This window comes from Pedobacter frigidisoli (assembly GCF_032678525.1).
GTDB classification, from domain to species: Bacteria; Bacteroidota; Bacteroidia; order Sphingobacteriales; family Sphingobacteriaceae; genus Pedobacter; species Pedobacter frigidisoli_A.
The window spans coordinates 57672-173014 of the sequence record NZ_JAVTSE010000005.1; the positions used below are offsets into that span (position 1 = coordinate 57672).

The following is a 115343-nucleotide window of genomic DNA, read 5'->3' on the forward strand; positions in this document are numbered from 1 at the left end:
CCTTGCTCAAATTTTACGATAAACTTCTGATTCATGGAGAAGATGGAAATTTTGCATTCAGGATGTGGAAGTTCGGCGATTACTCTCATGCTTTGTGATTATGTAATTATTGAATGAGTTAATTATTGATTTTGATTTAAGGATTGACCATTCAGGGTGCCAGTGCTTTCAACAATTGCAAAACGGGCGAATAGTTCTTCACTGTACCATTTACGGTCTCTGGTCAATTTGATCACATCGGAATGGTCGAATGATTGGTAGGCGTACTTCTTCATCGCTTCGGCGTTCTCCCAAATGGAAAAAGTAGCCTGGTCTAAAAATGGATTTTCACCTATACCTGCGGAGAGTACAAAACCATCAGCTTTACGCATGGCTTCAGCCGCCCTTTTGACATTACTTCTGAATTCTTTAACCTTACCGAAGTTAATCGCTGCACGGGTAATGACTGCAATCTGCCCGGATGGCTTTTGTTCATCTTTATCAAATATAAACGGCTGTTTTCCTGACCATTTACCATGAGAAGATAAAGGCTTTAGTAATATGGTAAATTCTTCTGTACCGAACCTGCGAAACCATTTAACGGGGAATGCCTGCTGGTAAAACTGATCGCAATCGTTGCGGTTAGCCCAGGTGGTTAGCAATGCCCAGTGTTTGAAATCGGGCCCGAGATCTACCTGTGCGTCCTTGCCACTACCCATAAGTTTCCAGAAAATACATTTAGGATTAAGCCATAGGGGCAGACGCAGCAACGCCATCCCTAAGAATGCAAAAAGTATATTATGACTTTTGAACCGGGTTATGGTTAATGCTACGATCATGCAGGGGTTTGAATAAGCGCTCAAAACTAAGCAAATTAAGCAGGATAGCAAACTGCCGGTTATTTCTTAACTTTGATGATTATGGCAGAAGATTTAATCATCAACAGAAATACAACAAAAGCGGCACAATACGAGTCGTTACTTCCGCAAATTGAGGGACTACTGGATGGCGAGACGGATTTTGTAGCCAACATGGCTAACGTTTGCGCTGCATTGAAGGAACAGTTCAACTGGTTTTGGGTAGGCTTTTATCTGATTAAAGGGGAAGAACTGGTACTAGGTCCGTTTCAGGGGCCTGTAGCCTGCACCAGGATCAGGAAGGGTAAGGGTGTCTGCGGCTCGTCATGGGAAGAAGCTAAAACCCTGATTGTTCCTGATGTTGATCAGTTCCCGGGACATATTGCCTGCGCATCGGCATCAAAATCTGAAATTGTGCTACCGCTCATAAAAGACAATGAGGTGATTGGCGTAATGGATGTAGACAGTGAGTTCCTGGGTCATTTTAACGATACAGACCAAACTTATTTAGAACAGGTTATATCCATTTTACTAAAGTAAAAAACTACATCGATTGAAACTTTCTGCAGATTATTATTTGAATGAGGACGCTGTAGGTGTAGCGCAGGATTTATTGGGTAAAGTGCTTTTTACGAATATTGATGGTCAGGTATCTGCCGGAGTTATTGTTGAAACAGAAGCTTATCTGGGAATCCGCGACAAAGCTTCACATGCCTACGGTGGCCGTAGAACTAACCGTACAGAAACCATGTATCAGAGAGGAGGAATAGCCTATGTATATCTTTGCTATGGATTGCATCACCTTTTCAATGTGATTACGTCGACTGAGGGCGATCCGCAGGCGGTTTTAATCAGGGCAATTGAGCCGCTGATTGGCAAGGAATTTATGGAGAAGCGCAGGAACATGCCTGCAACCAAAGCAGCAATATCTTCAGGACCAGGATCTGCTGCTAAAGCACTGGGCATCGACAGGAGCTTTAACAATAAAGACTTATCAGGAGGCGAGGTTTGGATTGAAGATCATCAGATAAAATTCGGGAAAGAGGCAATTGCCGCGACACCTCGCGTAGGTATTGCATACGCCAAAGAGCACGCCTTATTGCCCTGGAGGTTTTTTGTGGTAGGGAATAAATATGTAAGCAAGCCGAATAAAGTTTAGAAGCAAACATTTCTTATTTACTCGTGTTATTCATTCAAATACCTAAAAAAAATGAAAAACGAGAAAAATATATCTATTTTAAAAGAGATGGCTGAGGGTGTCCGCACCTGCATGTTCACGACGTTTTCTGCAAAAGATGAATTTGGAAGCAGACCAATGGGCACAGCAAAAATTGAGGACGATGGCAGCATATGGTTCTATACCAACGAATATTCGCCGAAATCAAAGGAAATTTCTAAAGACAATAACGTACTGCTAGCCTATAGCGAACCCTCAAAGAATACCTACCTTACCGTAAAAGGAAAGGCAGAACTGGTTGACGATAAGGTGCGGAAGGAAGCATATTTCTCATCATTTATTAAAGCATGGTTCCCTGATGGTATTGAAGATCCCAGGTTGATCCTTATTAAAGTAACCCCGGATGAAGCAGAGTATTGGGATGCATCATCATCTAAAATAGTAGTATTATTCAGTATATTGAAAGCAGTTGTAACTGGTGACACTCCGGATTTAGGAAAGCACGAAACGATGAAGTTTTAAACAAAATACACCCTTTGAAAAGCAGGATTGGCGACAATACCTGCTTTTTTTGTATTATTGGGGCAATGAATTTAGAAAACAATCTGGCTTTCGCCAGAAGCCTGGATCAGGCTGACGAATTAAGCGTATTCAGGGATCAGTTTATCTTCCCGAAACATAATGGTAAAGATTTTATTTATCTGTGTGGTAATTCTTTAGGACTTCAACCTAAAGTTTCAAAAGAAGTTTTAGTAAAGCAACTTGACAATTGGGCAAACTATGCTGTAGAAGGTTGGTTTGAGGGCGACGAGCCCTGGATATTTTACCATAAAGCACTGAAAAAACTGATGGCGCCGATTGTGGGTGCATCACCTGCAGAGGTGTGCCCAATGAATACCCTGACGGTAAATTTGCACCTGCTGATGGTGAGCTTTTATCGTCCGCTACAAAAACGTTTCAAAATTATTATGGAAGGTGGTGCCTTCCCGTCTGACCAATACGCGATCGAAAGTCAGGTTAGGTTCCACGGATTTGACCCGAAAGAAGCGATCATAGAGGTTTTTCCGCGTGCGGGCGAGGAAACATTACGAACCGACGACATCATTGCGCAAATCGAAGCAAATGGGAATGAGATTGCGCTGGTACTTTTCGGGGGAATAAATTACTACACCGGGCAATGGTATGATATGGAAACCATTACCAGAGCGGGTCATTCGGTTGGTGCAATAGTAGGCTGGGACCTTGCGCATGCTGCAGGAAATGTGCCGGTTAAACTTCATGACTGGGATGTGGATTTCGCCTGCTGGTGTTCATACAAATATCAGAACTCAGGTCCGGGTGGCATCAGCGGGATATTTGTTCATGAAAAGCACTTTGGTAATACGAAACTCAACCGATTTGCAGGTTGGTGGGGATATCAGGAAAATACGCGGTTTAAAATGACCAAAGGTTTTATTCCGGAAGCAGGGGCCGATGGCTGGCAGGTGAGCTGTACCCAGGTGATGCCAATGGCGCTTTATCATTCATCGCTGCAAATTTTTGAACAGGCAGGTTTTATAGAACCCCTCAGAAACAAAAGCATTGCTTTAACCCGATACCTGGAATTCATTATAGAACAGGTAAATAAAAGGATTGAAACGGAGCAGTACAAAATCATTACGCCACGCGATAGTGAGGCCCGGGGCGCACAGCTTTCCATCATTGCAAAAGACAAAGGGAAACAGATTTTTGACGGCCTTATTGAAAACCATATCCTGGGAGACTGGAGGGAGCCGGATGTGATTCGTTTAAGTCCGATACCCTTATACAATTCTTTTGAGGATATTTACCTGACGGGAGAGGCGCTGCTTGCGGTGACCAAAAAAGTCTTAAACCTTCAATAATACCTATGATTAATTATAACCCGAAAGACTGGTTTACCTTTATCTTCCACATCCATAAGGCTGATACCTTCAGGAAACTGTGGCCGCTGATGCTGAGTGTTGCGGCATTTTCGGGGGTGATTTCATTTCTGGAGCTTCATGTTTTTAAATTATCCAAAAGTGACTACGTAAGCAATATTGGCATGATGCACAGCCTGCTTGGCTTTGTGATTTCGATGCTACTGGTATTTAGGACCAATACTTCCTATGACCGGTGGTGGGACGGGCGCAAGCTTTTAGGTGCACTAACCAATGTGAGCAGGAATTTTGCGATGAAAATCAAGGCGCTGAAACTTCCTGAAGAGGATACGCGCTTTTTTGAATATGGTATACCCAAATATGCTTTTGCTTTGAAGGAACACCTGCGTGAAAAGAAGTATTTTGGGAAGAATAGTTTTCTGATTGAGGTGACTGAAGGGAAACATATCCCAAACCAGATTGCGAGCAGCATGATCTCGAGGCTTTACGATTTGACGGCTGCAGGGCGCATTTCGCAGGAACAGCTCATTGTGCTGACTGCCGACGTGAACCAGTTTACGGATATATGTGGTGGTTGCGAAAGAATTAAGAATACACCAATCCCTTTTTCTTACAGTGCATTTATCAAGAAATTTATTTTTGTTTATGTACTTACGATTCCTATCGGATGGGTGTTTAGCCTAGGTTACTACCTGGTATTGATTGTCCCTTTTATCCTCTATGTATTAGCCAGTTTGGAGCTGATAGCTGAAGAAATAGAAGATCCGTTTGGATACGATGCCAATGACCTGCCGGCGGACACCATTTGCAACAATATTGAGAAACACGTGGAGGAGATTTTGAGTTAATGATTAAGATTGCCTGGCATCCTATTTATGCGCATCCGCTTCCCGAGGGGCATCGGTTTCCGATGTTAAAGTACGAGCTCATTCCTGAACAATTGCTGCATGAGGGAACGATATCGCATGCAAACTTGTTTCAGCCGGGATATGTTGATGAGGCAACCATCCTGTTGACTCATGAAAAAAACTATTGGGAGCAATTACGCGATTTAACATTATCACCAAAAGAGCAGCGCAGAACCGGCTTTCCCTTGAGCGCCCAACTGGTGGAAAGGGAGCTGATGATTGCACAGGGAACGATTGAGGGCGCGAGGTATGCTATGGAAGCCGGAATTGCTTTTAATGTTGCAGGTGGTACCCACCATGCCGGCAGTAACTGGGGGGAGGGATTTTGTTTGCTCAACGACCAGGCGATTGCAGCTAACTACCTGCTGAATAAAAAATTAGCCAAAAGAATCTTAATTATTGATTTAGATGTACACCAGGGAAACGGTACTGCGGAAATCTTTACTAAAGAACCCTGTGTTTTCACGTTTTCGGTACATGGCGACAAAAACTTTCCGTTTAGAAAAGAGGTTTCGAATCTTGATGTTCCGCTGGATGATGGTGTTGAGGATGAGGAATACCTCTCTGTTATGGAAAGTAATTTAAAAAAAGCATTTGAGCGATCAAAACCGGATTTTGTCTTCTATCTTTCCGGAGTTGATGTGCTGGCCACGGATAAGCTGGGCAAGCTCTCTCTAAGCCGGAGCGGCTGTAAGGAGCGGGACCGGATTGTACTACAGCGCTGTAAAGCGAAGGGGCTACCCGTGCAAATCAGTATGGGTGGTGGTTATTCGAAAGAGATCAAAGATATTGTGGATGCGCACTGCAATACGTACCGTGTGGCTTTTGATTTATTTGAATAGGCTTGATGCCCAAAATATCGTTATCTTCGCGGCATGTTGGAAATCGTTTATCAGGATGAGCATTTAATCGCTATTAATAAACCACACGGGTTATTGGTGCATAAATCTTCAATTGCAAAAGATGCTACTGAATTTGCGCTTCAAATGCTGCGTGATCAGGTTGGGAGGCATGTTAATCCCACTCATCGCATAGACCGGAAAACGAGCGGGATTTTATTGTTTGCATTTGATAAAGATACCGAAATTGCTATGCAGCAGCAATTTATGAATACACAAACTAACAAGAAATATCTTGCGATACTCCGGGGTTTCGCACCTGATGCAATGGAGATTGATCATCCGCTGGCAAAAGAAAATGGCAGCATGCAGGATGCGTTTACGGCATTTAGAACTTTACAGCGGGCTGAGCTTGATGTTCCTATGGGTAAACATCCCACATCCAGATATTCGCTTGTAGAGGCCAATCCTAAAACCGGAAGAATGCACCAGCTGAGAAGGCATTTCAGTCATATTTTCCACCCGATTATTGGCGACAGAACTCATGGTTGCAACAAACAAAACAAATTGTTTCTGGAAAAGTGGGATATGACAACGATGTTGCTTCATGCCTCAGAGCTGAGTTTCCTTCATCCAAAAACAAGGGAGCAGATCCATATAAAAGCTGATCTCCATGACGAATTTAAAAGGGTAATGGATTTCATGAAAATGAAATTCTAGCACAATTTTTCTCCCGAAATGCTGTTTATAAAACATCTATGAATAAATACTTACGTTTCGCTATTCCGGTATTAGCGCTTTTTGCTTCAGGCTGTTCATCCGTTTACATGCCCAACGTTCCCAATACACCTATGCTGAGCAAGCAGGGAGAATTTAGTGGTGGCGGACATATTTCATTAAAGGGAAATGCCAGTATAAACGGGGCTTATGCGATTTCTGATCACATCGGCATACTTGCGAGTGGTTCTACGATGCAGAGTGAGCGCAGAAGTAAGGATTTTAGTCACAAACTGATCGAAATCGGGGGTGGCTACTTTGACACCTTTGGTCCGGACAATAACAGAATCATTGAAATTTATGGTGGGGTGGGAAAAGGATGGAGTGATATCACTAACCGGGATTTTAAGAATGATGTGCTGGTATATTCTGAACGCCAGGAAGTGGATTACCGCAAATCATTCCTTCAGGTAAACTATAGTTCGAAGCGTAAAAACAATTTGCATTTGTTCGGCACGGATTTCCCGATCAACTATGGAACGGCTTTAAGGATCAGCCATGTGAAGATGGACAGGTTTTTCCTGAATGGAATTGTACAACCGAAGGAAGACAACATTTTCTTTGAACCGATTTTTTTTACCAGAATGGGCCTCAGCAAAAACATTCAGCTGCAATACACCACGAGCAGTAATATAGGCCTTAAAAACAGGGATTATATGAGTGCTGGTAATTCAATTTTTACGATTGGTATAGTAGTTAATGTTGGGGGGAAATAACAGCGTTATCGTTAAGCATTTTGGTTTTGTTCTGAAATCTCAGAAACAGGAGTACGGAGGCGGTTAAGAGCCCGAGTGTTAAGCCATACCAGATTCCGTTTACACCCAATCCAAATTTCAGCCCCAACAGATAACCTACCGGGATACCTACTACCCAATAAGCGAGAAAAGTAATCATTGTAGGGACGTTTACATCTCCAATACCCCGTAGCACACCTAAACCCACAACCTGGGTTCCATCGAAAAGCTGAAAGAAACCTGCGATGATGAGTAGTTGTGCTGCGATTTTCACGACACTCAAATCTTCAGTGTAGATGAATGGTAAATACAGATGGGCCAAAACAAATATGACGGCTGTGCAGCTCATAAAGACCAGGATGACATGATAACTTGCAATTGCTGACTTCCGCAGATCGGCGAAGTTTTTCTTTCCGAAGTTGTTTCCGGTTTTAATAGTGGCCGCTGAGGCTACTCCGCTCGCAATCATATAAGTCATTGCAGCGAGGCTGATGGCAATTTGATGCGCTGCCTGCTCCACAGCACCGATTGTACCAATTAATACGGCAGCGCCACTAAAAGCACTGATTTCAAAAGAATACTGCATCGCTACAGGAGCACCGATTTTAATGATTTGCATTGCCCTCAATTTATCAATGAAGGTAATTTTAAAACTGATAAGGTATTTTTTGAAATGTTTTGACCTTAACACATAAACGGCCATTACCGTTGCCATTAAAAGTCTGTCAATTAGCGTGCTCAGCCCTACACCGCTCACGCCCATAGGTTTGATGCCAAACATTCCTTTTACAAATACGATTCCGAGGATGATATTGATTGCATTGCCCCAGATAGATACGAACATGGCCTGTTTGGTGAAGCCTAATCCCTCTGCGAACTGCTTAAAAGTTTGAAAAACCAATAAAGGAATAATGGAAACAGAGAGCAGGCCCAGATAAGGTTTCGCATAGGTAACCACAGCAGGTGTCTGGCCTAAATGATCTATCACTAGCAGTACGCCGAAATGAACGAGCAGGTACAGGATAATTCCGACAAACACATTTATGATAAGGCTGTTGGAGAGGAGTCTGCCGCATTCATCATCATTTTGCCGGCCATGTTCCTGGGCAATAAGTGGTGTTAAGCCATAGGAGATGCCTAATCCAATTACCATAATCAGTATGAAGATACTGTTTACCAGGGATACTGCCGCAAGCTGAGTGGTATCGGTAAAGTGGCCCACGATAACGCTATCAGCCATATGCACCAGGGTGTGCCCCACTTGTGAGCCGACAATTGGTAAGGCTAAATGTAGATTTTCTTTGTAATAAGGTTTATATCTGGAGTAGAGTTTTTCTAACATAAGCCTGCAAAGGTCGGTTTTTTAACTATCAAAAAAGACAGGCTCCTGTAAGTAAATTGTAAGCTGATTTATTTTACAGCGGTGAAATACTCTTCTTTCTCTGTGGTGTGGGTTTTGATCACATTGGTTAGAATCAGGTTGACAAGAATTTTCTGGGCTTTCCTGTAAGATGAACGAAGTAGTTTACTAAACTCTTTTAGTGTAATTTGCTGATTCTTATCCAGGTACTCCAGCAGTTTTTTTTCATTATCAGAATAAGAAATGAGTACTCCCTTATCTTTGTGGTCATTTTTGAGCACCTCGACTATAATTTTACTGGCAAGGACACTTTTATCATCTATGCGGATGTAAGCCCACCATTTCTTTTGATCATCGAGGGCGTAATGTGGTTTTGTATCACTTTCAGGGATATTGACAACCAGTACGAGTTTATCATCCACATAAATTTCTTCAAAGGATGGCTCTATTGCAGGCTTACAACACTGATGTGCGGCCGTTAGGATCATATACTTTTCTTCTTCTTCGGATTTGACCCCTTTTATTGATCCATCATCAGCCACACCAATGAGCAATTTACCTCCCTGATTGTTGGAGAAGGCGACCAAACTCTTCGCAATTTTTTCGGTGTTGGTGATTGTTTTTTTAAAATCCAGTCTCACACCTTCGCCCTGGAGAATCAAACTTTTAATACTCGGCATAATTACAAATTAATAAGCAACCCTTGGCTCTTCGCCCTGGTGAAGGTTCCTGACATAAACTTCATTCATAACAGTGGCACAAAGCTCACCTTTTTTATTCGTGATTTCCATTGGATAAGCTTTTACAAACTTCCCTACAGTTTTCAATGCTCCTTCAGCTTCAGCGATCATTTCGTCGGTAAGGTGAATGGTAAAATAAAGGTTTGAGCGGCCAGGTTTAAGGTACTGAATAGAGGCACTTTTAAGCCATACCCTAACTTTGAAACCCCTGCGCTGCATAAGCTGATCGAATAAAAGGGCGTAAAATGGATCGGTAGCAGCATAAATGGTTCCGCCAAAAATAGAGCCATTATAGTTTTTATTTAAAAAGCTTTTACTAAGCTTTACCGTACAGCTTCTAAAATCATCATCAAATTTCTGTACCCAAATGCGCTGAAAGAATAATGGCGGATAGAAACGCATTACCCATTTGAGTGTGTTCTGAGAAATCATCATACTTACTAATATCAGAAAGTTTTATCACCTTTTAAAGTTTTATGGCTGATGTTTCTGTCATATTTTATGATAAACTTTTGGTCGCAATTTTATTACGCAATCGACAAAAAATTAAAACCAAATGACACTTAGGTTGTTAAGCATTACAGATAACAATAAAAACTATGAAAAAAATAATTTTAAGTCTTGCTTTTGCTGGTACTTTAATGATTGCCACATCAGCATGCAATTCGTCTAAAAATATGGCTGGTTCATCAGACAGTACAATGACGGATTCGACCACTACAACGCCGATGGATACGACAAAAACAACTACGCCACCTGACACGTCGAAGACGATGCCACCAGATACGACAAAGAAAATGCCTCCAATGTAGGAAATATGAAAACCACTCCAAACCAGGAGTGGTTTTTTATTTTAATAATCTATTTTAAATATTTGCGCTAATTCGTACTTTCAGCGGTTAAACCAAGTATTTAAATGAATTCCAAAACCACCAGCCGAAACGTTGTCTTCTTAGTTATTGTAGCCGCTTTGGGTTACTTTGTAGATATCTATGACCTCGTATTATTTTCTGTAGTCAGACTAAAAAGTTTTGCAGATATTGGTGTTTCTCCGGAACAGATGCGAACAGACGGAGAGTATGTAATTAACATGCAGATGTTTGGCCTTTTATTAGGCGGACTATTGTGGGGCATTATCGGTGATAAATTCGGCCGTATCAAAGTACTTTTTGGTTCTATTTTGATGTACTCGCTGGCAAATATTGCTAATGGGTTTGCTACTGATGTACATACTTATGCGATAATCCGGTTTATCGCTGGTATTGGCCTTGCGGGCGAGCTGGGTGCTGGTATTACGCTGGTAACGGAAACCATGGACAAAGAAAAAAGGGGGTACGGTACGATGGTTGTGGCAGGAATAGGCTTGCTTGGCGCGGCAGCTGCAGCAACGATAGGCAAGCATTTCACCTGGCAAACTTCCTACTTTGTTGGGGGTGGAATGGGATTGCTGCTGCTCCTTTTACGTGTAGGGACTTTTGAATCGGGTATGTTCAAACATGCTGAGCAGAGTAAAGACGTTTCAAAAGGTAATTTCTTTATGCTTTTTTCCGACCGTAAAAGATTCTTGAAGTATCTGGCCTGTATTTGCCTGGGTTTACCACTTTGGTTTATCGTGGGTATATTGGTTACTCAAAGCCCTGAAATAGGCAAAGCATTGGGTGCGAAAGATGTTTTGAATGCCGGCACGGGGATTATGTACACTTATTTTGGGATTGCTGTTGGCGATGTTGTTTGCGGTTTCCTTGCCCAATTACTGAAATCACGTAAAAAGACCGTTTTAATCTTCCAGACGCTGTCGGTGTTAACCGTTGTATTATACCTTACCAGTAAAGACCTTACTGAAAGCAGCTTTATTTTAATTTGTTTAGTGATGGGCTTCGCCGTTGGCTATTGGGCCACCTTTGTAACTATTGCTGCCGAGCAGTTTGGGACTAATATACGTTCAACAGTTACCACAACCGCTCCGAACTTCGTTCGTGGCGCATTAATTCCAATTACGCTGCTGTTTGAATTCTTCGTTCATCAGTACAATATTGTTACTGCCGGCTTTATTTTAATGGCTATTGTGACTATTATAGCCATGATTTCTGTAGTTTCTTTAAAAGAGAGCTTTAATAAGGATTTGAATTATCTTGAGGAGTAGATTTTGATGATTTAACCAGTAGATACAGTATTGATTTGTCTTTTTGGAGGTAATTACTCCTATGTCAACTAAATGTACTATCTAAATATAAATGAAATTTGCTTGTAGAATAGCTTTAAATTTGTTTCAGATAGAAGATTCGCGATGTTTAAAGAAGAAGTTGCAGCACGTTACAGGCAAATTCAGGATGAAATTTGCAGAGGATTAGAAATTGCCGACGGCAAGGGAAAGTTTGAGGAAGAATTATGGGAACGCGCAGGTGGGGGAGGCGGACGGACCCGGATTATGCAAAATGGGTCGGTTATTGAAAAAGGTGGTGTAAATTTTTCAGCCGTTTATGGAAAATTACCTGAAGCGGTTAAAAAAGCTTTTAACGTAACTGAGGATGATTTTTTTGCGACCGGGGTATCGATAGTGATCCATCCAAACCATCCTTTAGTGCCAATCATTCACATGAATATCCGGTATTTTGAGTTAAACGATGAAACGCGCTGGTTTGGCGGTGGCATCGACTTAACGCCACATTATGTTTTCGAAAATGATGCACGTTTTTTCCATCACAAATTAAAGAATGCCTGTGATGAGTTTAATCCGGATTTCTATCCAAAATTTAAGCAACATGCTGATGATTATTTTTACATCAAACACCGTGAGGAAACCCGGGGCATTGGCGGTATTTTTTACGACCGCTTGAAGCCCGAGCAAACGAATTTATCATGGGATGAAATTCTGGATTTCTCCATCAATATCGGAGAAACATTTTTACCCGTTTACACTGAGCTGATTGATCGAAACCGTGATAAATCGTTCACTGAGGTTCAAAAAGACTGGCAATATCAACGCCGAAGCCGTTATGTAGAATTTAATCTGGTATATGATTCGGGAACTAAATTTGGGCTTGAAACCAATGGCCGGATTGAATCTATTTTGATGAGTTTGCCGCCACAGGCTAATTGGGGTTATAATGTTCAACCGGAAGCCGGATCAGCAGAATATCAAACTTTACAACTGCTTAAAAAAGGTATTAACTGGATTTAAGCTAATATTTAGCATAATTATTTAAGGCCGGTTAACAATATGTTAGCCGGCCTTTTGTTTATCCTTGTTGAAAGTACCCCTATTTCTCCGGTATTAGTAATAGCTTATAATTAACATTATGTTAAGTTGTTGATGTAGACATCCACTCTATCCGGCCGGTGTAATCTTGATGATTAAAGTTCCTGAAGTCTTCGGGTAAGCTCCTGTACTTTGTCGGCAGCTTTTTTACGGGTATAAATTTCGATAAGCAACTGAACCGTTTTTTTATCGTTTGGATTGATTTCATTGGCTCGTTGCAAAGCGTATTGTGCTTTATCGATGAATCCGTTATATTTTGCAGCCTTATCAGCTTCGGTTTTCTTTAAAGTTTCGTTAGCTGAATTGATATAAGCCAGGCTTAGCTGATAAAGTGCATCGAAATAATTCTGATCACTGGATAAAGCCCTGTCATAGGCTAGAATTGCTGTAGAGTTATTTCCACCATATTGCTGCAGGTAACCATATAAGAAATAAAGCAGTTTACTTCCTTTTTCAACTTTTAAATTATTTTCGATCAGCCCCTGAGCTTTATTGAAGTTTTCGGTATCCAGTAATAAGTTTATGTAATCATTGGTTAGCAAACGATTATAAGAATTTAGTGCAAGGCCGTCTTCCAATGTTTTGATTGCTGTTTCGTTGTCTGATTTAACCACATACATTTGTGCCATTTTCTGAAACACTGTCGGATTCCTGATCCCGTTTTCTTTAGCTCTTTTGAAATAATTTAATGCTTCATCATAGGCCTGTATCTGGTACGCACAGATTGCGGTGTTTAAAGCCAAAGTTGTATCTGCGGGAAAACTATCACTCACCTCTTTTAAATCAGTAAAAGCCTCTTTAAAGTCATTAGCGAAATAAGATTCGTTGGCCTTGTATTGCTTTTTGATGAGGATATTATGGCGTGAGGCCTTTATGAGTCCGGAATTGTCGTCGAATTTATCCAGAGATTTCGCTTTATTGATCGCCTCGATTGCGGCATCATAGTATTTATTTGAATTTGCAGCATCAGTATCGATTAATGCGGCAAATGATGTTAAATAGGATTTGATGGACCATGTTTCAGACCACTTCATTGTTTTACTGTCTTTTTCTGCTGATTCAATTGCTTTTAATCCTTCGGAAACAATGGTAAGCTGTTTTTTTGAATCTTCTTTATTTGCAATAGACGCCTGTAGTTTAGCCACTGAATTGCGGGCGATAAGAATCTGGCTCTTTTGTGCCATTACTGCTTGTGAGGATAAAAATAAGACTGCTGCTACTGCTGTTTTAAAGGAATTTTGCATATCGTAATGAACCAGTTAAAATCTTAATAAACCATAAAAATAGACATAAAAAAAAGAGCTCCGAAATTTCGGAGCTCTTTTTTTGACTGTTCAGGTCCATTATTGTTTAGGAAGTGCATCTAAACGTTTCTTGATGTCTTCATAGTTTTTGGTATCATTTCTGAAAGCGTAGATGGTTTTTAATGTTTCCAATGCGCCCTGATTTTTACCGTCAATATCTAATGCTTTTTTGTAGAAAGGTAACGATTTATCTAATAAAGCATTCATTTTCACGGTTACTTCATTAAACTCTTTTACTTTCTTTTGATCTATTTTGTTTCTTTCGTTTTGTAGCTTCAACGCCTGAGAGAAATAAATATTTCCTAATAGAACCTGATAATTTGGATTGTTAGGTTCCTTGGCAGCTAAAGCGACAAGCATTTGCTCTGACTTTGCAGCATCTCCCCTGTCGATATAAATCTGTGTTTCCGTTTTGATCCAATCCGTATTATCGGGAAATTTTGCAGTAGCTTCTTTAATGAGAGCCAAGCCAGCTGTGGTATCTTTTTGTTTACTTAATACGGTGCTGATAATTTCTGAATACAAATCTTTAGACTGCGGAGAATTTAAAGCAATTACTTTTTTGAACTGAGTAATCATTCCAGGATAGTCTTCGATGTTTCTGGCAGCAATACCAGCATTTAGATACATGGAGGTATCCTGCGGATTGATCACAGTTGCAGCTACAAATTTCTCGTAAGCTGTTTTGTAGTCTTTTTTGTTATAGGCTACTACCCCACCGTTTCTGATTGCGTTGGTAACATTGGTTTCAGCTAATGCGATATTATCTTTTTCTGAACCTTTAGCATCTAACTTTTTAGCTTGTTCGATGGCTTCCTGAGCGATTTTGATATTGGCATCAGCATTCGCCGTACTAGTAGAATCGATGATTGCGGCAGACGATGCAAACAAGGCACGGTAAGACCATGCTTCGGGCATCACTTTCGATTTCTCATCAGCAATTGCTTTATCCGTGTGTGCTAAACCCGTTTTAATAGACTCTAATTTTTTATCTAAAGGGCCTTTTTGGTTTTGCAGCATGAACTGTGTGATACCCCAATTGCTTTTTGCTGCATTAACTTCACTTTTCTGAGCAAATGCAGAACTTACTGTTCCTGCTAAAATTATACCTAGAAATACTCTTTTCATAATTTTTATTCTAATCTTAATTTAGTTAATTTTCTTCTTCCGTTTCGTCATCAGCTTCTGATTCATCTTCAGTATCATCTGCTTCTGTTGTATCAGCTTCTACCTCTTCCCCATCCTGAACCAACACGCTTTCCAGATCTATTGTTTCCTCTTCATCTTCTTCGTGATCGATTTTGGTTACCGAAGCAATCTCGTCATCACCTTTTAATGATATCAGGCGCACACCCTGAGTGGCACGTCCCATTACTCTTAAGGCTGAAACAGGGATTCTGATTACAATTCCTGAACGATTAATGATCATCAAATCTTCACTGTCTGTAACGTCTTTAATGGATACTAATTGTCCTGTTTTTTCCGTAACGTTAATGGTTTTCACACCTTTACCACCACGGTTTGTTACACGATAATCTTCAATATCCGTACGTTTACCATAACCCTTTTCTGAAACCACTAATACCGTTACCTCAGGACTGTTAACAGCAATCATGCCAACAACTTCATCTTGATCGTTTGCTAATCTTACTCCACGTACTCCGGTAGCAGTTCTACCCATCGGACGAACAGTTTTTTCATTGAAACGAATGGCTCTGCCTGAGCGTAAGGCCATTACAATCTCGCTTTCACCTGTGGTTAAGCATGCCTCTAATAAAACATCACCATCATTAATATTAATTGCATTAATACCATTTACACGCGGACGTGAATATGCTTCTAAAGAAGTTTTCTTGATGGTACCTTTTTTAGTACACATAATGATGAAGTTGTTCTCCAGGTATTCCTGGTCCTTAAGGTTCTTAACTTTGATGTAAGCCTTAATTTTTTCATCTTTTGGTATGTTGATGATATTCTGAATGGCCCTTCCTTTACTTGTTCTTGATCCTTCAGGAATTTCATAAACCCTCAGCCAGAAACATCTTCCCGCTTCGGTAAAGAAGAGCATATAGTTATGGGCTGTGGCCACCAGCATGTGCTCAATAAAATCTTCATTTCTTGAGGTACTGCCTTTAGAACCTTTACCACCTCTGCCCTGTGCTTTGAATTCGGTAGCTGGCGTGCGTTTCACATAACCTTCGTGAGAAATGGTAATCACTACCTCTTCATCATCGATGAAATCTTCCATGCTCATGTCTTCAGCAGAGTGAACAATAGTCGTTCTGCGTTCGTCGCCAAACTTCTGTTTCACCTCTTCAAGCTCATCTTTAATAATCTGCATACGTAAACCTTCATCGGCCAGTACAGATTTTAAATAATCAATGGTTTTCATGAGTTCAGCATATTCTTCCTTGATCTTATCGCGTTCCAGTCCTGTTAAACGACGAAGCGTCATATCCAGAATGGCACGGGCCTGCAGGTCGCTCAAACCAAACTTCTCCATCAAGCCTAAGCGGGCTTCTTCAGGGGTTTCGGATGCACGGATTAATTTAATAACTTCATCCAGATGATCTAAAGCAATTAAATATCCTTCTAAAATATGTGCGCGTTTTTCTGCTTCGGCTAGTTCGAACTTGGTACGACGAACCACTACTTCATGGCGGTGATCAACAAAGTGAGCGATTAAATCTTTCAGATTCAATAACTGGGGACGACCTTTTACCAATGCGATGTTGTTTACACTGAAGGACGTTTGAAGGGCGGTATATTTATATAAGTTGTTGAGAACGATTGAGGCATTGGCATCACGTTTAATTTCGTAAACGATGCGAATTCCGTCTTTATTCGATTCATCTTTAATGTTGGAAATACCTTCAAGTTTCTTTTCACCCACCAATTCAGCTGTACGCTCAATCATCTGGGCTTTGTTTACCTGATAAGGGATTTCAGTTACAATGATTACCTCGCGGTCTTTGATGCTTTCAATTTCTGCCTTAGCGCGCATTACAATTCTTCCGCGACCCGTTTCGAAGGCTTCTTTCACACCATTGTAACCGTAGATAATACCACCTGTAGGAAAATCAGGTGCTTTAACAAACTTCATCAGTTCCTCGACAGTAATATCGCGGTTATCGATGTAATTCACTACTCCGTTGATGGCTTCAGTAAGGTTGTGCGGAGCCATATTAGTGGCCATACCTACTGCAATACCTGAAGATCCGTTAACTAAAAGGTTAGGGATTTTTGAAGGCAATACTGTAGGTTCCTGTTCGGTATCATCGAAGTTAAACTGAAAATCAACGGTATCTTTATTGATATCAGCAACCATTTCTTCGGCAAGTTTACTGAATCTGGCTTCTGTATAACGCATTGCAGCCGGCGAATCACCATCGATGTGGCCGAAATTACCTTGCCCATCGACCATTGGGTAACGCAAACTCCAATCCTGCGCCATACGAACCATAGTAAAGTATACTGATGCATCACCATGAGGGTGATACTTACCTAAAACTTCACCAACGATACGAGCGGATTTTTTATAAGGCTTACCACTGGTAACACCTAAGCCAAGCATGCCATATAGCACTCGGCGGTGTACAGGTTTCAATCCATCGCGTACATCAGGCAGCGCCCTTGATACGATAACCGACATTGAATAATCAATGTAGGCCGACTTCATCTGTTCCTCTATATTAATTTGAATGATTTTGTCGTTCTGTTGATTCTCTAAATCTTCTGCCATAAATTATTATTCTCGTGTTTGAAGACGAATTTAAAAAGGGGTATATATAACCTTGCGAATTTAGCAAAAATATAGCGAAATAAGGCATTGTGGAAAAGTTTTGGCCGTTGGGATAGGTTTTTCAACTCTGGCAGGATTTTAATTTACTGAAGGCCAGTTTAAGGCGTTTCATCTTTTCATATCGGTATCATGAAACGCCACACCCCCAACTTCCATATCAATTGCTGTTGCCCGCTGCAAGCGTACAGGTTTGACTGGGTTTATGGAAGTAAAATTCACAATATTAACTAATTCTGATACTTTTGTTTTAAACCTTTACGATAATGGCAAAAGAAACGAAATCTGCAATGAGCTTTATTATGGTCACCCTCCTGATTGATTTCACGGGGTTTGGGATCATCATTCCGGTTTTACCAAAACTTATACAGGATTTTACGGGCGGAGGCTTTGGATTGGCTGCTGAGTATGGCGGCTGGCTAACTCTGGCTTATGCGTCAGTTCAATTCATCTTTTCTCCTGTTATAGGTGCGTTGAGTGATCGCTTTGGCAGACGCCCGGTTTTGTTGAGCTCGTTATTTGGACTGGGCATCGATTATATTTTCCTGGCCTTCGCACCATCTATTATATGGTTGTTTGTGGGCAGGATTATTGCCGGAATTACCGGGGCAAGTTTTACCACTGCTCAGGCTTATATTGCCGATGTTTCGGCACCAGAAAAAAGGGCGCAGAATTTTGGGCTCGTTGGTGCTGCTTTTGGTGTTGGTTTTATTTTAGGTCCGGTTTTAGGGGGCGCGTTCAGCCACTTCGGTACCCGGGTGCCATTCATGGTTGCAGCAGCACTGTCGCTGATTAACTGGCTGTATGGTTATTTTATATTACCCGAATCGTTACCGGTAGAAAAACGCCGTGCTTTTGAATGGAAAAGAGCAAATCCAATTGGCTCATTACGTAGTATCGGGAAATATCCGGCATTGCTGGGACTGATGGTAACTTTGTTCCTATTGTACTTCGCCAGTCATTCCGTACAATCGAACTGGACATTCTACACTATGGAAAAATTCAACTGGGATGCTTCATGGGTGGGTTACTCCCTCGGTTTTGTTGGTTTGGTGATTGGTGTTGTACAGGGTGGATTGATCAGGATCATTTTACCTAAAATCGGAGATAAAAAAGCGGTTTATTTTGGTTTGATCTTATACGTGATCGGCTTTGTGGCTTTTGCTTTTGCAACAAAAGGCTGGATGATGTTTGCCTTTATGCTTCCATATGGGCTTGCTGGAATAGGCGGACCAGCCATGCAGGGTTTGATATCGAACCAGATTCCGGCAAATGCACAAGGCGAAATGCAAGGCGTTTTAACGGGTTTGCAAAGTCTGGCTGCAATCTTTGCCCCCTGGGCAATGACACATATTTTTGCCTATTTTATAGAAGGTAAGGCCCCTTTGTATTTTCCTGGTGCACCTTTTATATTAAGTGCTGTATTGACTTTAATCGGATTATTTATCGCGTTGAGGTCGCTAAGGAAATACCATTAAAGCAAAGCATTGGCCAGGTTAGCCAGTTCGCTTCTTTCTCCCTTATGCAAGGTAATATGTGCATATAGCGGATGATTCTTTGCATTTTCTATCAGGTAAGAAAGTCCGTTACTTTCCGCATCCAGGTACGGTGTATCAATTTGATAGATATCACCCGTAAATATGATTTTTGTATTTTCGCCTGCCCGGGAGATAATGGTTTTCACCTCATGTGGTGTCAGGTTTTGTGCTTCGTCAACAATGAAGAATATTTTGGTGAGGGTTCGTCCACGGATGAATGCCAGCGGTGCAATGGCTATTTTTTCTGAAGAAATAAGCTCATCAATTTTCCCAGACATCTTATCGTCGCCAATAAACTGTTCCTTAATGAAGCGTAAGTTATCCCAGATGGGTGCCATAAAGGGATCGGTCTTTGATTTTGCATCGCCAGGCAAAAAGCCGATATCCTTATTGCTTAAGGAAACGATTGGACGGGTTACAAATATTTGCCTGAAGTTTTTACGCTGCTCCAGTGCGCTGGCAATAGCGAGCAACGTTTTCCCAGTTCCGGCATTGCCCTGAATGCTTACGAGGCTAATATCTGGATTAAGAAGCGCGTGAATGGCAAATGCCTGTTCGATATTTTTCGGTTTGATATTGAAAATCGGATCCGTTGAAACAGAGGTGAATGTTTTTAATTTATGGTTGTAAAATACATTAGCTGACTTACGTTTGTGCTTCAGTATATAAAAGTGATTACCAGTTTTAAGGGACAATGTATTATCGGGCACTTCAATCACTCTATTTTGTTTCAGCTGATCAATGATACCGACATCAAAGTTCAGCAATTCTGTTCTACCGGCATATAACTCATCAACGTTCTTGATTTTGCCTGTTTCGTAATCTTCAGCAAATAAATCGAGGGCTTTGGCTTTCAGCCGCAGGCAGATATCTTTTGAAACCAATACTACTTTCTTATCAGGGTTTTCTTCTTTTAAACTTAAAGCCGCGTTCAGAATTTTATGATCGGTTTTTCCTTTTCCATAAATCTGTTCCGCATCCATTTTTAGATGCGTTTCATTCAGGATGACTTTAAATTTGCCGGAACCGGCAGTATCCATTGAAATCCAATCGCTGATGAGTTTCTCTTTTGATGCCTGATCGATCAGCCTGATAAAGCTGCGCGCTTCAAAATTTCTGGTGTCGTTGCCGCTTTTAAAATTGTCCAGCTCTTCCAGAACCTGAATGGGTATGGCGACATCATGTTCCTGAAAATTATTAAGCGCATTGTGGTCATAAAGAATTACAGAAGTATCCAGTACAAAAATCTTCTTAGCTGATTTAAAATCTGATTTACCTTTTTTAGCCATAAAGTAAATTTAGTGATTTACCGATAGAATTACTTGTGATAATTGGAATTAAGTATTTGTTGGTATGGCGATGGAAATTTAAAAGATACCGGCAACAGGTTAGCGAAGCTTGATAGAGAAAACCTGAATAGCCTGTAAATAAAAAACGGGGTCTGTTTTCTTTCGATTCAGTTCCCCGTTTTTAACCTCAATATTAGCCATAGCTTTTATTGAGGCATCAATCCTACGTACTTGATTTTTCCGTTATCGTTAGGCTTGGCAGCTTTTGCGATATGTGAAAATTTATCTTCGTCTATTAAGTCCTTAGACCGCTTAGCTTTCGATAATCTCTGTTTAGGTCTGTGCAATCTTTAATATGCTTTTCCGAAGATAAGCTACCTGCTATTTAGGTTTTATCCATTTCAGCTTGATTGTTTTCCTATGTAAACTGTCCGAGATATTCCCCTTTCGGTTCTGTATTTCTTTTGGACGTTTTCAGAATTCAAAGTACTTCGTTTTTGATATGATCTAATTTAGTGCAATAGCTATTGAAAAGCAAATAAAAAAGCATTTGTTTTATAAACAATTTTATCAACCAATACCCACTGTTTATCAACACTTTAAAGCAACAAAAAACGTGTCACAGACCTCATATATGAACATTAGTATGGTTGTTCACATTTTTGATCCTTTAGCGTTATCAACAATTTTATCACTATGACAATCAACACCTTAACTTTTTTCTACTTAAAAATTGAAAATTTAGCGAGAAGTTAAATTTTTGCGCCAACAAAAAGCAATGGTATTATGTTATTTTTGTAACATGCAGATCAGGCAACCCATTAGAAATATACAAGATTTTTTATTGAGTACGTATTTCGCGGATGGGTTGCGCATTACCATAGGGGTACTGCTGCCGTCATTAATTCTGGCTCAGTTTGGTATGCTTAAATATGGCATGACGCTCTCCCTGGGTGCCCTGTGTGTAAGTGTTGTTGATACCCCGGGTCCGATGGTTCACAGACGTAACGCCATGCTGGTTACGACTGTTCTTATTTTTGTATTCTCCATTTTAACTGGCTTAACCAATAAAAACCATTATTTTATTGCAGCATTACTGGCAGCCTCGAGCTTTATCTTTTCGATGTTCTACATTTATGGGGTACGGGCGGCATCGGTAGGTACAGCTGTATTGCTTATCATTGTACTGAGTATTGACGATATCAGGCCCTGGCAAGACGTGATCAGGCATTCTTTCCTTGTGTTAGCGGGAAGTGTATGGTATACGGGTTTAAGTTATTTCGTTTACAGGCTACGCCCCTTCCGGTTACTACAGCAGTCACTAAGCGACTCCATTTGGGAAGTAGCGGAATTTTTAAGAGAAAAAGCAAAGTTCTACCATCAAAATAACAATTATGATAAAACATATGCTGATCTGCTTCAGCTACAGGTTTCTGTACATGAAAAACAGGACGCCGTACGTGAACTGTTATTCAGAACAAGAGAAATTGTAAGGGATTCCAGTCCCGAGGGCCGCTTTCTGCTGCTGGTATTTGTTGATATGGTGGATTTGTTTGAGCAGGTAATGTCGACCTATTACAACTATCAGCAACTCCATGAACAGTTTGATAAAGCTGGCATTCTGAAAGATTATGAAATGGCAATCAAGCGGATATCTTACGCGCTGGATGATATTGCATTTGCACTTAAGAGCGGGGGAAAGCCTACCCTTTCAAAACGTCTATTGATTGAAATTGACCGATTAAAGATTAGGATTAATCAGCTAGAGCAAGAGAACACCGATCAAAAATACAGTACAATAGGCATCATTGCGCTTAAAAACATTGAGGTTAATATTGAAAATATTCTGGCGAGGGTTAAAACCATTTATAGTTATTTCAAAATCAGAACCAGTAAGGATATCCGGCAGGCAGATGTTGATAAAGACAAGTTTATCACCCGGCAAAAATTTGATTTCGATCTTTTCAAAGACAACCTGACCTATAGTTCGTCTACATTCAGACACTCGTTAAGGGTAACTGTTGTAATGATGCTTGGTTTTATTGTGGCAGAGATATTGAACTTTTCGCACAGTTACTGGATTTTGCTCACTATACTGGTGATCTCGAAGCCCGGTTTCAGCCTCACTAAGGAACGAAATTATCAGCGTCTGATCGGCACAACCATTGGTGCTTTTGTAGGCATGGGTGTGCTTACTTATATTGACGACCGGCATACTTTATTTATCATTCTATTGATCTGCATGATTGGAAGTTATAGTTTTCAACGCAAAAACTATGTAGTGAGTGTACTGTTCATGACCCCTTACATCCTGATCCTGTTTGATTTTCTGGGTATGGGATCTATCGCATTAGCGAGGGAAAGAATATACGATACTTTTATCGGATCCGGCATTGCTTTGCTTGCGAGTTACTCACTTTTTCCGACCTGGGAACACGAGAAACTGAAGGAAGCGATGATTAGTATATTGAAGGCCAATAAGGCATACTATGAGCAGGTAGCCAGGTTATACTTTGAAAAAAATTATAACCGAACAGACTACAAACTGGCCAGAAAGGAAGTTTACGTAAGTACCGCTAATCTGGCTTCATTATTTCAACGGATGTTTTCTGAACCTAAGAGCAAGCAGTTGTTTATTAAGGAGGTACATCAATTTACTACTTTAAATCATTTATTATCATCTTATATCGCTACACTATCGCTTTACAATAAGGAACATGAGTTTACTTTTGACAATTTTGATGCCCTGAAACCGATGTCGGGGAATACAGATTATCTGTTCGACATGACCATTGAGAACCTTAATCTCAGTAAAACTACAACTGATAATGTCCCGTTAATCCGGATAAGTGACACAGGACTAATGATCAAAAAGGGTGAGGATTTAGTCCCTGAACAATTTGATTTAATCCAGAAGGTTGCTTACGATCTTTATAAATTATCAGCAAAAATCAAGATTTAGGTTCTGTATATATCGCATTACATCCATTAAAGGGTAAGCTGTAGGAAATCCCATTATCAAGCTTAAAAACAATCCGGGCTTTACAATCCAGCTTTTTGTTTAATAAGTCTTTTAATTCGAATGCTACAGGATAGAATTTCTGTTCTGGATTATCAGATTTGATTATCTCGTCTCTCTGTTTAAATTTCAATTTAATCTCCACATCAGCAGCAATGATATAAATTTTTTCTATTTTTTTGAAATCAGAATTTGTAGTGAAATTTAGCATAAGCTGATTCCCGGCGCTGGCGGGATAAGTGAACAGATCATATGCATAATAACTTTTATCATCACGGTAATACTGGTAATCGATGCGGGTTTTGCTTTGTTGTGCATTCGCAATTGTAGCATATAAGGTGAGTAAGAATATATATAGGATCGTTTTCATCATTTAGAATTTGGGGCAAGGAACTTTAAAACCTTTGAAATTATTGTGGCGGTAAATGAATGATAGCTCATAGGTACGCGGTGTAGCGCTAAGCAGCTTATTTCCATAAACGGTATAGTTTATTCCAGCGCTGACGTTGCCCATCCCAACCCCCAGATAAGGGTAGAAAGAAGCCTCATTAAATTTATACCACAGGCCAAAATTCAGCTTCATTCTGGTATCTTCATTTGGTTTTAATCCGATTACCGTTCCCATGATTGCATCATTGTTATTCTTCTGAACGTTATAAACACCTGTGAGATTAAGATCAACATTGTTATTTATCAGATATAACATACTAGCTGTAGCCGTTTTCCTAGAAGCAACAAGTTCGCTGCCGCTGGTTAATAAGCTCTCCTGAGGCTTATTGAGATGGTACTGCGCATAACCAAAAGCAAAGCTTGTACGATCAAAGTTCGCAGAAAAATTAGCGCCGATAGCCAGGTCAAAATAAGTGGTTTTATCATTTTTTACATCCAGGTAGTTCGGCATGGACTGATCAAAACCACCCTCAGTATATTGTGATGCGAAAGTGAGTTTATTGTAGTCGAGGTATTTCGATACGTAAGACACCTGGGGGGCGAGGCCGAACTTGAACCTGTGCTCCACATCCAGATACTGGTAATAAGAAAAACTGGCACTGATATACTGTGATTTTAGTGCTTTGTTGAAAGATTCATCAAATAAGCCACTTAATCCCAAGCTGAAGACACTATTGGTAAAGTTCTCATCTTCAACCAGCTTTACATCTCCAGAAACACTATAGGTATTATAAGGATCTCCCAAATTTCCCCATTGTTGACGGGTGTTTGCAGCAATACGGTATTCCCCATCAAAAAAGCCCGTATAAGCGGGATTTAAAGTTAGCGGTGCTGCAAAGTATTGCGAAAACTTCGGATCCTGAGCCGCGCAACACAAGGTTGCGAAAGACATTAATAAAATAAGTAGCGCTCTTTTCATTATAATATTAATATAGTTTTTCCTGTTGATTGAACTTTACCCCCAAAGGTATCTACCCCTTCTGCAAACCAGGAGAATGTTTCTAAAGGTTGCATTTTGCTTTTAAACTGACCATCCCAGCCTCCATTAGCTAATGTTTCAGTTTGATATACCAGGATTCCCCATTTATTGAATACCTTAAAGCTGGTGAGTTTCTGAACACTCACCAAAAAAGGATAAAGTCGGTTGTTCGTTTCCTTATGGGGAGTAAAGGCAGTTGGCACAATGATTTTTGGTTTCGGAAGGATGTCGAGTTCTATTGGAGCAGAAACTGTACATCCCTTTTCATTCTGCAGTGCAATGTAATAAGTACCTGCTTTGTTCACTTTTTGGGGATTAGAAAGCGGGTGCCTTAATGCAGCATCTTCAAAGTAGGTCACTTTTTCAAAGTCTTTACTTCCTTTAATAATGGTTGCGGCAGTTAAGTCGATAGATTCTGAATCAAATACTGCTTTGGGTTTATTTAAAACAATAATTGGTGGAGTATTTACGGTTACCTTAACGCTCCCTGTGGTATAGCATCCTGAACTGTTTGAGGCTTTTACGTAATAAACTCCACTCTGACCGATAGCCCTTGGATTTCCGATTTTATTTTGAAGGGTTTCATCATAGTAAAAGCTATAGTTCAGTTTTTCTGTACTTCCGGTATACAAGCCCGCATCTGTGATATCTACCTTCTCGGGAAAGCAAACAGCGCCGGGATCTTTGACTGCGAGCACCGGCGACTCGTTGATGGTTACCATTATTTTGTTGCTAACTGTACATCCTTTTGCATTGGTTGCCTTAACATAATAGTAGCCGCTTTTTCTAATGCTTTTGCTATCGGTTAACGGAGTAGAGAGGTTTTCGTCCTGATAGAAACTATAGCTAAAAGTTTCGTCGCTCGCCGCAAAAATACTGCTGTTGGTAATATCAACAACCGAGGGAAAACAAACGGAAGCGGGATTGGTGATTTTAAGTTCGGGCAGCGGACTGATAGTGACTTCAACTGGTAATATTTTAGTGCAGCCCATGTTACTGGTAAATTTTACATAGTAAATTCCTGAGGCTTTAATATGCTGAGGATCGTTCAGCGGCTGTGAAGCATCCTTATCTAAAAAATAAGTCCTGGAGATTTCTGATAACTTTGAATATAACCCATCGAGTGTAATATTTACTGATTCATTGTAACAAGCAGGATCAGGGTTTTTCACGGTGATGTCTGCCATATCAAAAACGGAAATTTGAATGGGGCTGATGCTTTCACAGCCACTAAAATTGGTTGCTTTGATATAGAAGGTACTGTTTTGAGAGATTTTGGTGGAGCCTATCAATTGCTGTGTTAAGTCCTTATCGGCGTAGGCCAGATAGGTAAAATTGGCAAGTTTATTCAGGATAAAAGATGAACTGGTGAGATCAATTTCAGCATTCTGACAAACCCTGTTTTGTGCCGATACCTGAACTTGATAATCGACACTATGGATGACTGTACTTATGGAGCTTGGGCAACCAAAACCGGTATAGGGTACAACATCGAGAATAACTTTGGAGCCTTCGGCTGGGGTGGGCTTTATCGTAATGGATTGTCCTGATCCATATTTAACAGAACGGTCTTCGTTATACCAGGTATAGGATTGAAAACCACTTGGTCCGGACATGCTCAATTCCCCGGCCCTTTTGCAATAAGTATTCCCCACAATTAAGTCACCACAAAGATTGTTTACATCGACATAGGCATAACCGAAATGGCCACCGAGTGTGCAATCAGCAGTAAGGAACTCAATAAGCAACTGTTTCCCTTGGTAACCTGAAAGGTTTATCGTTACCGGTGTCCATTCCTTGTAGATAACGGCAGCATTTGACTTGGCTTTGTGAAATCCCGGGAGATCGGAAGTGGCGATGTACTCAAAAGAGGCACATGGTATGTATTGATTGGTTTCAAGGTCTTTTACCCTGGCGATGAAGCGGGGTTGTTCTTCATGTAAGTGGTTAGGATCTTCCAGTACTACGGCATATTGGTAGGTTAATGTGAATTCAGGTCTGTTGGCAGGAATATTTATCAGATAAGAAATGCCGTCAACCTGACTTCCGGTACCGTTATTTCCAAGCTTTACCGAGAAGTTTCCTCCGTTTTCAGGTATTTGCTTGAAGCCCCCATATATATCAGTAGCCATTTTATCGGTTACAATATTCTCCCTGCCCGACACAGGATTATCAACCTGATCGATAGTCATGACACCTTTGTCATTGGTAATTCCTGCATAGATTTTCCAGTTCTGAAAATTTCCATATTCAAAACCAATATTCTCCGGACAGGACTGGGCATACATTTTTGTTATCATCGCTATACTGGCAATGAGTAACAATAAAAAAACTCTTTTAATCAACGGGAACGATTTAAATAGTTATGATGTAAAAATATTATTTTAGTATATCCAGCGTATTAGTGTCAATAGAAGAGTAATGTTTTTTACACCAAATGATATATCACAATATCTATATCCGGAGAAATCAAGCTGATACAAATTCACCTAAAACAAAACAACCTATTGATTTACAAAAACCTATAAATAAATACTAAATCAATTTGGTATTCAATCTCCCTACCGGAGACTGGTGTGTCCATATCAGTTTTTTACATGAAATACTTATAAAACGAAGTAGACGCTAACGACATAAGTCAAATTGTAAACAATGCAGGCCCCGGTTTGTTATTGACTATGCATTAAAAAACAAAAAATTATGGAAAAGCTATATACGGCTGAAGTAACAGCTACAGGTGGAAGAGATGGTCACGTTAAATCGGGCGATGGGATTCTGGATTTTGAACTCAGAAAGCCAAAAGAGCTCGGCGGTCAGGGTGGAGCGACTAATCCTGAAGAATTATTTGCTGCTGCATGGGGGCCTTGTTACTTAGGTGCCCTTGGTTCTGTTGCCGAGCGTGATGGGGTTGACGTTAGTGAGGCATCAGTTAATGTACTTGTGTCTTTCAATAAAGATGGAAATTCATTTGCCTTATCGGCAGATCTGGATGTGCATATCCCCAATATCTCGCACGAGGAAGCGCAACATCTGGCCGACAAGGCGCACAGGGCCTGCCCCTATTCAAAAGCCGTTAAGGGAAATATAGAAGTGCGGGTAACTGCAGTCTAAAAAAAAGGAACGATAGCCAATGTTATCGTTCCTTTTTTTGATAAAATTTTGAAAATATTAAGATAATCCTTTTTTATTTTTCCAGGTCATTTTTGCTTTCATGCCTGCGCTATAATTATAATCTTTCAGATTACTGGCTTTTTTCTCATGAAAAGCTGCTCCACGATCGGATGCATCTTCTTCGCCATGTTTCTTTTTGCTCGTTTTTGGAGCCACATCTGCTATTTTGAGTGTTTCAGGCAAATCCATCACCTCCATTCGCTGCCCCACCGCCTGCTCAATTTTTTTCACTTCTATTAATTCAATATCCGTAGAAAAGGTTATGGCGACAACTTCATCATCTCCCTGTTTAACTATTCGCTGAATCAGCATTTCTTTCTGCTCAGGTAAATCAAAATGAAGAATAATTGGAATTCCTGAAATATCCAGCTCGCCGGCATTTTCATTGGCTACAATTAATACTCTGGACTGATCATTGTCTTTGAACTCTTCAATTTCATCAAATCCAAAATCATCGAAAAACAAGGGGCGATAAATGCTCACGGCATTTTCGAGTTTATTTTCGAAGTTTTTAAAAACCGTTTGGGCGGTTAAACGGGTATTCACGAATACAACAACTTTATCGAATACTTCCTTATCATCAAGTAAAATGGTAAGGAGATTAAGCTTGGTTCTGAAATTTGGAACCTGATATAACATTTGTGGGTAAACCTCAGCCTGTTTCTCACCAATGTCGTCTACCTCTATCGTTGTTGCCGAATCTTTCATAAAAGGCGAAATCATGTGTTCAAGTTTTGAATGCATAACCTCTGTAAACACGATATGCTGAGATTTATAAGCGCTATTAGCCAGTTCAACAACCGGCAACTGCAGTCCTTTTTTAACTATCAGCTCAGCGTTGTCTACGATGAACAACTGAATTTTATTCGTGTTGAGCGCCAGTTTAAGATATAAGGCACGTGCACGATCAGGAACGGCTACAATGATATCACACCCATCAGTGATTTCATTCATTTGGTTGTCTATTGTTCCGCGGATGTCTATTCCTAAAATCCTAAAGGTGCTGTTTCGATTCAACAACTTAAATTGTTCCAGTACATGATCAACATGCTCAATGTCTGGCACAAGGATCAAGGCTCTTGGTGCTTCTTCAAAGGCATATTTTAACTTCATCAAGGTTGCTAAAACATAAGTTGTTGTTTTTCCTGCTCCTTCGGGTCCTATTGCAATCACATCATGACCGCCTAAAATTCTGGACATCGATTTTGCCTGAATTTCCTTAGGCGCCAGAAACCCTGCTTCAGTCATCGAAGCAACAAGCGATTTACTTAGTTTTAATTTATCTAATGACACGTGTACTATGTTAATGATTTAAAATGCAAATATCCTTAAAATATTTAGCTTTTTAGAAAATGAATTACGCAGGTGGAGAAGAATGTCAATAAACTGTTTTATTGAAAAGTCGATCAGCCCTACCCAGCGAGGAAAAAAAATGGCCATTTCCGGCCGAAACTAACGATAAACAACCGAAGATTACTATTCTTCAGTGTGCTACTGTAATTTTATTAAACTGATATACAAATACTTATAAATAATATCAATACTTAGACTACTAAATAGGTAGATTTTATATTCTTATGTATATATTTGCTGAATATTAACCAGTAGCTAAACATATGTTAAACAATTAAACGCAGGAGATTATGTCAATCTATTTTCAATACCCAGCAATTGAGGAGTATCCAAACTTTGTTAAGCCTGTAAAAGATGCGAAGAATGAGCGAGCAGCGCTAATAGATGAAGATACGATTATTCGGGAAGAAATTAAAGAGTTAAAAAATTTTTTGTCGCTGAAACCTGTTTAAGCTGCATGGCCATTTGACCGATTGGAAGGTAAGAAGTTTTATCAACTTTTATATAATGGTTCGAATCCATTACCAGGCCGCTAAGTGTTTTCATATCACTTTCCCCTGATTTCTGCTCAAAGTCAGGTAAGATTTGGTTATCTTATATTTGTTTTGTTGTTAGCAAAGGCTATCCGCGAGGGATAGCCTTAACTTTTCCTGCATTTATCAAATTTTTCTAAAATCTTAAAACTTTTTTTTTCAATCCTGGTTTCTTATATAATTCACATTATACTAATCTTTTACAGATTAATTTGTTTGGTTTAAAAAGGGATTTATGGATATAAATCCCTTTTCTTTTACGCCAGATATTTAAACCCTATATTCGCTTTACAAACCTATATCGAGTAAAATGAACAGAAAACATTTCCTTTCTTCATTTATTGCCTCAGCAAGTTTAATTCCAAATTTGAAATTGCTTGCAAATCCGATAGAAGAAGATAGTCTTTCTTTTACCATCCCTGCTTATCTGACACAGGGCGATAGCATAGGAATCAGCAGTCCCGCCGGATATATTTCTCTCGAACAGATTGAGCCATCAGTTTCGCAAATGCAAAGCTGGGGATTTAATATTAAGATTGGTTCCTCGATTGGAAAGCGGGACTTCACTTACGGCGGTACTGATGAGGAGCGCTTATCAGATTTTCAAAATTTGCTTGATGACCCCGAGATCAAGGCCATCATGTGTGCACGTGGAGGCTATGGATTGGTCAGGATCATTGACAAACTTGATTTTTCGATCTTCAGAAAAAACCCTAAATGGATCATTGGATTCAGTGATATCACCGTGCTTCATTGTCACCTCGCAAAAAATTACCGCATTGCTTCTGTTCATTCTAAAATGTGCAACAGTTTTCCTAGTGAGTGGCTTAAGGCAGACCCTATGCAAGTTGAGACTATTCTTTCGATAAAAAATGCTTTAACAGGAATTCAAATGGGCTATGAAGCCGCTCCTCACCTCAAAAACCGTTTCGGTAAAGCCGAAGGAATTCTGGTTGGAGGGAATTTGAGCATTATTGAGACACTGGCAGGAAGCGATTCAGATCTGGATACGACAAACAAAATTCTTTTTGTAGAAGATACCGGAGAATACCTGTACAGTATCGACAGGATGCTTTGGAATTTAAAGCGAAGCGGCAAGTTAGATAAGCTGAAGGGATTGATTATTGGAGGATTCAAAGTGAAGCCTGATGATGCAGGAGAAGAGTTCGGCAAAGACATCTACGATATTGTTCTGGAAAAAGTTAAGGATTACAACTACCCTATCGCCTTTGACTTTCCTGTTGGACACCAAAGGAATAACTATGCGTTGAAATGTGGACTAAACCATGTGTTAACCGTAACTGACTCAGGTTCAAAATTGCTGTCGTTTTAGGCCGCTGCTATCATGAACATACCAAAACTAGCTTCTATTCCATTACCACTTCCTTAATTCACGGAGTGAGGTTGTCTGAATTTTACATAAATCCTCTTTCTAACCAGATCAAAATGTAAAATGATTTCCGATCCCTTGTCCTAAAACCTAAAAAATCACCCCCACAGTTACAGCAGGTTTAATTAGGTTAATTTCCCGACATCTCAAATTCTGCGGCTTATGTCTCAACATTTAAACCGTATGTCTCATTTACGGAAATAACATGTTTTGCGGGCATATTTTTGTGTTTATCAGATCCGAAAAGACATAAAATTTATTCGCCATGAGCAAATCCATCAAATATATATTTATCCTTACAATGCTTTTCGCTGCCCCCGTTATGAAGGCACAAGAAGCACCAAAAGTGTGGGATTTAAAAACTGCGATTGAATACGCGAAGGAAAAAAATATCAGCATTAATACGCTAAAGTTGACAGCACAAACTTCAGAGCAAAGTTTAATCGCATCCAAATCTGCTGTTCTTCCAAATTTGACTGGTAATGTGTCGCAGGCTTTAACGAATTATAAATCGGGATTACAGAATACGAGTGGTTTGGGTTTGAGTTCAGATTTGACATTGTATAATGGGAGCTACTTAAAAAATGATATAAAAGCCAAAGAATTGAGTGTACAAACGGCAAACTTATCTGTTGAGGCGGCAAAGAATGACATCACGATATCCATCACACAGGCCTATTTAAATATACTTCTGGCGAGAGAGAATATTACTTACCTCAAAGACTTACTTTCAACAAGTGAAGCACAGGTAAAACAATCAGTGCAACAATTTAAGTTTGGCACCATTGCGAAGAAAGATCTTTTGCAATTACAAGCTACCTACGCAAATGATAAGTATATACTAGTTGCAGCCCAGAATACCTTACAACAAAATATTTTAACGCTAAAGCAATTGCTTCAAATTCCGACTTCAGAAACATTTGAGGTAAGTGCCGATTCGGTTCAAACACCACAAGTGTTAGATAATCTGGCAGCAGCACAGGATAAAGCAATGAGAACGCGACCTGAAATCAAGAGTGGTGAACTGAACATTCAGCTCCAAAATATTGAGCTTGCAAAAGCCAAATCTACCTTAAGACCAACATTGAGCCTAGGCGGTTCACTGTACACCGGATATAACAACAATAGCGCAGGAAGTTATTCGTATCAGCTCAACAACAGTTTTTATCAGAACCTGGGTTTAACATTATCTATCCCCATTTTCGATAGAAGAGTAACGAAAACTAATGTGGCGAAAGCCAATATTAATATTGAACAGGCTCGTTTGTCGCTATTAGATTCAAAAACCACACTTAGTCAGAATGTTGAGCGGGCTTATATCAATGTACAAAATGCAAATAGCCAGTATTCGGCTGCGCAGGAGCAGTTTACGTATACCAGTGAAGCGCTGCGAATCTCAAACGCGGCTTTAAAGGAAGGCACAAATAACATCGTGGAGAATCTCCAGCAGAAGAATTTGTATGTGCAGGCCTTGCAGGCTTTTGTGCAGGCAAAATATACCGCCAGCTTATACACCAAAATATATAATTTTTATACAGGAGTTCCAATAACAAATTAACAAAGGGTAATGGCTATTGCCGGATCAATTTAATATTTAAATCATGAAGAAGAAAACCATATTTATCATCATCGGCATAGCAATAGCAGCGTTTGCCGTCTGGTATTTGGCACTGCGAAAAAAGGAGCAGGTAGTTGTGCTTGAAACAGAGAAACCAACCACTGGTTACATCTCTGAAAATGTAACGGCTACGGGCAAAGTTCAGCCGGTTGATACCGTTGCAGTGGGTACCCAGGTATCAGGAACAATTAAAACGCTGTATGCCGATTTCAATTCAAAGGTAAAAAAAGGGCAACTACTGGCCGAACTTGATAAAACGCTGTTCGAAGCATCAGTAAATCAATACCAGGCTAATCTGGTGAGCGCACAGAGTGCATTAATTTACCAGCAAGGTAACTTTAGCCGCCAGAGCAACTTATATAAGGTTGGTGCAGTTAGTAAGGCAGATTATGACAATGCTTTATACACCATTAATGCGGCTAAAGCCTCAGTAAACAGTATTAAAGCGCAACTTGCATCTGCACAGAAAAACCTGTCTCTTGCCAGCATCTACTCTCCTATCGATGGAACTGTACTATCCAGAAGCGTAAGTGAAGGTACAACGGTTGCTGCCAGTTTTAGTACGCCTACCATCTTTAGCATCGCCAAAGATTTAACCAAGATGCAGGTTGAAGCCTCGGTAGATGAAGCCGATGTTGGTAATATTTCTAAAGGCGAGCGTTCTACTTTTACGGTAGATGCTTTCTTAAATGACACCTTTAAGGGAACTATTCAGGAAATCAGGTTAAATCCGACTATATCATCAAATGTGGTTACTTATACAACCATCATTAATACCTCTAATGATGACAACAAGCTTAAACCCGGGATGACTGCTAATATTACTATTTTTACTAAGGAAGTAAATAATGCAATGCTTATTTCTGCGAAGGCTGTTAAATATACTCCTGATTCTACTCTGAATGCCAAATACAAAATGACATGGGTTAATTTGGATAAAAAGCCTGCGGCTGCAGATGAAGCCTATGTCTGGGTGCAGAAAAGCACAGACGAACTGATTCAGAAAAAGATTAAAACAGGTTTAAATGATAATACTCACATTGAAGTTTTAGCAGGTTTAGGCGCGTCTGATGTTGTGATTACAGGTTCAAAAGCCATGGGCAAAGGCGAAGCTGCAAGTCAGGCTCAATCAAGTCCTTTCATGCCTAAACGTCCGGGTGGAAACAGGAAAAAATAATGGAACAGAAAATATTAGATATAAAGGATTTGAAACGTGAGTTTGTGATGGGTGATCAAACCGTGCGCGCACTTAAAGGGATCTCTTTCGATATCAAGGCGGGCGAGTTTGTAACGATCATGGGTAGCAGCGGATCAGGTAAAACAACACTTTTGAATATTTTAGGCTGTCTGGACAAGCCAAGCGATGGTGAGTATTTGCTTGATGGTGTTGATGTGAAGAGCTTAAACCGTGATGAGCTTGCAGGATTGAGAAATACAAAAATTGGTTTTGTATTTCAGGCGTATAATCTTTTGCCCAGAACGTCGGCTTTGGAAAATGTGGAATTGCCTCTTTTTTACAATAAAACTATCTCTGCAGAAGAAAGAAAACAAAGGGCGATAAAATCGTTGGAATCGGTAAAGCTGGCGGAGCGTTTTGATCATACACCCAGCCAGCTTTCAGGCGGGCAACAGCAACGTGTTGCCATAGCAAGGGCGTTGGTTAACCACCCGGTGATGATACTGGCTGATGAAGCTACAGGAAACCTGGACACGCGCACCTCTTATGAAATTATGGCCTTGATGCAGGATTTGAATAGAGAAGGGAAGACAATTGTTTTTGTTACGCACGAGCCTGATATCGCGGCATTTAGCACCAGAACAATTATGTTAAGGGACGGAAAAATACAAAAGGATAGTTTAAATACCAATCAGCGTTCGGCAAGGGAGGCATTAGCCAGTTTGCCAGAGTCAGATGATTATTAATTAAGGAAAACATGGCCATTTTAAATTTATTAAGAATTGCTTTTTTAGCCTTGCAGCGAAATAAACTTCGTGCGTTTTTAACCATGCTGGGGATTATTATTGGTGTTGCAGCAGTAATTGCGATGATGGCAATAGGTGAAGGTTCCAAGCAGAGCATCCGGTCGTCGCTATCGGGAATGGGTTCAAACACCATCACGATAATGCCGCAAAGTAACGAGCCGGGAGGCGTTCGGTTGCAGGGTAGCAGCATTCAGACTTTAAAAATGGAAGACATTACTGCTATCGAAAAACTTCAGTCGAAGAATATCAATGGTTTATCGCCTGTAGTATCTACGAGCGGACAGGCGATTAAAGGTGCATATAACTGGCCCACCACTATCACCGGCGTAAGCACCGATTATATCAATATCCGGCAATTGAAATTGAAAGACGGAATTCTGTTTTCAGATAAAGATGTAAAACGCTTCGCGAAGGTTTGTATCCTTGGACAAACGGTTATTGATAACCTTTTTCCTGATGGAAGCAATCCGATTGGCCAGATTGTCCGCTTTAAAAGTATTCCTTTTCAGGTGATCGGTGTTCTGGAAGCAAAGGGACAAAGTAATTTTGGACAAGATCAGGATGATATTATACTAGCTCCTTACACTACAGTTCAAAAAAGAATTACTGCAACGAACTACCTGCAAAGTATTTACGCTTCTGCCACTACCGAAGCCAGCAGTGATGCTGCTACAGCAGAAATATCTGATGCGGTTAGAGAAAGTCATAGATTAACCGCTACTGAAAGTGATGATTTTCAGGTACGTACACAGGCTGAACTGATCAGCACGATTAGTTCGACAAGCAGTATGTTGACGGTTTTATTAACAGCAATAGCAGGTATTTCCCTTTTGATTGGAGGTATCGGTATTATGAATATCATGTACGTATCCGTTACCGAGCGTACAAGGGAAATCGGTTTGCGTATGTCAATCGGTGCCCGGGGGCAAGATGTTTTAATGCAATTTTTAATAGAGGCAATTTTGATCAGTATCACCGGCGGTATTATTGGGGTAATTCTGGGAGTAAGCTCTGCTTACCTCATTTCTTTCTTCTTAAACTGGCCAATCCTCATTTCCGAATCCTCCATTGTGATTTCCTTTATTGTATGTGCCGTTACCGGTATTTTCTTTGGCTATTATCCCGCGAAGAAAGCATCGAATTTAGATCCGATTGATGCATTAAGATATGAGTAGTAATTCTGTACCGGGGCTTGTAAGTTGGGAGATTACTTGTCCCGATACACTACTCTGTTGATATGGCAAGTGTTCAAAGGAATTATTTCATATCCTAAATCATTATTAAAAGAGAATAAATAATAACTTAGCGATGCAACAGACTGCCAGACAAAAAATAATGACCATCAACTTTTCAAACAAATGGATGAAATTGACATTGCACATTTTAGTATGGGTAGTGCTGATTACATTACCTTATATTCTCAATGTTAACAGAGGACGGCCTCCCCGTTCGCTTACTCATTACGAAGAAACCCAGTTCTTAAGACTCAATTTTATAAGTTATTTCTACTGGATAGCCATTTTCTATGTAAACAGCCTGATCTTAATTCCAGTTTTTTTTTACCGGAAAAAGTATCTGCTTTATGCTTTATTTTTCTTCGCCTCATTATTGATGGCAATAACAATCCATGCACTCTTGTTCCGTAACTTACTGCCTGATTTGGACTTTAACCTGGGAAGAACCCTATGGTTTAATACGCCCACTTTTTTGCTAAGTATTGCTGCCAGCACCGCTTTTACCATGGTTTCTGACCGTATCAGCGAAGAAAAACGGGTTTTACAGCGTGAACAGGAAAATATGAAAACAGAGCTATCTTTCCTTCGGTCGCAGATTAGTCCACATTTCATTTTTAACGTATTAAACAACATTGTAGCCCTAGTGCGCTTGAAAAGCGATGAACTGGAACCCACTGTGATGAAGTTATCTGGCTTGATGCAATATATGCTTTATGAGACAGACGAGGAAAAAGTATCCATCAAAACGGAAACAGATTACCTTCAGGCCTATATAGATTTGCAAAAACAACGATTTGGCAGGAAGGTATCAATTGAAACTAACATTGCTCTTGAAAGTGACTTTGATGAAATCGAACCGATGTTATTAATTCCTTTTATTGAAAATGCATTTAAACATGGAGTGGGCATGATTCAGAACCCTCAGATTTTTGTTGACTTGAAAACAGAAAACGAAAGACTAACGTTCGTGATCAGAAATAAATTTAACCCCGTTGAGAATGAAATAAAGGATGCCGCATCCGGTATAGGGTTAGCAAATGTATCACGGAGGCTCAATTTATTATATGGAAACAAGCACCACCTGACTGTTGAGAAAAATGATGGATGGTTCAATGTAAACTTAACTTTGAAATTAGCGATATGATAAAATGCCTGGCCATTGATGATGAACCGCTAGCCTTACAATTACTGGCAGATAATATTAGTCGCATTCCCTTCCTGGAGCTGGTAGCAAGTTGTGACGACGCTTTTGCAGCAAATAAGATCATGCAGGAACGGCCTATTGATTTGATTTTTATTGACATCCAGATGCCTGGAATTACCGGCCTGCAATTTATTCAAAGCCTGGTAAGTAAGCCAATGGTTATCATTGTTACTGCCTACAAACAGTATGCCCTTGATGGATTTGCACTCGATGTTGTAGACTACCTGATGAAGCCAGTTTCTTCGGACCGTTTTATGAGGGCCTGTAACAAAGCTAAGGATTTGTTCGAGCTAAAGCACTCTGCCACGCAACACAATCAGCCTAAACAAAATTATATGTTCGTGAATGTTGGTTACAGCCTGATGAAGATTAATTTTCCTGAAATCACCTTTATAGAAGGGTTAAAGGATTATATACAGATTCATACATCTACAAGTCCGAAGGCTGCCGTAGTTCGTATGAGTATGAAAGCCATGGAAGAGGAGTTACCTGGTAATTTTGAAAGAATTCACAAATCTTTTATTGTAAATATTGAAAAAATAACTGCCATACGCAAAAACGCCGTTTTTATAGGCGAAAAAGAGCTTCCAGTTAGCGACAGCTATAAGTCAGTGATTGAAAAGCTAATAAACTAACTGCCGAGGCATAATGGAGGACGGATATAAAAGGTTGCAACAAAATCCTGCAATTGCTATACCGTTTTTACTTCGTCTTCGCTGTAATCTTTGATATCAGTAATGTATCCATTAATGAGAAGAAAATCGAACAATGGTTTGGCTTCAGGTGTGATGGGCATGTTTGCCGTAGTTATCACTTCATTTGTTTTTTTATCCAGGAAAGGGTACGCAAAGAGACGCACATTAGTATTGAACATATCATTCACATAACTTAAAAGCTGTCCGGAATAATTTTCACCTTTGAAGTTAGTAGAATTAAACACAAATTTAAGGTTATTGATATTTGTGGCTAATCCCACACTTTTCGGCTTACAACGGGCCAAATATTTAGCGAGTCTGTTGTGGCGAGTAAAGTTAGATACAATTACGATATTCCCCGTATCGCACATGTCCTGAGTACGTTTAGCCACCGCTTCAAGATCAATATCATCCGGCGTCTCCTGATCATCTGTCAAAACATTTGTTAACAACACCTCAATCATAACGGCCAGATTAGTGTCCTCCACTCTATTGGTACGTTTAAACTGATCTGTGGCTTTATTAAATAAATTGAAGTTTGGCAATGATTTCTGTCCATACTTAGTCCTCAGAATCATGATGTCTTTTCTATACAATAAATCTTTAGCCTGACGCGGATGTGCGTCTGCATCGAAGATTGCCGCTGCTGAGAAATCCTTCATAATCATGTACAAATTAAGAAGTATATTATCGACACCAAGAAATGCAGGACCTTTAACTGAAATCAGGTCAATTTCAACTGAGCCAATGGTAAGGTTATCAGCAAGCGATTCCACCATCAACTTGGGATCCTGATAGTGGTAAAAGGCAGCATAAAGTAAATTCACACCGATGATGCCTAACACCCGTTGCTGCATACTTACATCGGTATCCAACAAACGAACATGGAAGTAAATTTCATTCGGTGCTCCGCCTGGTTCATTTTGAAAACGAAGTCCGACCCAGCCATGGGGTTCATTGGTTCGTTTATAATTTAAAGTGGTCACTGTATCTGCAAAAGCGAAAAACGTTCTGCTTTCATATTTTTCACCAGATAATCGTTCGTTGAGGAGTCCGAACTCGTGATCGAGCATTTGCAGTAACCGGTTCTGACTTACATAACGGCCGCTTGCCTCTGCTCCATAAATTGCATCACTGAAAGTCATATCATAGGCAGACATGGTTTTGGCTACCGTTCCAGACGCTGCGCCAGCATTAAAAAAGTTCCTTGAAACTTCCTGTCCGGCACCAATCTCAGCAAAAGTGCCGTAAATTCTAGGGTCAAGATTAATTTTTAATGCTTTGCGTTTAGTATCCAGAATTTCTCTTTCCATGCGGCAAAAGTACGAAATTTTGATATTAAGGCAGTTTTAAGAATTCAACTTAAAATCAGTCTAAATACTATCGGCAAAAAATAAGGTTGATATCATCCGATACCAACCTTATAAACTTAAACCTCAATAATTATGAAACCTAAAGGGCTGCTCTCCGCACTAATCCCGCCTTTGGCCCTTACAGGGTTCACAATCAAAACCTAAACTGTTATGAAAAATCTCCTTGCGGAAATATCTTGTTTATGAAACCACAATTTCTTTTTGCTGTAATGCGGCATCGTCTTTTTTGCTGATATTGATACTTAAAATACCATCTTTATATTCAGCAGTAATTTTATCCCCGTCTGCTTGCTCCGGTAAATTAAATGACCTGGCAAAAGAGCTGTAATCAAATTCTTTGCGGGTGAAATCTTTAGTCGCCTGAGTTTCATCTTTTTTTACTTCAGCCCAAACGGACAATGTTTCTTTCTTTAAATTGATCTGAAAATCTTCTTTTTTCAAGCCGGGAGCTGCCAACTCAATTACATAGGCGTTCTGATTTTCATGAATGTTTACGTTCGGCGATTTATCAACCATTTTATTTTTAGTAATTGCATCGCTAAACAATGAATCAAAAACATTGTTAAAATAAGGAGCTGTGTTACGGGTTCTGTTGTTAAAATTTACTAGTGTCATATCTCTGATTTTTTACTTTTAATTTGTTATAAACCCTTATTCAACTTACATACCAAACCAAATATTTATGATTTTCAAGACATTTTGGCAAAATAAATCAAAAACAAAAGACACTTTGTCAGACAGGCGTGCTTTTTCAGACAAGTTTAACTTTAAAACAAATATTCATTTGCGCTTTATTGATTTTGACACGATGGGTCATGTAAACAATTCTGTTTACTTCACTTATCTTGAAATTGCCAGAACAAAATATTGGGAGGAAGTTATTCAATGGGATTGGAAGAAGACTGGAATTGTAATTGCCCATGCCGAGCTTGATTATATTTCACCGATACTGATGCATGATAAAATTGCTATTCATGTAAAGACATCGAGAATCGGAAATACCAGTTTCGACCTTGAATACCAGATTGTGAAAATAAAAGGAAATGAGGAAGAGATTTGCAGTAAAGGTAAAACAGTATGTATTGCCATCGACTATTCGACGAACAGACCTACAGCTATCCCAGAGGCTGAAAAAAGAAAGATGCTTGGATTCGAACAGCTGGAATCATAAGATATTGATTGAAAGGACTACACATTTACAGATCATTTTAAATTTGTATGTGCAGTCCTTATACCTTATATTTACTTGATATCCGGCATAATTTTACCGGGATTTAATATCCCCTTCGGATCGAACACGTTCTTAATGCCACGCATCAAGTTCAAGTGGATTTCAGAGTACTTAATTGGCATGAAGTCTTTCTGCACCAACCCGATTCCATGCTCACCTGATATTGTACCTCCGAGTGCGGCAGTGAGTTCAAAAATTTCTGCAATACCGAAGCTCAACTTATCTTTCCAGTCTTCATCGCTCATTCCGGCTTTGATAATATTAACATGTAGATTGCCATCCCCTGCATGCCCATAGCAAACACTTTCAAATCCATATCTGGCTCCTATTTCTTTGATGCCACTAATCAGCCTTGGTAACGCTGCACGCGGAACTACAGTATCTTCCTCTTTATATACAGAATTTGACTTCACAGATTCGGCCATTGTCCTGCGCATCCTCCAGAGCTCTTCTTTTTGTGCGGCAGTATCAGCAAACAACACTTCTGTGCAATGGTGTTCTTCCAAAACCAAATTGGTTTTCTCGCAGTTCTTAAAAATATCGTCTAAATCATCACCATCAAATTCTATCATTAGCAAAGCAGCCACCCCGCCCTTTAAATCAAATTTAATGTCATCGAATTTTATCACCCACTCTACTCCTTTTCGTTCCATAAATTCTAATGCGGAGGGCGTTACCCCGGCCCTAAAAATAGCGGAAACCGCAGCACAGGCGTCTTCATTGGTACTGAATGACCCCATCATCAATACCGATTGAGTAGGCTTGGGTAAAAGCTTGGTTACGATTTTTGTTACGACACCCAAGGTACCTTCAGACCCTATCATGAGCTGCGTTAGGTTATAACCGGAGGCATATTTCAAAGTATTGGCACCAGTCCAGATAATTTCTCCATTAGGTAAAACTACTTCCAGATTAAGTATATACTCGCGAATGGTACCATATTTCACTACCCGTGGACCACCAGAACCGTGGGCAACATTTCCGCCAATAAAACAAGAGCCTTTGCTGCTGGGGTCAACCGGATAAAGCAGTCCTTTTTCTGCAACTGCGTTTATGAAATCTTCTGTAATTACTCCGGGCTCAACGGTAGCCTGTAAATTCTCAATATCAATTTCAATAATTGATTTAAACTTTTCCATTGATAAGGACACACCGCCATATACCGGTAAGGCACCACCACTTAAGCCTGTACCTCCTCCACGCGGAGTTACCGGAACATTGTAGCTGTTACAGATCTTCAGCAGCTGCGATATATCCGCTACTGATACAGGTTTTACCACAATTTCAGGTTGATAACGTAAATCTTCCGTTTCATCATGACTATAACGATCTAAACTATCTACATCAGTAAATACCTTTTCTACGCCTAAGGCCAACTGAATTTCGGCTAAAATCTCAGAATTAATTTTGGTGAAGTTCATTTTCTAAATATCTGAAGTATAGGATAATTTCACAAAGGAATGGCCGATTTGTCCTGGCATCGGTGGATTTAATTTTTTGATACTTACCTCCACCCCATCAATAAAGGGATAAACGTCAATCACTTTTGAAATGATGTTATTGAGAACCGTCTCCAAAAGCTTTTGTGTATTCTTCATTTCATCACTGATAATTGCATTGAGTTCCTCATAATTTACTGTTTGACTCAGATCGTCGTCGAAACCCCGCGGGTTAAAACGGGTTTCCAGATCCACAATAAAGTGATTCCCGGTTAGCTGTTCTTCAGGATAGTAACCATGCAATGCGAAGCATTTCACATCTTTTAAAGCAACGGTTTGTTGTAATCTCGCCATTTATGTTTTGTATGCCGCTAAATTAAATTTTTATTCATGAATATAATGCCCATTGTTGTAAATTGTTACCTTTGAAATAGACGTGATATCATAACCAGATAAGGAAACGACGATGAGCATATCAGTAAAAAAAGACCTTTACGAGGCACCAGACTATTATTTATTGGATGACTTGTTAACGGATGAGCATAAGTTGATCCGTGCAACCGCAAGGGAATGGGTTAAAAAAGAAGTAAGCCCAATAATAGAAGAATACGCACAGAATGCAGCATTCCCTAAACATTTAATTAAGGGATTGGCTGATTTAGGTGCATTCGGTCCGACTATCCCTGTTGAGTATGGTGGTGCAGGTCTGGATTACATCTCATATGGGATATTAATGCAGGAAATTGAACGTGGTGACTCTGGCATTCGTTCTACTGCATCAGTTCAGGGCTCATTGGTGATGTATCCGATTTACGCTTATGGAAGCGAGGAACAACGCAAAAAATATCTCCCGAAACTGGCAAGTGGCGAACTTATGGGGTGTTTTGGTTTAACCGAACCCGATCATGGATCAAATCCCGGCGGGATGGTTACCAACATCAAAGATGCTGGCACTCATTACTTATTGAATGGAGCCAAGATGTGGATCAGTAACGCACCTTTTGCTGATATTGCCGTGGTTTGGGCTAAAGATGAAACGGGTAAAATACGCGGAATGATTGTTGAACGTGGAATGGAAGGCTTTTCTACTCCTGAAACGCACAATAAATGGAGCTTACGTGCTTCATCAACCGGTGAACTTGTTTTTGATCAAGTTAAGATTCCAAAAGACAACGTTTTCCCTGAAATAAGCGGATTAAAAGGTCCGTTAGGTTGTTTGAATCAGGCCCGATATGGCATTGCATGGGGTGCGCTTGGCGCTGCTATGGATTGCTATGATACCGCGTTACGCTATTCAAAGGAACGAGTACAGTTTGATAAACCTATTGGTGGGTTTCAACTACAACAGAAGAAACTTGCAGAAATGATTACAGAAATAACCAAAGGTCAGCTTTTGATTTGGCGACTGGGTACATTAAAAAGTGAAAACAGGGCTACTGCCGAACAAATTTCAATGGCAAAACGAAATAGCGTAGAAATTGCCTTAGATATCGCCCGGAATGCAAGACAAATGTTGGGCGGCATGGGAATTACTGGCGAATACTCCATTATGCGTCACATGATGAACTTAGAATCTGTAGTTACCTATGAAGGGACACATGACATACACTTGTTGATTACCGGGATGGATGTAACCGGATTAAATGCTTTTAAATAGTGTGCCCATATTTACATCTTTTAACTTTTACGAAATATTAAATTTACATCTTATAACTAAATTTGAACATTATACATGGATTTTAAAAAATATACCTATATCCCTGCACCTCCGGAAGAAGTTTATCTGGCGCTTACAAAAGATTTAAGTATAAAGCTGTGGACAGGTGCCGAGGTAGAATTTGAGGAGAAACCAGGTACAGAATTCTCCTTCTGGGACGGAGATATCGTTGGTAAAAATATCGAATTCGAAACCAATAAAAAAATTGTACAACAGTGGTATTTTGGCGAGGATGGCGAACCATCCATTGTAACTATAAAACTTCATGAGGATAAAAAAGGTACTTCACTTGAGTATAAGCAAACTAATATTCCTGATGAGGATTATAAAGATTTTACGGAAGGGATTGAGGAATATTACCTCGGAGGGCTGGTTGATTTCTTTGATGAATAAATAATAAAAAATGAAACTTAAAATTAACGCTCTCAACTTCTTTTCACTTGTTGCCATCCTATTTAGTTCTTGCACCACGTATCTTACTCCAGCGATATTGGGCAACAACATTGCATACTTACCTAAGTCGATGGTTGCTGACAGTTTGAAATCCTTAACCTCTCTTTCAGGAAGTTATGCCGTAGCTGTTTCTCCTGATGGTGATATCTCTTATGAAATGGGAATGGCAAATTTGAGCCGTGCCCATACCTTTAAAGATTTTAATATTGCATACGGCGCATATGGTTACTTTGGTAAGGCGTCAAATGGGGGAACGATAACAAGCCCGGAAGATTCGCGGAAATACCTACAATCGTTCAGCAAGTCAATAAGCGGTTTGGGCTTCCGACTTTCAACAGGCTTAAGCCATACCTCCACAAACGGGAATACCGATTTTAGATACGTCAATTTTGAGAACGCACTCAGTATTGAAAGCGGCAATTATACTAAATTCAGGGAACAAATTTACAATAGTGACCTACCGGATTATGTCGCTGTGACCAGGAAAAAAGTGTTGTGGACAACCGGTTTATCTACCGAGGTAATATGGCAGGCCCGACATAATCATGATATTAAACATTCCTTCAGGCTATTTATGGGAGGCACCCCCGGGCTTGTTAATAGTTTTAAATATGGCTCAGCAAACCAAAGGTCGATTACCGAAGATAGTTCTTTTGGGTTTTCGCTAAGTTATCATCTATTGGTACACAGGTTTTCATTTTGTTTCGAGACTGCGAACAGGGTTAATCTTAGTGAAAAATTTACTTTGGGATACTGCTTTTAAAACAATCTGAAACAGATAACTGTTCACGAAATAAAACTATGAACAGAACTATAGGCTCCATATTGATGGTCATTGGCATTGCGATGCTGGTGTGGACAGGATTCAGCTACACTAAAAAGGAAAAGATTGTGGACGCCGGCCCGATACAGATTTCGGCCGACAGGGAGAAAAGTGTGAACTGGCCACCTTATGCCGGCGGAATTATACTGATTGCCGGGGCTGTTGTATTTGTTACCTCGAGAAAGAAATAGCAGAAGGCCATCTAAAAAATCAGATGGCCCATTCTCCATATTTTACTATTAATGTATTGTATTCCTAGCAGCGTTATTGATGCTTTATACTGTTCTCTGTCTCACAGCCTCGTATAAGATTACACCGGCAGAAACAGAAACGTTAAGCGACTCAATTTTGCCATTCATAGGAATTTTGGCTAAATGATCTGCCACCCGCAATAAATCATTTGAAATCCCTTCATCCTCCGAACCCATTACAATTGCAGTTGGCATGGTAAAGTCAGGCGCATAAATCAAATCATTTGTTTTCTCTGTGCAGGCTACGATCTGTAGTCCGCTATCCTGTAAAAACAAACAAGTTTTATGAAGATTGGAATGCCTGCAAATGGGAATGCTAAATAGTGCACCAGCGGATGTTTTGATGGCATCAGCGTTAATCTGAGCTGCATTTTTCAGGGGAACAACAATGGCGTGTACACCTACACAGGCAGCAGTACGTGCAATAGCTCCCATGTTTCTTACATCAGTTACGCTATCCAAAACCAGAATAAGAGGAACCTCCCCTTTTTCGAAAACAGCCGGAACAATATCCTCAATATTCTGATAAGTTATGGGCGAGATTACGGCAATCACCCCCTGGTGGTTCTTGGTAGACATTCTGTTCAGTTTTTCAACAGGAACAGCATTCAAGGGGATTAATGTATCTTTTAAAAGCGCTTTAAGTTCAAGAAACAAGTCGCCGCCGAGGCCGCGTTGCTGATAAATGGTTTCGATATCCCTTCCGGCTTTTACAGCCTCGATTACGGCCCTGATACCGAATACAAATTCATTGTTTTCTTTTGGTCTTTGCGGTCTTCTAAAATTATCCATGTTTCGAAATATTGCACAAAAGTATTCAATTTAATGCTTCAGGCATAATGTATATCACCCTTAATCACAATTTATTGTTCCAAGCAGTATAGGTGTTAGAAAAACCGTATAAACAAATCTTATTCGAGATCAATTTGTTAACAAACAGCTAGTAACTTGTTAAAACAATCGCGTCAAAAATTAACTACTTTTGTAAAATGAGTATGGATAACGAACAAGGCGGAAAAAACAGCATATCAGCGCGCAAAGCACGACTAAGCAATACGGTAAGCTCAATGGGAAAATTACCTCCCCAGGCACTGGATTTGGAAGAAGCAGTTTTAGGCGCACTGATGCTTGAGAAAGATGCCTTATCAGCTGTAATAGATGTTTTAAAACCTGAAGTTTTCTATCATGAAGCCCATCAGAAGATTTTCGCTGCGATACACATGTTGTTTGAGAAGTCGAAACCGGTAGACATCTTAACTGTAACAACAGAATTGCGCCAAATGGGTGCACTGGAAATGGTTGGAGGTGCTTATTATATCACCAATCTTACCAACCGTGTAGCTTCGGCGGCTAATATTGAATTTCACGCCCGTATTATATCGCAAAAATACATACAACGTGAGCTGATCCGGATTTCTACAGACATCATCACTAATGCATACGAAGATACCACAGATATTTTCGACCTTCTGGATCATGCGGAGAAAGGACTGTTCGATATTGCCCAGAACAACCTCCGGAGAGATACGCAGAAAATGGAGGATATTATTAAGCAATCACTTGCGAATCTGGAAGAGTTAAGAACTAAAACTGACGGATTAACGGGAGTTCCGACCGGCTTTACCGGTTTGGACAGGATTACAGGTGGATGGCAGAAACAGGATCTCGTGATTATTGCCGCTCGTCCGGCAATGGGGAAAACAGCCTTCGTACTTACCTGCGCAAGGAATGCCACTGTGGATTTCCAGAAACCCTGTGTAGTGTTTTCGCTGGAGATGTCATCCGTTCAGCTGGTGAATCGCTTAATTGCGGGTGAGGCAGAGATTGAACAGGAAAAGATAAGAAAAGGAAACTTACAAGAGTGGGAATGGCAGCAGCTACATAGTAAAATCGGCAGGTTAACGGAAGCCCCACTGCTGATTGACGATACCCCTGCTTTGAATATTTTTGAGTTCAGGGCAAAGTGCAGAAGATTAAAGTCTCAATATGATATTCAATTGGTTATTGTCGATTACCTTCAGCTCATGCACGGAAAAGGTGAAGGTGGTAAGGGAGGAGGGAATCGTGAGCAGGAGATTGGTAGTATTTCCAGGGCATTAAAATCCGTAGCTAAAGAGCTGGATGTTCCTGTACTGGCACTATCGCAGCTAAGTCGTGCTGTAGAGAGCAGACCAGGACTACAAGGTAAACGGCCTATGCTATCCGATTTACGTGAATCGGGATCTATTGAACAGGATGCCGACATGGTGTTATTTCTTTACCGTCCGGAATACTATGGTATTACTGAAGACGAACAAGGCCGCTCACAAGCCGGAATTGGTGAGGTAATTATTGCAAAGCACCGAAATGGTGAAACAGGTATTGTCCCCCTAAGATTTATTGGTAAGTTTGTTAAGTTTGCTGACTTAGAAGAAGATTTCACTGCGCCAGCATCGTTTGCATCGGCTGATCCGTCTGCAGGAATGTATCCCTCTCAGGATTTCGAAAAACAAAGTAACGTCATTATACGTCCTTCAAAAATGGACGAGTATAGTGACGATGATCCACCATTTTAGTATGTAGCCCGGAGTATCCTAAAAGGAGAAGCATACGCTTTTCCTTTTTATTTAGGCTCCTTTTTTATTACCCAGACTCTGCATCAACTGTTCATACAGATCATCGCCGGAGGCTTTTTGCGGTTTCATTTTCTTAACTGTCGCCCGCTTACCTTTTGCCTTAGCTTTAATTATTTTCAGCAGTTCATCGCTGTAATCATCTTTAAACGAACTTAGATCGAATTTTGAAGTATATTGCTTAATCAAAGCCAGGCCAACATCCATTTCCTTTTTTGTAATGGTAATATCCGCTACCTTTTCAATATCTGAAAGACTTCTGATTTCCTGCTCAAACCTGATTTTTGTGACCACTATAACGCCATGCATGGGATGTATAACGCATAAGTTTTCAGTATTTCGCAATACAAACCTTGCGATACCTGCTTTGCCAGATTTTTCCAGGGCCTTAAGCAATAAGGCATATGCCTTTCTGCCTTGCTTTTCGGGTTCTGTATAATAAGAGGTTTCATAATAAACAGGATTAATTTCTTTCATATCTACGAAATTCTCCAATTCAATCATTTTGGTCTTTTCTGGTGATGCCTCTTCAAAATCATGTTTATCCAGAATGACGTACCTGTCTTTTAAAAAGTAACCTTTTACAATTTTATCGAAAGGAACTTCTTTATGAGTTTTCTCGTTCACCCGCTGAAATCTGATCTTCTCATGATCACGTTCATCCAGCATATCCAGATCGAGATGACTCCCCTGCACGCCTGAAAACAATTTAACAGGGATGTTAACTAAACCAAAGCCAATTGAACCTTTCCAAATTGATCTCATGAATATAAAAGTTTAAATATGCATTAATAACATGCGCTTAAAACAGATTGTTTTACTCTTATTTCTATTAAACTCTATATTTTAAAACCATTTACCCAAAGATTATGTTGTTAGTGTGCATTTAATCTATTAAAGTAATATGAAGATCGCCTATATTTCAACTTACCCCCCACGTGAATGTGGATTAGCAACATTTAATCAGAATTTAGTTAATGCTTTGAGTTTAAACCCCTCCTATGAAGCGGGCGAAAGTTTTGTGGTGGCATTGAACGAATCTGAAAATCTTGATGAACATGCATACCCTTCAGAGGTTAAATTCGTAATTCGACAACAAAATCAACAGGACTACATAGAGGCTGCAGATTTTATCAATAACAGCAATATTGATACCTGCATTATTGAACATGAGTTTGGGATATATGGTGGCAACAGCGGTGTATTTCTGCTTTCATTCATCAACAGATCAAAGAAACCTTTTATTACGGTTTTACATACCGTGTTAAAAGAACCTAACTTCATGCAACAAACTATCATTAAAGAAATTGCTGCAAAATCTTCGAAGGTTGTTGTAATGAGTAAAAAAGCTGTTTTATTTTTGACCAGTATTTATCAAATTCCAAAAGCTGCTATTAAACTAATTGAGCATGGCGTACCGGACCTGGAGCCATTAATTAATAATGAAATTTCGCAAAGTGAGTTATTTAAAGGAAAAAAAGTACTCTTCACTTTTGGTTTAATCAGCAGGAATAAAGGATTGGAAACGGTTATTAAAGCCCTTCCGAAAATCGTTGAACAACACCCGGATGTTCTATATGTTATCTTGGGTAATACTCATCCGGGAGTTGTAAAGCACAATGGTGAAGAATACCGTGATAGTCTTAAAACCCTTGCCAGAGATCTGGGCGTAGAGAAAAATATCAGTTTCGTTAATAAATTTGTTTCGGATGATGAACTCCATCAATACCTTACCGCCTGCTATTTATACATAACACCCTATTTAAATGAAGCGCAAATTACAAGCGGAACTTTATCTTACGCAGTTGGTGCCGGTGCAGCTGTAGTGTCTACACCTTATTGGCACGCACAGGAATTGCTGGCTGATGAAAGGGGTAGGTTATTTGACTTTAAAAATGATAAGCAGCTTGCTACGATTGTAAATGAATTATTGAATAACCAACAAAAGCACCTCGAGTTAAAAGAGAATGCGTACCAATATGGCCTTAACTTACGCTGGCCACAAATTGGCAATGTTTACTTAGATACCTTGGAACAAGCAGTTAAATCAGATAGAAAGCCGAAACGCACCATACCACCCATCATCGATGTGGAAAGAATGCCTGCATTGAACCTTAATCATATTTCGTTGCTTACAGATGATACGGGTATTATTCAACATGCACGTTTTGGAATTCCCAATCTAAAGGAAGGGTATTGTATTGATGATAATGCACGAGCGCTGATCATGGCGCTGATGGCATATGAACAAGATAAAAACCAAAAAGCGGTAAAGTTAATGCCTGTCTATTTGAGTTTTATACAGTATATGCAACGTGAAGATGGTAACTTCAGAAATTTTTTAAGTTTCAACCGAAATTACCTCGATGAAGTGGGTTCAGAAGACTCGTTTGGAAGAACAATCTGGTCTCTTGGATATTTAATCTGCGCGGCACCAAATAATTCTTACCGCGAATTTGGCAGAGAACTGTTCTCACACTCCATCATGCACTTCAAAGATCTCAAATATTTACGCGGAATGGCTAATACGATCATTGGTTTGGCTCACTATTTATCGGCTCACCCCGGCGATGAATTACTTGTCGCAGAAATAAACAGGCTTGCAAATTCTTTGAAAGATGCATATGCAAAAAATAAGGATGGCGCCTGGCATTGGTACGAGGATATTCTAACCTATGATAATGCAATTCTGCCGCTAGCGCTTTTACATCATTCAGAAGCAACCGGAAACGTAGAGTCGTATAACATTGCGATGGAGAGTATAGCCTTTTTAAATTCTTTTTCATTTGAGAATGGATATTTAAACCCGGTTGGCAATGCAGGCTGGATGAAAAAACATGGTAAAAATCCTATTTACGATCAACAGGCAATTGAAACGATGGCTATGGTGTTGCTTTATGCAAAAACCTTTGAGCTAACCAAAGATGATCAGTATCTAAGTTTCATGCACACGAGTTATGAGTGGTTTTTAGGCAATAATAGTTTACATATCCCATTATATGATTTCGAAACGAATGGTTGTGCCGATGGTCTGCAATTCAATAGTGTGAATAGAAATCAGGGCGCAGAGAGTACGCTCGCTTACTTCATATCTCATCTGGCGGTGTTAAAAGCGGCTGAATCTGAATATCAAACCCTGTCTTCCCCGCTGGTAGAACAAGGAAAAGTTAGTTAAAAATAAATCATTCTTTAACCCTGTCTTGCCTAACGCTAGACAGGGTTTTTAATTTTATTTTGGGTTACAGGATGTGGTTAGTTTAATTGAATAATCTGCATTTAAAGGCTCGTTGGTTTGCGCCAGTCTCTGTGATCCTGTATTCGCCGGACAGGCAATGTCGTCCGCTGCATCATAAATAATTTTCTTGCCATTTGCCACTAGCTCTTTGGGTACATACACCTGCACTTTTGTTATTGCATATCCTGATGGAAAATAACGGATATAATAACCGTCCGGGTGTTTAGTCCAGATGCCACTAGGTACGTCGGTCCTCGGAGGAGCCATGCCCGCAACTATAGCGTACTTCTCCAGGTCGGCATAGCTATAGTTACCCGAAGACACCAGTTGCCGGATATTATTTTCAGCCTCAAAAACTGCCCGAACACCTGAAGGAAGTTGATCCTTTGCCTTTTCCATCACATCAAATGGCAAAACGCCGAGCGCTCCACCTTCTAACTGTGTAAGCTGCCTGGCTGTCAGGAGTGTTAGTGCTGTAACTTTTACAGTCCCTGAATAGTCAGCAAATTTTGTTCTGGCAATGATGGTCCATAACAAAGCCTGAATATCATGTTGGTTCACTTCAGGATGTTTTTCTGCACTTTTGATAATCGAAATTACAATTTGTTTCTTTGGCCCAAGCACAGGTGCGAACATATATCCATCACCTTTTGATGGTGCGAATGTCCCTGCTTTCAAGCAATAACTCTTGTTACTGATTTCGTAAAAGCCTTCACATAAAATAAATCCTCCCTCAGGATTTTTCGGCAATAGATATAAAGGCTGAAACTTTGCCCCTGAGTTAAACTCTGGCATCTTCTCTCCTTCCCGGTTAACATCCTCGAAAGCAGTAGTAATCGATGCTGGCTGCTTTAACAACTGATCTACGCCTAAAGCTTTTGCACCTTTTGCGGCTCCCATCTGCAATAGCTTGTCTTTCAGACCCCCAAACTGAGCACTGGATTTACTGAACCCTGCCAGAATAAAAACCAGGGCAAGACAAATGTTCTTTGTGTTTTTCATTAATGATTAGATTATAGGTAACACAAACATAATATTTTAACTATTAATTTTCTGTTAACGCCATACAATCTTCAACAGCCCACGCAAACAATACACTAATTTTCAGTTGATTAAATATTTTTCAGAATTTAATTTTGTCATTCAAATATTATTTCTGATATTTGAAATATTATTTGGCAGATGTGCCAGATAAAAGTCAATCTTAATCGGATTGATTTATAAAGAAGTGGCGAGAGACTGGCTCAGAGACCCACTGGCAACCCTCAGAAAGAGAAGGTGCCAAATCCAGACCAAAAAACATGGTGTTATTTGGAAATATAAATTATAACTGATGAAAACATTATATCTACAATCGCAGCGCGAATCTGGTTCAAGCCAACCCTACACAAAGGCTGTTTCTTTCTTTTGCTTTGACGCGAAAATGAGTATTTGTATGTGCTGTTGCATGCACTAAGTTTAAAATCTTCCTTTTTTGTTTTACTTTCAAACTGGAAGGTCCTGGCATAAGCGGGATACGCAACCTGAATGGATTCTGATTACCGGTCGTTAATGAACCGGATCATTATTCAACTCTCCAAAATCCAAGTTTCACTTATTAAAAAATCAAAGCATGTCAACTCCATATAAATTTGAAACACTCCAAATTCACGCAGGCCAGGAAATTGATCCTACAACAGGCTCCAGAGCCGTTCCGATTTATCAGACCACCTCATACGGATTCAAAAGTGCCGAGCATGGTGCAAATTTATTTGCACTAAAAGAGTTTGGTAATATTTACAGCAGGATTATGAATCCTACAAACGATGTTTTTGAAAAACGTATTGCTGCTTTAGAGGGAGGCGTTGCTGCTTTAGCGGTAGCATCAGGACAGGCGGCGCAATTTATCGCATTGAATAATATTCTGGAAGCAGGTGATAGCCTCGTTTCCTCATCACATATTTATGGTGGTTCTTACAACCAGTTTAAGGTTGCTTTTAAACGCCTGGGAATTCATGTGGACTTTGCTAATCCTGACAGACCTGAAGAATTCGAAGAAAAAATTACGGAAAAGACAAAAGCAATTTATTTGGAAACAATTGGTAATCCGGCTTTTAGTGTGCCTGATTTCGAACAAATTGCTGCAATAGCCAAAAAACATGATCTTCCGCTGGTAGTGGATAATACATTTGGTGCTGCGGGATATTTGTTTAAACCTTTGGAACATGGCGCAAACATCGTGGTAGAATCTGCCACTAAATGGATAGGCGGCCACGGAACCAGTATTGGCGGAGTGATTGTGGACGGCGGTAATTATAATTGGGGCAATGGAAAATTCCCCCAGTTCAGTAAGCCATCCGAAGGCTATCATGGCCTGGTTTTTAGTGATGTATTTGGTGTGAATGGTCCGTTTGGTAATATACAGTTCATCATCAGAGCACGTGTAGAAGGGCTCAGGGATCTCGGACCCGCCCTGTCTCCTTTCAATTCCTTTCTGCTTTTACAAGGGTTGGAAACCTTATCCCTTCGTGTTCAACGTCATGTAGATAATGCGCTGGAACTGGCGGTATGGCTTGAAAACCATCCTGCAGTTAAGGAAGTATCATACCCCGGGTTGGCTAGCAGCAAATACAATAATCTGGCGAAAAAATATTTGAGCAATGGTTTCGGGGCCGTTTTATCTTTTGAACTAAACGGATCAAAAGAAGCCGCAACCGAACTAATTAATAGTTTAAAACTGATTACCCATCTGGCTAACGTTGGTGATGCAAAGACATTAATTATTCAGCCGTCGGCCACTACCCATCAACAATTAAGTGATCAGGAACAATTGGCTGCCGGCGTTAAACCTAATGCCTTAAGAATTTCTGTGGGTATTGAACATATAGATGATATCAAATCTGATTTCGAACAGGCATTTGCAGCGATAAATATCAACTTAACATCCGATTCACTATAAGCCTAAGCAAGGTTCTCCTATTACATTTTACAATGAGCACAGTTTCAACATATCATTACGATAAAGTATTTAAATTAGAAAACGGAAAAAAAATACGCGATCTGCAAATCGCCTATCAAACTTACGGCAAATTAAACAGCAACAAGGATAATGTTATCTGGGTTTGTCATGCTTTAACAGCTAATGCAGATGTTTTTGAATGGTGGGAAGGTTTGTTTGGCCAAAATGCTTTGTTTAATCCGAACGATCATTTTATCATTTGTGCAAACGTATTAGGCTCCAATTATGGTACAACAAATCCTTTAAGTACAAACCCTGCGACGGGATTACCCTATTATTTATCATTTCCCCAATTCACGATCCGCGATTTCGTTTCCGCACACCAGGTACTTGCTACACACCTTGGTATCAACGGCATCAAACTTTTAATCGGAGGCTCGCTAGGTGGACAACAAGCTGTAGAATGGGCCATTACAGAACCTGCGAGAATAGAAAACCTTATACTTGTAGCTACAAATGCAGTGCATTCTCCCTGGGGAATTGCTTTCAATGAAAGCCAGCGCCTGGCTATTACCAGCGATAGAACCTTTTACTCCAATCAGCCTGGCGGTGGAATAAAAGGCTTGAAAACAGCAAGAAGTATTGCATTGCTGAGCTACCGGACCTATAATGCATATGGCAGTACACAGGTCGAAAGCGTAAATGAAAAGACCGATCATTTCCGCGCATCATCTTACCAGAATTATCAGGGGGAAAAATTAACCAATCGCTTCAATGCCTATAGCTACTATTATCTCACAAAAGCAATGGACAGTCATAATGTTGGGCGAAACAGAAAAAGCATTGCTGAGGCATTAAAATTAATCAAATCCAACACACTGGTAATTGGAATCGAGAACGACTTTCTATTTCCGGTTTCTGAGCAAAAATATCTGGCTGATCATATTGAAAATGCAGAATTTGCTGCAATCAGTTCACAATACGGTCACGATGGATTTTTGATTGAAACAAATGCGCTGACTAATATCATCGGCACATTCATTAAAGAAAGTACAAACAAGAAAATTATTAAACTGCAACATACTGCATAAGCTGAAAACTGCCAAAGCATACATTTATATCATACACACAAACAATTCGGCGGCATCCTGTTTTCCTGTTGCATTCTCCACTGAGTGAAAACTTGAAAGTTAGTCATACTGCCGCCACCTGATACAATAAAACAATATGAGTAAGAATTTAAAAATAGGTTTATTTGGTTTTGGAATTGTAGGACAAGGTTTACTGGATATCATCCAAAGCCAGAACCTAAATCTGGAAATCGTCAAAATCGCGATTAAAGACCCAAAGAAAAAACGAACGTTAAACAAAGATTTATTCACCACTGATCGCAATGAAATTTTAAATAATTCAGAAATCAATACCATTGTAGAGCTGATCAATGATGCTGATGCAGCATATGAAATTGTGACAACTGCTTTAAAAAATGGAAAAAATGTGGTGTCGGCAAATAAAAAGATGATTGCTACACATCTGGAAGAACTGGTTGCCTTACAGCAGAAACACGGAACCTCGTTACTTTATGAGGGAGCGGTTTGTGGCAGTATTCCAATTATCAGAAATCTGGAGGAATATTATGATAATGAATTGTTCCATGCATTGAGCGGCATTTTCAACGGATCATCAAATTATATTCTCTCGAAAATTTTTAATGAAAATCAGAGCTATGAGGCTGCGTTAAAAGAAGCTCAGGACTTAGGCTTTGCTGAAACAGACCCGATTCTTGACGTGGGCGGTTACGATCCGAAATACAAATTAGCCATTGCGACTTCACATGCCTATGGATTATTCATCAATCCTGATGCCATCTTGAATATCGGTATCCAGAACCTTTCTCAGCACGACATCAAATATGCCCGTGAGAAAAATTTTAAAATCAAACTGGTTCCCACTGCACGTAAAGTAAATACCCGTGATGTAGTCACCTATGTTCTCCCTAAACTGGTTGCTAAGGATGATTTCCTTTATAACGTTGAGAATGAATACAACGCAGTAACTGTGCAGGCAGCTTTTGCCGACAAACAATTTTTCTTTGGCAAGGGTGCCGGCGGGCATCCAACCGGTGCTGCAGTGCTTTCAGATATCGCAGCATTAAGATACGATTACCGTTATGAGTATAAAAAATATCACTCAGAAAATAAGGTAAAGCATACGGAGGATATTTTGCTGGAGATTTATCTCCGTTACGCAGACGAGGCACTGGTACAATTGCTGGAGTTTGACGAGATCAGTGAGCGATACGCGGCAAATGAGTATAAATATATTATCGGAACAGTTAGCTTGGGAAGTCTGATCAAAAACCGTGACCTTTTATTAGATAAGACAACATTTGTAGCTTACACAGGCAGACAGATTTACAAGCAGGAGCAAGTTGCTGAAAATGTATTTGCAGCTGAGCTGGCTTCAATATAATTATAAAGGTTAATTTTTTTATTTGTTTTGTTGTTAAGCATAAAGGTCGGAGCGATTCCGACCTTTTGCGTATAGCTAAACTAAAATCACGGTATCATGTACCACAACGCGATACCAGTTTTTCGAAAACTCTTCAACCGCATTCAGGTGAGCCTTATCTTCCTGATAGGCATTGTGATCTGCAATAGAATCAAAAGTTAATGTAAGTGAATAAGTAAATGAATTATCTGTTACGGGGCGAACAGGTGTATTCGCTGCCAGTCCGTAACTTAATGTTCTGATGAGTTTAATGGGCTTAAGACGCTCAAAAAAATTAGTGAATTCAAGCACTTCTGTCTTGGTCAATTGCGGCTTTAACCAGAACATTACAAAATGCTGGATTTTCCCTTTATTATTTAGATTTTCTATCATCTTAATTAATTTTATCCTAAATATAAAAATGATTGCGAATAAAAAAAGCAGTATTCTAAAATACTGCTTTTAATTTAACGAGCTAAATAATTGCCCGCGAGAAGTGAAAATTACCCCTAAACGGTATCCATATCAATCACAAAACGATACTTCACATCACTGCTCAATACCCGTTCATAAGCTTCATTTACGTAATTAATATTAATAACTTCTACTTCTGAAACAATATCATGTTCAGCACAAAAATCCAGCATCTCCTGAGTTTCAGCTATTCCACCAATACTGGATGCGGTGAGCGCTCTGTTACCATGCATTAAAGCTGAACCTGGAAATTTCAAAGGCTCAGGAGGTAAGCCAACACAAATGTGTACACCATTCACATTCAATAGTTTCAGATACATCTCATAATCGTGGGGAGCCGATACTGAATCAATAATGAAATCAAAATGTTTAGCATACTTTTTAAGTTCTTCAGGGTTTTTAGTAACCACAAAGTGATGTGCGCCCAGTTTTTTGGCATCCTGTTCTTTGGAAGGAGATGTACTGAGAACTGTAACGTCTGCACCAAAGGCAGCAGCAAACTTAACAGCCATGTGTCCTAAGCCGCCGAGACCAAGAACAGCCACTTTATGCCCTTTAGTAATTCCCCATCTTTTAATAGGTGAATAGGTTGTAATTCCTGCACAAAGCAAGGGTGCTACACCAGCCAAAGGTAAAGTATCAGCAACGCTAACTACAAACTCCTCAGTACAAACAATTTTATTTGAATAACCACCATATGTAGGCGTTTTTTTATCTCTTTCTACGCTATTGTAAGTCCATACGGTTTCCCCTTTCTCACAAAACTGCTCCTGACCGCCTCTACAAGTCGGACACTCTTTGCAGCTATCAACCATACACCCGATACCGGCCAGTTGACCAACTTTGAATTTGGTTACTTCAGCACCAACTTCAGCGATACGCCCAACAATTTCATGCCCCGGAACCATTGGATAACGCGCAGGTCCCCATTCACTGCGAACCTGGTGGATATCGGAATGGCAGATTCCGCTAAATAAAATCTCAATTAAAACATCTTTAGGCCCTACATTTCTTCTCTCGAAATTCCATGGAGCCAGTTTATCGGTTTGGCTGTGAACAGCGTATCCTTTTGCAGCTATCATATTATTAAATTTTGGTCAAAGCTATAAGATAAAGCTTTAGGCTTCGTCATATCTGATTCATTTAAGAAATCTTTCAGGAAGATGCCAATATTTTATCAGGCGTAATTGGCAATGTCCTGATTCTTTTTCCGGTTGCATTAAATACGGCGTTGGCAACAGCCGCCGAGAAGCCAATGAGCGCAATTTCCCCCATTCCCTTGGCTCCCATTGGATTGATGTAGGGATCAGGTTTGTTAATGAAATGCACTTCAATCTCTGGAATATCGGCGTTAACAGGAACATGGTAATCAGCAAAATTATTGTTGATATACCGCCCATAACGATGATCTACTATAGATTCTTCCGTTAGCGCCATACCAACACCGCCCACCGCTCCCCCAACCATCTGGCTACGGGCTGTTTTCGGACTGACGATTGTACCAGAGTCACCAACAGAAACAATTTTATCTACCTTAACTACCCCCGTTAAGCTGTGCACTTTTACTTTTACAAAGTGAATAGAAAAAGAATACATGGAATATTCGTCGCGTTCCTTCCCTGCCTGGCTTTGTTTAGTTACCTCAATAGACGGCAGATTATTCTTCTTCAATACTTCAACGAAATTTGCAGTGGCATCCATGTTGGAATTGGCCGCAAGCTCAGAAATAGTTGATTTGAGGGCAACACAGGCATCATTTACTGCCGACCCCACAGTAGAAAGCGTGGCCGACCCTCCCTGACTTGGTGCAGGAGGCAATGAGGAATCTCCCAGTTCGAACTTTATTTTATCCACCGGTATAGACAGAATCTGACTAGCTATAAGCGACATTCCAGTACCGGTTCCTGGTCCGATATCACTCGTTGCGCTTTGCATCAATAATGTTCCATTCGACCTTAGTATTGCTTTCACGCTGGCTCTTCCCCTGTTGGCGTTAAATACGCCGATACTCACCCCGAAACCTGTTTTCCATTGACCGTTAATCAGGCTTCCTGGTGTATTTTTACGTTCACTCCAACCAATTTTTGCTGCACCAATGCGGTAAGCTTCTTTAATGTTTTTATCTGAAAATGGTTTGTTCCTTTGCTGGTCTTTTTCAGGATCGTTTTTGATCCTAAACTCCAACGGATCCATATTCAGGGCATGCGCCATTTCATCAATGGCACTTTCCAACGCAAAAGCACCTGTAGCCTCTCCTGGCCCTCTCATCCAGATCGGTACCCCTAAATCCACCGGAACAACTGTATATTGAGTGTTCACATGATCACATTGATACATGAACTTAGCCATATTGACTACACCTTCAGTGAAGTTCTCATAAGCAGATGTTTCACCAAATGCACGATGGGTAATACCTGTTAAAGTACCATCTTTATTTGCCCCCAGGCCAATAGTTTGTATTGCAGCAGGCCGGTTGCCAACCATGGTAAACATCTGCATACGGGTAATCACAACTTTTACAGGCCTGGCAATGTGTTTTGAGGCCATAACGGTGGCGATCTCAAGGGGCCAGGTACGCAGAGCCATACCAAACCCTCCGCCAACAAATTCAGAATTTACCTGAATATTTTCTACAGGTATTTTAAAAACATTAGCAATAGCTCCCTGCGTAGCTTTAACGCCCTGCGTTTTTGCATATACAATCAGCTGATTGTTTGGCCGCCAGTCGGCAATAATGCCATGGAGTTCCATTGGATTGTGCGTTTCAATAGGCAAATGATATCTGGCTTCGATTTTAACTTCAGCAGTTTTATATGCATCCTGTATTCCCCGTTTATAATCAGGCTGCCCCTGTAGCTTTTTTGCTTTAGTATCATTTACCGCCTTTTCAAAATCGGTATTAAAATCCGCTTTTTCATATTCCACTTTAACAAGCGACGCAGCATGCGTTGCCCTTTCAAAGGTATCCGCCACAACAATAGCAATCGGCTGGCCGTTAAAAAATATCTTATCCGTATAAAAGATTTTCATTGCCGGTCCTCCTTCCTGTTCATAGGCAGGGGCTGATGGCTTGTTCAGGTGAGAGATTACTGCTATAACACCCGGTGCTTTTTCTGCAGCCCTGGCATTAAGCGAGCTGATTTTTCCTTTTGTAATGGTGCTGGTAACCAGCACACCATATGTTAGTCCCGGTAAGTTATATTCGGCAAAATATTTTGCTCTCCCCATTACCTTGTCAATTCCGTCTACGCGATCGTTCTGATCTTTCAAAATAGATTTTTGCATGATTAAACTTTAGATTTTGCAAGGGTTAACGCTTCAATAATCGTATTGGGTGCCATCAGCAGCTTAAAATCATTTTCTCCAAAACTCTTTGCACCTGTCATGGCTATTTTTGCAGCCTGTTCAAAATTTTCAGTAGACGCTTCCTTTCCCATTAGGAATTTCTCGGAAGAAGTTAACCTCCACGGCTTATGGGCGACGCCACCCATAGCCAGGCGAACATCAGTGATCTTCTGGTCAGTGATTTCAATTCCTGCAGCCACAGAAACCAACGCAAAGGCATATGATGCCCTATCTCTTACTTTCAGGTAATGTGAATGTGCGGCAACATTATTTAAAGGAATTTCCAATCGAACGATCATTTCATCTGACTTTAAATTATTGTCTAACTGAGGTGTATCTCCCGCCAACCGATGAAAGTCTTTAAACAACATCTTATGTTCACCTTTAGAGCCGGCAATCACTACTGTGGCATCGAGGGCTGTTAAGGCAACGCACATATCACTAGGATGAACAGCTATACATTTATCTGAAGTTCCAAAAATAGCATGCATCCTGTTGAATCCACCAACAGCACCACAGCCTGAACCTGGTTGCCTTTTATTACAGGGCATCTCCGTATCATAGAAGTAGCCACAACGGGTACGCTGCATCATATTACCACCAACAGTTGCTACATTACGCAGTTGTGCCGATGCACCCGCATTCAAAGCCATGGCCAGGAGCGGTAGCTTCTCTTTTATTAATGCATGCTCTGCAACAGCGGTATTGGATGCCAGGGCACCAATGATAACTAGCTCTTTGTGCAACTCGATCTGTTTCAAAGGGACGTGATTGATATCAATCAGTTTCCCGGGAGTAGATATTCCTCTTTTCATTAGATCGATCAGATTGGTTCCACCGGCGATAAACTTTGAATTTTGATCCTTTGCAATCATGCTCAAAGCGGATTTTGCAGAAGTTGTTCTGAGATATTGAAAATTGATCATGATTTCAACCCTCCTTTTGTCACATCAATAATTGCATCAACAATATTAGGATAAGCACCACATCTGCAAATGTTTCCGCTCATGTATTCGCTTATCTCTGCGCGCGAACCCGTATGTCCTTCATTTACACAGGCAACTGCCGACATAATCTGACCGGGAGTACAATATCCGCATTGAAATCCATCATGTTTAATAAATGCAGCCTGCATCGGGTGCAGCTCTTCGCCAATGGCCAAACCTTCAATCGTCGTAATTTTCTTTCCCTCGTTCATTACGGCTAAACTTAAACAAGAATTTACCCGCTCTCCATCAATATGAACCGTACAGGCACCACATTGACCATGATCACAACCTTTCTTTGTTCCGGTTAAATGCAATTCTTCGCGAAGGTAATCCAAAAGCGTTACCCTGGGCTCAATAAAAGTTTTCAAAGCTTTATTGTTAACCGTTATATTTAAAGGGATTTTTTCAAACAGTTCGGCGAAGCGCTCATCTGCCTGGCTTTCGGCAGCTTTAACCGCAACGGCTGGAGTTAAGGCAATAGCTGTAATTAATGAACTTTTCTTAAGAAAGTCTCGCCTGCTATCGCCGGGATTAGATTCCTTGTCAGATGATTGCATAAAAAATGTTTTGTTTGAGGGATTGTTGATTTTAAAGTTCGTCAATCTAAACCGTAAAAAATGTGAATTCGGGAATTTAGAATAATTCTACAGTGTAAAATTTATGAAACCCGCCAGTTATCTTTTAACAAAATTTATTTCGGGATTCAGCTTCTTTATATATTTTTATCAAATGGAAGATATCAAACCGTTACCCGACTTATCATCGGAAGAACAACGTGTGTTAGGCTCATTGATTGAAAAAAGCAGAACAACGCCTGACTACTATCCGATGACCCTAAATAGCTTAACCTCCGCCTGTAATCAGAAAAGTTCAAGAAACCCTGTTGTCAATTACGATGAAGAAACAGTAACCTTAACATTCAACTCGCTGAAGATTAGAGGATTAATATCTACCGCAACGGGAGGTTCGAGCAGGGCAATCAAATATAAACATAACCTGGGCATTGTCTACCCGCTTGTTCCTTCAGAACTATCAATTTTATGTCTGTTACTTTTGCGCGGACCGCTAACCCCAGGTGAAATCAACAGTAATTCCGGTCGTTTGTATGAGTTCGAGAGCATCGAGGAAATAGTGGAACAATTAAATAAATTAGCAAACGAGGAGCCTGCATTTGTAAAACTACTTCCGAAAAAAGCCGGACAAAAAGAAGCCCGGTTTGCACATCTGCTTGGAGAACAGGCCGAAATCCAGGAAACCGATCAGGAAGCTTTCCAAACAGCAATTTTCCAGCCCAATGAAGAACTGGAAAATCGTGTTTTAAAACTGGAACAAGAACTGGACGAACTAAAAGAACTGGTTAATCTTTTAATGGATAAATAACTATCCCTCGTACTTCTTGAAAATAGTACTGGCGACATGTCCGCCGAAACCAAAAGTATTGTTAAGGACATAGTTGATTTCCTTTTTAATCGGTTCTCCAAGAATAATATTAAGGCCTTCGGGAATTTTCCCATCCAGTTGCTGCGTATTGATGGTTGGAGGGATTACTCCATCTCTAATCGCCAGAATGCTGATTAGGCTTTCAACCGCCCCTGCTGCACCGAGTAAGTGTCCTGTCATCGATTTTGATGCACCGACTATAACTGGCAAATCGCCGAAAACATTCTTAACAGCTACAAGTTCACTAATATCACCTAAACCAGTAGAAGTTGCGTGAGCATTGATATAGTCAATTTTGTCAGCTGATATTCCAGCATCACTTAAGGCTTTCTTCATCCCCAGTGTTGCGCCTATTCCATCCGGAGGTGTTCCGGTTAGATGATAAGCATCAGCAGCCATCCCACCGCCTACAATCTCTGCATAGATGTTAGCTCCGCGGTTTAAAGCATGCCCGAGCTCTTCAAGAATCAGGGCTCCTGCACCTTCGCCCATCACAAAGCCATCGCGTGCAACATCAAATGGCCGTGAAGCAGTTTCAGGACTGTCGTTCCGTTTAGATAGCGCCTGTGCTGCATTAAATCCTCCAACTGAAGCCTCCGTTATTGCCGCTTCTGAACCTCCGGCAACCATGATATTGGCTTTACCTAAGCGAATGGTATCAAAAGCACTGATGATAGCCGTGTTCGAAGAAGCACATGCCGAAACAGTGCAATAGTTAGGACCGCGCAGTTTATGGCGGATTGATACCACTCCAGCAGCAATATCCACGATCATTTTCGGAATGAAGTATGGATTAAACCTTGGTGTTTTGTCGCCCTGATGGAATTCAGCTAACTGTTGCTCGAAGGTAGAAATACCTCCGTTTCCCGTTGCCCAGATCACACCTACTTCCGCAAGCTCGTCATCTGCCATGGCATTAAAATCTAAACCCGCATCTGCAATGGCCTGATCGGTTGAAGCAATAGCATACTGGGTAAACAGATCATACTTTTTGATTTCCTTTTTATCAAGGAAAGAAGTCGCGTCAAAATCTTTTACTTCAGCAGCAAAATGGGTTTTAAACTTAGTGGTATCAAATTTAGTAATCGGACCAACGCCACTTTTACCATTTAAAATATTCTCCCAAAAGCTTCCTACCGTGTTTCCAAGTGGGGTTATAGCCCCTAATCCAGTTACAACTACTCGTTTCATTTTATTGTTTTTAATTTTCTCCTGCGTACAGGCTGCGCATTAAATTCAGGTTTCAATGCATTATTCTAATTCTCGCGGCAAAGGTGCCAATTCCTATCCTTATTACCGCATAATAAACGCAAAACTTCTCCCGGTAATTCATCCTTTTCCAAAGCTGCAAGAAATTCATCTGCTACAACAGACGGCTTTATTTCATTGTGGCCTCCAATTTCCTTTGAAAACTCAGTATCAACCAATGGAGGCATCAATTCAACTACCTTTACAGGTGTACCTTCCAAACTCAATCTTAAAGATGTGGTATAAGAGTGAAGGGACTCCTTACTTGCAGCGTAAGTAGGCAAGGTGATTCCGGGAAACTGGGCCACAACAGAAGAAACATTTACAATGGCTGATACCTGTTGCTTCTTTAATACTAAAAAGCATAATGGATTAACTATTTATTAGTTTGAATTTTGTAACTTTGAATAATGAGTACAATTGAAAGCCTTGCAGACTTCTACCAAAAGAAATTCGATTTCCTTCCAGACACTTTACAAAAGGATATTGGGCACTTTAACGTTTTCAAAATGGAAGATTGCCTCGGCGACGATAAGCCTCCTATGAATTACAGCAGGCGTGATTTTTATAAGATCGCGTTGAATCGCGGGCATAACATTTATCACTACGCCGATAAAAGCGTGGAAATAAACGGCACTGCGCTTATGTTTTTTAATCCACTGGTACCCTATACCTGGGAACTGGCGAGCGGCAAAATTACTGATGTCCGTGGCTATTTCTGTATTTTCACAGAAGCTTTTTTCAATGAAAAAATACGGGGAAAGATTGGAGACTTGCCCATGTTTGCCCTGGGCGGAAAACCTGCTTACGTTCTGAATGACCAACAAGACGCACATATATCGGCAATATTTTCAAAAATGCTGGATGAAATCAATAGCGATTACATCTACAAATACGATTTACTCCGAAATTACACGACAGAAATTACGCACTTTGCATTAAAGAGTAACCCATCAGAAGTACTTTATAAACATCCCGATGCAAATTCACGTATCACTTCGGTGTTTACCGAGCTGCTCGAACGTCAATTTCCAATTGAAAATCCTTCCCAGCGGTTTACCATGCGATCGGCAAAGGATTACGCCGCTCAACTTTCTGTTCACGTTAATCACCTCAACAGGGCAATTAAAGAGACTACAGGAAAGACGACAACACACTTCATAACAGAACGTTTGCTAAGTGAAGCGAAAGCACTGCTTAAGCATACAGACTGGAATATTTCTGAAATCGGTTACTGCCTTGGCTTCGAAGAACCTACCCACTTCAACAACTTTTTTAAAAAATTAACCAGCCACACGCCAACTGCGTACCGAATTGTTTGAATTTCGTAATTATCAGTTTGATTGACGTAATAAGGGTCTGTAACTTCTGCCCTAGTTTTGTCTTAACAAAAAAGATAAAATTATGGGACTTAAAAAAGTTTGGTTCATAACCGGAGCATCCAAAGGGTTAGGCTTAAGTTTAGTAAATCAGTTGTTAAAAGCAGGTCAGTCGGTAGCGGCGACTTCAAGAAACATGAATGACCTGTCTATGGCAGTAAATTCTGATACTGAGAAATTTCTTCCCTTAGCTGTAGATCTTGCTGACGAAACAAGTGTCGAACAAGCCATAAACGCAACTATTGCCCGGTTTGGAAGAATTGATGTAGTGATAAACAATGCTGGCTTCGGCATTGGGGGTAGTATTGAAGAGCTTACAGACCAGGAAACAAGAACCAGCTTCGATATCAATGTTTTTGGCACTATCAACGTCATCAGAAAGGTATGTGAACAATTAAGATCACAGGGCTCAGGTCATATCATTAACATTGCTTCCATTGCCGGCATCGCTGGTGCAACAGGTTGGTCAGTATATGCAGCCACAAAAGCAGCAGTGATAGCCTTATCTGAAGTATTATCTGAAGATCTGAAAGCCTTCGGCATTAAAGTAACCGTTGTTGCGCCAGGGGCATTCAGAACCAGTTTCCTAACAGAACAATCACTTCTATTGGCTAAAAACCCTATCGAAGCTTATGATGACGTGCGCAAGATGCATGCAAAATACCTGCAAATGAACGGTGCTCAGGCAGGTGACCCTGAAAAGGCTGCTGCAGCGATGATCTCACTAGCCAGCATGCCGCACCCGCCTTTACATTTACTATTAGGCAACGATGCTTTTCAAAGAGCGGGTACTAAAATCGATACGCTTAAGAAAGAATATCAGGATTGGAAGGCAATTACAATTTCTACCGACTATTAAAGTTGCTGCGGGAAGGCTATAACAGGCTTTAACCTGACATTGCGATACACAATCAATTAAAAAAATTAAAAACAAAAATCATGGAAAATAAAAAAGTATGGTTCGTTACTGGCGCCTCAAAAGGACTTGGACTAACACTGGTAAAAAAATTATTAAGTAATGGCGAACGTGTAGCTGCAACTTCAAGAAGTATTGCTGACTTGGAGAAGGCAGTGGGCAACCATGAAAACTTTTTACCGCTTTCTGTAAACCTGGTAAAGGAAAGCAGTGTAGAAGAAGCCATTAGTCAAACCATTAGCAAATTCGGACAACTGGATGTACTGGTAAATAATGCGGGGTACGGAATGCTTGGAGCCCTGGAAGAACTAAGTGACCACGAAGCTCGTGAGAATTTTGACATAAATGTTTTCGGTTCTCTGAACGTGATCAGAAAGGCATTGCCACAGATGCGGAAGCAACAATCAGGACACATCTTCAACATTTCTTCTATTGGTGGTTTTTCCGGGAACTTCCCTGGTTTTGGAATATACTGCGCTACCAAATTTGCCGTATCAGGTTTCACTGAATCGCTGGCAGCAGAGGTTAAGTCACTAGGTATAAAAGCAACCGTTGTTGAGCCAGGGTATTTCAGAACTGAATTCCTTACATCGGGCTCCCTTGCTGTTCCGGCAAGTCCGATTGATGCTTACAAGGAAGTACGCGATTCACAAGCTGCCCACCAAAACGACATCAATAACCAGCAACCTGGTGATCCGGCAAAAGGAGTTGATGTAATAATCGCTGCTGCTGCAAGTGAAAATCCTCCCTTACATCTGTTTTTAGGGCCAGATGCCTATGCAGTTGCAAATGCAAAAATTAATGATATACAGAAAGATATGAAAAATTGGGAATTGTTAGCTACAGCAACCAATTTCGATGTAGTTTAGGGTTTTAAAGGGATAAGTAATTATCCCTTTTCATTTTATACTGCCGCCAATTGCTTTGGTGACTTACCCGTCATCTCTCTCACATTCCCGGCGCTGGTTTGTTCTTAGGTGAATGCGAACTTGCATGTCAGGACTACAACAAATACCAAGTTATTTCAAACCTAGCAAAGTATTCGCTAGCTCTGCTTCCGTAAATTGTTTCTCATAAAAACGCCTGAGATCTTTTATAACAAATAAAGTTGCAGGTATTGCTCCCGTCCAGTTTTTATCTATACGTTCGATATAAGCCTGCTGATCTGACTCATTTAAAAGAAAAACTTCAGATTTTATATTGTTCCCTTTCACAAAAGGAATGACTTCTTTCTGCAGCTTCGATTTGAAATCCAGACTGACCAACAACACCTTAACGGGCTTTTTAATTTTCGCTGTTTTAAGTCTTTCAAAGTAAGGTATTTCTGCGACACAAGGCGAGCACCAGGTAGCCCAAAAGTTGATGACATAAGTAGTGTCTTTACCTCTTGCTATGCGCGCATCGAGTTGATCTAGCGTAAGCAATTTTACCTGTGCGCTTAATGAATAGCTAAGTAACGAGAAGAAAATGACAAAACAAATCCTCATGATTTTACAATGATAAAAACAATATGAGTGTTTAATTAACTGATCCCGACTTTACCAGAACCTTTTGGTAAGCTGGCAGATTTAAATCATCAACAATCACTCCCCTATTTGTACTTGCATGAACAAAAAAACCATTATTTAAATACACGCCAACATGATCAACATCATTGCCGCCGAAAGAAAAGAAAAGTAAATCTCCCTCTTTTAGACTGTCAACGTTTTTACGCCTGACAAAACTGGCCTGATCACGGCAGATTCGTGGCAACGTAACCCCATATATTTCTTTTTCCAGTAAAAATGCAAAACCAGAACAATCAATACCATTTTTATCTAAGCCACCGAAACGGTACCTTACACCGGTCCATTCCGTAATAAACTTGTAGAGCTGTTTACTTTTTAAGTTAGCCATAGCATCAGCTGCTTTAGCGGCTTTCGTATCACTTTTAACGGTATATTTGCGTGAACCACAGGATGCAAGCACGACTACCAGAAATAAAGCAATCCAATAACAAGACAGCAATTTTGTTTTTATCATCACAACCTCTTTAATTAATTTCTGCATTCGTTGATTAAATTTTAAAGGAAATCTTTAATTTTTTATCAGGCGCTGTATTTCATCAAGCTTTAATAACGCTTCAACCGGAGTGAGTGCATTAACATCTAAGTTATTCAGTGTGTCACGAATCTTGACCAATACCGGATCGTCAACCGCAAACATCTGGAGCTGATAAGCCTGGTTCTGAACTTTCTTGATACTATCTTTGATGCTCTGTCCCTCAGTCCTGTCGATTTCCAGCTTTTTCAAAATCTCGTTAGCCCTACCAATCAGCTTTGGAGGCATACCAGCCATTTTAGCTACATGAATACCAAAACTATGCTCACTCCCTCCCGGAACTAATTTTCTCAGAAATATAACCTTGTTTGTCATCTCTTTCACCGAAACGTTGAAGTTTTTAATTCTTGGCATCGTGTTAGCTAACTCATTCAGCTCATGATAGTGAGTTGCAAACAGCGTTTTGGGCCGGGAAGTTGGATGTTGATGCAGAAATTCAGCAATCGCCCAAGCGATTGAAATACCATCATAAGTACTGGTACCACGGCCAATTTCATCCAGCAAAATGAGGCTGTTATCCGATATATTATTTAAAATACTGGCCGTTTCATTCATTTCTACCATGAATGTACTTTCTCCCGAAGAAATATTATCCGACGCACCTACACGTGTAAAAATTTTATCTACTAATCCAACATCGGCTGCTTTCGCTGGCACAAAACATCCCATTTGGGCCATTAGCACAATCAGGGCAGTCTGCCTTAAAATTGCTGATTTACCGGCCATGTTTGGCCCCGTGATCATGATAATCTGTTGCGATTCTGTATCCAGGTAAACATCATTCGTAATATATTCCTGTCCAACGGGCAACTGCTTCTCGATAACCGGGTGGCGGCCACCCTTAATATCCAATACCTTTTCCTTATTTACACTCGGTTTAACGTAATGGTTTTTTTCTGCAAGCTGTGCAAAACAAAGTAAGCAATCAAGCTGGGCAATTAAAAATGAATCGAGCTGAATGGGTTTGATATAGCTTGCCGTTTCAAACATCAGTTCATTATACAAACGGATTTCTATAGCTTGTATCTTCTCTTCTGCACCTAAAATCTGTTCCTCATATTCTTTCAGTTCCGGTGTAATGTAACGCTCTGCGTTAACCAGGGTTTGTTTGCGTATCCATCCTTCGGGCACTTTATCCTTATGGGTATGAGTTACTTCCAGATAATATCCAAACACATTGTTAAAAGATATTTTAAGGGATGGAATGCCGGTAGCTTCCGCTTCCCGCTTTTGAATCTGCACCAGATAATCTTTACCCCCAAAAGCAATTTTACGCAAACGGTCTAATTCTTCGTCAATTCCGTCGTTAATCACATTTCCTTTAATAAGCAAGGCGGGAGGTTCAGGCTGAAGCTCTTTTTCAATTTTCTCACGAATGGCAATACATGGATTCAGCTGGTCGGCAATTTTAATCAGAAAAGGATTTTTTGAATTAGCAGCCAGGTTTTTGACTGCATCAATATGAGTTAGGGCTCTTTTCAACGCCACTAATTCCCGCGGCCCTACACGTTGCAAACCAACTTTAGATATCAATCGTTCTATATCGCCGATTTGCTTGATGTGGGTTAAAAATTCCTGCTGGATATCATGATGATTAACAAAAAAATCAACCATTCCCAATCGCTCCTGAATAGGTTTTAATTCTTTCAGTGGCATAATGATCCACTTCTGTAGCAGGCGGGCACCCATTGGGGTACAGGTGTGATCAAGAATATCAAACAAAGTTACTGCATTATCATTAGCAGAATTTACCAGTTCAAGATTACGAATGGTAAACCTGTCCAGCCACATAAAACGATCCTCTTCAATCCGGCTAATAGAAGAAATATGCTGCAAATTACGATGCTCTGTTTCACCCAGATAGTGCAATACAACTCCGGCGGCCACAATACCACTTTGCAAACGCTCTATCCCGAAACCCTTAAGCGAAGCAACATCGAAATGCTTTGTTAATGTTTCTTCAGCATAATCTGAAGTATAAGGCCACTCATCAAGCCCAAAAGTGTAAAACCTGTCGCCAAACTGTTCCATGAAAGTCTGACGTTTAGATTTTTGAAAAATGACCTCGGTGGGTTTAAACCCTTGCAAAAGCTTATCTATATAATCGCTATTACCCTGAGCGATCAGGAATTCACCTGTCGATATATCGAGAAAAGAAATACCAATATGGGTTTTATCGAAAAAAACCGAAGCCAGATAATTATTTGATTTCTGGTTAACGATATTATCGCCATAAGCTACACCTGGTGTAACCAATTCCGTTACCCCACGTTTAACTATAGTCTTGGTTGCTTTCGGATCTTCCAGCTGATCGCAAATGGCTACCCGCTGACCGGCCCTAACCAGTTTAGATAAATAATTATCCAGAGAATGATGGGGAAAACCTGCCAGCTCAAGGGCTCCACCATTAGGCCCCGTCCCTCTCCTGGTGAGTACAATGCCTAAAATCTGGGCGGTTTTTATGGCATCTTCGCCAAAGGTTTCATAAAAATCTCCAACCCTAAAAAGTAAAAGTGCCCCCGGGTACTTCGCTTTAATAGCGTTGTACTGTTGCATGAGCGGGGTTTCTTTATTCGTATCTTTAGCCAAAACTGAAATTAATTTGCAAAAGCTATAAAGATAGTACGATTAGGCATTTTATAGTTGTTTTGTTGAAAAGTTAAAAGATTTTTTGAACGGTGAAATTCTTATTTTGCAATCTTCTGGAACAAAAAACAGATTCGGTCGGATAGCGAAGTTAATCTTGATAAAAATGAATCCCTTTTATTTTGACTAGTATCCACACAAGCGCAAACATTCAGATCTTCTTTCGAACCAGTTCAACAAAACGGAGCTCAAAATCAGCTAATTACTAACTAAGCCAGTTATTTCAAAACGTTTGGAGCAGTTTTCTGTTATTCAGGTATAATTTAACCTAATATTTTTATGATGACGATTCAATTGAATACCGACAAAAATTTAACAATACATCAGGAATACGAAGACAAAATTCAAAATCAGATTACTGAAGCCTTAAACAGGTTTAGTGATCTAATCACCAGATTAGAGGTTCATCTTTCTGATGAAAATGGCAGCAAAGATGGCTTAGACGACAAGCGTTGTCTGATTGAAGCTAAAATTACAGGCAAAGAGCCGGTTGCTGTTACCAACCTCGGAAACAACTATGATTTAGCAATAGCCGGGGCTTTAACAAAATTAAAAAGCAAATTAGAAACCATCAGTGGCAAACTGAAATCACATTAAATATAAATGCCCCGGAAAGTATAGTAAACTGCCGGGGCTTTTTAAGTATAATGCTTCTTTCTATCTTATACTTTTTCCTTCTCCAATTCCCCGATATAATAGAGAAATCTATTTAAAGCCTTTTTCCGGTCGTCAGTAACCTCAAACTGAAGTTTGTGATATAGATAGTCTTCCAGATCAAAATTATCAGTACGGGGAAGCTCCCTCAACACATCTTGTCTGTGGTCTAAGCCGAGTTTCAGGGCAGCGTTAAATTCATTTTTAAATTCCTTTGGAATCTCTTTATTGGCAACCCAGGCAGCGTACATAAAGGGCAAACCTGTAAAGTTTTTCCACTCTTGTCCCATATCGTACACAAAAGCAAAATCATTCTTCCTACCGAAAGTACGGTCGCCTATTAAAACAATTGCATCTGTTTTCGCAGTTGTATCAGTTGTGAATTCAACATCTTGTTTCCAGTAAAACTTAAGCAATACCTTTGCCAGATTGTTCGATGTTCTGGAATGTGAATCCAACCTCAGGGTTTTAATCGATTCAACCGGAACATCACTGAAAATGAATACTGAATTTACAGCACCATCACTGCCTATGCAATAATCGGCTACTATATTGGCGTTGGGCACCAATGGAATGGCTGCCACCGGCATTAATCCCATATCTACCTCACCACTAATAACCTTAGCCGCGCAATCTGAAGGAATATCTAAACTTAAATCTATCTTATTTATAATGTCCGAATGTTTAATTCCGTATATAAATGCCTTGGTGTTGGTATAAGCAACAGCCGATATTTTTATTTTATTCAATGTATCTATTATAGTTATTTCAAAAATCCTAAATTCACTTAGAACTAGTCAATTACTAACCCATCCAAATGAACGGCACTGTTAAATTCAAGCACGCTGAACTTTCCATCTTCGAAACCCATTTTATATAAAACTGTATTCTGGTGTGGAAACTCGGTCATCTCGCTTAGGGGTTTATCCAGTAGCAAGCAAAGAAAAACACGCATTGCCCTGCCATGCATACAAAGTAACACCGTTTTTTCTTCCGGCCGGGTTGATAAGATATGCATCGGTTCCTTCAAACGCTCGTAAACATCCTGAACGCTCTCCCCGCCTTCAAAATGAGCAGTATAATCTCCATTTTGCCAGGTCTCCAGCATCTCTCTGAACGCATCACGGGAATCTTCTGTGTTAGATTTCCCTTCCCAAATACCCCATGCTAATTCGTCAAGCCCCGATAGTCGCTCCCACGGTAAGCCAGAATCTATAAACTTTTGAAGGGTTTGCCAGGTACGCTTTAAGTCAGAGGTGTAAATTTTATCAAAATCAATATTCTTATAAGTCTGATAAAAAGCCTCAGCTTGTGCGCGGCCTGTATCATTTAAGTCTGAATTTATACCTCTGCCCTGTACTATTCCTTGCCTGTTAAGTTCTGTTTCGCCGTGGCGGATGATGTAAATTTGCTTCATTTTAAATTTATTGACTGACAGATTTTAAACATCTGTCATTAATTAACTACCGGTAACTTATAATACTGTGGTTTCTTCTCCTCTTCAAATACAACATGTTCAAAGTCGGTTACCACATTGTACAAGGTATCACGTTCGATCGGCTTTCTACCAACCTGTTTAATCAGATTCACCAATTCTTTGGTACTCATTGCCGGGTTTTGCTCTTCAGCACCTGCCATTGAGTAAATTTTTGTGGTATCGTCTAAAGTTCCGTCTATATCATCAACACCGTAGTTAAGGGATAACTGGGCGGTCTCGCGGCTAATCATTGCCCAGTAAGCTTTAACGTGGTCGAAGTTATCCAGATATATTCGTGCTATAGCATAATTCCTAAGATCCTCAATTACTGAAGATTCAGGAACATTACTCATTTGATTATGCTGATTTCTGAACTTCAATGGTATGAAAGTCTGAAAACCACCCGTTTTGTCTTGTAAATCCCTGAGTTTATCCATGTGGTCTACACGGTGATGATATGCTTCAATATGTCCGTAAAGCATGGTTGCATTACTCCTCATGCCCAATTTGTGCCATTCTTCATGTATGGCGAGCCATTGTTCGCCAGTACACTTGTCTTTCGCTATCTGATCCCGAATTTCCGGATGGAAAATTTCAGCACCGCCTCCAGGCATACTCTGCAAACCGGCCTCCTTCATCATCCTCATGCCTGTTGCATAGTCAAGTTTAGCTTTTTTAAAGATATAGTGATACTCTACAGGAGTCAAAGCTTTCACGTGTAAATCAGGACGGTGCTCCCGGATAGCACTGAACAATGAAGTATAAAAAGCCATGTCGTATTGAGGTAAAACGCCTCCAACAATGTGCACCTCAGTAACCGGCTCATCATCATACTTTTTAACGATGTCAAGCATCTGCTCCATCGTTAAAGCCCAGCCTTCTTCTTTTTGTTTAATTAAGCGCGAATAGGAGCAGAATTTACAATCGTAAACGCAGAGATTTGTGGGCTCCAGATGGAAGTTTCTATTGAAGTAAGTATGGTCTCCATGCTTTTCTTCACGAATGAAGTTAGCTAAAACACCCAAATAACCCAATTCTGCATGTTCATAAAGGTAAACACCCTCATCAAAAGTAATCCTTTCTTTGTTTAGGACTTTATGTGCTATGTTTTGTAGTTCAGTTGATAATGAAGTATCAGCTAATATTTTTTCAACCTGTTCAGTTGTATTCATTCCTGATTTATTTTGAACAAAAATACAATATTGAGCGGATTTGAAAATCATTTTCTTGTAACAAACCGCGTAAGTGGCACAGACTCGCAGATTTTTACGGTAATGAATATGATATAGATGCAGACTTATACGGCATAAATTCCCAAAAAAAAAGCACTCCCTTTCGGAAGTGCGCTCATTATATGTTTTTCGTAGATTAGGCTTAATTTGCAGCCGGTGAGAATGTCAGCACAATATTGGCTGTCTTACCACCAAACTCGATAGGCGATTTCATCACCATATTCCCTTTAGAAAGTTGTGTAAGTACCAAACGATAACCCTCACTTACGTTCTTTGCCTTATCACCTTCATAAATTTTCTTGAATTGAAAAGTTTCGTCTGCAGGGGTTGCCGACCAGAAAATAGTCTGCATTACTGCACCACAGGTGCTGGATGCCGGTAAAGTATAAGATCCGTTACCGCTATTGGTTAACTTCCACGTGCTGCCCTGAAAACATTTGTATGATTTTTCCCCAAATAATCCCTGAACTGCCTGATCGGGAAGACCTTCTAAACTGACGTTGTTCAGTACCCAGGTACCCGTGATGGTACCTCTACCGCCATTAATACCTGTTGCAGCGTTTTTTGTTGAAGAACAACTTTGTAACATTACTAGAGTAGAACATGCTATTGCGATAGCTATAAATAATCTTTTCATTTTAGTTTAATTTAAATTTCGGGAAACTAATTACATAAATCTTGCCAAAACAATTAACAAGCTTAAATTAGCGCCAAATTATTAAATTGCATTTTTGCCAACCGCTAAAAACGATAATCATCATGAAACCTGAAACCCTTGCTATTCACGCCTCTAATCTTGTTAAAAATGTTACAGGAGATGTTACCCCTCCAATAAATTTATCAACAACTTTTTTTCGCGATGAACAGGGTGGTTATCCAGGCGGCCACATGTATAGTCGGGTAAGCAACCCGAACAGGTCTGCTTTAGAGCACACTGTAGCTAAATTAGAATACGGTGAGGATGCAGCAGCTTTCGCTTCGGGTAATAATTGTGGCTTAAGTTTGTTTCAGGCATTAAAACCCGGAAGTCATATCATTGCACCTGACGACATGTACTGGGGCATTAAAAAGCAACTTTTAACCATATACAATGAAATCCTGGAATTCGATTTTGTAGATCAGACAGATCTGGAACTGATAAAATCTAAAATCAAAGAAAATACTCAGCTAATCTGGATTGAAACACCTTCAAATCCCCTTTTAAAGATCACTGATATTGAAGAAATCGCAAAAATAGCCAATGCTAATCAACTTAAACTTATATGTGACAGTACCTTTGCCTCTCCGATATTGCAAAATCCCATTCTTCTCGGAGCGGATATTGTTTTACACAGCAGTACAAAATACCTGGGTGGACACAGCGATGTTTTAGGTGGAATTTTGGTTACCGCAAAAAAGGATGATTTCTGGGAAAAGATCAGGAACATCCAGCAAACTGGTGGGGCGGTACCCTCCCCGTTCGACTGCTTTCTGCTTTGCAGAAGCATTAAAACCCTGGCTTATCGCATTAAAGGTCACTGCGAAAATGGAAAGAAAGTTGCTCAATACTTAGCTAATCATCCACAGGTTGATGCGGTATTTTACCCCGGGCTGGAAACGCACCCTCAACATCAAATCGCCAAAAAGCAGATGAAAGATTTTGGAGGAATGATGTCATTTTTAGTAAAGGGAGATGTAGCTGCCACAAGCAAAGTAGTTAACAAAGTTAAGCTCTTTGCACAGGCTACCAGTTTGGGAGGCGTAGAAAGTTTGATTGAACACCGATACTCAGTAGAGGGACCTGACAGTAAAACACCAAAAAATTTACTTAGAATCTCTATTGGCCTGGAGCATGTAGATGATATTATCGCGGACCTGGAACAGGCGCTGTGTTAAGAACAATAAAAGTTGCTAATCCTGAAGCTCCAGGGTTAGCAACTCTGATCAAAGCAGGTAAACTACTTTATGCTGCTCCGTTCTCCAAAAGCTTATTCAATAATGTTTCCAGATTCACAGTAGCAAAAGATGAGCTGTAATCTGAAAGGCCATAAGGAATAATCAATTCACCATTACTGATAATCGACCCACAAGAGTAAACCACATTCGGTACATAACCCTCGCGCTCATCACCGTTTGGTATAATGAGCGGCTCTTTTAAATGGCCGATTTCTTTGCTCGGATCATCCAGATCCAGCAACACTACACCAATACAATACCTCCTCATCGGACCAACACCATGGGTCATCACCAGCCAGCCTTTATCCGTTTCAATAGGCGAACCACAATTCCCGATCTGAACCAGCTCCCAATCATAACGGGGCTGTTTAAGCAAAATCGGATTCTCCCACACATTTACTTTATCCGAAAACATCAGATAGTTATTCCAGCCATCTATTCTGCTCATCATCACATATTTCCCGTTTATTTTACGGGGAAATAAAGCCAGGTTTTTATTTTGCGCGCCATCCCCATAAAGCGGAATCACTTTAAACTCATAAAAATCTTCTGTCTGCACCAGTTTAGGAATAATCAGTGAACCATCAAAAGCGGTGTAGGTGGCATAGTATAAAACCTTGCCATCATCTTTAACAAACTTTACGAACCGGGCATCCTCAATTCCTTTTCGCTCAAACTCCGAGATCGGAAAAATTACGCGGTCCGATATATCCGTGTCCTTTGAAAAGGAAATGGTATGATAAGTGTCCGAAAGCCAGAGCACTTTATCGTACTCAATTAAACGGGCAGGATTCTCCTGATGTAAACTTTTCGAATCTTTAACGATATTACTCAAACTGGTGTATTCAAATTTCTCGTCTAGTTTGGCTTCTATTTCGTCCAGAACCGATGGATCTATCTGCGCATATGCGGCTTTTTTCAGGAACAATTTCTTCACGTAAATAGCATTTTTAACCACCTCCGCTTCATCGACATAATTTCCGACAGGCAATACCTGAATATTATTATGTTTGTCAATCAATGCCCTTCTGAAAACGATAGATGAAATATGCCCTTCTCCTACTGCCCTAAAGCTGATGATCACACGCTTCTCACCCTCAACCAGGTCAGTTTGATCGGGGTCATCTACTATGCTGGGATTGAAAAATGCTGCAGATTCAATAGAATATTCATGAGTAAAATAGGCGCCAATTAAAAGTCTTGTATATTGATCCAGATCCTCCAGGTCTACATTCAGCGTTGCCAGCTGTTTCTTCAGCTTTTTACAATGCCTGTTCAGAATTTTGGTAATGTTGCGGTGGCGCTTCGAATATTCCTGCAATATCGGTGAAATCAAAGAAAACACCTTTTCATCAGAAAATTCCAAAACTTTTCTGATTACCTCGAGAGCTCTTTCTTCTCCGTTAAAAAAAAACCGGGCAATTACCCGCTTGGTATCTGGGTTAACCTTAACGGGTTTGCGTTCAATGTATATCCTCATTATATATTTTTTTTTGGTGCGCTATGGTCTGTTTTTAAAATAAATTGCAATAGTATACTAACTAAATTTAACACTTAATTGTTTATATTATTTAGTGTTTCAATGATATTATTTTACCTTTAAACCGACTATCGATCAGTAATCAGCCATTAATGGAAATCAATCACAATACAGATAACAATGCTCCCGCTCATGAAGAATTACGTTTACAAAAACTTGACGATTACGAGATTATAGATAGCCCTGCAGATCAGTTTTTTGACCATATTTTGAGCCTGGCGGCTGGCATACTTAATGCTTCGAACGCCTTTCTGGGATTTTCAGGCCAGGAGTTTTTTTTAAAGTCAGTACTGGGAAATCAGTTATTACCACAGCAAATCAGCGAATTGTTTGGCGTGATCAATCCATATGAAAAGGTTGGTCCCCTGGCATTTCAATTTATAGATCAGTTTTTTATCGCTAGTCCCCTCACCTCTCCGGATGGTTATCATCTCGGCTTCATTATTGTTTATTGCGAAAATCAAATCGACGCGACAGCACACCAGCTTGACATGTTGAATAAACTGGCTGAAATGGTTATCGCTCAGCTCGAAACCAGGATGGCGGTTAGAAAAACCATGACTGCTCAGGATGATCGTTTGCATGTACTCATTCATGATTTAAAAAATCCTATGACAACCATTTCACTTCAATCTGAACTTTTGGGTAGAATCCCTGAAATCAGTGAGAGAGCTGTTGTTATTGCCGATAAAATAAATCTGCAGTCGAAAAGAATGCTGCAGAATTTAAATGAAATCCTGAGCAGTGCAAAAAAGGTAAAGGGTTCCTACAAGCCTCAGAAGTTGAAAACCGATGTCAGAGAAGTCCTTACTCACGTGATCAATAGCATCAGGCTGGTAGCGGAAACCAAAAATCAATCCATATTAGTCAACATTAAAAACCCTTTAGAGATTTTTGGCGATCCTGACAAATTAAACCATCTGTTCTTTCAGCTACTCAACAATTCAGTCAAATTTTCCAATCAAAACACCGTCATTACAATTACAGGTGAACAAACCGAGAACCTGGTTACAATAGCCATAACCGATCAGGGACAGGGCCTTTCTGAAGAAGACCTGGAACACCTTTTTATTAAATTTGCCCCCTTGAGCACAAAGCCAACAAATGGTGAGCCCTCAAATGGTCTGGGACTAATTGCTGCAAAAATGTATGTGGAGATGCACAAAGGAAAGCTGTGGGCCGAAAGCAAAGGAAAAAATGAGGGCACCACTTTTTTTGTTGAACTACCAGTTAAGTAACTTCCAGTAAGTCTTCAAGTTTCATTTCCTCCAGTAGAAATCGTTCCGGAAACCCGTTTTTATGGAATGACCACTTAATCAAACGTATAAAGCCTGACTCAATTTCAATCCCGGTGATGTCACCATCACTAAAACAGCAGCAGCCACTATTAAAATATCCCGGACTATAGGCCTTAAATTCAGGTGCCTTATCTCCCTCTTTCACCCGTTTTTTCAGTTCCTGATTTAACAGCGATATGGCTGGCTGATCGTGGTTGTTTGTAGCTACTTTCAGTCGGAGATAAATTCTTTCCAGATGCGTGAGCGAAGCAAATACGGGCTGATGCGTGTGGCCGGTAATTAATGCGGTATTTTGCTGTGCAGCCTGCCAGCTGTACATCAAACTGTTATGAACGGTTTTTAACTGATTGTCGTAAGCCGGCGTATTTGGATTAATCTGAAGGTAAGATTGCAAGGGAGCCCATACGGTACTTACAAACCATTTGCTAAACCAGTTGCCATCGCTCTGCAAATCACCCTGATGTCCATGTGTAAGGAAAATACGAAGGGTGCCGTTCCCTAATTGAATTTTCAAAATCAAGCCTTCATAAATGGGAATTCTTGTGCCGTAAATACGGTTTAAGTTGAATCCCGCAAGCGGATCATTATCCCAATAGAGATCATGGTTGCCAAATATTTTGGTGAATGCATCCCCGCCAATGAATAGCTTTTCGTATTCAAATGTCTCTTTATTGTGCTTAATTACCGACTCAAGCAAATTTTCCCAAAGCTCTTCACTATCTCCTAAATTAATGTAATGAAAACCACCTGAGTTATAGTATTTCAGGGCGGCTAAATAATTAGGTTCCGACAAAGAAAAATCATCTGCAAAATTCCTGGCCCCTTTATGCTGATCCGAAAGGATGATATATTTGTTTTCACTCGTCACTTCGAAAATCAAACCGCGCTTGCCGGGTTCTTCCTCAATAGTATTGAAGAGCTTCGTTAAAGCCTCATGAATCCGTTCAGCGTCGGGCCGCGAACCAAATTTGTTCGACATCCGAATCACCCAGTCGCCCAGTACACGTTGTAAAAATTTACGCATTCTTTTTTTACACAAAAAAGGTCGCAACCAGAGTCGCGACCTCGAACTATAGAACTATAAACTATCTTAAGCGTAAGCAACAGCGTCTCTCGATGCCAGTTTGGTTACCCCCATCAGGTATTCATCTACCTTTCGTGCAGCTTCCCTGCCTTCAGAAATGGCCCAGACTACCAGCGATTGACCACGTCGAACGTCGCCTGCGGCGAAGATCTTCGCAATATTGGTTTGGTAGGTATGTTCTGATGCTTTCACATTACCCCTGTTGTCAAGTTCAACACCTAACTTCTCTATCAATCCTTCTTTTTGCGGATGCAAAAATCCCATTGCAAGAAAAACCAGTTCGCAAGGAAGATCTCTTTCTGTTCCGGCCACTTCCTTAAATGAAACAGGGCGTCCGGCAGCATCAATTTCCCATTCCACATCGACAACTTTTAAAGCTTTCAGATTTCCATTTTCATCAGCAATAAAGTTTTTCGTATTTACCGACCAGGCTCTTTGAGCACCTTCCTCATGCGAAGAAGTATTTTTCAAAAGCATCGGGTAAGTAGGCCACGGCATATTTGCATTGCGTAACTGAGGTGGCATTGGCATAATTTCGAATTGCGTAACCGATTTAGCCCCCTGGCGGTTTGAAGTACCAATACAGTCAGAGCCTGTATCGCCACCACCAATAACAATTACGTTTTTACCATTGGCTAAAATCTCTTCCGCAACAATTCCGCGTTTTGCAACCCGTTTATTTTGCTGCTTCAGAAAATCCATTGCAAAGTGGACACCTTTAGCTTCACGACCAGGAATCGGCAAATCGCGCGGGATGGTCGATCCTCCGGCAAGTACCACAGCGTTATAATCGCGGAGAACCGTACTGATTTCGATATTCTCTCCGACGTTGGCATTGCATTTAAAAATGATACCTTCTTCTTTCATCAAATCAATTCGACGATCAACTACGTTTTTTTGTAGTTTGAAATCAGGAATGCCATATCTCAGCAATCCACCCGGAACATCGTCGCGCTCGAAAACAGTCACCTCATGCCCAACTTTATTTAACTGAGCGGCAGCAGCCAATCCGGCAGGACCCGATCCAATCACCGCCACCTTCTTACCGGTTCTGATTAGTGGTGCTTTTGCTTTAATGTATCCTTTTTCAAAAGCAATCTCTATGATGTGCTTTTCAATTTCCTCGATGGAAACCGGGGGACGGTTGATACCCAATACACAGGCCGATTCGCATGGTGCCGGACAAATCCTCCCTGTAAACTCAGGAAAATTATTGGTACTCAATAATATATTTGCAGCGAGTTCCCATTTTGCCTGGTAAACCGCTTCGTTAAATTCCGGGATCACATTGCCCAGCGGACAACCTGATTGACAAAATGGAACGCCGCAATCCATACAACGGGCAGCTTGTCTGTTTAATTCTTCTGATGGCAGTTCGTTCAGGAACTCGCCATAATGTTTTACACGTGTTGCAACCGCTTCTCTGGTGGGCGCAACTCTATCGTATTCTTGAAATCCTGTTACTTTTCCCATAACCTAGTGAGTTTTAACTTGTGATGCTCTTTTACTTAATACCGCTTTGTATTCTTTAGGGAATACTTTAACAAAATGATTAGACTGAGTTTTCCAGTCACTCAAGATAAATTCAGCTACCTTACTGTCTGTTAAACGAATATGGGTTTTTAGCAATGCTAAAATGCGCTCCTCGTCTTCCGTCTGTAATGGATCCAGATCTACCATCTCTTTGTTACATCTGCGTGCAAATAGGGTATTCGGGTCGTATATCCAGGCTACACCACCACTCATTCCGGCAGCAAAGTTGCTTCCGGTATCACCGAGTATCAGTACCTCACCTCCTGTCATGTATTCACAGCCGTGGTCTCCTACACCTTCAACTACAGCGGTTGCACCTGAGTTTCGTACGGCAAACCGTTCCCCAGCCTTTCCACGGGCAAATAACTCTCCCGATGTAGCACCATATAAGGCAACATTACCAATAATGATATTCTGTTCAGGAACAAATGTAGAATTGCTGAAAGGATAAATGGCCAGGCGCGCTCCCGATAAACCTTTACCAACGTAGTCATTCGCTTCGCCCTCCAAAGACAAGGTGACGCCACGGGTATTAAATGCGCCGAAACTTTGTCCCGCCGAACCTACGAATTTGAAGTTGATGGTATCAGGTGGCAAACCAGCGCCCAAATGCACTTTAGAAATTTCATTAGATAACATCGTACCCAATGAACGATCGGTATTAATGACCTTAAAGCTGGCGAAAACCGGTTCATTGTTGGTAATGGCAGGTTTCGCTGCTGCAATTAACTGGTGGTCTAACACATTTGCCAAACCATGATCCTGCTCTTCAGTATTATATAAAGGTAAACCGTTATTTTCTGCCTTATATAAAATAGCAGATAAATCAAGGAATTTCAACTTCCACTCTTCTGCAGGCAGTTCACGTACTTTCAGAATATCTGCCTGGCCGATCATTTCGTTAATCGTTCTGAAACCGAGTTCAGCCATAATTTCACGTAGCTCTTCTGCCAGGAAGTGAAATAAATTCACCACATGATCTGGATCACCACTAAACAATTTCCTCAATTCAGGATCTTGTGTCGCAACTCCAACCGGACAGGTATTCAAATGGCACTTACGCATCATAATACAGCCTGCTGTAACTAAAGCTGCAGTAGCCACACCCCATTCCTCAGCACCCAAAAGTGCAGCAATGGCGATATCTCTGCCGGTTTTCAACTGACCGTCAGTCTGAAGTACAATACGGTTACGTAATTTATTTTTAACTAATGTCTGGTGAGCCTCAGCCAAACCAAGCTCCCATGGTAAACCGGCATGTTGTATAGAAGTTAACGGTGAAGCCCCTGTTCCACCATCAAAGCCAGAAACCAGAATAACATCAGCATGCGCTTTTGCAACTCCCGCCGCAATTGTTCCAACACCTGCTTTAGAAACAAGCTTAACATTGATTCTTGCCGCTCGGTTGGCATTTTTCAAATCGTATATCAACTGAGCCAAATCCTCAATGGAATAGATATCATGGTGTGGTGGCGGTGAAATCAACCCCACACCCGGCGTGGAGTGACGAACTTTTGCAATCCAGTCGTCCACCTTATCTCCCGGTAATTGTCCGCCTTCTCCAGGCTTAGCACCCTGAGCCATTTTAATCTGTAGCTCATCTGCATTGGTTAAGTAATAACTGGTTACTCCAAAACGGGCTGATGCAACTTGTTTAATAGCCGAGCGCATGCTGTCGCCGTTAGCCATTTTGGTATAACGCATTTCATCTTCCCCACCTTCACCGGTGTTGCTTTTTCCTCCAATACGGTTCATCGCAATCGCCAAAGTAGAATGCGCCTCATGAGAAATAGATCCGAAGGACATCGCTCCTGTAGCAAAACGCTTTAAAATCGATTCAGCAGATTCCACTTCATGCAAGGATACAGAAGGACGGCTATAATTAAATTCAAACAACCCACGGATCGTATAAGCCTGTTGTGTTTGCTCATTTACCAGTTTGGAGTATTGTTTAAAAATGTTATAATCATTTTTACGTGTTGCATTTTGCAACAGGTGTATGGTTTGCGGATTAAATAAGTGGGCCTCTCCGCGACGGCGGTATTTATAGGTACCCCCGGCTGGTAACAGGTTCTCTGTTTGAGTAATCGGCCCGAAGCTCCGGTGATGTTTAACTAAGGTTTCTTTCGCAATTTCATCCAGTCCTAATCCACCAATACGGGAAACGGCACCAGTGAAATACGTATCTACAACCTTTTTGTTCAAACCTAAAATTTCAAAAATCTGTGCACCCTGGTACGATTGCAAGGTCGAGATTCCCATTTTAGAGAAGATTTTCAACAAACCATTATTTACAGCATAGATGTAGTTTTTCGTTAGCTTTTCTGCTGATAAGCCTGACTCTTTCTGGAAACCATTAATAGTCTCCAACGCCAGGTATGGATTAATCGCTGTAACGCCAAATCCCAATAGGGTGGCAAAATGATGCACCTCCCAGATATCGCCAGCTTCCACCACAATACCTACAGCACCACGGTAACCTTTACGGATCAGGTGATGGTGAACCGCAGAAACGGCAAGCAATGATGGCATTGCCGCATGCTCCGAATCAATTGCCCTGTCTGTAAGCACAATCACCTGAAAGCCATCTTCCACCGCATCTACCGCATAACGACACAAACGATCTAAAGCTTTAGCCATTGCACCAGGTTTCCCGTCGGCCCTGAAATAAGTCTGTAAAGTCTTTGCCTGGAAAACACCAGTATCAATACTTCTCAGTTTTTCTAATTCCTGATTGGTTAATATTGGATGTTTAATGGCTACACAATGTGCTTGTTTTGGATTTTCGTCCAGTAAATTGCCGTTACTTCCCATGAAGCTGGCCAAACTCATCACCACCTTCTCACGAATAGGATCGATAGGCGGATTGGTTACCTGTGCAAATAGCTGTTTGAAATAATTGGATAAATGCTGAGGGCGTTTAGATAAAACCGCAAGAGGCGTATCTGTACCCATCGAACCGATTGGTTCCTTTCCATCAATCGCCATAGGCTTCAGCAACAGATCGACATCTTCCCTGCTGTAGCCAAAAACCTGCTGATATTTAAATATAGATTCTTCCGATAAACCGGTAAACATTACACGCGGATCAGGCAATTCCTCCAGGCGGATCTGATACTGGTTAATCCAGTCCGCATAAGGGCTTTTACCACAAACCTGCGTTTTGATTTCTTCATCGCTAATAATCCTCCCCTGTTCCATGTCTACTACAAACATCTTACCAGGAGTTAAACGCCCTTTTTCAATAACAGTACTCTGATCAATCGCCAAAGCGCCTGCTTCAGAACCTAAAATCACCCTGTCATCAGAAGTGATGGCATAACGTGATGGGCGTAAACCATTACGATCCAGTGTTGCTCCAATTTGCTTGCCATCGGTAAAGGCAATTGCAGCCGGCCCATCCCATGGCTCCATTAAAGTAGCATGGAATTCATAGAAGGCCCGTTTAACCGGATCCATATCTTCATTGCCATCCCATGCTTCAGGAACCAACATCATCAATACATGAGGCAAGGTTCTTCCGGCATGAAATAACAGTTCAATTACGTTATCCAGACAGCCTGAATCGGAATTGGTCTCATCAATCACCGGTAAAAGCATATCCAATTCTTCTGGTGTAAAATAGGACGAAGCTAATGATTTAACGCCAGCCCTGAACCAGTTCAAATTTCCCTGCAGGGTATTGATCTCTCCGTTATGCGCGATAAAGCGAAAAGGTTGCGCCAGTCGCCACGAAGGGAAGGTATTGGTAGCAAAACGCGAGTGGACCAGTCCTAATGCCGAAACCACACGTTTATCGCTTAAATCGCGGAAATATGTACGAACCTGTAATGAAGTTAACTGCCCTTTATATATAATGGTTTGTGCAGATAACGATACAATATAAAAGTCTTTACCACCATGAACGGTATTGGTAATTAACTTGATCAGATAATTTTTAAAAATATAAAGTTTACGCTCGAAATCCGCACCCGGATTTATGGCATAAGGACGTGCGATAAACACCTGCTCAATTTCAGGCTCTACAGAAAGGGCCATATTGCCTATATCGGTAGTATCTACATCAACCTTTCTGAAGCCAAGAATCTCAAGTCCTAGTTTCTCTGCGGCACGGTAAATCAGCTCTCTGCATTCTTCTCTCGACCGGATGTCTTTTGGCATAAACAGCTGACCCACGCCATAATTGTTGGTTTCAGGTAGGCTAAAGCCAGCTTTTAAACATTCATCATAAAAAAATTCATGAGGTAACTGAATCATAATACCGGCACCGTCGCCTGTATTTGGTTCTGCTCCACATGCCCCTCTATGATCTAGATTTTCTAAAATAGTAAGTGCATCGGAGATTATTTGATGCGATTTTCGCCCTTTCACATGTGCAACGAACCCAATACCGCAGGCATCGTGTTCAAATTGCGCATCGTACAATCCACTGTTTGGTTCCATTCTTTGCTCGTTAGTTGTTAGTGTATAGGAAACACTAAGATACAAAAAACGATTATTAAATTACAGAGTTGCTATAATTTTTGGAAAACTTTTAGTTTTTAAGCAATTAATGCTTTAAAAATTAAAAATTCAGCAATTAATTATCAAAAATTTTAAAGAATTGACAATGACAATATAGTACAGAATTCGCCTGATTTCTTATAAAAATATCACTAAACCGTTTTATCAATATCTTCATTTGCGAAAAATAAATTCACAAATAAAGATGTTTTAAATTATAGCAATTTCCTCTGAGCTATATTTACGCTATTTCGTGGCAAGTGAAATAAATTTTATTAATTTATGAATCAGTAAGATAGCCACTATTATCGAAAAATACAACAAATGGGTTTTGCAGAACAACATCTTTTTCTACCTTTGTGCCGGGCAAGTCTTTTACGACCAGCTCCCTTTGAACTCCCCCAGGATGGGAACATAGCAAGGGTAGAAGGTTGTAGCGGTGCGATAGAAGGTGCTTGCCCTTTTTTTTCTTTTCCCTTAATCCCCTGAAGGGGGAATTAAATTCTTCAGGGTTGAATCATCAAAACTCAAATATTTAAGAATTTATAAACATGAAATTTTTTATCGACACAGCAAATCTTGATCAAATTAAAGAGGCGCACGATCTTGGCATTTTAGACGGTGTAACCACTAACCCAAGCTTAATGGCTAAGGAAGGCATTACAGGCGACGAAAATGTTATTAATCACTATAAAGCAATCTGCGATATCGTTGAAGATAATGTAAGTGCAGAAGTGATTTCTACAACTTTCGACGAAATCATCAAAGAAGGTGAAGCATTAGCTGCTTTAAACCCGAAAATCGTAGTTAAGGTTCCCATGATCAAAGATGGTGTTAAAGCCATTAAATATTTCTCTTCAAAAGGAATTAAAACCAATTGTACTTTAATATTCTCCGCAGGACAAGCATTATTAGCAGCTAAAGCTGGTGCAACTTACGTATCGCCATTCTTAGGTCGTTTAGATGATATTTCAAGCGATGGCTTAGTACTAATTGAAGATATCAGAACAATATTCGACAATTACGGTTATGAAACGCAAATTTTAGCCGCTTCAATCCGTGGTCCGTTACACATCGTAAACTGTGCAAAATTAGGTGCTGATGTAATTACGGCTCCTTTAGCTGCCATTGTAGGTTTATTAAAACACCCATTAACTGATAGTGGTTTAGCAACTTTCTTAGCAGATCATGCTAAAGCAGCAGGAAAATAGAATTAAATGACTGAATTTCATATTCAATCAGTAGTATAAATTTAAATTAAAGGGTTTTAAATTAAGCGTATTGACTACTCTTAATTTAAAACCCTTTTTTATGATCTTGAAACACCTTTCGGATTTCGGTTTATCGGCTAAAAGTTTTTCTCTACTTCGAGCACTTCCTTCACCTTTTCATATACAATCTGTTCATCAGGCTCAATCAGAATACCCTTCACCCCTGCCCCGTTTGCCGCTTCAACATCTCGTGGCTTATCGCCGATCATCACAGACTGGGCCGGATCAATATCATACATATCAATCGCATCTATAATCATTCCTGATGCCGGTTTACGACATTTACATGCTCCCCCCACTGTTGGATGATGCGGACAATAGTAAAATCCGGCAATGTCAGCTCCCTTCGCCACAAAAGCATTCCTGAGCATCTGGTGCATAATCGCGAGTTCTTGTTCGGTATAGCGTTTTAGCGCAATACCACCCTGATTGGTAATTACAATCAACAAATAACCTTCATCAAAAAAACGCTTCAATACAGGAATTTGATAGTCCAGAATCTTAAAGTCTTCAACACGACAGATATAGTCATAAATTTCGTGATTCAGCACGCCGTCACGATCAAGGAAAATAGCTTTATTCATAAATAAGAAAAACGAATGCGGTAAAATGACACCATTAAAACCCCTTCGGATCATTCGCCAAAATAAGCGAAAATTACTGGCAATAGAAAGTGGCAGGTAAAACGAAACAGATAAGGCGCTGCAATGTTGCAACGCCTTATCCTTTACTAGGCAGGAATGAACTACTTTAAATTGAGCCCTACTCTGTGGCCCCTGATCGCAAAATATAAAATATAAAGGTAGCAAGGCAACACCGTTAATAAGTAAGCCAGCTGAAAGTTAACCTGTAGCTTTTCATTTAGAAAAGCATATAAAAGTGGCATTAAAGCTCCTCCCGCAATCCCCATCACCATAATGGCCGAACCAATCTTGGTAAATTTCCCCAGATGACTTATACCCAGCGGAAATATTGCAGGCCACATTAAGGAGTTGGCGAGGCCGAGCAGGGCGACAAAAATTACAGCAAACCAGCTTGAAATGGCAAAGGATAAAACCGTAAAGACTATACCCAGAATGGCACAAATCCTCAGGGCTTTCTGCTGAGAGAGGTATTTTGGAATAGTAACAATCCCTATGATATAACCAATAAGCATACTAAACAAAGTAATCGAAGTCAGCTTGCCACTAATTTCGGTACTGATACCCAACTCGCGACCATAAATTCCGATGATATCACCCGCCATTACTTCTGCTCCGACATAAACAAAAATACAAAGGGCTCCCAGAAAAAGATGCGGAAACTGGAATATGCTGCTGTGGGTTACCACTTCTCCTTTGCTCTCATCAACAACATCTTCGTTTACTTCTACTTCTGGTAAGCTGGTGAACTTTACAAAGAGTGCAAAAAGACAGAAAACAATTGCCAAAACGATGTAAGGCATATTTACACGACCCAAAACATCATTCAATAATTGCTCATGAACTGCATCAGTAGCGCTTTTTATCTGTTTTTCAACCTCAGAAGCGTTTTTAAGAAACAGACTGCCCATCACCAGCGGAACAATCATCCCGGCCACCTTATTACAAATCCCGGCAATACTTATCCTTTTGGCCGCACTTTCAATCGGACCAATAATTGCCAGATATGGATTCGATGCCGTTTGAAGTAAAGCAAGTGCTGCTCCCTGAACAAAAATCCCTGTCAAAAACAAACCGAAAGTCCGGGTTTGGGCAGCAGGAATAAATATCAGAGAACCTAAACCCAAAATAACAAGGCCTAATACTATGCCGTTTTTAAAACCCACTTTTTTAAGTATCCATGAGGATGGAAGCGCCAGAAAAAAGTAAGCCATATACGATGCAAACGTTACAAAAAATGCCTGCAGGTTAGATAGACCAAATGATAACTTAAAAAAAGGAATCAAAGTTCCGTTAGCCCAGGTTACAAAGCCAAAAATAAAGAAGAGCGCACAGATAATAACGAGAGGGTTCGGACCTTTTCGATCCTGATTCGCAGTAATTGCCATAAAAAGTTTGGTTTGATTGATTTGAAAGCGCCAAACTATAAAAATATTTGAACAATATATTACGCAAACGTGTGTTTAATTTTTAATTTAACAGAATTAAGCCCAAAATCCTGCGCTTTTGGCTATAAAAAAACATATAAATGAAAATCTCACCTGAACAATATCAAAACATCAACTCAAACACCTACCTACCATACTAGAAGTTGCGAATGCCCGAGGAAATTGGCAATCTATTAAATAAATTATTCGGTGCTGACACATCTGAAACCGGTATGCTCCAAACCTGTATCTGTAGATGTTTTCATCCTGGAGGTTACCCTGTAACCTTTACAATAAGAAGCGTTGCACATAAACGACCCACCACGCACCACTTTTTTAGGCACTGTTGGCTCCATAGGGTCGTAACTATCTTTCGGACCCTTAGGATTTTCTGTAATGCCTTTCAGTGTAGCGTAGTAGTCCGGACGATACCAGTCGCTGCACCATTCCCATACATTTCCAGCCATATCATACAAGCCATAGCCATTTGGACTAAACTGTTTTACGGCAGCAAGGCCATTAAACTCATCCCAACCGGTGTTGGTGACTGGAAAATTTCCCTGCCAGGTATTAGCCTTTGCTTTTCCGTTCTCGATATCCTCATTCTCCCATGGATAGCGGCTATTTTTTAAGCCTCCCCGCGCAGCAAATTCCCATTCAGCCTCTGTAGGCAGGCGCTTTCCAGCCCAACGGCAATATGCCATCGCATCATCCCAGGAAACATGTACTACAGGATAGTTTTCTTTACCTTCAATATTACTTTTCGGTCCATGTGGATGTCTCCAGTCTGCCCCCTTAACCCAACTCCACCATTGAGAGGCATCGTTTAAACTGGTAACGGCTTTAGGCTGATGAAATACCAGTGATGCCGCAACGAAAAGGCTGTCTGCTGGTTTAGGTGTACCCGGTGGCAGCTGCTTTTTCATTTCCTCCCAATCCGGTTTATTTTCAGCGGTAGTTACATAACCTGTAGCTTCCACAAAGCGCTTGAAACTTGCGTTTGTCACTTCGGTTGCATCAATCCAAAACGACTCCAGCTTAACTTCATGTTTTGGATATTCATCGGCCCTGCCTTCGCTGTCTGATGCGCCCATCGTGAACGTTCCACCACTAATCTTTACCATACCATCGTGACTTACTTGATTGCTGCCAAAAGTTGATGTATCTCTTATTGCACCAAACCGCCCAGGCAAATTTTTCTCACAAGAAGCCAAAGAATCTTGCTTTTGCATCTCCTGCTCCTCTTTTTTTCCGTTTGAACAAGATGCCAGCGCAATAACCAGGCATATATATATTGATATTTTTAATTTAATCATGGGTTAATATTGACTAATTGAGGTTGCTAAAATTATCAAATAAGTTCAAAAAAGTCAGCACAAATAATTAATCCCCTTATAAATCAATACACTTAGCACTTTTTAGTTTTTTTTATTTGCAGGAGATGTATTTGAGCCCTATATTTGCATCACTTTAAAGGAAACGGACAACGTTTTTAAACAAAGTAGATTCCGTAGCTCAGCTGGTAGAGCATTACACTTTTAATGTAGTGGTCCTGGGTTCGAATCCCAGCGGGATCACGAAAAACCTCACAGAAATGTGAGGTTTTTTTGTTTTAAACCCACTGGTATTAGAAAACTTCTTTCCCAAGGTTTTTGCCTTTATACACTTTTTAAAGAGGGATATTTTTTTACCAACTTTTTAAGCTACTTATCAAAGGGTCGTAAAGTATAAACATTAGAGCTCATTGATCAAATCCCTTGCAGGGCAAGAGATGCTGAAAGGGAAAATAACGGTAATGGCGCCATGGTCCATCCAGATAATGCCAAAGATCCAGTCCTTCAACATTAATATTGAGCGGCTCGAAAGTTGGTTCTAACTTTGTTAACAAACTTTTGACCTTTTCCACACTTACTTTGTTTTGTATCGTGATATGCGGACGCAGTGTTTGCCTGTCCTGTGCGATAAGCATTGACTGAAATTGCTGTTGCAAAAAACGGTGAAGCAACTGGAGCTCCTTGCTTTCGATAAAATAAGCTACCCCGTTGCCGATACTCTTCAAAGCGCAAACCCTGGCTATGAAAGAACAATGAACAATATTTTCCAGCTGTAGCAGCACCTCCGGATCATCAGGAAGATTATGGAAAAGCGTGAGATGGGCATTTAAAAGATTTCTTTCTGCGGGAAAGTATAGCTTTCTCCTATCATCAAAAAAAGTCTGGCTTTTTGTATCCAGTCTGGCGGTCAGAATGCAGGTATGCATCAAAGCTTTGCTTTAATAATATGCTAAGATCGATCAGGCTGCTCCTCATCGTCATCGATGATGTCAGGATGCCTCAATTCCACAGCCTCACAAAGCTGATCCAGCAGATCTTCTCTGATTTCACCTGGATTCTGACAGATGTAGAGGAAACCCTGGCTGTTCGGAGCTAAAGAAGCCACTAATTTCTCTCCTTGGAAAACACTGTATCTACAAGTCGACTGTGCGTGATGGGGGTAGATATTGACATGAAAAGTATGCGTTTCACCATCGCCCATCGCAAGGGTATAAGCTTCTACTGCATCACTAACTACTGATTTTGCATCTGATTCTTCCATGATATTGGAACACTTACGAAATCAATTAGTTTTGCTACCAATGTTTTTAGTCCCCTATAAAACTATCAGATCTTTACAATCCTAACCTTCATTCTTTTTGCTACGCTAAAACTGGGTGGTAATCTGTAGTTGAAGAACATGGCGGTTATAGCGCCCGGTTTCCTCCTTTTGATACCAGTGTTGATAGCCAAATTCCGTATCAATGGCCTTATTCCAGCGATAGCCAAAAGATAGAAATACCCGGTTCTGATCAAAAAAACTTCCGTTCACCTTACTTTTATTCATCACATTCAAAAACAATTCATCCTGCAAACCCATGTAAATTCCCCTTGAAAAATTCTGATTTGTAAGCAAAGGAATTTGTGCGCCAAGCATTGTCCTGGCACGTTGGGAAAACTGAACTTCATCAGTATTGACCCAACGCTGTTCGAGCCTGCCGCGAAACATCATCTCTGTTTTATGCCATTTAAAATCGTAAATGAACTGCTCAAAAATCCGGTTTTCAAAACTATACGCCTTATCATCATTGTAATCCTCCTTTTCCCAGTCGCCCTTGTATGCATACCCTAATGCGATGGAATGCTTTTGAGACAGATCATACATTAACCCTGTGCGCAGCAACATCGTATTCAAATAATGATATCGGTCGGCAGTACGCAGCTGCACGTCGGCCAGTACTTTAAATGACTTTCCGATTTTTTGCTGATGTGTAATGAAAAGCCACCCCTGTGATTCGGGCGCCTGTCCGAAACTATACAAAGAACAACACATGCTGATTGCAAGAAATAACAGCCTTCGTTTCAGATTAATGCTTGCCGATGCTAAGCAGATGTGATTTGTATCCTCTATGTTGCGGTTATCGGTAAGCGTTTTTCCCATTAATAGCTTCGTTTTATACATACAACCCGTGTATCACTAAAACGTTTGGCATAATGAACAATTCAAATATAAATCCTCAATCGCTATCCTAATATAACTCCTTTTTAAACCGTTTTGCCAACTTCCCTGTTGCAAGTGAAATATCAATATCCCGGATAAGCAAGCCACTTTCGCCGTAATTCTGATAGGCAATGCAGTTCCCATCCGGATCAATGAGCGATGTGGCAGATTCCTGAAATTTCGAAGCATAATTTACACTTGCAAAATAGATTGTGTTTTCAATCGACCTCATGAGCATTGCCTTTTCATAATACGGGCTGTCCGGGTCTCCCCAACGGGTAATCACTTTTCCAGTTTCATCACTTCCGGTGAAATGTGGATGAAAAACAATCGCTGCTCCCGCCTGCGCAGCCCAGCGTACCGACTCCGGGTACCTGAATCCCTCATGGCAAATGGAAATACCAAACTTTACACCATTGATTTCAAACAATTGTCGTTCAGTTCCAGCTACCCACATCTCATCTTCCGATGGATCCAGCTGGTTTTTGCTCTGGTGGCCCATCACTTCCCCATCAGGAGAAATCACGAAGGCCAGATTTTGCAGGCCAGGTTCACTATGCCAATCCATAGGCACAATGATGGCAATGGAATTTTTCCGGGCAAGTGCAGCTACTTGCTCCAACGCCCTGGTTAACGAAGGTGCGCTCCGGTCACTTTCAGAGTATCCCATCCCCGGGTAACCTGGAAGATAGGATTCCGGAAAACAGATGATCTCCGCTTTACTTACAGCAGCTAACTGAACAAGTTCCGTTAGTGTGCTTATAGCGCTATCGAGGGATTTTGGAATGGGTGGCGAAGCAAGGGCTATTCTCATGATGTTGTGGTGTGGAGTTTCAGTGATGCAAGATAAAAACATTTCTCAATCCTGGTAAAATCAGAGTTAAATCAGCTAAAAAAAAGCGACTAAACATTGGCCATAGTATCTAATTTTATGCAATTTGCAAAAGCAAATCACTTCATCTAGCGCATTCCGGTTTAAATCCTGTGCCTGCTGGTTAACGTTTAATCAGCCTACAAGAAAGAAGTAATTAAAATGATAAACATGAAAAAACTGAAGTTGCTGTTTCGCATCCTATTTTTTGTAATTGCATCCATTACTGTAGCAAAAAGCGTTCAGGCGCAAAACGGAGATCAAATACTTGATGGCATTGGAGAAACCGGGTTAAGCGCCAGGTACCAGTTCAACGGTGATGTGAAAGACTGGTCCAGGAACAATCAGCATGGCAAAATCAACGGCACTGAAATAAGCTTTGTTAAAGATGGCCGCTTTGGCACAGTGTTATCTATTAATGGCGGAAGCAATTCATTTGTAACGATTCCCGGAGAAGTGCTGACCGACATCGAATCTTTAAGCCTGTGCGGGTGGGTTTATCTACGTTCGCAAGCCAGTGGCCAGGTGCTGTTTGATTTCGGACAAACAGCATCAAACCAATCTTTTGCGGCTTATTTAGGATCAGATACCGGTAAAAGTTTTATCCTCGCCCTATCTGGAAAAGATAATAAAATTACCAAAATCACCTCCCCTGCTATTGAAGAAAATAAGTGGGTTTTTATCTCTATCGTAATTGATGTCCCTGCAAAATCGATCACAACCTATATCGATGGTAAACCTGCAGGAGAAATGAAGAACGCACCAGTAAACCTAAATGACGTGTTCCAGTCAGCATCAGGAAAAAAGAAACCGCTTTATCTTGGTAAATCACCAGTAGCAGGATTACCAGCTTTAAACGGAATGATACATGATTTCCGGGTCTACCGCGTGCCCCTGTCAGTTAAGCAGATTGAAGGGATCTTCCACAATGCCCAAAGAGGCATACAGGCGGATGCAGTAAATACTTCCGCTAAAAAAGAAGAGGATTTATTCGTATTTCCAGCGAATACCCCTCAGCTTTACAATGCATACCTCAGTACAGTTGAGGATGTGAAAGTAGAAACTGAAGTCGGAACTTTACCCAGATTACCGGCCTATGTCGGTGGCACCTACCGAAATAAAATCAAGGGTCCTAAAGTAAGGGTATTATGGCCAGCTCCCACAAATAATACAACGGTTCTTAAATCTGGCGATTACACGATTACCGGGGAAGTTCCAGGAACGGATTTCCGTCCAAAAGCATTCGTTACAGTGCATCCACCCAGGCAGTCCGTTTCCAGTGTTTCCAAATTGCAGCCCTTTCCTTTAAATCGGGTAAGCTTAAAACCAGATAAGCAAAACCACCAGACGAAATTTCTGGAAAACCGGGATAAGTTTATCCGAACCCTGGCTAATACTGACCCCAATTCTTTTTTATACATGTTTCGTCATGCTTTCGGACAAAAGCAACCTGCGGGATCCATTCCTTTGGGCGTTTGGGATAGCGAGGACACGAAGCTCAGGGGGCATGCTACCGGGCATTATTTAAGTGCAATTGCACAGGCCTATGCGGGCACTGGTTACGATAAAGCACTCCATGAAAACTTTCGCAATAAAATGGAGTACATGGTCAATACCTTGTATCAGCTCTCAAAACTATCAGGACAACCAGAAAAAGGCGGCGAAGCTTTTGTATCTGATCCGGCAGCAGTACCTTTCGGACCCGGCAAATCCGGTTTCGATTCAGATCTGAGCGATTCAGGGATCAGAAACGATTACTGGAACTGGGGAACTGGCTTTATCAGCGCCTATCCTCCTGATCAGTTCATCATGTTGGAAAACGGAGCCAAATACGGCGGACAAAAGAATCAAATCTGGGCACCCTATTACACTTTGCATAAAATACTGGCAGGCCTAGTAGAAGTATACGAAGTAAGCGGCAATAAAAAAGCGCTCGACATCGCCTCAGGCATGGGCGATTGGGTATACGCACGATTAAGCAAACTCCCCGCAGAAACCCGTATCAAGATGTGGAATACCTACATTGCTGGAGAGTTCGGCGGTATGAATGAGTCCATGGCTCATCTGTACAGGATCACCGGCAAGGCGAAATACCTGAGCACAGCAACCCTGTTTGATAACATCAAAGTATTTTATGGTGATACTGCTCATACAAACGGATTAGCTAAAAATGTCGATATTTTCAGGGGACTTCACGCTAACCAGCACATCCCTCAAATCGTGGGAAGCATCGAGATGTACAATGCCTCCAAAAACCCCGAATACTTTAAAATTGCCGATAACTTCTGGTATAAAATGGTAAATGATTACATGTACAGTATCGGCGGCGTTGCTGGTGCACGCAACCCGGCCAATGCTGAATGCTTCGTTGCGCAACCCTCATCTCTTTATGAAAACGGTTTTTCTGAAGGAGGCCAAAATGAAACCTGTGCCACATACAATATGCTGAAATTAACGGGCGACTTGTTTCTGGTTAACCAAAACCCAGCATTTATGGATTATTATGAACGGGGTTTATATAATCACATTCTGGCTTCGGTAGCAGAAAACAGCCCGGCAAATACCTACCACGTATCGCTAAGACCTGGGTCTGTTAAACAATTCAGTAATGGTGACATGACGGGATTTACCTGCTGCAACGGTACAGCAATAGAAAGCAGTACGAAACTCCAGAATTCAATTTATTTTAAATCAGAAGACAATAAATCACTGTACGTCAACCTGTATATACCTTCTACCCTCAACTGGACTGAAAGGAAGGTAACATTAATACAATCCACTAACTTCCCAAATGATGATCAAACCGCTCTCACCATTAGCGGCAACGGAAAATTCGACATTCAAGTCCGTGTACCGGGCTGGGCCACAAAAGGCTTTACAGTAAAAATCAATGGCGTTAAACAAAAACTAGTTGCAATACCCGGTACTTATCTAAAGCTCAGCAGGTCATGGAAAAATGGCGACAAAATTGAACTTCAAATGCCCTTTCAGTTCCACCTTGATCCGGTTATGGATCAGCAAAATATTGCCAGTTTATTCTACGGCCCCATATTGCTTGCAGCGCAGGAAACTGAGCCCATTAAAGACTGGCATAAAATTACATTAGATGCTGCAGATATCAGCAAGTCGATCACGGGCGATCCGAAAACTCTTCATTTTAACGTGGGAGATGTTGTTTTTAAACCTTTTTACGAAACCTACGGGCGCCATTCGGTATATCTGGATGTTACCTTGAAGTAATGGATAAACGTAGGAATGCTACAATAAGAACTATTGCATACGGAACTGTTTATACCAAACCATTCAATGTTTGGTATAAACAGTCACCAGTTTTAGTATTTAATTACAATTTTCCCAATGGTTGTACCACTTTCCAGTAATTGATGGGCTTTTTTAAAATTAGCGGTAGTAAAACCCTCCAGGGTTTCATTCAAAGTCGTTATTAAGGTTCCGTCATCCAGCAAATCTGCTACCTGATTCAATATCCGATGCTGTTCAACCAAATCTTCGGTTTGAAACATTGAACGGGTAAACATTAACTCCCAATGGAAACTCACACTCTTCCCTTTTAGCTGGCGAAGATTTACTGCAGCTGTCGGATCACTAATGGAACCAATGCTGCCCTGCGGTTTAATCAACTCTACAAAGGCATCCCAATATTCATTTACATCCACAAAATCAACGATAAAATCAACCTGATCAAAACCAGCATTACGCACTTCTGCAATCAGATTCTGGTGGTTGACAACAACATCAGCACCGTATTTTTTACACCAGTCCACGCTTTCAATACGCGATGCGGTAGCAATTACCTGTAAGCCCAGTAGTTTCTTTGCAATTTGAATCGCGACTGAGCTAACGCCTCCGGCACCACCAATAATTAAAATGGACTTTCCCTTGTCTTTTTCATTGATGCGCAGCCGATCGAACAAAATTTCCCATGCCGTAAGCGCCGTCAAAGGTAAGGCAGCAGCTTCGGCAACTAATAAGTTTGCCGGTTTTTTACCTACAATACGCTCGTCGACCAGCTGATATTCGGCATTGCTGCCTGGCTTTGTAATATCACCTGCGTAAAAAACTTCGTCCCCAACTTTAAATAGCGATACCAGTTCACCCACAGCCTCTACCACACCCACGGCATCCCAGCCTATAATCTTCGGCGTGTCCAGTATTTTATCCTTTGCGCTGCTCTGTCGAACCTTAAAATCAACAGGATTTACAGAAACCGCATTGATTTTAACCAGCAAATCATGTCCTGCAGGCGACGGCTTTTCTGTTTCAAATTCAATAAAACTATCCTGCTCTGTTATTGGCAGCGATTTTTTAAATCCTATTGCTTTCATATTCATTTATATAGCTAATCATCAAACTCATTTCAATGCTACATTGAAGCGATCACGCTTCAAATGTAACTTCCCGATCAAAGTTAATGTACAACATCATATCATGTTGCAATCAATCATTAAATGTGTGTCATTTTTAAAGAGAGGGATTAACCCATTGCACGTGGGGAACGGGCTTTCCGAAGCTAGTCTCGTTACATACGATCAATCGACCGCTCACCTTTTTTCATGCCATTGATAATGATAAATATCAGAATAGCGAAGATGGTAATATAACACGCATAAACCACCATCTCTGTGCCTTGTTGCTGATGATTTCTAACGGAGATGGCAAACAAAGCCCAGATTCCAACCGATGCAAACTCACGCAAATTCCTTGTTAGTATCATGATGATATTGACGAGCCCGGCAGTTGCGATCATGATAACAGCCCAATAATGTTCAGATATTCCCATGCCATCCCAGTTAATCTTAGTAAGGTAGGCAGAAACGTTTGCAATCAGGGCCACTGTTATCCATCCGGCATACAAAGCGAAGGGCCAATAGATCAAAACATATTCTTTGAGCGGATGCGCGTCGAGTTCCATCCTGGTGCGGCTGATGATGGCGATAAGACTTAGCAATAATACCATCATAATCACCACTGAAGCACCAATATAGTCACTGAGCCAGGCCATCACCCACAAGGAGTTTGCGGCACAGGAAAGTACAAATAACCAGCCGATCTTATTTAATATAGTTTCAACTTCAGGCTGTTTTCTTTTGATTAATGAGTAGCAAACAAAACCCAGGAGTCCGAGGTAAATCAGGCCCCAGATCGAAAATGCGTACCCGGCTGGTGTGAAATAATTGGCGTAACGGTCGGAAATTACTTTCATCGTATTTCCATTCAGCAATCCCGCGTTTGAAAAATAGTTTATCCCAATGGTCAGGATCAGTGCAATTAAGTTTGCAAGTGGCAGAAATTTGTTTACTTGTTTCATTTGAATCAATAATAGTTGAAGTATAATGCTGAAATGATAAGTCTTAAAAACCAAAATTGTTTGCTAAGCTTCAACAATCTAATTATACTTCAATTAACTACCTTCCAGCACTGAAAGTGCAGTTTTTACAATATCTTCAAAAAAAGCTCTTTCCGTTCTGAATTTTGCATAAACGCGCATGCCGGAGATCGTATTACAAAAAAAACGTGCGAGAGCAAGGGAATCTTTTGAGTCGCTGATTTCTCCGTTTTGCTTCCCTTTCTCGAATGCCTGATACAGCGCATTTTCTATAAGAAGGTCGTCATCATATACCAGCTTATTAACCGCATTATCCTGTGCGGCTACCTCCACTCCCGAATTCACTTTAAAGCATCCCTGCGGGGAGGCATCACCGTATACATCGTCAACAACTCCGTTTAACAATGCACGAATACCGAGCTTCAAAGAAGGTGCCTCGCCAAGGGTTTTGACGATTTTGGCAGTACCACCGTACTGATAAAGTTCAAGTGCCTTCAGGAACAGCGTATGCTTATCTCCAAAGGCGTGGTATATACTGGAACGTCCGATTCCCAACCCCTCTATCAGGTCATGAATAGAAGTCGCATGATAGCCTTTTTCCCAGAAAATATTGATAGCTTTCCTCAGTATCTCTTCTTCATCAAAATCTTTGGTTCTCATAATGATCAATAGCTTTGCATCTGCATACAAAGCTATTGATTTATTTCATTAATTAATCCGGAAAAACCGGGAAGACCATGAATACTAACGCAATCCACCGCTTGCCGACACGATTTCCCCGGTCAGCCAACGGGCCTCGTCCGAAGCAAGAAACGAAGCAATTAATGCAATATCCTCTGGCATTCCAACACGCTGTAGCGGCGTCATCCCCACAAACATCTTTTCCATTTCACTTCCAATAAACCCACCTGCCCTTGATCCCTCTGTATCAACTATACCAGGGTTTATAGAATTTACCCTAATGTTCTTTGATCCCAGTTCCTTGGAAAGTACCCTTGTTATAGAGTCTACAGCACTTTTTGTTGCCGTATAAACAGCACTCCCGGCCGGCTGAGATGTCGATACACCAGATCCGATGTTAATAATGTTACCGCCATTCTCTGCGAAATAACTTACCGCCGCCTGAGAGGCAAGAAGCAAACCCAACACATTGATATTAAACTGGCGATGAAACCCTTCAACAGTAACCGATTCAAGTGGACCCCATTCATAAACTCCAGCATTATTAACCAAAATATCAATTCTGCCAAATGCCTCCACTGTATCTACCAAAATCCTTTTCACGTCTTCTGCGATTGAAACATCACCTTGCACGGCAATTGCCCTTCCACCTTTACCCCTGATCATCTCCACTACCTTTTCTGCATCTCCCTTGGAGTAAGCATAATTTACAACCACCGCTGCACCGTCTTCAGCATACTGTTTCGCTATTGCTGCCCCGATTCCTTTCGAAGCGCCTGTTACCAGAGCAACCTTATTTTCTAATTTTTTCATATATTGTACCAATTGGTCTACAAACATAATAAGTTAATTAGACCGATCAGTACAATAAGGTAAGTTTGAGAATAATATGACATTGACCTATGCTGGTACGGCATCCAAAAATTAAGCTAACAGTTTTTCAATCAAACCAAAACCATAAGCTACTTGCTGTTGTTTAAATCTCATTATAGTTGCTAATTCACTATATTTTAACTGTTTTAACTTCAAAACAGCAACATGAAACAAAACAAAACACAGCTTACCCCTGAAGAACACAGGCTCTTCGGCGATCTAATGCCCGAAGAACTGGAAGAAGTCATTCAATCAGGTTTCAACCGACGCCACTTCGTAAAACTAATGGGCTTAGCCAGCGCCGGCTTATTGGCGAGTTATGCGTTAGGTGCCGAGCAGCTATTTGCCCGGGCAGTTGAAACAGATGAAATTCCCGACCTCATTCCCAATGCTATAGAAAATGGAGTAAATGTTACCTTTAAAGTTAATTCAAGCTCCAAAAGCATACTTATCGATTCCAGAATGACCCTTCTCGATACCCTTCGGGAAAGAATAGGTCTCACAGGATCAAAAAAGGGATGCGATCATGGCCAGTGCGGTGCCTGCACGGTCATTGTCGATGGTCAGCGGGTACTGTCATGCCTTACTTTAGCAGCCACTTGCCAGGGGAAATCAGTAATTACCATTGAAGGCCTGGCAAAGGAAAATGAGCTGAACCCCATGCAAGCCGCTTTCCTTAAACACGATGGTTTTCAATGTGGATTTTGCACACCTGGACAAATCTGCTCAGCTGTAGCCCTTATGAAAGAAGCAAAAGAAGGTCAGGCAAGCTTTGCTACAACGCACATCAGCGCTGATGCGAAACCTATCCTCCTTTCCGATGAAGAGATCGCAGAGCGGATGTCGGGAAATATTTGCCGCTGTGGCGCCTATCCAAATATTGTAGCAGCCATTAAAGAAGCTCAAACCGGTAAAAATGTTCCACAAAACTGGTTGTTTACCGATTAACCGCATACCATTATGAAACCATTTCACTTTATTTCGGCAACTAACCCAGGCGATGCGGTTGCAAGGCTTACTAAAAATCCAGAAGCTGCTTTTCTGGGCGGAGGAACCAACCTCCTCGATTTAATGAAAGAGCATGTATCCCTTCCCAATGAAATTATCGATATCGGAAACCTTTCGCTAAAAGAAATTAAAGCCACTGCCACCGGGTTTCATTTAGGCGCTTTGGCTAAAAATACAGAAACGGCTAATCATCCCCTGATCCGTAAGCACTTACCAATGTTTAGTAAAGCAATATTAGCGGGCGCGTCAGCACAAATCCGGAATATGGCCACGAATGGTGGAAACCTGTTGCAGCGAACAAGATGCAGTTATTTTTATGATATATCCATGCCCTGTAATAAGCGGGTGCCTGGAAGTGGATGCGCGGCACTCGAAGGTTTCAACAGAATGCACGCTATCTTTGGCTGGTCAGAACATTGCGTGGCCGTTTACCCTTCCGATATGGCCATTGCTTTATCGGCTTTGAATGCGACTGTTAAAGTACAAAACAGTCAGGCAGAACGTAACATACCCATCAAAGATTTTCACCTGCTCCCCGGTAACCATCCCGAAAAAGACAATAGCCTGGCGCACGGAGAACTCATTACGGGAATTGAAATCCCAAAAAATAACCTTGCTGCACATTCCGCCTATGTGAAAGTAAGGGACAGGAACTCATATGCCTTCGCACTGGTTTCTGTCGCCGCAGGGCTAAACCTGAATGGAAACCTCATTCAATCTGCTCATTTGGCCATGGGCGGTGTGGCACACAAACCCTGGAGGGCACTACACGCTGAAGATTTTTTAAAGGGAAAGCCAGCCACAACCGCCAATTTCACCAAAGCTGCAGAACTTGAAATGGCTGCTGCCAAAGCCTTACCTCACAACAGGTTTAAAATAGAAATGGGCAGAAAAACCCTGATCAATGCGCTTCAGTTAGCATTTAAAGGATAACTCAACACTCAAACATGGAAAACAGCACCAAATCCATCGGTAAAGGCATCGACCGGATCGATGGCATACTAAAAATCACTGGCAAAGCCACTTACGCCACCGACTATCCGGCTAAAAATATGGCCTATGCCGTGTTGTTCAAAAGCACCATTGCTGCCGGTCAGATCACAAAAATCGACAGTACCGAGGCGGAAAAATACCCTGGCGTGATCAAAGTAATTACTCATGAAAACGCGCCCCGGTTGAATACCAAAGGTGGACTAAGAGGTGGTGCATTGCTGCAAGGACCTGAAATCACATTTCATGGCCAGCACATCGGAATAGTAGTGGCCGAAACTTTTGAGCAGGCCACAGCAGCTGCACATCTCATCAATGTAGAATATAACCAGAAAGCTGAAAAGGTAGATTTTGAAAAGCTGGCTGAAACCCCCGTAATGCCTAAAGGAAAAGAGCTGGCCGATCAGGTTCGGGGTGCAGGGAAGTCAGCATTAAAAACTGCGGAGGTTACAGTAGAAGAATTATACGAAACCCCTATTGAACATCATCATCCCATGGAACCGCATGCCACAATGGCCATTTGGGAGGGCGATAAACTCACACTATACAACGGTTCGCAAATCATCAATGGCGCACAAGCTGCCGCAGCGGCTACCCTCAATCTGAAACCCGAGCAGGTACGAATTATTTCTCCATTTATTGGTGGTGGTTTCGGTTCAAAGGGTGGACAATGGGCAAACCTCGTCCTTACCGCAGTGGCCGCTAAAATGGTAAACAGACCGGTAAAGTTAGCCTTAACCAGGCAACAGATGTTTAACTCTGTAGGATTGAGGCAGCGAAACATGCAGAAGATAAGTATTGGCGCAACGAAAGAAGGGAAACTGGTTGCCCTTGCCCATGAAATCATATCCCACACCGCCATAAATGATGAATATATTGAACCTTGTGGCGATTGCACAAAGATCATGTACGATGTTCCGAACAGCCTGATTACTTACCGTGTAGTGCCCATGAACATCATACTTCCCACCTATACCCGCGGACCGGGGAAATCGACCGGTAGCTTCGCTTTGGAATCTGCCATGGACGAACTGGCTTACAAACTCAAAATGGATCCCATTCAATTAAGGATTAAAAATGAACCGCCAAAAGATCCTTCAAATGGAAAACCCTGGTCTTCCAGAACAACCGTAAAATGTTTGCAGGAAGGCGCAAAAACATTCGGATGGGATAAGCGAAAAGCTGAACCAGGCACCAATAAAATCGGTGATGATCTGATCGGCTATGGCGTAGCCTGCGGAACCTACCCGGCCAGGCAGCGAGACAGTTCGGCGAACATTAAACTGACACTCAAAAACAAAGTGGTGCATACCACAGTGGAAATTGCCGCATCCGACCTGGGCACAGGAACAAATACCATACTGGCACAAACCGCTGCCGACGGTTTAGGCGTACCTGTAAACCAGATAACGGTTAAACTTGGCGATTCTGATCTTCCCCCTGCCGCGGGTTCAGTTGGTTCTGTTGGTGCCTCCAGTTTCGCAAATGCCGTTAACGATGCCTGCATCAAAATCACCGATGAATTACTGGCTAAATCCGGCAAGCAGTTTTTTGTCCGCCCAACCGCAGCACAACTGATGATTTCAGAAAATTTCACAGATTTTCAAACCCGTTCAGATTCCAAAGCACCGGCCGAAGCCGATAAATATTCTGCACATAGTTTCAATGCCAATTTCGCCGAAGTAAGAGTAAACAACATCACCGGAATGGTAAAGGTAACACGCTTTCTTGCCGTTACAGGCGCCGGAAAAATATTAAACCCTAAAACTGCCAGATCGCAAATTATTGGCGGAAATGTCTGGGGAATCGGCATGGCTTTAACAGAGGAATCATTGATTGATCCGAGATACGGAAATTTTGCCACACGCTCCTTTGCGGATTACCACGTACCCACCAACCTGGATATCGGAAGTTTAGATGCCATGTTTATCAATGAGGAAGATTTAATCCCAAATAAAATGGGTGTAAAAGGAATCGGTGAAGTGGGCATTGTCGGGGTTGCTGCCGCAGTTGCCAATGCTGTATTTAATGCAACGGGAAAGCGGGTACGCTCGCTACCGATCACTCCAGATAAGTTGCTGTAATCTAATATATCAGTTTGCCCTTTTTATTTCTCCCGCTAATTTATTTACTTTTTCATTTAATGAAATAATGTGAAGCGTAAGCTCTTCTATCTTCTTCAAAAGGATTTTATTCATATCTCCCAATGAAACACCATTTTCTTGAGTTTCTTTCGCGGTTGGGACTTCAGGAAGATGATTGTTGGTTTTGATGTAAGCGGCTAATTCTGGCAAAGGCCGAAGCTTATATTCTTCTGCAAAGACATAATCCGGCCAGTTCTGTGCGTCAACTTTGATTTCCTTTGAGCGAATAATTCCATTAACTGATAAGGCCTCTTTAGGGCTTAGCGTTCCGATTCCCACTCTCCCCCCTCCATCAATAACCATGTCATCCCCATAATACCAGCTCAATCCTGCATTTACTTTGTTACTCAATCTTTTCGTACCAAAAATCATCTTGCCGGTTGCATCACTATTATGATCGTTACCTGGTACAGTTATAATTCGCCCCTGACCATAGAAATTGCTTCCGTCAGTGTTTGCCGGTATTACAAATTCGATTTGTGCACCCATGTTTTGAAAGCGTCCTCCGGTTTTTGCTTTAACTACCAGTCCTTCAGTACTCACCATGGCATTTGCATCCACAAGGGCAGCACCGCTTGTCACCTCCGCCCTGCCACCCTTCCCAACAGAAAACACTTCCGTATCGGAAACGTAAGCACCGCCACCACTGGAAAATATAGCCAAACGCTCCTCACCACTATTGATGTCATTCATTTCCATCTTGAAACGTCTGGAGTTATCTGATGCATGAAAGCCAATCCTTGGCCTCTCGTTTGCATCTGCACCAAATTGAACGCCTGTAAAATTGCCGAAATTGCCGGTTTTGATATCTCCGCCAACAACGTTCAGGCGTGTTACTGGGTTAGATGTTCCAATACCTACAAATTGATTGTCGGAGCGTATATGTAATAGTGCATCATGTTGAACACCTCCTGTACTGTTACTAATCGTAAAATCATTTCCTGAGAATGCGGCATATCCCATTGCCCAATTTCCTTCAAACTCCCCCGCTGCAGGATCATTTCTGGCAAAACGAATACCCGACCAGCCATTAGGCCTCACTATCACTATACCTTCTGCCCACGCCTCGCCTTTCGCCTGAATTTTTAGATTCCCATCTAAATAACTATTTCCCAGTACATGAAACGGGGTAATTGGGTTAGTGGTGCCAATACCTACATAACCAGCGCTCGTAATTCTCATTCTTTCTGTCATACTAGTGGTATTGAGACCGTTATTAGTTTCGAAAACAAGGTGTCCACCAAATCCGTTCATGCTATAAACATTCCCTAGCCTGGCTCCTATGTACCCATCGTAGGGGCGTTGAAACTGTAGATAAGTATTTGTCGGATCTGTCGAGGCTGCTAAAGAAATGTTTCCATTTACATGCAGCGCTGATTGGGCTTGGTTGGTTCCAATACCAACCCGCCCATCGCTTTCGGTAACAATTTTTACCCAGGATTGTTGTGCATTATTGTTAGTTTTCCTTAGAAAAAAGTTCTGATCAAAGAAACTTCCCGATAACTGCATAGCATAATTATTTCCTCCATTAGAATGCCTTACATCCAGTAAATGCCACCAGCTGGATGCACCTGCAGGAAAGTTTACTGGGTTTACAGTCTCGTAAAAGCCTGAACTTGTTCCCATTTGCCCGGCGTCATCCCGGCTTTGAGTTTGGGCGATACTAAGCAATGGCAAAATCAGCGATACTATCGCTAATAAAATTCTTTTCATTATCGTGTTGTTTGGTCTGGCTTATATGTGTTTGGAAAGTCTTTGAGATCAACATTGAACCAATTAAAGATGAGCTAAAAGTTTTGGAAATAAAATGCAGTTTGATGAAACTCAACTATCTGTCACACGAACACTGGAAACCCTTTGACGAAACCGATGTTACTTATAAGATATATGGGTTTAAACGATCAAATAACTACCTGCAACCAACTTAGTTAAACAAGCGCTTTCCCCAAATCCACAGAAATTTCGTTTATTTGAAAATTATTTAATGCTCTAATGATTCACCGGTATTCATACACTATTCTTGTTATGCTATTTTGCCTTGCCGGTTTTAGCTCCAGGGCACAGGCACCGGCAAATGATGATATTAAAAATGCAATGTTGCTTCCATCAGTTATGGGCTATTGTTCCGGTGAAACACAATATATTAATATAGGCGCAACGGCAAGTGGCTTTAAAAAGTCAAACTTCTGGAATTCTGAGGGCAAGGACGTCTGGTACATCTTTACCGCAATTGCAACCGACGTTACGGTAACTGTTACAGGTAAATCGGCAGTTAATTCAGCATCGTTGCTTAATCCACTGGTTGCTTTTTATACCTATAAAAACAACTCCCTTACAGAACAGATTGGCGCAATGAACACCGGGAATAACATTACAACTGCTTATAAAGGCGGCCTGGAAATTGGTGAAACTTATTATATCCGGGTAAGTGCGGAGCAGGATGCTACAGGCACATTTAAGCTCTGTGCTAACAATTATTTTCCTCCAAAAAAGCCCGGGCAAGATTTCACTACAGCGGCATTACTTTGTGATACGAGGACTTTCACGGAGCAAAGGGTAAGTGGTGCAGGAGAAAATAATCGCGAAGCCCTGGGAAGTTGCCTCAGCACAGAATCTAATACAGCATGGTATACCTGGATTGCAGCCAATGATGGCGACCTTGGTTTCAGTATTACCCCAACTTCCATAACGGATGACATCGACTGGGTATTGTTTGATTTAGGACCGTCAAATACTGCGTTTTTACCCAACTCTACTAATATTTTGAGGTGTGCAGCAGGAAGTGGTGTTAATTGCGTGCCACGCTATTATGTTACAGGAATAAATAGCTCATCTACAGATCTTAGTGAACAACAAGGTTGTGTAGCCGGACAGGATGGCTTCGTGAAATCGATCGATATGATTCCGGGCCATCAGTATGCTTTGTTAATCGATAATTTTTCCAATGGCAATAATGGTTTCACACTAGCCTTCAGTGGCAGCGGAACTTTTGTCGGACCTAAAGCAGCAGTAAAAATGGAATTAGAGGCAGCCTGCACAACTGACCAGCGTTTTATATTTACTGCAGAAGCCACCGGATATAACAGCTTGCTGTGGAATTTCGGCTCGGGCGCCAGTATGGCGTCGGCTTCCACACCTGGTCCGTTCACCCTCAGTTATAATAGTCCCGGTATAAAAACGATCAGCCTCGAGGCCACAAGCCCAAGGGGATGTACCACTGTCAGCACGTTGACTTTTGAGGTATCTGCCAAGCCTGAAACACCTGCCATCCGGGTAAATCAGGAAAGCTTTTGCTTGGGTTCTGTTATCGAATTGCAAACCACACCAGTTGAAGGCTTGCGTTATCACTGGACCGGACCTGACGGCTTCGAAGCTGATACGTCGTATGTCCGCCTTCCTGTAAGTAACCTTTTCAAAGGGGGACGTTACGAATTAACCGCATTCTCTGGCAGCTGCATCAGCGAAACGGCCTCCATATTTATTCCAAACATTGTCGTTAATCCCGTAGCTTCTTTTACTACAAATCCGGTTGTTCCCGGTAAATTTGCCGTTCCGGCGCCTATCGGTTTCATTAACCATTCCAAAAATGCTGATCATTATCTGTGGAATTTTGGGGATGGAGAGCATTCAGAAGAAGCTAATCCCAGTCATACCTTTACCAAACCAGGAAAATATCAGGTAACATTAACCGCCTTTACTACAAACGGGTGTGCACACAGTATAATTCTAAACGATCTAGTATTATTAGATGCTGCAGCAATGCTCATTCCAAATTCCTTTTCTCCCAATGGCGATGGAATTAATGATGAGCTGAATGTCAACGTAACAAACCTCAAGCATTTTTCATTGAGGATATTTAACCGTTTAGGTAATCAGGTATTTTTCACACAAAATATTTTTGATTCATGGAAGGGAGACTTAAAGGGTAATCCGGTTCCGGTCGGCGCTTATTTTTATGTATTTGATGGAGTCGATCTTTTTGGAAAAGAAGTAAGGTATAAAGGTTCAGTAACCCTCATTCGCTAAAACACTAATTACCAGCTACGTTGCGGACAAACCACTTTGTATACGTTATTCAGCAATAGGCCCAGGACTATTTCGTGACTCCCATTGCTCACACGGTTTATGCCAGAAGTAGTCGAATCGTATGAGTAGGTAACGTTAATCAGGTGACTCACATTTATACCAGCCATAACACTTAGCGCATCACCCTGTCGGTACCCTGCCCCTAACCAAATGCGTCTATCAAACGTTATTTTCATATTCAAATCGGCTGATAACGGGGTATTAGCTGCATATTTTAGCATTGCTGAAGGAATGATATCAATATTTTCTCCTAGCGGCAAGCGGTAACCGGAAGTAAGGAAGTAATGCGGAACCAAACGACCGGTATTGTAAAGTTCTTCACCCGAGAAATTCAGTTTAGCAGGAATCAGTTGCTGTGCAGAAAAGCCGGCGAAGAAATCGCGACCATACAACCATAAACCAATTGATAGATCAGGATTAGTAACCGTTTTGCGTGCATTTGCCAAAGCAGGATCCGCAGGGTTTTCCATCATTAGCTTATTTACATCGATAGCGGTTAGGCTTGCACCGGCCGCAGCTCCGACTGCAAGGTTTAAACGCTGACCAATCTGCATGTGATAGGCATAACTCAGGTTAATAATAGTCATATTGAGTTGTCCGGCTTTGTCACTAACAATCGAGGCGCCAACACCATGATGTGAAGGAGAGGCACTGTAATCCTGAAGGTAGCTTCGGGATCTTGGGTCTTTACCATCATCACCCATCGAAAGTGGATTCTGCCACAAATATTCATCACCCAAAGCCCAGTGTATGGTAGCAAACGATGTTTTGGGCGCATCTTCAAAACCGCTCCACTGTTGCCTGTACCCTAGCTTTACATCAGTGTAATTTTCAATACCAGAAAGCGCCGGATTCAGCAGGTACTGATTTAGTAAATATTGGGTATATTGTGGACGCTGCTGGGCACTGGTAGGAGCAGCAAACCATGTCAATAAAATAATGCCCAATAAAAACCATTTATTCATTTACCTGTTTCCTCCTTTTGATACAACATGCTTTTCTAGTTGAAGCAGGCGTTCATTGGTTTTTTTATTGGCGTTCAGTAGCGAATTAATCTGTGTATCTTTCTCTATGAGGTACAGTGTGAGTTCCTCAATCTTTTTCAATAGTAGACTGTTCATATCTCCAAGTGCGATCCCTTCTATCTCTACCTCTTTTGCTGAAGGCATTTCGGGCAGATGCTTATTAAGCTTGATATACTTTTCCAACTCGTCCAACCCGCCAATTTTAAAACCCTTTTCAAAAACATAATCAGGCCAGTTAGCAGAGGAAACTTTTACTTCACTAGAACGAATGGTGCCAAATACTGATAGTTTTTCCTGAGGATTTAATGTGCCAATACCTACATTTCCATTAGCAAGAACTCGCATTTTTTCGCTTTGCCCTGCGTACAGTGATAGCGCAGTATTATTACTATGTATATCTTCAGCAGTTCCCGAAATACCAGCCCATTTTTCTTCACCAAGATAACCAGTACTGAGCTTTAAACCATTGATAGCACCGGGACTAGCTGCGTTTGTTCTGCTGTTAATCGTCCAGCCCCCACTATACGATTCCAAATCCAGCATCGAGGAGCCACCATTCAGCGTCATAAAGGTAAAGTTACGAGTTCCCCATCTGTGGGTTTCTGAGGTGGGGTCGCGATCCCACCAGGTGCGTGTATCTACTCCCGGTGTTAAAAATGAAATATCCACGCTAATTCCGTCGATTAATCTTGTGCTGGTCCATCCATCACCATAATAGCTTCTATACAACCATTTCTTGTTCATAAAATGGTTGTTGGTGTACCCTGATACTTGTGAAATTTCGAGATAATTGCCTTAATTCAGTCCCCAAATTTTGCGCTTCTAAATTTGTGCACCACCCTATGATCAAGGCTATACAAACGATAAGTCTATCTTTCATTGTTTCTTAAGTCTCTTGTTGAGTTTTTGGTCGAGAGTTGTCAGTTGGGCTGATTGCCTTACTAATAATTCGTGCTGAGCAGTCAGCTGCTTTTGCTGATCAATCAAATGTAAAGTTAGCTCCTCAATCTTTTTCAACAGCAGTTTGTTCATCTCTCCAAGTGCGACACCTTCTTTCTCTACTTCTTTTGCTGAGGGAATATCTGGTAGATGCTTATTCACTTCAATATAGCTCTCTAGGGCTCTAAGGCTTTCAATTTTAAAACCCTCTTCAAAAACATAATCAGGCCAGTCTGTTGCAGAGACTTTTACTTCTATTGCTCTGATCCCACCGTAAATGGAGAGCTTTTCTTTTGGTGTAAGCGTGCCAATCCCAACATTCCCTACTCCGTCAATTACAATGTCATCTCCATAATACCATTGCTGTCCGGAATTCAATTTATTGAACATTCTTCGTGTTCCTAAGATCATCTTTCCTGTGGCATTGGTAGGATCTGGATTTCCGGCAACTGTAATAATCCTTCCTTGTCCCCAGGGGTTATCTCCTGCAGTGCCTGCGGGTATCACAAACTCGAGTTGGGCACCTGCTTCTATTTTCCGGCCTCCCGTTTTAGCCTCAATCACTAATCCATCGCCGTTATATGCATAGTTATTTCCGCCATCTTTTCCAGAACCGTCAGTAGTTAAATGCAAGCGAGACTGAGGGTTTTGTTCGCCAATGCCAATTTTACCAGTTTTATTGAAACTCATTAATTCTGTATCGCCTCCAGCCCCACCGTTGGTGGAGAAAACGCCTAAACGCTCATATGTACTGTTGATACCGTTTACTTCAAGTTTAAATCTCCTGGAATTATCCGAAACGTGGAACCCGATTCTAGGCCGTTCGGTGCTTTCTGCTCCGATTGAAATGCCTGTAGCGTGATCGTAATTATAGGCTTTGATATCACCACCTGCTACTTCCAGTTTATATACCGGATGATCCGTTCCAACCCCTAAACTTCCCTGAAAGAAGCCTTGTCCATCACCCCTGACACTAAACCGTCTTACCCCCGCCGAAAGCCCCTCGAAATAAGTGTTATTTAACCCACTGGGATTATCCATTTCGGCACGGAAGATACCATTTGGATAAGTATAGTTTGGCCCCGCCTGGTGACCAACATAAAAGCTCTGACCATTAGGGGTGCTCATATAAAGTTTTCCATTAAGAACGCCATTGGTCTCCGTAATCACTCGTGACCATTCACGGTTGGCCACGTTATCAGTTTTTCTAAACCAAAGATTCTGATCATAAAAGCTACCGGCAAACTGCATGGAAAAATTATTATTTACATTGCCGTGCCTCACGTCGAGCCAATGCCACCAACCTGCTGCACCAACCGGAAAATTGATCGGATTGTAGGTTTCATAAAATCCGGCAATCCCTCCTTGCTGTCCAGCATCATCACGGATCTGGCTTTGTGCAAATAAAATCATGGTTTGGATTAGAAATAACCCCATACAGAATAAGCGTTTCATACTGATTGTTGTTTGATTTGTTTGGTTTGAACACCTTCATTTACATTGCCGAAAATGCTGAAAACACATCAAACCAATCTAAAATCTAAATTTACAATCACAAAAAAAACAGGCTTTGATGAAAGCCTGTTTTTTTACATACGGAAGGGTGTTATTGGATGACGAATGCCCTTCTAAAATTTTGGTATTTATAAAATTTAACCAATGTCGTTATAAGTATGTCATTAAAAATTGCATTGTGGTAGCAATATATTTGCTTTTGGTCTAAAATTAATTTAATTATAGCCAAATGCACTGAAAAATTCTTTATTGCTATCAATGTGAAACTTTATTTTCTCTATATCACAAAAAGTGGAGCGAATGCCGCTATTAATACTGTAAGGGCAAAATTGACAATACTTTCAGGCCTTATACTAAATAGCTTTTTTCAGCACCACTCTTTAAAACGGTATGTTGTTTTATGTTATACTCCTACCTTCGCACCCATAAAGCTAATGACGCGCTTGCTATTCCTATATAAATATGTATTTGTAATTAAACTTGTTTAGTATTTTGAGGATATTTGCTGTATTGTTTTATCCAACCATCCTCACTGTACAACTCCCCAGATAATCCATCACTGAATTCGACAATATCAAGGTTCGGGTCAATCTCCTCTTTCTCACATATTGTAAAGTCTGTACTCTGCTCGAACATAGACAATGCGTTATGCAATACCCGATCAATAATGTTCAAAACAACTTGATCAATCTTATCTTGAAATTGTTTATCAATAGTAGTATAAGCTTTAAAGGTGTTTTGTGCATCAGCCGATTTCATATCGCCTCTTTTAATCGATAAGTATTCATCAATTGAGTTGTCCCGCACGGTCCCAATAAACTCTCTACCCAATGTTTCTAATTTAGCTAAATTATTCATTATTTCTTTTGGTATTCCATGGTATATTTTAATAACAGGATATTTTTTCCTCAACAGCATCTGTGGGTTAGCAATTTACAAACCATCCAAATCTATACCGAATATCGGGCTGTTTGATGCAGACTAATATGGTGTTAACTCTGGGTATTTAGTAGTTATCGACAATCCGCTCGGACTAGCGGGGGGAGAATTGTATAGTAAAAATCAATAGTTTGTATAAACTAATGAGTCTGGAATCCTATGTTCTTGAACGTAAATTGTGGCCTTATCAATTATTTCTGTTTTAAATCGTTTTTTAATTCGTAGAATCTCTTCTTTACTTAGCTGTTCTTTACTATCAATTACTCCCCCAGATATTCTTTTATTAAAGATATAAATTAGCCAAGGAGGTGTAGCATTAAAACCCACATAGTATGCTTCCTGTGGAAACGTTTTAAAATAAATGACCTTATTTATGCTGTCAGAATATTTGCCAGAAGGAAACAGGTGAATAATAGAATCAGGTATGATATTTTTTTTTGAGTACACCTCATCAATATAATGTGAAAGAAATGTACTTTTAAATTTAGACTCTTCTAAATTTATATTAAGATATTGACGTTCATTGACTCCATAAAAAACACTAGTACAGTTTTTACAAGAAGATAGCGACAATATTAACACTAAAATTTTAACAGCTTTAATTATTTTCCTCATAAATTACTTTGCTTTTGGTTTCCAATCACCATTTTTGTCTTGTGTCCACTTCCCAGGTGTTCTTGTATAACTTCCATCCTTGTCTTTAATCATATAAATTTTTAAAAACTGTCCGTAGTTGTATTCATTCATAGCTTTAAGTTGCTTTGCATTCATTCTAGCAGACATAGGTCCTTTGTAGGCTATACCCGAATGATTAGATCTAATAAAAGCTGATATGTCTGCTTTTTTGGCATCGACAATTCCTCCAAATAATTTCGCGCCTCTCCAAGCAGCCCCTGTTTCATCCGATGTAACTTTTTGCTTAGAAAAAGGATCTGTGTCTCCTTTTTTGTATTTATCTAGAAAAGAGTTCCAACTGTTAAGAGCATTCTCATCAACTGGAGTGGTACCCCAATCATTAAACAAACTATTAGGGCCAGCAGCATTTAACTTATCATAACCAATATCATGTATCATAGCAGCATAATCAACTGCATCTATTGGTGATGCTGCATATGACGGCACATTGGTGTTTCCAAATGCCTTACTAACTTCAAAAAGACCCGTAGCACCATAATAATTACCATACTCTGTCGGAACTAATCCACCGGCCTTCGCATTTCGTTCTGTAAAAATTTGATACTTATTCAATAATGTGATCTTGCCATTTGGATTTTTTGTATAACGAGTAATATCATATGACACCCCTTTTCCTTTTGATCCATATAAGTGTAAATTAGTAGGATCATAAGGAGTATAATTCGCGGTATTTTTTCCAGTTACGCCATCAACATTTACGTGTATTGTGCCATATTCCTTACCATCTATATCTATACCATCAATAGGCCTATTACTTGCAAATTGATAAGGGGTTAAAGAAGGATACTGATCACTTATCGGATCCACACTCAAGAACTTCGCGATCCTTGGGTCATAGATCCTCATCCCATAATCCTGCTGGTTGCCTGCGCCCTTTACCTCATTATCATTTTCCTTGCCATTAAAACCATAA

101 protein-coding genes, 1 tRNA gene, 1 other RNA gene and 1 riboswitch (2 of these 104 cut by a window edge) are annotated in these 115343 nt (G+C 40.7%); of the genes, 47 read left to right on the top strand and 56 right to left on the bottom strand.

Translation table 11 applies throughout. From position 1 onward, the window contains the following. Together R2Q80_RS14840 and R2Q80_RS14845 are read right to left on the bottom strand one after the other, a co-directional pair. Window positions 1-89: the start of a hypothetical protein gene (locus R2Q80_RS14840; protein ID WP_316800340.1), read on the bottom strand. The gene continues 163 nt to the left of window position 1, outside the view; 89 of the gene's 252 nt are visible here — the first part of the coding sequence; its start codon is at window positions 87-89; its stop codon lies beyond the left edge, outside the window. A 33-nt stretch (window positions 90-122) separates the two neighbouring features. After that, window positions 123-818, bottom strand: coding sequence for a DUF3291 domain-containing protein (locus tag R2Q80_RS14845; protein WP_316800341.1), 696 nt, complete (start codon window positions 816-818; stop codon window positions 123-125). Between the two features lie 81 nt (window positions 819-899). Between R2Q80_RS14845 and R2Q80_RS14850 the strand changes: the two genes are divergently transcribed. From R2Q80_RS14850 to R2Q80_RS14885, 8 genes are all read left to right on the top strand, one after another. After that, on the top strand, window positions 900-1376 hold the full coding sequence (locus R2Q80_RS14850; RefSeq protein ID WP_316800342.1) for a GAF domain-containing protein: 477 nt from the start codon (window positions 900-902) through the stop codon (window positions 1374-1376). 13 nt (window positions 1377-1389) lie between these two features. Continuing rightward, the gene (locus R2Q80_RS14855; protein WP_316800343.1) at window positions 1390-1995 is read left to right on the top strand and encodes a DNA-3-methyladenine glycosylase; all 606 of its coding nucleotides are present in this window, start codon (window positions 1390-1392) and stop codon (window positions 1993-1995) included. 51 nt (window positions 1996-2046) lie between these two features. Continuing rightward, a complete protein-coding gene (locus R2Q80_RS14860; RefSeq protein WP_316800344.1) occupies window positions 2047-2535 on the top strand; it encodes a pyridoxamine 5'-phosphate oxidase family protein in 489 nt (162 codons plus the stop codon). 65 nt (window positions 2536-2600) lie between these two features. After that, window positions 2601-3896 (top strand): kynureninase, encoded by a 1296-nt coding sequence (kynU, locus tag R2Q80_RS14865; protein ID WP_316800345.1) that lies wholly within the window; start codon window positions 2601-2603, stop codon window positions 3894-3896. A gap of 5 nt (window positions 3897-3901) precedes the next feature. Next, a complete protein-coding gene (locus tag R2Q80_RS14870) occupies window positions 3902-4762 on the top strand; it encodes a bestrophin family protein (protein ID WP_316800346.1) in 861 nt (286 codons plus the stop codon). Then, window positions 4762-5664, top strand: coding sequence for a histone deacetylase (locus tag R2Q80_RS14875; protein WP_316800347.1), 903 nt, complete (start codon window positions 4762-4764; stop codon window positions 5662-5664). Before R2Q80_RS14870 ends, R2Q80_RS14875 begins: the two co-directional genes overlap by 1 nt. A gap of 33 nt (window positions 5665-5697) precedes the next feature. Continuing rightward, the gene (locus R2Q80_RS14880; protein ID WP_316800348.1) at window positions 5698-6381 is read left to right on the top strand and encodes a pseudouridine synthase; all 684 of its coding nucleotides are present in this window, start codon (window positions 5698-5700) and stop codon (window positions 6379-6381) included. Window positions 6382-6419: 38 nt separating this feature from the next. Then, window positions 6420-7154: a hypothetical protein gene (locus R2Q80_RS14885; protein ID WP_316800349.1), complete on the top strand. Its 735-nt coding sequence runs from the start codon at window positions 6420-6422 to the stop codon at window positions 7152-7154. On the opposite strand, the gene R2Q80_RS14890 is transcribed toward R2Q80_RS14885, so the two are convergent. The 3 genes from R2Q80_RS14890 to R2Q80_RS14900 form a co-directional block, all read right to left on the bottom strand. Further along, complete coding sequence (locus R2Q80_RS14890) at window positions 7135-8514, bottom strand: MATE family efflux transporter (protein ID WP_316800350.1); 1380 nt, start codon at window positions 8512-8514, stop codon at window positions 7135-7137. The two genes, R2Q80_RS14885 and R2Q80_RS14890, sit on opposite strands and share 20 nt — an antisense overlap. Window positions 8515-8582: 68 nt before the next feature. Continuing rightward, the gene (locus R2Q80_RS14895; RefSeq protein ID WP_316800351.1) at window positions 8583-9212 is read right to left on the bottom strand and encodes an ATP-binding protein; all 630 of its coding nucleotides are present in this window, start codon (window positions 9210-9212) and stop codon (window positions 8583-8585) included. A 9-nt stretch (window positions 9213-9221) separates the two neighbouring features. Next, a complete protein-coding gene (locus tag R2Q80_RS14900) occupies window positions 9222-9707 on the bottom strand; it encodes a DUF4442 domain-containing protein (protein ID WP_316800352.1) in 486 nt (161 codons plus the stop codon). 206 nt (window positions 9708-9913) lie between these two features. Between R2Q80_RS14900 and R2Q80_RS14905 the strand changes: the two genes are divergently transcribed. The 3 genes from R2Q80_RS14905 (at window position 9914) to hemF (ending at window position 12453) form a co-directional block, all read left to right on the top strand. Beyond that, entirely contained in the window at window positions 9914-10084 is a 171-nt protein-coding gene (locus tag R2Q80_RS14905; protein ID WP_316800353.1) for a coproporphyrinogen III oxidase, read from the top strand. A gap of 104 nt (window positions 10085-10188) precedes the next feature. Next, on the top strand, window positions 10189-11415 hold the full coding sequence (locus R2Q80_RS14910; RefSeq protein ID WP_316800354.1) for an MFS transporter: 1227 nt from the start codon (window positions 10189-10191) through the stop codon (window positions 11413-11415). Window positions 11416-11559: 144 nt separating this feature from the next. Continuing rightward, on the top strand, window positions 11560-12453 hold the full coding sequence (gene hemF, locus R2Q80_RS14915; protein ID WP_316800355.1) for an oxygen-dependent coproporphyrinogen oxidase: 894 nt from the start codon (window positions 11560-11562) through the stop codon (window positions 12451-12453). A 173-nt stretch (window positions 12454-12626) separates the two neighbouring features. Here the strand turns inward: hemF and R2Q80_RS14920 are convergent, their stop codons facing one another. The 3 genes from R2Q80_RS14920 to gyrA all read right to left on the bottom strand — a co-directional run bounded on the left by R2Q80_RS14920 (window position 12627) and on the right by gyrA (window position 17577). Then, window positions 12627-13775: a hypothetical protein gene (locus R2Q80_RS14920; RefSeq protein WP_316800356.1), complete on the bottom strand. Its 1149-nt coding sequence runs from the start codon at window positions 13773-13775 to the stop codon at window positions 12627-12629. A 99-nt stretch (window positions 13776-13874) separates the two neighbouring features. Next, window positions 13875-14963: a tetratricopeptide repeat protein gene (locus R2Q80_RS14925; protein WP_316800357.1), complete on the bottom strand. Its 1089-nt coding sequence runs from the start codon at window positions 14961-14963 to the stop codon at window positions 13875-13877. Between the two features lie 25 nt (window positions 14964-14988). Next, the gene (gene gyrA / locus R2Q80_RS14930; RefSeq protein ID WP_316800358.1) at window positions 14989-17577 is read right to left on the bottom strand and encodes a DNA gyrase subunit A; all 2589 of its coding nucleotides are present in this window, start codon (window positions 17575-17577) and stop codon (window positions 14989-14991) included. A gap of 323 nt (window positions 17578-17900) precedes the next feature. On the opposite strand from gyrA, the gene R2Q80_RS14935 reads away from it, so the two are divergent. Continuing rightward, window positions 17901-19112, top strand: coding sequence for a TCR/Tet family MFS transporter (locus R2Q80_RS14935; protein ID WP_316800359.1), 1212 nt, complete (start codon window positions 17901-17903; stop codon window positions 19110-19112). Here R2Q80_RS14935 and R2Q80_RS14940 read toward each other — a convergent pair. Then, the gene (locus R2Q80_RS14940; RefSeq protein WP_316800360.1) at window positions 19109-20461 is read right to left on the bottom strand and encodes a PhoH family protein; all 1353 of its coding nucleotides are present in this window, start codon (window positions 20459-20461) and stop codon (window positions 19109-19111) included. The two genes, R2Q80_RS14935 and R2Q80_RS14940, sit on opposite strands and share 4 nt — an antisense overlap. An 802-nt stretch (window positions 20462-21263) precedes the next feature. Here R2Q80_RS14940 and R2Q80_RS14945 point away from each other — a divergent pair. Next, window positions 21264-23423, top strand: a complete 2160-nt coding sequence (locus R2Q80_RS14945; RefSeq protein WP_316800361.1) for an FUSC family protein — start codon at window positions 21264-21266, stop codon at window positions 23421-23423. On the opposite strand, the gene R2Q80_RS14950 is transcribed toward R2Q80_RS14945, so the two are convergent. Genes R2Q80_RS14950 through R2Q80_RS14960 form a run of 3 tightly spaced genes read right to left on the bottom strand, consistent with a single transcriptional unit; the run spans window position 23413 to window position 27254 of the window. Beyond that, window positions 23413-23853 carry a hypothetical protein gene (locus tag R2Q80_RS14950; RefSeq protein WP_316800362.1) on the bottom strand — a complete coding sequence of 147 codons (441 nt, stop codon included), beginning with the start codon at window positions 23851-23853 and terminating at the stop codon, window positions 23413-23415. The two genes, R2Q80_RS14945 and R2Q80_RS14950, sit on opposite strands and share 11 nt — an antisense overlap. Further along, the gene (locus R2Q80_RS14955) at window positions 23854-24849 is read right to left on the bottom strand and encodes a PorP/SprF family type IX secretion system membrane protein (RefSeq protein WP_316800363.1); all 996 of its coding nucleotides are present in this window, start codon (window positions 24847-24849) and stop codon (window positions 23854-23856) included. Continuing rightward, complete coding sequence (locus R2Q80_RS14960) at window positions 24849-27254, bottom strand: gliding motility-associated C-terminal domain-containing protein (protein ID WP_316800364.1); 2406 nt, start codon at window positions 27252-27254, stop codon at window positions 24849-24851. Before R2Q80_RS14960 ends, R2Q80_RS14955 begins: the two co-directional genes overlap by 1 nt. Before the next feature lie 355 nt (window positions 27255-27609). Here R2Q80_RS14960 and R2Q80_RS14965 point away from each other — a divergent pair, with 355 nt between their 5' ends. Beyond that, complete coding sequence (locus R2Q80_RS14965) at window positions 27610-28020, top strand: organic hydroperoxide resistance protein (protein ID WP_316800365.1); 411 nt, start codon at window positions 27610-27612, stop codon at window positions 28018-28020. 57 nt (window positions 28021-28077) lie between these two features. Here R2Q80_RS14965 and R2Q80_RS14970 read toward each other — a convergent pair whose 3' ends face one another. Next, window positions 28078-29373 (bottom strand): DEAD/DEAH box helicase, encoded by a 1296-nt coding sequence (locus R2Q80_RS14970; RefSeq protein ID WP_316800366.1) that lies wholly within the window; start codon window positions 29371-29373, stop codon window positions 28078-28080. Between the two features lie 350 nt (window positions 29374-29723). Here R2Q80_RS14970 and R2Q80_RS14975 point away from each other — a divergent pair, with 350 nt between their 5' ends. The 8 genes from R2Q80_RS14975 (at window position 29724) to R2Q80_RS15010 (ending at window position 38031) form a co-directional block, all read left to right on the top strand. After that, window positions 29724-29885, top strand: a complete 162-nt coding sequence (locus R2Q80_RS14975) for a hypothetical protein (protein ID WP_316800367.1) — start codon at window positions 29724-29726, stop codon at window positions 29883-29885. Window positions 29886-30276: 391 nt separating this feature from the next. Then, window positions 30277-31299 (top strand): LD-carboxypeptidase, encoded by a 1023-nt coding sequence (locus tag R2Q80_RS14980; RefSeq protein WP_316800368.1) that lies wholly within the window; start codon window positions 30277-30279, stop codon window positions 31297-31299. A 322-nt stretch (window positions 31300-31621) separates the two neighbouring features. Beyond that, complete coding sequence (locus R2Q80_RS14985) at window positions 31622-32914, top strand: TolC family protein (protein WP_316800369.1); 1293 nt, start codon at window positions 31622-31624, stop codon at window positions 32912-32914. A 43-nt stretch (window positions 32915-32957) separates the two neighbouring features. Next, window positions 32958-34151, top strand: a complete 1194-nt coding sequence (locus R2Q80_RS14990; RefSeq protein WP_316800370.1) for an efflux RND transporter periplasmic adaptor subunit — start codon at window positions 32958-32960, stop codon at window positions 34149-34151. Continuing rightward, the gene (locus R2Q80_RS14995; protein WP_316800371.1) at window positions 34151-34897 is read left to right on the top strand and encodes an ABC transporter ATP-binding protein; all 747 of its coding nucleotides are present in this window, start codon (window positions 34151-34153) and stop codon (window positions 34895-34897) included. Before R2Q80_RS14990 ends, R2Q80_RS14995 begins: the two co-directional genes overlap by 1 nt. Window positions 34898-34908: 11 nt before the next feature. After that, a complete protein-coding gene (locus tag R2Q80_RS15000) occupies window positions 34909-36132 on the top strand; it encodes an ABC transporter permease (RefSeq protein WP_316800372.1) in 1224 nt (407 codons plus the stop codon). A gap of 133 nt (window positions 36133-36265) precedes the next feature. Beyond that, window positions 36266-37336, top strand: a complete 1071-nt coding sequence (locus R2Q80_RS15005; protein WP_316800373.1) for a sensor histidine kinase — start codon at window positions 36266-36268, stop codon at window positions 37334-37336. Continuing rightward, window positions 37333-38031 (top strand): LytTR family DNA-binding domain-containing protein, encoded by a 699-nt coding sequence (locus tag R2Q80_RS15010; RefSeq protein WP_316800374.1) that lies wholly within the window; start codon window positions 37333-37335, stop codon window positions 38029-38031. The genes R2Q80_RS15005 and R2Q80_RS15010 overlap by 4 nt, the downstream gene beginning before the upstream one ends. 56 nt (window positions 38032-38087) lie before the next feature. Here the strand turns inward: R2Q80_RS15010 and R2Q80_RS15015 are convergent, their stop codons facing one another. After that, a complete protein-coding gene (locus R2Q80_RS15015) occupies window positions 38088-39404 on the bottom strand; it encodes a nicotinamide mononucleotide adenylyltransferase (protein WP_316800375.1) in 1317 nt (438 codons plus the stop codon). A 240-nt stretch (window positions 39405-39644) separates the two neighbouring features. Then, a complete protein-coding gene (locus R2Q80_RS15020) occupies window positions 39645-40079 on the bottom strand; it encodes an Hsp20/alpha crystallin family protein (protein WP_316800376.1) in 435 nt (144 codons plus the stop codon). A gap of 67 nt (window positions 40080-40146) precedes the next feature. Here R2Q80_RS15020 and R2Q80_RS15025 point away from each other — a divergent pair, with 67 nt between their 5' ends. Beyond that, entirely contained in the window at window positions 40147-40635 is a 489-nt protein-coding gene (locus R2Q80_RS15025; protein WP_316800377.1) for a thioesterase family protein, read from the top strand. Between the two features lie 71 nt (window positions 40636-40706). Here the strand turns inward: R2Q80_RS15025 and R2Q80_RS15030 are convergent, their stop codons facing one another. Together R2Q80_RS15030 and folB are read right to left on the bottom strand one after the other, a co-directional pair. Then, window positions 40707-42116, bottom strand: a complete 1410-nt coding sequence (locus R2Q80_RS15030) for an FAD-binding oxidoreductase (RefSeq protein WP_316800378.1) — start codon at window positions 42114-42116, stop codon at window positions 40707-40709. A gap of 3 nt (window positions 42117-42119) precedes the next feature. After that, on the bottom strand, window positions 42120-42488 hold the full coding sequence (folB, locus tag R2Q80_RS15035) for a dihydroneopterin aldolase (protein WP_316800379.1): 369 nt from the start codon (window positions 42486-42488) through the stop codon (window positions 42120-42122). 112 nt (window positions 42489-42600) lie between these two features. Between folB and R2Q80_RS15040 the strand changes: the two genes are divergently transcribed. The 4 genes from R2Q80_RS15040 to R2Q80_RS15055 all read left to right on the top strand — a co-directional run bounded on the left by R2Q80_RS15040 (window position 42601) and on the right by R2Q80_RS15055 (window position 45318). After that, the gene (locus R2Q80_RS15040; RefSeq protein WP_316800380.1) at window positions 42601-43791 is read left to right on the top strand and encodes an acyl-CoA dehydrogenase family protein; all 1191 of its coding nucleotides are present in this window, start codon (window positions 42601-42603) and stop codon (window positions 43789-43791) included. Between the two features lie 75 nt (window positions 43792-43866). Then, complete coding sequence (locus R2Q80_RS15045) at window positions 43867-44244, top strand: SRPBCC domain-containing protein (RefSeq protein ID WP_316800381.1); 378 nt, start codon at window positions 43867-43869, stop codon at window positions 44242-44244. A 10-nt stretch (window positions 44245-44254) separates the two neighbouring features. Next, window positions 44255-45067: a hypothetical protein gene (locus tag R2Q80_RS15050; RefSeq protein WP_316800382.1), complete on the top strand. Its 813-nt coding sequence runs from the start codon at window positions 44255-44257 to the stop codon at window positions 45065-45067. A gap of 38 nt (window positions 45068-45105) precedes the next feature. Continuing rightward, window positions 45106-45318: a hypothetical protein gene (locus R2Q80_RS15055; RefSeq protein ID WP_316800383.1), complete on the top strand. Its 213-nt coding sequence runs from the start codon at window positions 45106-45108 to the stop codon at window positions 45316-45318. Between the two features lie 84 nt (window positions 45319-45402). Here the strand turns inward: R2Q80_RS15055 and rlmB are convergent, their stop codons facing one another. After that, on the bottom strand, window positions 45403-46170 hold the full coding sequence (rlmB, locus tag R2Q80_RS15060; RefSeq protein ID WP_316800384.1) for a 23S rRNA (guanosine(2251)-2'-O)-methyltransferase RlmB: 768 nt from the start codon (window positions 46168-46170) through the stop codon (window positions 45403-45405). Between the two features lie 197 nt (window positions 46171-46367). Here rlmB and dnaB point away from each other — a divergent pair, with 197 nt between their 5' ends. Continuing rightward, window positions 46368-47933 (top strand): replicative DNA helicase, encoded by a 1566-nt coding sequence (gene dnaB / locus R2Q80_RS15065; RefSeq protein ID WP_316800385.1) that lies wholly within the window; start codon window positions 46368-46370, stop codon window positions 47931-47933. 51 nt (window positions 47934-47984) lie between these two features. On the opposite strand, the gene R2Q80_RS15070 is transcribed toward dnaB, so the two are convergent. Next, entirely contained in the window at window positions 47985-48755 is a 771-nt protein-coding gene (locus tag R2Q80_RS15070; RefSeq protein ID WP_316800386.1) for a Ku protein, read from the bottom strand. Window positions 48756-48894: 139 nt separating this feature from the next. On the opposite strand from R2Q80_RS15070, the gene R2Q80_RS15075 reads away from it, so the two are divergent. Next, window positions 48895-51165 carry a glycosyltransferase family 4 protein gene (locus R2Q80_RS15075; RefSeq protein ID WP_316800387.1) on the top strand — a complete coding sequence of 757 codons (2271 nt, stop codon included), beginning with the start codon at window positions 48895-48897 and terminating at the stop codon, window positions 51163-51165. A 54-nt stretch (window positions 51166-51219) separates the two neighbouring features. Here the strand turns inward: R2Q80_RS15075 and R2Q80_RS15080 are convergent, their stop codons facing one another. Further along, a complete protein-coding gene (locus tag R2Q80_RS15080; protein ID WP_316800388.1) occupies window positions 51220-52227 on the bottom strand; it encodes a hypothetical protein in 1008 nt (335 codons plus the stop codon). A 213-nt stretch (window positions 52228-52440) separates the two neighbouring features. Next, window positions 52441-52551: riboswitch (SAM riboswitch) on the top strand. Window positions 52552-52837: 286 nt separating this feature from the next. Here R2Q80_RS15080 and R2Q80_RS15085 point away from each other — a divergent pair. The 3 genes from R2Q80_RS15085 to R2Q80_RS15095 all read left to right on the top strand — a co-directional run bounded on the left by R2Q80_RS15085 (window position 52838) and on the right by R2Q80_RS15095 (window position 56635). Further along, window positions 52838-54163, top strand: coding sequence for an O-acetylhomoserine aminocarboxypropyltransferase/cysteine synthase (locus R2Q80_RS15085; RefSeq protein ID WP_316800389.1), 1326 nt, complete (start codon window positions 52838-52840; stop codon window positions 54161-54163). Between the two features lie 32 nt (window positions 54164-54195). After that, window positions 54196-55254 carry an alpha/beta fold hydrolase gene (metX, locus tag R2Q80_RS15090; protein WP_316800390.1) on the top strand — a complete coding sequence of 353 codons (1059 nt, stop codon included), beginning with the start codon at window positions 54196-54198 and terminating at the stop codon, window positions 55252-55254. 136 nt (window positions 55255-55390) lie between these two features. Next, on the top strand, window positions 55391-56635 hold the full coding sequence (locus tag R2Q80_RS15095) for a homoserine dehydrogenase (RefSeq protein ID WP_316800391.1): 1245 nt from the start codon (window positions 55391-55393) through the stop codon (window positions 56633-56635). A gap of 75 nt (window positions 56636-56710) precedes the next feature. Here the strand turns inward: R2Q80_RS15095 and R2Q80_RS15100 are convergent, their stop codons facing one another. The 5 genes from R2Q80_RS15100 to R2Q80_RS15120 all read right to left on the bottom strand — a co-directional run bounded on the left by R2Q80_RS15100 (window position 56711) and on the right by R2Q80_RS15120 (window position 62018). Beyond that, a complete protein-coding gene (locus R2Q80_RS15100) occupies window positions 56711-57046 on the bottom strand; it encodes a Dabb family protein (protein ID WP_316800392.1) in 336 nt (111 codons plus the stop codon). Between the two features lie 116 nt (window positions 57047-57162). Beyond that, on the bottom strand, window positions 57163-58209 hold the full coding sequence (locus R2Q80_RS15105) for an NAD(P)-dependent alcohol dehydrogenase (RefSeq protein WP_316800393.1): 1047 nt from the start codon (window positions 58207-58209) through the stop codon (window positions 57163-57165). A gap of 73 nt (window positions 58210-58282) precedes the next feature. Beyond that, a complete protein-coding gene (locus R2Q80_RS15110) occupies window positions 58283-60412 on the bottom strand; it encodes a xanthine dehydrogenase family protein molybdopterin-binding subunit (RefSeq protein WP_316800394.1) in 2130 nt (709 codons plus the stop codon). A gap of 2 nt (window positions 60413-60414) precedes the next feature. Further along, complete coding sequence (locus tag R2Q80_RS15115; RefSeq protein WP_316800395.1) at window positions 60415-61398, bottom strand: xanthine dehydrogenase family protein subunit M; 984 nt, start codon at window positions 61396-61398, stop codon at window positions 60415-60417. Continuing rightward, a complete protein-coding gene (locus tag R2Q80_RS15120) occupies window positions 61395-62018 on the bottom strand; it encodes a (2Fe-2S)-binding protein (protein ID WP_316800396.1) in 624 nt (207 codons plus the stop codon). Before R2Q80_RS15120 ends, R2Q80_RS15115 begins: the two co-directional genes overlap by 4 nt. A gap of 172 nt (window positions 62019-62190) precedes the next feature. Between R2Q80_RS15120 and R2Q80_RS15125 the strand changes: the two genes are divergently transcribed. Further along, on the top strand, window positions 62191-62841 hold the full coding sequence (locus tag R2Q80_RS15125) for a YceH family protein (protein WP_316800397.1): 651 nt from the start codon (window positions 62191-62193) through the stop codon (window positions 62839-62841). Here R2Q80_RS15125 and fabF read toward each other — a convergent pair whose 3' ends face one another. Both fabF and R2Q80_RS15135 read right to left on the bottom strand, forming a co-directional pair. After that, window positions 62842-64092, bottom strand: a complete 1251-nt coding sequence (gene fabF / locus R2Q80_RS15130; protein ID WP_316800398.1) for a beta-ketoacyl-ACP synthase II — start codon at window positions 64090-64092, stop codon at window positions 62842-62844. It lies immediately after the preceding gene. A 65-nt stretch (window positions 64093-64157) separates the two neighbouring features. Next, window positions 64158-64529: an SDR family NAD(P)-dependent oxidoreductase gene (locus R2Q80_RS15135; protein ID WP_316800622.1), complete on the bottom strand. Its 372-nt coding sequence runs from the start codon at window positions 64527-64529 to the stop codon at window positions 64158-64160. 30 nt (window positions 64530-64559) lie between these two features. Between R2Q80_RS15135 and R2Q80_RS15140 the strand changes: the two genes are divergently transcribed. The 3 genes from R2Q80_RS15140 (at window position 64560) to R2Q80_RS15150 (ending at window position 67313) form a co-directional block, all read left to right on the top strand. Continuing rightward, window positions 64560-65471 carry an AraC family transcriptional regulator gene (locus R2Q80_RS15140; RefSeq protein ID WP_316800399.1) on the top strand — a complete coding sequence of 304 codons (912 nt, stop codon included), beginning with the start codon at window positions 64560-64562 and terminating at the stop codon, window positions 65469-65471. Window positions 65472-65553: 82 nt separating this feature from the next. Further along, window positions 65554-66387, top strand: a complete 834-nt coding sequence (locus R2Q80_RS15145; protein WP_316800400.1) for an SDR family NAD(P)-dependent oxidoreductase — start codon at window positions 65554-65556, stop codon at window positions 66385-66387. Between the two features lie 80 nt (window positions 66388-66467). After that, on the top strand, window positions 66468-67313 hold the full coding sequence (locus R2Q80_RS15150; protein WP_316800401.1) for an SDR family oxidoreductase: 846 nt from the start codon (window positions 66468-66470) through the stop codon (window positions 67311-67313). A gap of 150 nt (window positions 67314-67463) precedes the next feature. Here R2Q80_RS15150 and R2Q80_RS15155 read toward each other — a convergent pair whose 3' ends face one another. The 3 genes from R2Q80_RS15155 to mutS are packed head-to-tail and all read right to left on the bottom strand — an operon-like array spanning window position 67464 to window position 71100. Next, complete coding sequence (locus R2Q80_RS15155) at window positions 67464-67931, bottom strand: TlpA disulfide reductase family protein (RefSeq protein WP_316800402.1); 468 nt, start codon at window positions 67929-67931, stop codon at window positions 67464-67466. Between the two features lie 31 nt (window positions 67932-67962). Continuing rightward, the gene (locus tag R2Q80_RS15160) at window positions 67963-68493 is read right to left on the bottom strand and encodes a C40 family peptidase (RefSeq protein WP_316800403.1); all 531 of its coding nucleotides are present in this window, start codon (window positions 68491-68493) and stop codon (window positions 67963-67965) included. Window positions 68494-68520: 27 nt separating this feature from the next. Continuing rightward, a complete protein-coding gene (gene mutS / locus R2Q80_RS15165; protein ID WP_316800404.1) occupies window positions 68521-71100 on the bottom strand; it encodes a DNA mismatch repair protein MutS in 2580 nt (859 codons plus the stop codon). Window positions 71101-71469: 369 nt separating this feature from the next. Here mutS and R2Q80_RS15170 point away from each other — a divergent pair, with 369 nt between their 5' ends. Then, window positions 71470-71787 (top strand): HPF/RaiA family ribosome-associated protein, encoded by a 318-nt coding sequence (locus R2Q80_RS15170; RefSeq protein ID WP_316800405.1) that lies wholly within the window; start codon window positions 71470-71472, stop codon window positions 71785-71787. Between the two features lie 65 nt (window positions 71788-71852). Here R2Q80_RS15170 and R2Q80_RS15175 read toward each other — a convergent pair whose 3' ends face one another. The 4 genes from R2Q80_RS15175 to R2Q80_RS15190 all read right to left on the bottom strand — a co-directional run bounded on the left by R2Q80_RS15175 (window position 71853) and on the right by R2Q80_RS15190 (window position 75190). Next, window positions 71853-72593 (bottom strand): menaquinone biosynthesis protein, encoded by a 741-nt coding sequence (locus R2Q80_RS15175; RefSeq protein ID WP_316800406.1) that lies wholly within the window; start codon window positions 72591-72593, stop codon window positions 71853-71855. A gap of 44 nt (window positions 72594-72637) precedes the next feature. Then, complete coding sequence (locus R2Q80_RS15180) at window positions 72638-73261, bottom strand: histidine phosphatase family protein (RefSeq protein WP_316800407.1); 624 nt, start codon at window positions 73259-73261, stop codon at window positions 72638-72640. A gap of 38 nt (window positions 73262-73299) precedes the next feature. Then, the gene (gene mqnE, locus R2Q80_RS15185; protein WP_316800408.1) at window positions 73300-74493 is read right to left on the bottom strand and encodes an aminofutalosine synthase MqnE; all 1194 of its coding nucleotides are present in this window, start codon (window positions 74491-74493) and stop codon (window positions 73300-73302) included. Window positions 74494-74695: 202 nt separating this feature from the next. Next, window positions 74696-75190: a lipocalin family protein gene (locus R2Q80_RS15190; RefSeq protein ID WP_316800409.1), complete on the bottom strand. Its 495-nt coding sequence runs from the start codon at window positions 75188-75190 to the stop codon at window positions 74696-74698. A gap of 122 nt (window positions 75191-75312) precedes the next feature. Between R2Q80_RS15190 and R2Q80_RS15195 the strand changes: the two genes are divergently transcribed. Beyond that, complete coding sequence (locus tag R2Q80_RS15195) at window positions 75313-76428, top strand: PLP-dependent aspartate aminotransferase family protein (RefSeq protein ID WP_316800410.1); 1116 nt, start codon at window positions 75313-75315, stop codon at window positions 76426-76428. Between the two features lie 67 nt (window positions 76429-76495). Here R2Q80_RS15195 and R2Q80_RS15200 read toward each other — a convergent pair whose 3' ends face one another. Continuing rightward, window positions 76496-77968 carry a glycoside hydrolase family 130 protein gene (locus R2Q80_RS15200; protein ID WP_316800411.1) on the bottom strand — a complete coding sequence of 491 codons (1473 nt, stop codon included), beginning with the start codon at window positions 77966-77968 and terminating at the stop codon, window positions 76496-76498. A gap of 152 nt (window positions 77969-78120) precedes the next feature. Here R2Q80_RS15200 and R2Q80_RS15205 point away from each other — a divergent pair, with 152 nt between their 5' ends. Next, window positions 78121-79266 carry a HAMP domain-containing sensor histidine kinase gene (locus tag R2Q80_RS15205; RefSeq protein WP_316800412.1) on the top strand — a complete coding sequence of 382 codons (1146 nt, stop codon included), beginning with the start codon at window positions 78121-78123 and terminating at the stop codon, window positions 79264-79266. Here the strand turns inward: R2Q80_RS15205 and R2Q80_RS15210 are convergent. The 3 genes from R2Q80_RS15210 to gltB all read right to left on the bottom strand — a co-directional run bounded on the left by R2Q80_RS15210 (window position 79259) and on the right by gltB (window position 86386). Continuing rightward, on the bottom strand, window positions 79259-80350 hold the full coding sequence (locus R2Q80_RS15210) for a metallophosphoesterase (protein ID WP_316800413.1): 1092 nt from the start codon (window positions 80348-80350) through the stop codon (window positions 79259-79261). The two genes, R2Q80_RS15205 and R2Q80_RS15210, sit on opposite strands and share 8 nt — an antisense overlap. A 66-nt stretch (window positions 80351-80416) precedes the next feature. After that, window positions 80417-81883, bottom strand: a complete 1467-nt coding sequence (locus R2Q80_RS15215; RefSeq protein ID WP_316800414.1) for a glutamate synthase subunit beta — start codon at window positions 81881-81883, stop codon at window positions 80417-80419. Between the two features lie 3 nt (window positions 81884-81886). Continuing rightward, complete coding sequence (gene gltB / locus R2Q80_RS15220) at window positions 81887-86386, bottom strand: glutamate synthase large subunit (RefSeq protein ID WP_316800415.1); 4500 nt, start codon at window positions 86384-86386, stop codon at window positions 81887-81889. Between the two features lie 424 nt (window positions 86387-86810). Here gltB and ffs point away from each other — a divergent pair. Beyond that, window positions 86811-86910: signal recognition particle sRNA small type (ffs, locus tag R2Q80_RS15225), an RNA gene on the top strand. 87 nt (window positions 86911-86997) lie between these two features. Then, window positions 86998-87657 (top strand): fructose-6-phosphate aldolase, encoded by a 660-nt coding sequence (gene fsa, locus R2Q80_RS15230; RefSeq protein WP_047800559.1) that lies wholly within the window; start codon window positions 86998-87000, stop codon window positions 87655-87657. A gap of 137 nt (window positions 87658-87794) precedes the next feature. On the opposite strand, the gene R2Q80_RS15235 is transcribed toward fsa, so the two are convergent. The 3 genes from R2Q80_RS15235 to R2Q80_RS15245 form a co-directional block, all read right to left on the bottom strand. Next, the gene (locus tag R2Q80_RS15235) at window positions 87795-88301 is read right to left on the bottom strand and encodes an HAD family hydrolase (RefSeq protein ID WP_316800416.1); all 507 of its coding nucleotides are present in this window, start codon (window positions 88299-88301) and stop codon (window positions 87795-87797) included. Between the two features lie 161 nt (window positions 88302-88462). After that, the gene (locus R2Q80_RS15240) at window positions 88463-89746 is read right to left on the bottom strand and encodes a sugar MFS transporter (protein WP_316800417.1); all 1284 of its coding nucleotides are present in this window, start codon (window positions 89744-89746) and stop codon (window positions 88463-88465) included. Window positions 89747-89988: 242 nt separating this feature from the next. Next, window positions 89989-91101 carry a formylglycine-generating enzyme family protein gene (locus tag R2Q80_RS15245; RefSeq protein ID WP_316800418.1) on the bottom strand — a complete coding sequence of 371 codons (1113 nt, stop codon included), beginning with the start codon at window positions 91099-91101 and terminating at the stop codon, window positions 89989-89991. Window positions 91102-91289: 188 nt separating this feature from the next. Here R2Q80_RS15245 and R2Q80_RS15250 point away from each other — a divergent pair. Next, window positions 91290-91362 (top strand) — tRNA-Lys (locus R2Q80_RS15250). Between the two features lie 164 nt (window positions 91363-91526). Here R2Q80_RS15250 and R2Q80_RS15255 read toward each other — a convergent pair. The 4 genes from R2Q80_RS15255 to R2Q80_RS15270 form a co-directional block, all read right to left on the bottom strand. Beyond that, a complete protein-coding gene (locus R2Q80_RS15255) occupies window positions 91527-92045 on the bottom strand; it encodes a 2'-5' RNA ligase family protein (protein WP_316800419.1) in 519 nt (172 codons plus the stop codon). Between the two features lie 23 nt (window positions 92046-92068). After that, window positions 92069-92380 carry a hypothetical protein gene (locus tag R2Q80_RS15260; protein WP_316800420.1) on the bottom strand — a complete coding sequence of 104 codons (312 nt, stop codon included), beginning with the start codon at window positions 92378-92380 and terminating at the stop codon, window positions 92069-92071. Between the two features lie 105 nt (window positions 92381-92485). Further along, window positions 92486-93259, bottom strand: a complete 774-nt coding sequence (locus tag R2Q80_RS15265) for a DUF2490 domain-containing protein (RefSeq protein WP_316800421.1) — start codon at window positions 93257-93259, stop codon at window positions 92486-92488. An 88-nt stretch (window positions 93260-93347) separates the two neighbouring features. Beyond that, window positions 93348-94133: a carbon-nitrogen hydrolase family protein gene (locus R2Q80_RS15270; protein WP_316800422.1), complete on the bottom strand. Its 786-nt coding sequence runs from the start codon at window positions 94131-94133 to the stop codon at window positions 93348-93350. 228 nt (window positions 94134-94361) lie between these two features. On the opposite strand from R2Q80_RS15270, the gene R2Q80_RS15275 reads away from it, so the two are divergent. Next, window positions 94362-97430, top strand: coding sequence for a beta-L-arabinofuranosidase domain-containing protein (locus R2Q80_RS15275; RefSeq protein ID WP_316800423.1), 3069 nt, complete (start codon window positions 94362-94364; stop codon window positions 97428-97430). A 92-nt stretch (window positions 97431-97522) separates the two neighbouring features. Here the strand turns inward: R2Q80_RS15275 and R2Q80_RS15280 are convergent, their stop codons facing one another. The 4 genes from R2Q80_RS15280 to R2Q80_RS15295 form a co-directional block, all read right to left on the bottom strand. Next, window positions 97523-98533 carry a zinc-binding alcohol dehydrogenase family protein gene (locus tag R2Q80_RS15280; protein WP_316800424.1) on the bottom strand — a complete coding sequence of 337 codons (1011 nt, stop codon included), beginning with the start codon at window positions 98531-98533 and terminating at the stop codon, window positions 97523-97525. A gap of 194 nt (window positions 98534-98727) precedes the next feature. Then, the gene (locus R2Q80_RS15285; protein WP_316800425.1) at window positions 98728-99516 is read right to left on the bottom strand and encodes a hypothetical protein; all 789 of its coding nucleotides are present in this window, start codon (window positions 99514-99516) and stop codon (window positions 98728-98730) included. A gap of 93 nt (window positions 99517-99609) precedes the next feature. Next, entirely contained in the window at window positions 99610-100194 is a 585-nt protein-coding gene (locus tag R2Q80_RS15290; protein WP_316800426.1) for a TetR/AcrR family transcriptional regulator, read from the bottom strand. Between the two features lie 84 nt (window positions 100195-100278). Further along, on the bottom strand, window positions 100279-101028 hold the full coding sequence (locus R2Q80_RS15295; RefSeq protein WP_316800427.1) for a glucose 1-dehydrogenase: 750 nt from the start codon (window positions 101026-101028) through the stop codon (window positions 100279-100281). A gap of 225 nt (window positions 101029-101253) precedes the next feature. On the opposite strand from R2Q80_RS15295, the gene R2Q80_RS15300 reads away from it, so the two are divergent. The 3 genes from R2Q80_RS15300 to R2Q80_RS15310 are packed head-to-tail and all read left to right on the top strand — an operon-like array spanning window position 101254 to window position 105170. Beyond that, on the top strand, window positions 101254-102036 hold the full coding sequence (locus R2Q80_RS15300; RefSeq protein WP_316800428.1) for a (2Fe-2S)-binding protein: 783 nt from the start codon (window positions 101254-101256) through the stop codon (window positions 102034-102036). Between the two features lie 12 nt (window positions 102037-102048). Next, window positions 102049-103029 carry a xanthine dehydrogenase family protein subunit M gene (locus tag R2Q80_RS15305; protein WP_316800429.1) on the top strand — a complete coding sequence of 327 codons (981 nt, stop codon included), beginning with the start codon at window positions 102049-102051 and terminating at the stop codon, window positions 103027-103029. A 14-nt stretch (window positions 103030-103043) separates the two neighbouring features. Further along, a complete protein-coding gene (locus tag R2Q80_RS15310) occupies window positions 103044-105170 on the top strand; it encodes a xanthine dehydrogenase family protein molybdopterin-binding subunit (RefSeq protein ID WP_316800430.1) in 2127 nt (708 codons plus the stop codon). Window positions 105171-105179: 9 nt separating this feature from the next. Here the strand turns inward: R2Q80_RS15310 and R2Q80_RS15315 are convergent, their stop codons facing one another. Then, window positions 105180-106943: a hypothetical protein gene (locus R2Q80_RS15315; RefSeq protein WP_316800431.1), complete on the bottom strand. Its 1764-nt coding sequence runs from the start codon at window positions 106941-106943 to the stop codon at window positions 105180-105182. Between the two features lie 312 nt (window positions 106944-107255). Between R2Q80_RS15315 and R2Q80_RS15320 the strand changes: the two genes are divergently transcribed. Further along, window positions 107256-109256, top strand: a complete 2001-nt coding sequence (locus R2Q80_RS15320; protein ID WP_316800432.1) for a PKD domain-containing protein — start codon at window positions 107256-107258, stop codon at window positions 109254-109256. Between the two features lie 8 nt (window positions 109257-109264). Here R2Q80_RS15320 and R2Q80_RS15325 read toward each other — a convergent pair whose 3' ends face one another. From R2Q80_RS15325 to R2Q80_RS15350, 6 genes are all read right to left on the bottom strand, one after another. Beyond that, a complete protein-coding gene (locus R2Q80_RS15325; RefSeq protein ID WP_316800433.1) occupies window positions 109265-110281 on the bottom strand; it encodes a type IX secretion system membrane protein PorP/SprF in 1017 nt (338 codons plus the stop codon). Next, complete coding sequence (locus R2Q80_RS15330; RefSeq protein WP_316800434.1) at window positions 110282-111085, bottom strand: hypothetical protein; 804 nt, start codon at window positions 111083-111085, stop codon at window positions 110282-110284. Between the two features lie 132 nt (window positions 111086-111217). Beyond that, window positions 111218-112735 (bottom strand): hypothetical protein, encoded by a 1518-nt coding sequence (locus R2Q80_RS15335; protein ID WP_316800435.1) that lies wholly within the window; start codon window positions 112733-112735, stop codon window positions 111218-111220. A 534-nt stretch (window positions 112736-113269) separates the two neighbouring features. Next, complete coding sequence (locus tag R2Q80_RS15340; protein WP_316800436.1) at window positions 113270-113707, bottom strand: hypothetical protein; 438 nt, start codon at window positions 113705-113707, stop codon at window positions 113270-113272. A 150-nt stretch (window positions 113708-113857) separates the two neighbouring features. Then, window positions 113858-114349, bottom strand: a complete 492-nt coding sequence (locus tag R2Q80_RS15345; RefSeq protein ID WP_316800437.1) for a hypothetical protein — start codon at window positions 114347-114349, stop codon at window positions 113858-113860. Between the two features lie 3 nt (window positions 114350-114352). After that, window positions 114353-115343: the final stretch of an RHS repeat-associated core domain-containing protein gene (locus tag R2Q80_RS15350; protein ID WP_316800438.1), read on the bottom strand. It continues 8357 nt past the right edge of the window; 991 of the gene's 9348 nt are visible here — the last part of the coding sequence; its start codon lies beyond the right edge, outside the window; it ends in the stop codon at window positions 114353-114355.

Bases quoted from the DNA above. Each gene is read 5' to 3' on its own strand.
- R2Q80_RS15280 (WP_316800424.1), bottom strand. From the start codon at position 98,533: ATGAAAGCAATAGGATTTAAAAAATCGCTGCCAATAACAGAGCAGGAT.
- R2Q80_RS15205 (WP_316800412.1), top strand. From the start codon at position 78,121: ATGGAAATCAATCACAATACAGATAACAATGCTCCCGCTCATGAAGAA.
- R2Q80_RS15295 (WP_316800427.1), bottom strand. From the start codon at position 101,028: ATGAAAAAATTAGAAAATAAGGTTGCTCTGGTAACAGGCGCTTCGAAA.
- R2Q80_RS15215 (WP_316800414.1), bottom strand. From the start codon at position 81,883: ATGGGAAAAGTAACAGGATTTCAAGAATACGATAGAGTTGCGCCCACC.
- dnaB (WP_316800385.1), top strand. From the start codon at position 46,368: ATGAGTATGGATAACGAACAAGGCGGAAAAAACAGCATATCAGCGCGC.
- R2Q80_RS14975 (WP_316800367.1), top strand. From the start codon at position 29,724: ATGTCAATCTATTTTCAATACCCAGCAATTGAGGAGTATCCAAACTTT.
- gltB (WP_316800415.1), bottom strand. From the start codon at position 86,386: ATGGAACCAAACAGTGGATTGTACGATGCGCAATTTGAACACGATGCC.
- R2Q80_RS14910 (WP_316800354.1), top strand. From the start codon at position 10,189: ATGAATTCCAAAACCACCAGCCGAAACGTTGTCTTCTTAGTTATTGTA.
- fabF (WP_316800398.1), bottom strand. From the start codon at position 64,092: ATGAAACGAGTAGTTGTAACTGGATTAGGGGCTATAACCCCACTTGGA.
- R2Q80_RS15160 (WP_316800403.1), bottom strand. From the start codon at position 68,493: ATGCAGAAATTAATTAAAGAGGTTGTGATGATAAAAACAAAATTGCTG.
- R2Q80_RS14980 (WP_316800368.1), top strand. From the start codon at position 30,277: ATGAACAGAAAACATTTCCTTTCTTCATTTATTGCCTCAGCAAGTTTA.
- R2Q80_RS14875 (WP_316800347.1), top strand. From the start codon at position 4,762: ATGATTAAGATTGCCTGGCATCCTATTTATGCGCATCCGCTTCCCGAG.
- R2Q80_RS15210 (WP_316800413.1), bottom strand. From the start codon at position 80,350: ATGCGTAAATTTTTACAACGTGTACTGGGCGACTGGGTGATTCGGATG.
- R2Q80_RS14995 (WP_316800371.1), top strand. From the start codon at position 34,151: ATGGAACAGAAAATATTAGATATAAAGGATTTGAAACGTGAGTTTGTG.
- R2Q80_RS15145 (WP_316800400.1), top strand. From the start codon at position 65,554: ATGGGACTTAAAAAAGTTTGGTTCATAACCGGAGCATCCAAAGGGTTA.
- R2Q80_RS14985 (WP_316800369.1), top strand. From the start codon at position 31,622: ATGAGCAAATCCATCAAATATATATTTATCCTTACAATGCTTTTCGCT.
- R2Q80_RS15020 (WP_316800376.1), bottom strand. From the start codon at position 40,079: ATGACACTAGTAAATTTTAACAACAGAACCCGTAACACAGCTCCTTAT.
- R2Q80_RS15300 (WP_316800428.1), top strand. From the start codon at position 101,254: ATGAAACAAAACAAAACACAGCTTACCCCTGAAGAACACAGGCTCTTC.
- folB (WP_316800379.1), bottom strand. From the start codon at position 42,488: ATGGCGAGATTACAACAAACCGTTGCTTTAAAAGATGTGAAATGCTTC.
- R2Q80_RS14890 (WP_316800350.1), bottom strand. From the start codon at position 8,514: ATGTTAGAAAAACTCTACTCCAGATATAAACCTTATTACAAAGAAAAT.
- R2Q80_RS15110 (WP_316800394.1), bottom strand. From the start codon at position 60,412: ATGCAAAAATCTATTTTGAAAGATCAGAACGATCGCGTAGACGGAATT.
- R2Q80_RS15140 (WP_316800399.1), top strand. From the start codon at position 64,560: ATGAGTACAATTGAAAGCCTTGCAGACTTCTACCAAAAGAAATTCGAT.
- R2Q80_RS15095 (WP_316800391.1), top strand. From the start codon at position 55,391: ATGAGTAAGAATTTAAAAATAGGTTTATTTGGTTTTGGAATTGTAGGA.
- R2Q80_RS15235 (WP_316800416.1), bottom strand. From the start codon at position 88,301: ATGAATAAAGCTATTTTCCTTGATCGTGACGGCGTGCTGAATCACGAA.
- R2Q80_RS14925 (WP_316800357.1), bottom strand. From the start codon at position 14,963: ATGAAAAGAGTATTTCTAGGTATAATTTTAGCAGGAACAGTAAGTTCT.
- R2Q80_RS15260 (WP_316800420.1), bottom strand. From the start codon at position 92,380: ATGGAAGAATCAGATGCAAAATCAGTAGTTAGTGATGCAGTAGAAGCT.
- R2Q80_RS14850 (WP_316800342.1), top strand. From the start codon at position 900: ATGGCAGAAGATTTAATCATCAACAGAAATACAACAAAAGCGGCACAA.
- R2Q80_RS15195 (WP_316800410.1), top strand. From the start codon at position 75,313: ATGAAACCTGAAACCCTTGCTATTCACGCCTCTAATCTTGTTAAAAAT.
- R2Q80_RS15030 (WP_316800378.1), bottom strand. From the start codon at position 42,116: ATGAACTTCACCAAAATTAATTCTGAGATTTTAGCCGAAATTCAGTTG.
- gyrA (WP_316800358.1), bottom strand. From the start codon at position 17,577: ATGGCAGAAGATTTAGAGAATCAACAGAACGACAAAATCATTCAAATT.
- R2Q80_RS15000 (WP_316800372.1), top strand. From the start codon at position 34,909: ATGGCCATTTTAAATTTATTAAGAATTGCTTTTTTAGCCTTGCAGCGA.
- R2Q80_RS14880 (WP_316800348.1), top strand. From the start codon at position 5,698: ATGTTGGAAATCGTTTATCAGGATGAGCATTTAATCGCTATTAATAAA.
- R2Q80_RS14845 (WP_316800341.1), bottom strand. From the start codon at position 818: ATGATCGTAGCATTAACCATAACCCGGTTCAAAAGTCATAATATACTT.
- R2Q80_RS15040 (WP_316800380.1), top strand. From the start codon at position 42,601: ATGAGCATATCAGTAAAAAAAGACCTTTACGAGGCACCAGACTATTAT.
- R2Q80_RS14860 (WP_316800344.1), top strand. From the start codon at position 2,047: ATGAAAAACGAGAAAAATATATCTATTTTAAAAGAGATGGCTGAGGGT.
- R2Q80_RS14940 (WP_316800360.1), bottom strand. From the start codon at position 20,461: ATGGCTAAAAAAGGTAAATCAGATTTTAAATCAGCTAAGAAGATTTTT.
- metX (WP_316800390.1), top strand. From the start codon at position 54,196: ATGAGCACAGTTTCAACATATCATTACGATAAAGTATTTAAATTAGAA.
- R2Q80_RS15025 (WP_316800377.1), top strand. From the start codon at position 40,147: ATGATTTTCAAGACATTTTGGCAAAATAAATCAAAAACAAAAGACACT.
- R2Q80_RS15310 (WP_316800430.1), top strand. From the start codon at position 103,044: ATGGAAAACAGCACCAAATCCATCGGTAAAGGCATCGACCGGATCGAT.
- R2Q80_RS14990 (WP_316800370.1), top strand. From the start codon at position 32,958: ATGAAGAAGAAAACCATATTTATCATCATCGGCATAGCAATAGCAGCG.
- R2Q80_RS14955 (WP_316800363.1), bottom strand. From the start codon at position 24,849: ATGAAAAGAGCGCTACTTATTTTATTAATGTCTTTCGCAACCTTGTGT.
- R2Q80_RS15005 (WP_316800373.1), top strand. From the start codon at position 36,266: ATGCAACAGACTGCCAGACAAAAAATAATGACCATCAACTTTTCAAAC.
- R2Q80_RS15345 (WP_316800437.1), bottom strand. From the start codon at position 114,349: ATGAGGAAAATAATTAAAGCTGTTAAAATTTTAGTGTTAATATTGTCG.
- R2Q80_RS14965 (WP_316800365.1), top strand. From the start codon at position 27,610: ATGGAAAAGCTATATACGGCTGAAGTAACAGCTACAGGTGGAAGAGAT.
- R2Q80_RS15070 (WP_316800386.1), bottom strand. From the start codon at position 48,755: ATGAGATCAATTTGGAAAGGTTCAATTGGCTTTGGTTTAGTTAACATC.
- R2Q80_RS15200 (WP_316800411.1), bottom strand. From the start codon at position 77,968: ATGAGGATATACATTGAACGCAAACCCGTTAAGGTTAACCCAGATACC.
- R2Q80_RS14920 (WP_316800356.1), bottom strand. From the start codon at position 13,775: ATGCAAAATTCCTTTAAAACAGCAGTAGCAGCAGTCTTATTTTTATCC.
- R2Q80_RS14870 (WP_316800346.1), top strand. From the start codon at position 3,902: ATGATTAATTATAACCCGAAAGACTGGTTTACCTTTATCTTCCACATC.
- R2Q80_RS15100 (WP_316800392.1), bottom strand. From the start codon at position 57,046: ATGATAGAAAATCTAAATAATAAAGGGAAAATCCAGCATTTTGTAATG.
- rlmB (WP_316800384.1), bottom strand. From the start codon at position 46,170: ATGGATAATTTTAGAAGACCGCAAAGACCAAAAGAAAACAATGAATTT.
- R2Q80_RS15010 (WP_316800374.1), top strand. From the start codon at position 37,333: ATGATAAAATGCCTGGCCATTGATGATGAACCGCTAGCCTTACAATTA.
- R2Q80_RS14900 (WP_316800352.1), bottom strand. From the start codon at position 9,707: ATGATGATTTCTCAGAACACACTCAAATGGGTAATGCGTTTCTATCCG.
- hemF (WP_316800355.1), top strand. From the start codon at position 11,560: ATGTTTAAAGAAGAAGTTGCAGCACGTTACAGGCAAATTCAGGATGAA.
- R2Q80_RS15080 (WP_316800388.1), bottom strand. From the start codon at position 52,227: ATGAAAAACACAAAGAACATTTGTCTTGCCCTGGTTTTTATTCTGGCA.
- R2Q80_RS15315 (WP_316800431.1), bottom strand. From the start codon at position 106,943: ATGAAAAGAATTTTATTAGCGATAGTATCGCTGATTTTGCCATTGCTT.
- R2Q80_RS15045 (WP_316800381.1), top strand. From the start codon at position 43,867: ATGGATTTTAAAAAATATACCTATATCCCTGCACCTCCGGAAGAAGTT.
- R2Q80_RS15125 (WP_316800397.1), top strand. From the start codon at position 62,191: ATGGAAGATATCAAACCGTTACCCGACTTATCATCGGAAGAACAACGT.
- R2Q80_RS15190 (WP_316800409.1), bottom strand. From the start codon at position 75,190: ATGAAAAGATTATTTATAGCTATCGCAATAGCATGTTCTACTCTAGTA.
- R2Q80_RS14935 (WP_316800359.1), top strand. From the start codon at position 17,901: ATGGCAAAAGAAACGAAATCTGCAATGAGCTTTATTATGGTCACCCTC.
- R2Q80_RS15305 (WP_316800429.1), top strand. From the start codon at position 102,049: ATGAAACCATTTCACTTTATTTCGGCAACTAACCCAGGCGATGCGGTT.
- R2Q80_RS15075 (WP_316800387.1), top strand. From the start codon at position 48,895: ATGAAGATCGCCTATATTTCAACTTACCCCCCACGTGAATGTGGATTA.
- fsa (WP_047800559.1), top strand. From the start codon at position 86,998: ATGAAATTTTTTATCGACACAGCAAATCTTGATCAAATTAAAGAGGCG.
- R2Q80_RS15255 (WP_316800419.1), bottom strand. From the start codon at position 92,045: ATGCATACCTGCATTCTGACCGCCAGACTGGATACAAAAAGCCAGACT.
- kynU (WP_316800345.1), top strand. From the start codon at position 2,601: ATGAATTTAGAAAACAATCTGGCTTTCGCCAGAAGCCTGGATCAGGCT.
- R2Q80_RS15285 (WP_316800425.1), bottom strand. From the start codon at position 99,516: ATGAAACAAGTAAACAAATTTCTGCCACTTGCAAACTTAATTGCACTG.
- R2Q80_RS15120 (WP_316800396.1), bottom strand. From the start codon at position 62,018: ATGCAATCATCTGACAAGGAATCTAATCCCGGCGATAGCAGGCGAGAC.
- mqnE (WP_316800408.1), bottom strand. From the start codon at position 74,493: ATGAATACAACTGAACAGGTTGAAAAAATATTAGCTGATACTTCATTA.
- R2Q80_RS15180 (WP_316800407.1), bottom strand. From the start codon at position 73,261: ATGAAGCAAATTTACATCATCCGCCACGGCGAAACAGAACTTAACAGG.
- R2Q80_RS15050 (WP_316800382.1), top strand. From the start codon at position 44,255: ATGAAACTTAAAATTAACGCTCTCAACTTCTTTTCACTTGTTGCCATC.
- R2Q80_RS15330 (WP_316800434.1), bottom strand. From the start codon at position 111,085: ATGAACAAGAAATGGTTGTATAGAAGCTATTATGGTGATGGATGGACC.
- R2Q80_RS15115 (WP_316800395.1), bottom strand. From the start codon at position 61,398: ATGATCAATTTTCAATATCTCAGAACAACTTCTGCAAAATCCGCTTTG.
- R2Q80_RS15170 (WP_316800405.1), top strand. From the start codon at position 71,470: ATGATGACGATTCAATTGAATACCGACAAAAATTTAACAATACATCAG.
- mutS (WP_316800404.1), bottom strand. From the start codon at position 71,100: ATGCAACAGTACAACGCTATTAAAGCGAAGTACCCGGGGGCACTTTTA.
- R2Q80_RS14950 (WP_316800362.1), bottom strand. From the start codon at position 23,853: ATGATGAAAACGATCCTATATATATTCTTACTCACCTTATATGCTACA.
- R2Q80_RS14895 (WP_316800351.1), bottom strand. From the start codon at position 9,212: ATGCCGAGTATTAAAAGTTTGATTCTCCAGGGCGAAGGTGTGAGACTG.
- R2Q80_RS15105 (WP_316800393.1), bottom strand. From the start codon at position 58,209: ATGATAGCTGCAAAAGGATACGCTGTTCACAGCCAAACCGATAAACTG.
- R2Q80_RS15265 (WP_316800421.1), bottom strand. From the start codon at position 93,259: ATGGGAAAAACGCTTACCGATAACCGCAACATAGAGGATACAAATCAC.
- R2Q80_RS15245 (WP_316800418.1), bottom strand. From the start codon at position 91,101: ATGATTAAATTAAAAATATCAATATATATATGCCTGGTTATTGCGCTG.
- R2Q80_RS15015 (WP_316800375.1), bottom strand. From the start codon at position 39,404: ATGGAAAGAGAAATTCTGGATACTAAACGCAAAGCATTAAAAATTAAT.
- R2Q80_RS15325 (WP_316800433.1), bottom strand. From the start codon at position 110,281: ATGAATAAATGGTTTTTATTGGGCATTATTTTATTGACATGGTTTGCT.
- R2Q80_RS14905 (WP_316800353.1), top strand. From the start codon at position 9,914: ATGATTGCCACATCAGCATGCAATTCGTCTAAAAATATGGCTGGTTCA.
- R2Q80_RS14885 (WP_316800349.1), top strand. From the start codon at position 6,420: ATGAATAAATACTTACGTTTCGCTATTCCGGTATTAGCGCTTTTTGCT.
- R2Q80_RS15155 (WP_316800402.1), bottom strand. From the start codon at position 67,931: ATGAGGATTTGTTTTGTCATTTTCTTCTCGTTACTTAGCTATTCATTA.
- R2Q80_RS15270 (WP_316800422.1), bottom strand. From the start codon at position 94,133: ATGAGAATAGCCCTTGCTTCGCCACCCATTCCAAAATCCCTCGATAGC.
- R2Q80_RS15055 (WP_316800383.1), top strand. From the start codon at position 45,106: ATGAACAGAACTATAGGCTCCATATTGATGGTCATTGGCATTGCGATG.
- R2Q80_RS15275 (WP_316800423.1), top strand. From the start codon at position 94,362: ATGAAAAAACTGAAGTTGCTGTTTCGCATCCTATTTTTTGTAATTGCA.
- R2Q80_RS15085 (WP_316800389.1), top strand. From the start codon at position 52,838: ATGTCAACTCCATATAAATTTGAAACACTCCAAATTCACGCAGGCCAG.
- R2Q80_RS15240 (WP_316800417.1), bottom strand. From the start codon at position 89,746: ATGGCAATTACTGCGAATCAGGATCGAAAAGGTCCGAACCCTCTCGTT.
- R2Q80_RS15335 (WP_316800435.1), bottom strand. From the start codon at position 112,735: ATGAAACGCTTATTCTGTATGGGGTTATTTCTAATCCAAACCATGATT.
- R2Q80_RS15290 (WP_316800426.1), bottom strand. From the start codon at position 100,194: ATGAGAACCAAAGATTTTGATGAAGAAGAGATACTGAGGAAAGCTATC.
- R2Q80_RS15150 (WP_316800401.1), top strand. From the start codon at position 66,468: ATGGAAAATAAAAAAGTATGGTTCGTTACTGGCGCCTCAAAAGGACTT.
- R2Q80_RS15320 (WP_316800432.1), top strand. From the start codon at position 107,256: ATGCTATTTTGCCTTGCCGGTTTTAGCTCCAGGGCACAGGCACCGGCA.
- R2Q80_RS14945 (WP_316800361.1), top strand. From the start codon at position 21,264: ATGCAGATCAGGCAACCCATTAGAAATATACAAGATTTTTTATTGAGT.